Raw genomic sequence first — 115,343 nt, forward strand, 5'->3', positions numbered from 1 at the left:
AGCTGCAGCAGCTTTACTACCACCTCTTCTACTTCTACGTGTTGTTTTCTTAGGTGCTTTATCAGCGTTGTAGATTTCGTTGTAATCAACTAATTCTATCATTGCCATATCAGCGTTATCACCTAATCTGTTTCCTAATTTGATGATACGTGTGTAACCACCTGGACGGTCACCAATCTTTGGCGCTACATCTCTAAACAATTCTGCAACTACTTCTGTTTGTCTTAGCTTAGCCATAACAATACGTCTGTTGTGCGTCGTATCTGTTTTAGATTTTGTAATCATAGGCTCTACAAACTGCTTTAAAGCTTTCGCTTTTGCAACGGTAGTGTTAATACGCTTGTGCTCTATTAAAGAACAAGCCATATTTGCTAACATTGACTTTCTGTGTGCTGTTTGTCTTCCTAAGTGGTTGAATTTTTTTCCGTGTCTCATGACTTTTGTTTTCTCATCTTGCTACTAAACTCTTTATTGAGGAGCAAAATATGATTATTAATAATTATTTAAAATATGAATGCCATTTCCATAAAAACAGAAATGGCAAACTATATTTAGTCTTTATCTAATTTATATTTGCTTAAGTCCATTCCGAAGTTTAAACCTTTTACATTCACTAGTTCTTCTAGCTCAGTTAAAGACTTCTTACCGAAGTTTCTGAATTTCATTAAATCGTTTTTATTGAATGATACTAAGTCTCCTAAAGTATCTACTTCTGCTGCTTTTAAACAATTAAGAGCACGTACAGAAAGATCCATATCAACTAATTTAGTTTTCAATAGTTGTCTCATGTGAAGTGATTCTTCATCATAAGTTTCAGTCTGTGCAATTTCATCAGCTTCTAAAGTGATACGCTCATCAGAGAATAACATGAAGTGGTGAATTAATATTTTAGCAGCTTCTGTTAAAGCATCTTTAGGATTGATAGAGCCATCAGTTCTAATTTCAAAAACTAATTTTTCGTAATCCGTTTTTTGCTCAACACGGAAGTTTTCGATAGCATATTTTACATTCTGAATTGGTGTAAAAATTGAATCCGTAAAGATGGTTCCAATTGCTGCTGAAGCTTTCTTATTCTCTTCTGCAGGAACGTAACCTCTTCCTTTTTCAATAGTTAATTCCATATTGATGTTTACTTTAGGATCTAAGTTACAGATAACTAAATCTGTATTTAATACTTGGAACCCAGAAATAAACTTCTGAAAATCACCAGCTGTAATTTGATTTTGTCCTGAGATAGAAATTGTAACAGTTTCGTTATCAACTTCATCAATTTGACGCTTAAAGTTAACTTGCTTTAAGTTCAAAATCATTTCAGTAACATCTTCTACTACACCTGCAATTGTAGAAAACTCATGATCTACACCTTCTATTCTCACAGAAGTAATTGCAAAACCTTCTAAAGAAGATAATAATACTCTTCTTAAAGCATTACCAACAGTTAATCCGTATCCTGGTTCTAAAGGTCTAAATTCAAATTTACCTTCGAAATCAGTAGAATCAATCATGATTACTTTATCTGGTTTCTGAAAATTTAATATTGCCATACTATTCTTCGTTTTAATTGTTATTTAGTTGCGCGATTTATAAGTATGAAGAAGACAAATAAATCCTTTGGATAAATACCAATATGATTAGTTATTATTTAGAGTAAAGTTCAACGATCAATTGTTCGTTGATTTGTTCTGGAATCTGGATTCTTGCAGGAACAGCAACATAAGTACCTTCCATTGTGCTTGTATTCCAAGTAATCCATTCAAAAACATTGCTAGAATTAGACAATGAATTTTGTATTGCTTCTAATGATTTAGACTTTTCTCTAACACCTACAACATCACCAGCTTTTAATTGGTAAGAAGGAATGTTTACCTTTTCACCGTTTACTGTGATATGTCTGTGAGATACTAATTGTCTTGCACCACTTCTAGAAGGAGAGATTCCCATTCTGTAAACAACGTTGTCTAAACGAGACTCACATAATTGAAGTAAAACTTCACCTGTAATTCCTTTTGCAGACGTTGCTCTTTTGAACATGTTTCTGAATTGCTTTTCTAAAATACCATAAGTATATTTAGCTTTTTGCTTTTCCATTAACTGAACTGAGTATTCAGATTTTTTCCCACGACGTCTAGCGTTTCCGTGTTGTCCTGGAGGATAATTTCTTTTTTCGAAGGCTTTGTCGTCTCCGAAGATAGCTTGTCCAAATTTACGAGCTATTTTAGTTTTAGGACCAGTATATCTTGCCATTTTAAATTGTTTTTTTAAGAGTGATAATTGAATTAAGGTCTTAATCTTATCCTTCAAAAATCGTTGATCTCTTGTTGATACTTGTTAATATTTTTCAGTTTGCAAATTTATACAAAATAAACTAATATCAGCACATAAATGTGAGATATTAGTTTATTAATAAATTTGAGTAAGTATTTCTAACTGTTATAATTAGAAAACTGAATAGAATTCAGATTAAACTCTACGTCTTTTTGGTGGACGACAACCGTTATGTGGTAATGGAGTTACATCAATGATTTCTGAAACTTCAATACCAGCATTGTGTATAGATCTTATTGCAGATTCTCTACCGTTACCAGGTCCTTTAACGTATACTTTTACTTTCTTTAAACCAGCTTCTTTAGCTACTGCCGACGCATCTTCTGCAGCTAACTGCGCAGCGTAAGGTGTATTCTTTTTAGAGCCTCTAAAGCCCATTTTACCAGCTGATGACCAAGAAATAACGTCACCTTTTTTGTTTGTTAAAGAAATAATGATGTTGTTGAAAGATGCTGTAATATGAGCTTCTCCTATTGCATCAACTATAACTTTACGTTTTTTAGTACTTGCTTTTGCCATTATATGTTTAGCTTTTAGTATTAGTTTATAGTCGCTAGAATCCTAAACCGTTAAATTTCAAACAGATTCTTTCCAACGTCTAATAGACTAAAGACTATTTATTATTTAGTTACTTTCTTCTTGTTAGCAACTGTTTTACGTCTTCCTTTTCTTGTACGTGAGTTATTCTTAGTACGTTGTCCTCTTAATGGAAGTCCAACTCTATGACGTATACCTCTGTAACATCCAATATCCATTAATCGCTTAATGTTCATTTGTGTTTCAGAACGTAATTCACCTTCAATCTTAAAAGTACCAACAGTTTCACGGATTGCTCCAATTTCATCGTCAGTCCAATCTTGAACTTTAGTGTTTTCGTCTACTTTAGCTGCTGCTAAAATTTCTTTAGATCTACTTCTACCTACTCCGTAGATATAAGTTAAAGAGATAACTCCTCTTTTCTGTTTTGGTATGTCTACACCTGCAATTCTTGCCATAATTACCCTTGTCTTTGTTTGAATCTAGGATTCTTTTTGTTAATGACGTAAAGTCTACCTTTTCTGCGCACCAACTTACAGTCTGCGCTTCTTTTCTTTACTGATGCTCTAACTTTCATCGTATTAGTATCTATATGTTATGCGAGCCTTCGTTAAATCGTAAGGACTCATTTCTAATTTCACTTTATCTCCTGGTAGTAATTTAATATAATGCATACGCATTTTACCAGAGATATGTGCAGTCACTATATGACCATTTTCTAATTCAACACGAAACATAGCATTAGATAATGCCTCTATAATTGTACCGTCTTGTTCTATTGCCGCTTGTTTTGCCATAATTAAATCTTATTGCGCAACCGCTTTTCTGTTCTTACCTGTTTTCATCAAACCATCATAATGCTTATTTAATAAATAAGAATTAATTTGTTGCATAGTATCAATAGCTACACCTACCATAATTAATAGTGATGTTCCTCCAAAGAATAATGCCCAGCCCGGTTGCACGCTCATTAATTTCATAACAAATGCTGGAAAAACAGCAACTAAAGCTAAAAATATAGAACCTGGTAAGGTTATCTGTGACATAATTTTATCTAGATACTCAGAGGTTTCTGATCCCGGACGTATGCCTGGAATAAATCCACCACTACGTTTTAAATCATCTGCCATTTTGTTTGTCGGTACTGTAATTGCCGTATAAAAATAGGTAAATACTATAATTAATAAAGCAAATATTAGATTGTACCAAAACCCAAACATATCTTGAAAATTAGTTTGCATCCAAACTCCCGTGCTTGTATCCTTCAACCAAGAAGAACCACCTATTAAACTTGGAACAAACATAATAGCTTGAGCAAATATAATTGGCATTACACCAGAAGCGTTTAATTTTAATGGTAAAAACTGACGCGATCCGAAAACATTCTTTTCATAACCTCCAGAAGCAGTCCTTCTTGCGTATTGAACAGCTATTTTTCTAACTGCCATTACTAAGAATACTGATGCTAATATAATTAAGAACCATATTACCATTTCTATTAAGATCATCATAAATCCACCGTTACCACCTTCTAAACGAGACGCGGCATTTTGAATAAATGATTGTGGTAATGTTGCAATGATTCCAACCATAATTAGTAATGAAATACCATTCCCTATTCCTTTATCTGTAATTTTTTCACCTAACCACATTGCGAATACACAACCTGTTACTAAAATAATTACCGAAGAAAAGTAGAATATATTTTCACTAAAGCCAGGTACTAACATAGCACTCATTGAAGAGGAACCTGATAATCCTGGAATACTAGCTAAATAGCCTGGAGCTTGTACCATACAAATACCGATGGTTAACCAACGTGTAATTTGTGTGATTTTCTTCTGACCACTAGCTCCTTCTTTCTGAAGTTTTTGTAAATAAGGAATCGCAATACCCATTAATTGAACAACAATGGAAGCAGAAATGTAAGGCATAATACCTAAAGCAAATACTGAGGCGTTAGCGAATGCTCCACCTGTAAATGCATTTAACAATCCTAATATACCACCATCCATACCAGCTTGTAAACCACCTAATGAATCAATATTAATACCTGGTAATACTACCTGAGCACCAAAACGATACACTAATAACAGACCTAAGGTTAGAATAATTCTATCCTTAAGTTCTGTGATTTTCCAAACGTTTTTTAATGTTTCTATTATTTTCATCCTATAATCTTATAAAGTTACAGCTTCACCACCAGCAGCTTCAATAGCAGCTTTTGCCGTAGCAGTAAATTTATGAGCAGTTACTGTTAATTTTGATTTTAACTCTCCTCTACCTAAGATTTTAACTAGCTCATTTTTACCAGCTAATCCCAAAGTTACAAAAGATTCAAAACTAACACTATCCTCGATTACTTTTTCATCTATTAACTTTTGTAAAGTATCTAAGTTTATACCTTGATATTCTATTCTGTTAATATTTGTAAATCCAAATTTAGGAACACGTCTTTGTAAAGGCATTTGACCACCTTCAAATCCTAATTTCTTAGAATAACCTGAACGAGACTTTGCACCTTTGTGACCACGAGTTGCAGTACCACCTTTACCAGATCCTTGTCCACGTCCAATACGTTTTCCTTGATTTTTTACTGAACCTTCTGCAGGTTTTAAATTACTTAAATCCATTTTTAAGTTATATTATTAAGCTTCCTCTACAGAAACTAAGTGTTCAACTTTCTTAACCATACCAAGGATGTTTGGTGTGGCGTCGTGCTCTACAACTTGACCAATCTTCTTTAGACCTAAAGCTGCTAATGTAAGCTTTTGTCTTTTAGTACGATTGATTGCGCTTTTTACTTTCTTTACTTTAATCTTTGCCATCTTATCCTATCGATTATCCGTTAAATACTTTTTCAAGTGAAATACCACGCTCTTTAGCTACAGATTTAGCATCTCTCAATTGTAATAAAGCATCAAAAGTTGCTTTTACTACATTGTGAGGGTTAGAAGATCCTTGCGACTTAGATAATACATCATGTATACCTACTGCCTCAAGAACAACTCTTACCGCACCACCTGCAATAACTCCTGTACCAGGTGCAGCTGGAATTATGTTAACTCTTGCTCCACCGTATTTACCTTTTTGCTCATGTGGAATAGTTCCTTTAAGAATAGGAATTCTCACTAAGTTTTTCTTAGCATCTTCAACAGCTTTAGCAATTGCAGTAGCAACATCTTTAGACTTACCTAAACCTTGTCCTACAACATTTGTTTCGTCACCTACAACAACAATTGCAGAAAAACCAAATGCTCTACCACCTTTTGTTACTTTAGTTACACGCTGAACGCCAACTAAGCGATCTTTTAATTCTAATCCGCTTGGTTTAACAAGCTCTGCGTTTTTATATTTTTGATACATAATGTCTTAAAATTTAAGTCCTGCTTCTCTAGCACCTTCTGCTAATGATTTTACTCTTCCGTGATATAAGTAACCACCTCTATCAAAAGAAATAGTATCAACACCAGCCTTCTTAGCTTTTTCACCAACAGTTTTACCAACTAACGCAGCTACCTCTGTTTTGTTTCCTTTAGACTTTACAATGTCCTTATCTCTTGAAGATGCAGCAGCTAAAGTTTTACCAGTAACATCATCTACAACTTGAGCATAAATTTCTTTATTACTTCTAAAAACAGCCAATCTTGGTCTTGTCTCAGTACCAGATACTACCTTACGGATTCTGCTCTTTATTCTTAATCTTCTTTCGTTCTTTGTCAATGCCATAACTTAATTATTAAGCTGATTTACCTGCTTTTCTTCTAATTTCTTCACCAACAAACTTGATACCTTTTCCTTTGTAAGGTTCTGGCCTTCTAAAACCGCGAATCTTTGCAGCAACTTGGCCAACTAATTGTTTGTCAAAAGACGTTAATTTAACTCTTGGATTTTTACCTTTTTCTGAGATTGTCTCTACTGTTACTTCTGAAGCGATGTCCAAAACAATATTATGAGAAAATCCTACGGCTAAATCTAATTTTTGTCCTTGATTCGATGCTCTATAACCTACACCAACTAATTCTAGTTCTTTGGTCCAGCCTTTTGATACACCTTCTATCATATTAGCAATTAATGCTCTATAAAGACCATGTTTTGCTCTTAAATCTTTCTTATCAGAAGAACGCTCTAAAGTAATAGTTCCGTCTTCTAATGTAATTTCAATCTCCGAATACTCTTGAGTTAATTCTCCTAGTTTACCTTTAGCGGTAATCATGTTGTCTTTAATCTCAACTGTTACACCTTCAGGAACTGTTATTGGGTTTTTACCTATTCTTGACATAATTTCCTGTTTTTAGTATACGTAACAAATAACTTCACCACCAACATTTTCTCTCTGCGCTTGTTTTCCTGTCATCACTCCGTGAGATGTAGAAACAATTGCAATACCTAAACCGTTAAGGATTCTTGGCATTTCGTTAGAAGAAGCATATTTACGTAAACCTGGTTTACTGATTCTTTGAATTTTTTTGATAACCGACTCTTTAGTGTCTTTACTGTACTTCAAAGCAATTTTGATAGTACCTTGTACTGAAGAATCGTCAAACTTATAACTTAAGATAAATCCTTGATCGAATAAAATCTTAGTTATTTCTTTTTTTAAGTTAGATGCAGGAATCTCAACCACTCTGTGATTTGCCTTTACTGCGTTTCTAACTCGCGTTAAATAATCCGCTATTGGATCTGTGTTCATATGTATTAATTTGCGGTAGCGGTTTTCGGTACTATTACCAAACCTGAAACCAATTTATAATCTTTTTACCAACTTGCTTTTCTAACACCAGGAATTAATCCTTGGTTAGCCATTTCTCTAAACATTACACGAGAAATTCCAAATTGTCTCATGTAACCTTTAGGTCTTCCTGTAAGTTTGCAACGGTTGTGCTGACGTATAGGTGATGCATTTTTAGGTAACTTTTGTAATGCTTCGTAATCGCCAGCTTCTTTTAAAGCTTTGCGTTTCTCTGCATATTTAGCTACCGTTTTAGAACGCTTAACCTCACGGGCTTTCATTGATTCTTTAGCCATAATTAATTCTTTTTAAATGGTAATCCTAGTTCTGTTAATAAAGACTTTGCTTCCTTATCGGTTTCAGCAGAAGTCACAAATGTGATATCCATTCCTGAAATTTTATTGACTTTATCAATATCTATTTCTGGAAAAATAATTTGCTCTACAATACCTAAGTTATAGTTTCCACGTCCATCAAAACCTGTAGCTTTGATTCCGTTAAAATCTCTTACTCGTGGTAAAGCTGAAGTTACTAAACGATCTAAGAACTCATACATTTGCTCTCCTCTTAAAGTTACTTTGGCACCAATTGGCATCCCTTTACGTAACTTAAAAGAAGCAACATCTTTCTTAGACATTGTATGTATAGCTTTCTGTCCTGATATTTTTGTAAGTTCTTCTACTGCGTGATCGATTAATTTCTTATCCGCAACAGCAGCACCAACACCTTTAGATATTACTATCTTAGTAAGCTTAGGTACTTGCATTACATTTTTATATCCAAATTCTTCCGTAAGAGCAGGAACAATTTTGTCCTTGTACTCTTGTTTTAATCTTGCAACGTAAGCCATAGTTAAATTACTTCATTAGATTTTTTAGAAAATCTCACTTTATTATCGCCATCCATTTTATAACCAACTCTAGTTGTTTCTCCTTTTGAAGTTAACAACGATAAGTTAGAGATATGCATAGATGCTTCTTTCTCTACAATACCACCTTGAGGACTTTGTGCACTTGGTTTAGTATGTTTCTTAACCATATTTACACCTTCCACGATGGCTTTGTTCTTATCTATTAATACTTTAAGTACTTTACCTTCTGACCCTTTATGATCGCCAGCTATTACTTTTACTGTATCTCCTGATTTTATTTTAAGCTTTGTCATTTTATTTATCAATTAAAGCACTTCTGGTGCTAATGATACTATTTTCATGAATTGTTTATCACGAAGTTCTCTTGCTACAGGACCAAAAACACGAGTTCCTCTCATTTCCCCTTGAGGATTTAAAAGCACACATGCATTGTCATCAAATCTAATGTAAGATCCATCAGGACGTCTTACTTCCTTAGCCGTACGTACAACAACCGCTGTAGAAACAGCACCTTTCTTAATGCTACCGTTTGGTGTAGCATCTTTTACAGATACTACGATTTTATCCCCTACAGAAGCATACCTTCTTTTGGTTCCACCTAGTACACGGATAGTTAAAACTTCCTTTGCACCAGTGTTATCAGCTACTTTTAATCTTGATTCTTGTTGTAACATAATTACTTCGCTCTTTCAATTATTTCTACTAATCTCCAACATTTAGATTTACTTAAAGGTCGTGTTTCCATGATCTTTACTGTATCTCCTTCGTTGCAGTCGTTTGTCTCATCGTGTGCGACATATTTCTTAGTCTTTAACACGAATTTTCCATACATAGGGTGTTTTACCTTCTTAACTTCTGAAACAACAATAGATTTCTCCATTTTGTTACTAGTTACGATCCCTATACGTTCTTTTCTTAAGTTTCTTTTTTCCATCTTTCAGCAGAATACAATTATTGTACGTCTCTATTAGTTAATTCTGTTGCTACTCTAGCTACTGTGCGACGAGCAACTCGTAACTGAATTGGGTTATCTAAAGGAGAAATTGTATGAGCCATTTTCAGGTCCGTATAACTCTTCTTAGATTCACTAAGTTTCTCTTGTAACTCAGCTATTGAAAGCTGTTTAATTTCTGATTGCTTCATAATATCTTTCTATTAAGCTTCGTAATCTCTAGCTATGATAAACTTAGTTTTTACAGGAAGTTTCTGTGCTGCCAATCGAAGTGCTTCTTGAGCTGTTTCTAATGGCACACCGCTTATTTCAAATAACATACGTCCTGGTCTTACAACTGCTGCCCAATATTCAACGGCACCTTTACCTTTACCCATACGTACTTCAAGAGGTTTCTTTGTGATAGGCTTGTCTGGAAAAATTTTAATCCATAATGACCCTTCTCTTTTCATGTAACGAGTAGCTGCAATACGCGCTGCTTCTATTTGACGTGCAGTAATAAAAGTTGATTCTAATGATTTAATACCGAAAGTTCCATTTGATAACAAATGACCTCTTCCCGCATTTCCTTTCATACGTCCTTTTTGCTGCTTACGAAATTTTGTTCTTTTAGGCTGTAACATTTTGTCTTTTCTTTAAAAAATTACTTTCTACGACGAGATTGGTTCTTGTTTCCACCACGTCCACCTTTACCTTTTTGTTGTTTAGATAAACCGACTAATGGAGAAAGTTCTCTTTTCCCATATACTTCGCCTTTCATTATCCAAACTTTGATGCCCAATCTACCATAAGTAGTATGTGCTTCTACTAAAGCATAATCAATATCAGCTCTAAAAGTAGACAAAGGAATACGTCCTTCTTTATAGTGTTCAGAACGCGCCATTTCAGCACCATTCAAACGACCACTAATCTGAATTTTAATTCCTTCAGCATTCATACGTATGGCAGCGGCGATAGCCATCTTTATTGCACGTCTGTATGAAATTCGACTTTCAATTTGACGAGCAACACTTGCTGCTACTAAAAATGCATCTAGTTCAGGTCTTTTAATTTCAAAGATGTTCAATTGAACTTCTTTGCCAGTAATTTTCTTAAGCTCTTCTTTTAACTTATCTACCTCTTGGCCACCTTTTCCGATAATAATACCAGGTCTAGCAGTAGTGATAGTAACGGTTACAAGTTTAAGCGTACGCTCAATAATTACTCTACTTACACTAGCTTTAGATAAACGCGCGTGAACGTATTTTCTAATCTTATCGTCTTCGGCAAGTTTATCACCATAATCGTTTCCTCCGTACCAGTTAGACTCCCATCCTCTGATAATTCCTAAGCGATTTCCGATTGGATTTGTCTTTTGTCCCATATCTCTATCTTAGCTTTGTGTTTTATTTATTGCATCTACAACCACTGTTACGTGATTAGATCTCTTTCTAATTCTGTGTGCTCTACCTTGAGGTGCTGGACGCAATCTCTTTAACATAGAACCACCATCTACTCTAATTTCTTTGATAAACAATTTAGCTTCTTCAACATCAGCATCTTCGTTTTTAGCTTGCCAGTTTGCAATAGCAGACATTACAAGTTTCTCTAAACGACGTGATGCTTCTTTTTGACTAAATCTAAGAATCTGAAGAGCTTTCTCTGCCTTTTCTCCTCTTACTAAATCCGCTACTAAACGCATTTTTCTTGGAGATGTAGGACAGTTATTTAGCTTTGCAAAAGCAACCTGCTTTTTCTCGGCTTTAATAGCTTCCGCCATTTGTTTTTTACGACTTCCCATGATTCTTATTTTTTACCTTTATTCTTAGCACCTGCATGACCTCTAAAAGATCTTGTTGGTGAAAATTCTCCTAATTTATGACCTACCATATTTTCAGTAACAAATACTGGAACAAATTGACGACCATTGTGAACTGCTATAGTTTGTCCAACGAAATCCGGAGAAATCATTGAAGCCCTAGACCAAGTTTTGATTACCGTCTTTTTGTTTGAAGCTACATTTTCTGCAACTTTCTTATCTAATTTATAGTGGATATAAGGTCCTTTTTTTAATGAACGTGCCATACTATCTTAATTATTTCTTTCTACGTTCTACAATATACTTATTACTCGCCTTTGTCTTAGAACGTGTTCTAAATCCTTTAGCAGGAATACCGTTTCTAGACCTTGGATGACCACCTGAAGATTTACCTTCACCACCACCCATTGGGTGATCGACTGGGTTCATCACTACTGGTCTTACTCTTGGACGTCTTCCTAACCATCTACTTCTACCTGCTTTACCAGATACTAGTAATTGATGATCTGAATTTGAAATCGCACCAATAGTAGCCATACATGTTACTAGAATCATTCTAGTTTCACCAGACGGTAACTTTACTGTAGCAAATTTATCACCTCTTGCCATTAACTGAGCAAATGCACCAGCACTACGAGCCATTACAGCACCTTGTCCAGGACGTAACTCAATACAAGAAATAATTGTTCCTAATGGTATTTCACTTAAAGGCATTGCATTTCCAATTTCTGGAGCTACACCTGTTTCACCAGACACTATATTTTGCCCTACTTGTAAACCATTTTGAGCGATAACGTAACGTTTCTCACCATCTTGGTAGTTTAATAGCGCAATAAATGCTGTTCTGTTTGGATCGTATTCAATAGACTTAACTTCACCAGGAACCCCAGCTTTGTTACGTTTGAAATCGATAATACGATACCTTTTCTTATGACCTCCACCTACTTGGCGAATTGTCATTTTTCCTTGACTGTTTCTACCACCAGATCTCTTTTTCGGAGCAAGCAAGCTTTTCTCCGGCTTATCAGTAGTAATGGCGTCAAATCCATTTACTACTCTAAATCGCTGACCTGATGTGATCGGTTTTAATTTTCTTACTGACATTAATGTCTAAAATTACATGTTAGTGTATAAATCTATTGTTTCACCTTCCGCCAGTTGTACAATTGCCTTTTTAATAGCATTTGTTTTACCATGCTGAACACCAGTTTTTGTAAACTTGGTCTTACGATCTGGACGGACATTTATTGTACGAACTTTTTCAACAGAAACTCCATAAGCAGCTTCCACTGCTTTTTTGATTTCTACCTTGTTCGCCTTAGTGTTCACTTCAAATGCATATGCATTAAACAACTCACTTTGTTTCGTTGCCTTTTCTGTGATTATAGGTTTTCTTAAGATACTCATCTGTTCTATTTACTTAAATTCGATTCAATTCCTTCTAAAGCACTTTCAATTAGAATTACTTTATTAGCATTCATAATTTTATAAGTGCTTAATTCTGAAGCTGTTATAACTTCAGAGCCTTTAAAATTGCGTGAGGACAAATATACATTATTATTTGTACCACCCAACACAATAAGAGATTTTTTGTTTTCAACCTCTAAAGCCTTTAAAACATTGAGGAAATTTTTAGTCTTTGGTGCTTCAAAACTGAAATCTTCCAAGACTAAAATTGACTTATCATTTGCTTTAATACTTAATGCAGATCTACGTGCTAATCGCTTAAGGTTTTTGTTTAACTTAAAACCATAATTTCTTGGTCTAGGACCAAACATACGACCACCACCTCTAAATACACCAGACTTAATACTACCTGCTCTCGCAGTACCAGTACCTTTCTGTTTCTTTATCTTACGTGTACTTCCAGAGATCTCTGCTCTTTCTTTTGCCTTATGCGTCCCTTGTCTTTGATTTGCTAAGAATTGCTTAACATCTAAATAGACAGCGTGATTATTAGGCTCTATAGCGAATACGTCTTTAGAAAGCTCAGCTTGTCTACCCGTATCTTTTCCGTTTATATCTAAAACTGCTATCTTCATTATTTCTCAATGATTACATAAGAATTCTTGTGACCAGGAACACATCCTTTTACCACTAGTAAGTTCTTTTCAGGAACTACTTTGTAAACTCTTAAATTTTGAACTTTAACTGTGTCACCACCCATTCTACCTGCCATCTTCATTCCTTTGAATACTCTCGCAGGATAAGAAGCTGCACCAATAGAACCTGGAGCTCTTAAACGGTTATGTTGACCATGCGTTGCTTGACCTACACCACCAAAACCGTGACGTTTTACAACACCCTGAAAACCTTTACCTTTAGAAGTTCCTGCGACATCCACAAATTCTCCTTCAATAAATTGCTCAACAGTGATTGCATCACCTAATTTGTACTCCGAATCAAAACCTTTGAATTCAACAACTTTGCGTTTTACAGAAGTACCCGCTTTTTTAGCATGACCTAAGTCAGCTTTAGTAGCGCTTTTTTCTGTCGCGTCATCGAAACCTAATTGAAGGGCTGAATAACCATCCACTTCTTCAGTTCTGACTTGGGTAACGATACATGGTCCAGCTTCGATTACTGTACAAGGAATGTTCTTCCCATTTTCATCGAAAATGCTGGTCATACCGATTTTTTTTCCAATTAACCCAGACATAATTTTTAGTTTTTATTATGACAATTTGCGACTTGCCATTTTTTGTTTGTTTTTTGGGACAACTCGCAAATTGTCCATGCGTATATAAAATACAAGGCCGAAAATACGTTTCAGCCTTGAATTGTATTTTTACCGTTTTTCCTTCGCTCGCAGCTTAGGACATGTTAATGTATAATTACACTTTGATCTCAACTTCTACTCCACTTGGCAATTCAAGTTTCATTAAAGCATCAATTGTTTTAGAAGATGAAGAGTAAATATCTAATAAACGCTTGTAAGAGCTTAATTGAAATTGTTCTCTAGATTTCTTATTTACGTGTGGTGAACGTAATACAGTGAAAATTTTCTTGTGTGTTGGTAATGGAATTGGTCCTGTTACTACTGCACCTGTACTTTTTACTGTTTTTACAATCTTATCAGCAGACTTGTCTACTAAATTGTGATCGTAAGATTTTAATTTTATTCTGATTTTTTGACTCATTTTATTAAGATTTACGATTCAAGTCCTTTAGCTGCTTTAATTACTTCTTCTGATACATTAGAAGGAGTTTCAGCATAATGTGAAAATTCCATTGTTGATGTTGCTCTACCTGAAGACAATGTTCTCAATGTAGTTACATAACCAAACATTTCTGATAATGGTACAGTAGCTTTTACAGTTTTTGCACCAGCTCTATCGCCCATACTACTCATCTGTCCTCTTCTTCTGTTTAAATCACCTACAATATCACCCATGTTTTCTTCTGGTGTAATCACCTCAAGTTTCATGATTGGCTCCATTATAACCGCTTTAGCCGCTCTTGCAGAATTTTTAAATCCTAATTTCGCTGCTAATTCGAATGATAACTGATCAGAATCGACATCGTGATAAGATCCATCTCTCAATGTCACTTTCATAGCGTCTACTTCAAAACCAGCTAATGGTCCATTTTGCATTGCCATTTTAAATCCTTTTTCAATTGAAGGTATAAATTCCTTAGGAACGTTACCACCTTTAATTACAGATTCAAATTGAAGACCTACAACACCTTCGTCTGCTGGTTCAATCGTAAATACGATATCAGCAAATTTACCACGACCACCAGATTGTTTCTTATAAACTTCTCTATGATCAGCAGATTGTGTAATAGCCTCTTTATATTCAACTTGTGGTTGACCTTGGTTAACCTCGACTTTAAATTCTCTTCTTAAACGATCTACAATAATATCCAAGTGAAGTTCTCCCATTCCAGAAATAATAGTCTGACCTGAAGCTTCATCTGAACGCACTGTAAATGTAGGATCTTCTTCAGCTAACTTAGCTAATCCCATACCTAACTTATCAACATCTGCCTTCGTCTTAGGCTCAACCGCGATACCAATTACTGGATCAGGGAAGTCCATAGATTCTAAAACAATTGGATGTTTCTCATCTGTAAGTGTATCTCCTGTTTTGATAGATTTAAATCCAACAGCAGCTCCAATATCTCCAGCTTCAATAAAGTCAATTGCATTTTGCTTGTTAGCGTGCATTTGGTAAATACGTGAAATACGTTCTTTCTTACCAGAACGGTTATTTAACACATAAGAACCTGCATCTAAACGACCAGAATAAGCACGGAAAAATGCTAAACGACCAACGAAAGGATCTGTTGCTATTTTAAATGCTAAAGCAGCAAAAGGTTCGTTTACACTTGGCTTACGAATTTCTTCTTTTTCTGTATCAGGATTCATTCCAACCACACCTTCTTTATCCATTGGAGAAGGTAAGTAACGACAAACAGCATCTAATAAAAACTGAACACCTTTATTTTTGAATGAAGAACCACATACCATTGGTATAATAGCCATATCCATTACAGCAGCTCTAAGTGCAGCATGCACTTCTTCTTCTGTAATAGAATCTTCATCCTCCATGAATTTTTCTAGAAGATTTTCATCATAACTAGCTACTTCTTCAATTAACATAGCACGGTATTTACGCACTTCATCTTTCATTGAATCAGGAATAGCAACAACATCGAATGTAGCTCCGAAATTATCATCATGCCATACAATAGCTCTATTCTTAACTAAATCTACGATACCTTTGAAATCATCCTCATCACCAATGTTTAAAACGATTGGCACTGCGTTAGACTTCAACATGTCTTTTACTTGTTGACAAACTCCTAAAAAGTCAGAGCCTTGACGGTCCATTTTATTAACGAAACCAATTCTTGGCACTTTATAGTTATCGGCTAGTCTCCAGTTTGTTTCAGATTGTGGTTCAACACCATCAACTGCACTAAACAAAAACACTAAACCATCTAGCACACGTAATGAACGGTTAACTTCTACCGTAAAATCTACGTGACCTGGAGTATCAATAATATTAAAATGGTAATCTTGAGCTTCTGCTGTTGGCTCACCATTTTCTTTTGGAAATGTCCAGTCACAAGTTGTTGCTGCAGACGTAATTGTAATACCTCTTTCTGCTTCTTGCTCCATCCAGTCCATTGTAGAAGCACCATCATGTACTTCTCCAATTTTGTGTGAAACTCCCGTATAAAAAAGAATACGCTCTGTTGTTGTTGTTTTACCAGCATCAATGTGAGCAGCAATCCCTATATTTCTTGTAAGTTTTAAATCTCTTGCCATTTCTTAAAATCTAAAGTGTGAGAATGCTTTATTTGCTTCTGCCATCTTATGAGTATCTGTTCTTTTCTTAACAGCTGCTCCTTCTTCTTTAGCTGCAGCTAATACTTCTGCTGCTAAACGTTGCGCCATAGATTTTTCGTTTCTTTTACGTGAAAAGCTAATTAACCATTTCATCGCAGTTGAAACCTTACGGTCTGGACGAATCTGCATTGGAATCTGAAATGTAGCACCACCAACACGACGACTACGTACTTCTACGTGAGGCATTACGTTAGATAAAGCTTCTTTCCAAATCTCTAAAGCTGTTTTTTCGTCATCATTCTTTTTCTCTTCAACAATATCAATTGCATCATAGAATACTTTAAAAGCGATAGACTTCTTACCATCCCACATCATCATGTTAACAAAACGTGTTACTAACTGATCGTTAAATCTTGGATCTGGTAAAAGCGGTCTCTTTTTTGCTGCTCTTTTTCTCATGTCTTCTTCTTAAAGTTTTAAATTACTTCTTAGGGCGTTTTGCACCATACTTAGATCTACGTTGTGTTCTTCCTGATACACCTGCTGTATCTAAAGCACCACGAACGATGTGATATCTAACTCCTGGCAAATCTTTTACCCTTCCACCTCTAACCAATACTATCGAGTGCTCTTGTAAATTGTGACCTTCTCCACCAATGTATGCATTTACTTCGTTTCCGTTTGTTAAACGAACCCTTGCTACCTTACGCATTGCTGAGTTAGGTTTTTTAGGTGTCGTTGTATAAACACGAGTACATACACCACGTCTTTGAGGACACGAATCTAAAGCAGCCGATTTACTCTTCTTGGTTATTTTGGCTCTTCCTTTTCGTACTAATTGTGAAATTGTTGGCATATATTTCTATATAAAATTTTATTAACCCTCACTTTTGAGGGCTGCAAAGGTATAAATTAATATCTATAATTCAAACAGTTGTGAACTAATTTTTAAATTAAATATAAACTTTTTTTAAAGTCCTATATATTATACCCTATTTTTACGTTACTATAATGAGTTATTCCATTTAATGCCAATGCAGTTTTTTAGCCGAATTATTTTTTTTGCTTCACTTCTGATTTTCTCAAATCAATGCATAGCTCAATCGCTTAATTTAAATATTAGTGGCGAAAATGAAGCTTCAACTAAAATTATTGACTCTATAGGTTATTTAAAAAAATTCAATAACTACAATGGCTTGCAATCAGAAATGAATCTATTAAAAGAAAAGCTAACGAAGCAAGGTTATATAGATACCACTATTGAAACCGTAAGCAAACCGAATGATACACTATTTAATGCTCTATTCAGACTAGGGAAACGAGTACAGAAAATCCGAGTGTATTACGATTCGAGTTTCAACGTTGCTCTTTTAAAATCAAACAGCAATTCAAATGACAAACATTTCTTCGAACTTAAAATAACAGAGCTCGAAACCTATCTAAAAAGCTTAAATTCTAGAATAGCCGAACAAGGTGACCCGTTTTCGACGTTACAACTTATAAATATTACCAAGTTGACTCCCGAATTATTAACTGCAGATTTAAAAATTGTTTCCAACGAAAAACGACGTATTGACAAGATCATTATTAAAGGCTACGAAAAGTTCCCGAAATCTTATCTCAAACATTTTATGAAATTGAAGACTGGAAAATCCTTCAACCTAAATGCGATAAAAGAAAAGGTAGAGTTATTAAATGAATTACGCTTTGCTTCCAAAATAAAAGATCCCGAAGTACTTTTCACTCAAGATTCTACTACACTATATATATATGTAGAGAAAACAAAAACGAATAGCTTTGATGGCTTCTTAGGTTTTGGCACCAACGAAAACACCAATAAAATTGAATTTGATGGGTATTTAGATTTAAGACTCATTAATAATCTAAATTTTGGTGAAACACTAAATCTACAATATAAAAGTGACGAAATAGACCAACAAACCTTTATGGTTGATGCCGATTTACCTTATTTATTTAGCTCCCCTATTGGACTTCAAGTTGGTCTTAATATTTTTAGAAAAGATTCAACGTTTCTAAATGCTAAACAATATGCTAAAATTAACTACCTCATTAATGCTCAGCACAAAGTAGGAGTTGGAATCAACACCACTACATCCACTAATTTATTAGAAAATGATACTGATATATTAAACGATTACAAATCCAATTACTACACACTTCATTATAATTACACAAAATCGCAGTCCTACGACCCTTTATTTCCGATAAATTTTTGGTTCGATTTTTCATCTGGTCTCGGAAGCAGAACCAATAATTTAGGAAAAGAAAACCAAACAGTATTCACATTAGACACCTATAAAATTTTCAATCTTAATAATAAAAATAGCTTTTACACCAGAATAAACAGTGCCACATTAGCTTCTGACAATTATTTAGATAATGAATTGTTTCGTTTTGGTGGTATCAATTCTATACGTGGCTTTGAAGAAAACAGCTTAGTAGCTAATCTGTACGGCGTTCTAAGTACAGAGTACCGCTATCGCCTCAGCACTAGTTTATATGTACATTCCGTTTTAGATGCTGCATATTTTGAAAACAAACTTACAGACACTAAAGAAAAACTCTTTGGTTTTGGATTTGGTTTAGGCCTACTGACCAATGCCGGACTTTTTCGTTTAAATTACTCTAGCGGAAAGACAGAAAATAGACAGTTTAAATTATCGGATTCAAAAGTACACCTTAGTTTAACGGCTACTTTCTAGTGGTTTTAAATATAAACGAACGGTAAAAATTTATGATTATTAACGCTTACCAAATCATAAGCTAATCCTACAAACAGATGATTAGGATTGAGTTTCTAAAATTTAAACGAATATTCCCATAACACAGTTAGTCAAGAAAACAAAGGCAACTATATTATATTCATTAAAACAAACTAGTATAGCCTATTTAAAATTTATTTAACCAATACTGGTAAAAGTAAAAAACTGATCTAAAACAAAGGTAGATTCGATAGTCTTAATAAATAACCCCAGCCTTAATCTAAGCTTGTTCTGACAAATTCAGAAATCCTTCCTCTTCCAATTAAAAATAGTCTTTAAACAATCCTTAGTTATAGTGATACAATTAGTAATAACCTACAATAAAGTCACTTACACCTAACAAAACAAATTCACCCTATCCGCAGTACTTTAAAGAGATGGCAAGCCCACATTGATAGCAAAAAAACCTCAAAACAATTCCTTGCAATAATATTTATTATGTAATTATAGGTTTTTTAACAAAATTTTACCATATTTGATAACAATCACATCTAATCTATAATAAATATGAAAACAAAATTCAGAGGACTTTTAACACTTCTATTAGTGTTTCTTGTACAACTCACGTTTGCGCAAGAGAAAACAATTTCGGGCGTGGTGTCTGATGACTCAGGCCTTCCCTTACCTGGAGTTAATGTCATTATTAAAGGGACTACAACTGGTACACAGACAGACTTCGATGGTAAATTCATTATAAACGCTAATGTAGGCGATATTATAATAATTAGTTACATCGGACTTAAAACTGAAGAAGTGGAAGTAGGTAGCTCAAATACGATTAATATTTCATTAGAAGAAGACGCATCTTCTTTAGATGAAGTAGTAGTAACAGCTTTGGGTATTAAAAGAAATGCAAAATCACTAGGTTATTCTGTTAAAGCAGTAAAATCTGAAGAAATTGTAGAAAACTCAGAACCAGATTTAATACGATCGCTTAATGGTAAAGTACCGGGTGTAAATGTTAATGTATCAACTGGTGTTGCTGGTGCTGCAAACAAAATTTCAATTAGAGGTGTAACTTCATTTCAAGGAGGTAATCAACCTTTATTTATTGTTGATGGCACACCTTATAGTAATGATCAAATTACGACATCAAGCCAAATTACAGGTGGTGGTGGTTATGAGTCTGGTATATCTACATTAGATCCAAACAACATTGCTGATGTACAAGTCTTGAAAGGTTCTGTTGCCGCTGCTCTTTACGGATCTAGGGCTGTGAACGGGGTAATTGTAATCACAACTAAATCTGGACAATCCGGAGGTAATTCTAGAAAAGGGTTTGAGGTTAGTTTAACTAGTGGTGCATATTTTGAAAAAATAGCAAACCTACCAGATTACCAAAACACTTATGGCCCTGGAACCAACTTCAGTTACGGTAATTTCAATGGGTCTTGGGGTGCACGTTTCGATTCGCGTGAAACAATTCCAACATGGAACACTTTACTCACTGCTTTCCCTGATCAATTTGGGCCGACTGTAGCTTATGAAGCTAGACCAAATAATGTAAAAGATCTATTTAGAACAGGTTTAGTAAAGGATAATTCAATAACTTTTAGTTCTAATAGTGAAAATTCTAATTTCAGTGTTACTATCTCAAACTTAGATCAAGAAGGCTATATTCCTTTTAACACATACAAGAGAACTAATTTTTCTGTAGGTGGAAATACCAAATTAGAAAATGGCTTAACTATTGGGGGTAATTTAAGTTATTCTGATGGATATCAAGTAGGTGCTTTCTTTGGAGAAAATCAATTTGCTGGAGCTGCTTCTTCTTTCGCAAGAACTTTGGTGTTAGGTCGTAATTGGGATTTAAACCTACCATATGAAGATGCTAATGGTGCACCTGTAATACCTAATGGTGGTTGGGACCATCCATTATGGTCTTGGGAACATAATCAAATCAGAACAGGAACAAATAGAACCGTTGCTAACGTAAATTTTTCATACGACTTCAATAGTAACATTAGTGCACGATATCAATTAGGAGTTAACAGATATAGTCTGGGAAGAATTGAGATTACTGATAAAGGCTCTAGAGCAGCTGCAACTCTTGGACGTATCGTCACTGAAGATTATGACAGTGAAGAAATCGAATCTACCTTTGCGATAAACTTTAATTATGATTTATCTGATGACATAAATCTGAATTTCATCGTAGGAAACAACGTCAATCAGCAATCTACTCATGACGTAGGTTACACAGGTACAGAACTTATTGCTGATGATATTTTTACTATTAACAACACCGCTAATATCACATCCGACTATGATGTTACTACCCGTAGACGATTAGTCGGTGCGTTTGGAGATCTAGGGCTAAGTTTTAAAGATTATTTATTTTTAAATGCTACAGCTAGAAATGATTGGTCTTCAACATTACCTAAAAGTGATAACAGCTCATTCTACCCTTCTGTATCTGCATCTTTCATTTTCACAGATGCACTAGGTATTGATAATAAAATTCTAAACTACGGTAAAATTCGTGGTGGATGGGCTAACGTGAGTCGTGATGCACAACCTTACCAAATAAATAAAGTGTTTGGAATAGGTCCTGTATGGGACGGTCAACCAAATGTATTTATCCCTGCCACATTAGGAAACCCTAGTCTAACATCAGAGAATACTGAAGAATTTGAAATTGGAGCTGATTTGGAATTTTTTAATAAGCGAATCATTCTAGATTTTACGTATTACAAGAAAACGACAACAGATTTAATCTCTGGTGTAAATGTGCCTAACTCAACAGGATATTCTTCGTTTCTAACCAACATTGGAGAAATGGAAAATAAAGGTTACGAGATCGGATTAACTTTAACTCCAATCCGTACAGATGACTTTTCATGGACCATGTTTACCTCTTTTACTAAGAACAAAAATGTTGTAAACGAATTAATCGAAGGTTTAGATCAGTTTGCTATTGATGTTAATCAAATTGCATATGCTAAAAAAGGACAACCCTTCGGAGTGTTTTACGGGACGGCCTTTGCGAGAGACGCAAACGGTAACTTCTTAATAGAAGAAGGCGGTGGAGGTGTTCTACAAGCTTTAGATAATAAAGTTATTGGTGATCCAACTCCCGATTTTAAGATTGGTTTTATCAACACGCTTAAGTACAAAGGATTTACTTTTGGTGCACAGATTGATTGGAAAGAAGGTGGAGACATCTCTTCTTCTACAATTAGCTCACTATTAGGTAGGGGTGTAACCAAGGACACCGAAGACAGAGAGGGAACATATATTATCCCTGGCTTCTACGGTGACCCAACTTCAGGCTTGCCAATTTTAGATGTAAATGGTAATCAAATACCAAACACAACACAATTGACGGCGAATAATTTATATTTCTCCCCTACCACTAATTCTAATACTTTTGCTATTAATAGTGTGGATGAAGCAAATATATATGATGGAACTGTGTATCGTTTAAGAGAAATATCCTTAGGTTATGATGTTCCAAGAAAATTTTTAGAAAAAACATTTATTGGATCTTTAAATATATCCATCATAGGAAACAACCTTTGGTACTTTGCACCAAACGTTCCGAAGCATACAAATTTTGATCCAGATATCACTGCGTACGGTAGTAGTAACCTTCAAGGTATTGAGACACAGTCTGCACCGAACTCAAAACGCTATGGAATAAGACTTAATGTTACATTTTAAAAAAAAATAATTATGAAAAATATATTTAAAACAAACCCAAAAAAAATTTTGGTGTTGGGTATAACATTAATTTCTGTTATTTGTTACAATTGCAGCGATTATCTAGATGTTAATGAAGATCCCAATAACCCCACTGCTGTGCCAATTGTGCAGTTATTAACAGACGCTGAAATAAACTTCAATAATATTACTGAATTTAGATTGTACTCGGCAGAAGTCCTTTCCGCATATGTTCATCAGTTTGTGTTCCGTGAAGAACAAGATCAATATGGTGCTAAACAAGATAATATTACCATTAACAACACTTGGAATGTAGCATACTCTGTCTTTACATCGACAAATCAAATCATTGCACAAGGTACTACTGAAAATGAAATGATTACTGTTGGTATGGCGCAAGTGTTAAAAGGTTATGCTACTACTATAATTGTTGATATTTGGGGTGATGCCCCATATACGGAAGCTGCTCAATTAGAGCTTGGTATATTAAGCCCTGTGTTTGAGGAACAAATGGCTGTTTATCAAAGCGCCTTAGATTTAATTGATCAAGGTTTAGTTAACATTAATAGTGGTCAAGGATCAAATCCTGGAACTCAAGATTTATATTACGGCGGAGACATTACCAAATGGAACAAATTTGTGAATACACTTAAATTGAAACTATATAATGAAATTAGACTTTCGCCATTGTTTGATGCAAGTAAATTAAGCACATTAATTTCTCAAGATAATTTTATGGCTAGCAGTGCTGATGATTTTCAATTTAGTTATTCTACAACACAGTCCCCAGCAGAAGAAAGAAATCCTCTTTTCAGAGATTCTTATTTAACAGGTCAGACAGCGCACCATGCAAGTCCATGGTTTTATGAAATTTTAAAAGGTTGGAATCCAACAATTCATAATAATGTAGCAGACCCAAGATTACCGTATTACTATTTTAACCAACTGACTCCTGGACAATTACCACCAGATGTTGGAGATCCAACTACTGGAGATCCTAAAGCTGATTACTTTGACTCTTCTACTGGTTTCCACTCCATTAGGTTTGGTAGTGTTGGACCGGATCGAGATGGCTCTTCAAGAAATTCGTCAACTTATCCAGGAATATTTGTTGCTGGAGGAAGATATGATGACGGCCTAGGAGGAAATGCAGATGTAAGCGCTGGAACGGGGGCAGCACCTCACAGGATCTTAACTTATGATGAATATTTATTTATTAGAGCAGAACTTATCAATGTAGGTTTAGTTGCTGGAGATGCTAGAGCCACTTTACAAAGTGGAATTATGGCATCATTTACTAAAGTAGATGATGTTGTCGCTAATTCTCAAACGTCGCAAACTGTCCCTGTATTAGCCGGTACAACTCGTGCAAATGACTTCATTGATGGTATTTTAGCTGAATATGATGCAGCATCAACAGAAAAGAGGCTAGAAATTATAATGACGCAAAAATGGGTCGCTACTTTTGGGGATCCTTTTGATCAGTATAACGATTACAGACGAACAGGTTACCCTATCTTAGCTGATCCTAACGGTCCATCACCAGAATACCAATTAGATATACAGGTACCTGGTAATTTTGCTCCTTTGGTAGATAGCGAAACTGAAAGTAATCGACCTTATCAAGTGTCACTATTTTGGCCACAGTCTGAATTGGAGGTTAACCGTAACTCACCTGACCAGAAAGATGCGACGACATACACTATATTTTGGGATAACTAAATAAAAAAAAAGACATGAAAAATTTAAAAATTATAACCTTTGTTTTAGCATTTTGCGCCATCAATATCGCCTGTGAAAATGACGGTGGAGATTCTGTAATAGGGTACAAAAATGGCGCATTGGGCAATTTAACAATAGTCGATGGTAGTGCTACCTCTATTATAAACACAACATTTGCAACCTTAAATCTTGAATTTAATGTTGATTTAGCCATAGGTAACCCAAATTCATATGATTTGAGAGCGCTATATCAAACAGTAGATGGAGATTTTTACGGGCCTGTTACTTTAGACGCAGGTGTAACAACCTTTCCTAAAGACTATGTTATTACTGGTGCAGAAATTATTAATGCTTTCTCTGAGTTGACTAGTCCTTCTGACTTAATGGCTGGAGATATCCTTTATTTTTATCCTGCATTTACTTTAAGCGACGGTACTGTTGTAGAAACCTTAACTAGCGATGGGAGCACAAATTATTATGCAGCGGATTTCAATCAGATTGATAACAACACTTACTTCCTGCAATACGCTGTAAGTTGTGCACCCCAGCCAGGTACTTACAGAGTTGAAATGCATGATAGCTATGGAGACGGATGGCAAACTAATGACGCGAATGGAGGTAATGGCTTACAATTATTTTTGGATGGTGTTTTAGATCAAGAAGTGGGATTATGTAATCCTTATGTGGACGTTCCTTACGATTGTGTTGACGACTATAGTAATGGAACTGCAACCCTAACCATTCCTAATGGTGCAGAAACGGCGGTATGGGTTTACCCTGGTGATGAATATGGTGAGATTTCATTTGAAATTTATGGCCCTGATGACCAGCTTCTTTTAGCTGTTGAAGCAGGAACTGATGGAGGGCCACTTTCGGTAATTTTATGTGCCGAATAAACGAATCCGACATAAAATAAAATAGATTTATTATATCTTAAAATAAAAACCGTTGAATTAACCTTCAACGGTTTTTTATTTGGTTATACTTCTAAAAAACTATACAAAAAGATAGTACTCATAGGCTGAATATTTTTCTAAAATGAAAATCAAATTTCATTTTATTTGGTTTTATTAAAATATCCCTGATTGTAATTTCTTTACAGTCCTAAATTTAAAATAGCACTATCTGTAGGCAAATAATTATAAGCTCTCCAAAAACTACCGACTTTATTGTACTTCCACACAATTTCTTTTTCTCTGGTAACTTCCCAAAATCCATAATCACCTTCACAAATAAGCGTGTTTCCATTTTTGAGGCGCACCGCTCCAGAAATTCTTTGATTAAACAAATCTTCATGAGTAAAACTCCAGGCTACTTCTGGCTCATTATCTGAATTTGGCAGTAAATTATAATTAGTCGGCATTACAAGTTCATAAATAACAGACTGTCCTTGACTTGCACCATTATTAAAAATAAGAATATTTCCAGCACCTGGTTCATTAGACTCTAGGAAATTTGGAAAATGATTATTATCAAATAATCGTGTACCACTCAAATTATTATAAGCACCAGGATTACCAAACCTATAAATTAAATCTCCTCCTTTGCCATAATTACCACCAATATTAGTAGAAGCTTCATTTGTAGTAGTAGAATGGTCGATAACCCAGACTTCACTAAATAAATTGATACTTAAAAAAATCACATCTTTTTCAGGATCATAATCGATCCCATTACCATGCATAATATCACCATTATCATTTAAGGAGTAATTAGGATTAATCAGCTGTGGGTTATCTGCTATAATGCCATAGTTAGGTAAAGTTTCATCAATATCTTGCACAAGATGGTCTTTAGAGTGCCACTCCCAAACTATGGCATTACTACTTGGGTTAACTTCGATTAACATTTCAGGATAAACATCATCAACAGCATTAATCCCATACGATTGAACCTCACTTTTAACAACTTTCTCCCATACTAAAATTAGAACATTTCCATTTGGTAAAATCTCTATATCATGATGTGCTAAATATGTACTAGAATGATAATCAAACTCCCAATCAATAGAACCATCAGTATTTATGATTTTAATGACACCTCCATATCCACCAAATGAAAACTCAAGATCACCATCTGGCTTAAAAACACCTAATAGTTTGCCACTTGGCAATATTACTAAATCATTACCCAAGTTATTTTCAAAATTCCATTCCTTTAGTTTCCGTCCTGTTTTATCAATTAAAAAAGAATACGTACCTCCATTTATAACACCAAGAACTAAGCTATTTTCAAGTTTATCTGAATCGTATAACTCTACCTCCTCTGAAAGCACTACTTCTTCTATTATTTCAGTTGTAGTATCACTATCGTCTTTATTACATGACCATACAATTACAACTAAGAAACATATAGAAATTACTTTAATTTTCATAATCAAGAACTTTTAGTGAAAGATATTAAATTATTAAGCTATTAAAAACTAATTTTGCAATATAACTTTTAAATAAATCCCAGCTTTTATAGCATGAAAAACGAAACCACCATTTTTGGAATTAGAGCAATTATAGAAGCCATTAAATCTAACGAAACCATCGATAAGGTTTTTATGCAAAAAGGATTGCAAGGTGAATTGTTTAAAGAACTAGAGCAAGCAATTCGTTCTGCAGGTATCAATTCATCTTACGTACCTATCGAAAAACTAAATCGTTTAACTCGTGGAAATCATCAAGGTGCTGTGGCTCAAATTTCACCAATTGAGTTTCATGATATCGACGACTTAGTAATGAGCGTTATCGAATCTGGAAAAACCCCATTATTTCTTTTATTAGATCAGTTAAGTGATGTTAGAAATTTTGGTGCTATTGTGCGTACTGCAGAATGTACAGGTGTTAATGGTATCATTATTCAGAAAAAAGGTGGAGCTCCTATTAATGGAGATACTATTAAAACAAGTGCTGGCGCTATCTTTAAAATGCCTATTTGCAAAGTAGATCACATAAAAGATGCTGTTTTTCACATGCAATCTTCAGGAATCAGAGTTATTGCAGCAACAGAAAAAGCAGAGCACTTTTTATACGACGTATCGTTTAAAGAACCGTGTGCCATTATTATGGGTTCTGAAGGCAGAGGAATTAATCCTTCAGTTTTAAAAGTAGTTGATGACCAAGCCAAACTTCCAATATTAGGAGAGATTGAATCTTTAAATGTTTCTGTCGCTTGTGGTGCATTTTTATATGAAGCTGTTAGGCAACGTAGTTAGCCTATAGCCTTTAGCGAAAATTGTAAAATTGAACTTAAATCATTTTTTACCTTGAATCACATTAGCTGTTCTTTCGCTGATAAAATTTAGTCTTCCTTTTTCTTAAAGATGTAATTGATTCTTTGAGCTTGATTTATTTTAGGTTCAATTTCGAGTTCATCTTCATTTTCAATTTCAACTTCGGGCTCAAACTCAATAAAATTCCCGTTTTCATCAAAGTGTTTCATAAATGGATCATCATCTTCGTTATAATCTGGTTGTTCCCATTTATAACGGTCTGGTTTGGCAACTTGTTTTCTAAAAATTAAAGCGAACACCAAACCTGTAACTAAACCGCTTAAGTGACCTTCCCAAGACATTCCGCTTTTTATAGGAAAGACATACCAAATCATACTTCCATAAAGAAAGATAACAACTAACGATAGCGCTATAAGTCGGTAATGTTTGGCGAATATGCCTTTAAAGAATATAAAGCTGACTAAGACATAAACCAATCCACTTGCACCTATATGATTACCTGAACTAGCGATAAGCCAAGTCATAAAGCCCGAAAGCAAAATACCAAAGCCCATAACCTTCCATGCTATCTTATTATAGAAATAAAATAAGGCGACTGTCAGCACAAAAAGCGGAATCGAATTATTGTAAATATGATTAATATCTCCGTGTAAAAACGGACTTGTAATTATTCCTGAAAGTCCTTCTAACTTTTGCGGTCTAATACCGAAGGCTTTGATACCACTATCGATCCTAACCTGATACCAAAACACCAACCAAATAGCAAATAAAATTATCAAAGGATAGATAATAATAGTGTTAGAGTATTTAAAATGTTGCGTTTTGCTCATATTCAAATTTAACCAAACCCTTTCAAATTTATAGCCAAAATTGAATTGTCTGAAATAATGGCAGAAACATAAAACTCATCCCCTTCAGTTTTAACATCAATTTCATAGATTTCATTAATCCATCACAAAAGCATTTCGTAATTTTGAATTATGAATATTCCATTAGCAGAACGTTTAAGACCAAATACATTAGATGATTATTTAAGTCAGCAACATTTAGTTGGTAAAAATGGTATGCTCTATCAGCAAATTAAAAATGGTGTGATTCCTTCTCTTATACTTTGGGGACCTCCTGGCATTGGAAAAACAACACTTGCCAATGTAATTGCTAATGAATCTGACCGTCCATTCTTTAAGTTAAGTGCTATAAATTCTGGTGTTAAAGACATTAGAGACGTTATAGATAAAGCTAAGAAAAGTGGTGGTATGTTCACTACAAAAAACCCGATATTGTTTATTGATGAAATCCATCGTTTCAGCAAATCGCAACAAGATTCACTTTTAGAAGCTGTTGAGAAAGGGTGGGTAACGCTAATTGGTGCAACCACAGAAAACCCAAGTTTTGAAGTTATTTCTGCATTATTATCGCGTTGCCAAGTTTATACTTTAAATGCTTTTAGTAAAGCTGATTTAGAAGCCTTATTACAACGTGCCATAAAAAAAGACACCACACTTTCTAAATTAAAAATTGAATTAAAAGAAACTGAAGCTTTACTCCGCTTATCTGGAGGTGACGCTAGAAAATTACTTAATATTTTTGAATTATTAGTCGCGTCGTTTGAAGGTGATCAAATTATTATCACGAATGATTTAGTGACAAAACAAGTACAGAGCAAAGCCGCTCGTTACGACAAAGCTGGAGAACAACATTACGATATTATTTCGGCATTTATAAAATCTATTCGTGGTAGCGATCCAAATGCTGCTGTATATTACTTAGCGCGAATGATTGAAGGAGGAGAAGACGTTAAGTTCATAGCTAGACGATTATTAATTTTATCTAGTGAAGATATTGGGAATGCGAATCCTACAGCTTTAGTGATTGCAAATAATACGTTTCAAGCCGTATCCGTTATTGGCAATCCTGAGTCTCGAATTATATTAAGTCAGTGCGCCACCTATTTAGCCAGTTCTCCAAAAAGTAATGCAGCATATGAAGCTATTGGTAAAGCACAACAATTGGTGAGGGATACTGGTGATTTATCAGTTCCGATTGCTATGAGAAATGCACCAACGAAGCTGATGAAAGAGCTCGGTTATGGTGACACCTACAAATATTCGCACAGCTACGAGAACAACTTTGCAGCTCAAGAATTCCTTCCAGAAGAAATAGCCAACACTAAATTATACAACCCAGGAAATAACGCTCGAGAGCAAGCGCAGCGTAATCACCTAAAGATGCTCTGGAAAGAGAAATATGGGTATTAGTTGTTGGTTGTTGGTTGTTGGTTGTTGAAAAATTAGAATTTAATATTCAATATTTTCTCTATTGTTGAAGCTCCATTATTTTCAGAATACATCCACTGTCCTTCTTTATTAAAAACAATGGCATTTTTATCTTTAACGATAAAGACATCTTTCGCTGAAGAATTCAACAAAATCATAACAACCTTTGGTTCTGAGTTTACTAACTGAAATCCATTTGTTATGGCTTGTGCATAATACAGCTCTTGCTTTACTTCGTTAGATGATATGGCTGCAGTTTTCGTAGTTACGTCCTTAGGTTTAACTTTAGTTTCCTCTATTTTACTAGTTTCTTTAACTTCAACATATGTCAAAGATTGCTTTTCTTCTTTAGGTTTAGCTTCAACACTTTCTTTAGAAGCATACTCATAATTAAAGTTTTGGAAGGTTTCAAATGCTTCTCTTAAAGCTTCGTTATATGCCTTTTTATAGTCCTTTACTCTTGATTCACCTATTTGAGATTTCATAATGACCACATCATAACAATCTTTCAGTATAATTTCTAATTTAGTTTTAAACAAACTACCTTCATCATTAGACACCTCAGCAATTAATCCTAAACAACGATCAGACTTTAAATCTTCGGGTAACTCTTCAACAAAATAAGCATCATATCCATACTTATTGAATAAAAATTTAGTTAAAGAATTTAGTTGGTACTGATCATCACTTTTAGAGAATTCATACGCTTTCGGAATAATTATATATTTATAATCATTCATATTTTTTTGTGCATATCCTAAACAACTTATGATAACAAATGAAATGGTAAATATTATTTTCTTAAACATGGATTTAAATTTTAAAGGTGATTAATAAGCATTTTTAAATTCGTGATGCGATTATAACTATGATTATTATACGAATCATTATAATCAAAATGGATGGTTTGCATGCCTATTTTATGCGCACCTTCAATATCGGCTTCAATATTGTCTCCAATCATAACACTTTCATTGGCATTTGCCTTAGCTAAATTTAAAGCAAAATTAAAAATTTTAGGATTTGGTTTTTTAACCCCAACCATTTCCGAATTGGTAACAGTTTGAAAATACGATCTGATATTAGAGGTTGTCATCTTTTTCTCTTGTGCCTCTTCAAAACCATTGGTAATAATATGCAATTCATATTTACTTTTTAAATAATCCAGAATTTCAAAAGTACCATCAAACAGGTGGTTAAATGAGGATAATTGTTCTATATAAGCGTCAGACAAAAGGTGAATCATATCATCTTCAACCACAACTCCTACTCCATCAAAAGCCTCTTTTAATCTTCCATAACGCAATGCCCCTTTTGTGACTTTCTCTTCTCTATAAAGCTTCCAATACTTAAAATTGATAGGTTCGTAAACCGATAAAAAATCAATAAGGTTTACATTAATCTTATTCAGATTAAAAATCTTTTCAAAGGTTAAACCTGAGTTTTTATCAAAATCCCAAAGCGTATGATCTAAGTCGAAAAAAACATGTTTAATTTGGGTTTTCATTCTGCTGATTCTAATATTAAATTAAATAATGATCTAAATCCTTTCCAGCGTTCTAAATCACTAAACGTATAATTATGAAATACAGGTGTAAAAGTACCATTTACCGCTTTTACTTCATTAATTATCTTTTGTAAATGCTCTGTTTTATCCAATTGCGAATTGTACTTCAATAATGCAAAATCTAAACAATGGTATGGATTAATTTGCAATGGTGTTTGCACTTCGTAGTCTAAATCGTAAAATTGAAAAGGCGTACAAGTACCGGCTCTAAAACCTAATGTATTAATGTAACCCATTGTAAAATCTTGATGAATTTCTAATTCGACTAAATTACGATACGATGTTGGTAAATTCAACTTTGAAAACGAATGACGCACAGCTTTTAAATCCGTATGTATTGTGGATTCCATTTTATTTTTTTCCTTCTTTAGAATCGAAATATCATTTAAAGAAAAATAGGACGCTTTTAAGCCTACATCACAATAGTCGGCAACGGACTTAATCAGGGAAACAAACTCTTTTTTGTTGGTGTTTATGTTTTTATCATAGGTTGAATAGTCACCTATTAGAAACAATACCATAAATTTAAAAGGATGTTGTTTTTGTTTCCTAATAATCCATTTGAACGTATCGTAAGGATCGCGTTTTAAACCAAAAAGCACTGAGTATCTATAATACAACTGTTTTATTCGTAAACGCCGAAGATCATTTAACGTGCCTCCGATGGTTCTTAAAAAGCCTTTGTATTTAAAGTAATATGCCATTGGCACATCAATTACAGGTTGTACTTTATAGTTCCGCGTAGGAAACTCATAATCTGGAAAGCGTAATTTTAAAACATCCTTAAGTTTATATGCCCAAATATCTACAACAGGTTGGTGTAGAAATCTATTTTCAAACGCTAGACTTTCAGAGGCTAAAAATCGTCCGTAATCATCCTTTACATGAGGTAAATATTCTTCATACCGACTTAATAAATAAAAAGATGCTGCAAAAATATCGAAAGGCAAATCACTTCGTTCCCCGGTAGCAAAAAATCCTTTTGTGTTTTCCCATTGCAGTACATTAATATCGATATCCGATAGACCTGTTTCAAATAATAACTCGTTACTTCTAATAAATAACTCGTTACTTAAGGGCTGTTTTGTATAAGACATCTTAAGACTATCGTGAGCAATAAAATCTTCAACCTTAGACGTAAAAAGCACCTCAACACCTAAAATACGCTTGCATATATGCTTAAACGTATAGGTAACGCGTGGTGTGATTTTATGTGTATAAACGAGTAGCATAAAGTATTGTGAATTCCAAAGGTTAAAAATAACAAATTCCAACCGTAAACGCTCTAATTATAACGGTTGTCTGTGGATCTATTTTTAAAGTTTACCCCATTTGATTCTCATCAGCAAAACTATAATAGGCATTCTCCGTAATAATGAGATGATCTAAAACCGAAATATCTAAGCTTTGAGCAGCTGTTTTTAATTTTTTTGTAATGTCTTTATCCGCCTGACTTGGTTTTAAAGTGCCCGATGGGTGATTGTGACACAATATTAAAGCTACTGCCCCAACTTCTAGCGCATTTTTAAGCACCAATCGCACATCTACCAAAGTCCCTGTTATTCCTCCTTTACTTAATTGGTTTTTGCGAATCACTTTATTAGAATTGTTAAGGTATAAAATCCAAAATTCTTCATGTGGTAAATCTCCAAGTATAGGTTGCATCACATCAAAAACCGAACGGCTCGATGAAATCTTATCCAATTGCATAGCGTCTTCCAAACGACGGCGACGTCCTAATTCTAATGCAGCAACAATTGATATGGCTTTAGCTTCTCCAATACCTTTAAACTCCATAAGTTGCGCAATGGTGAGTTTACCCAAGGCATTTAAGTTATTATCAACACTTGCAAAAATACGCTTGCACAAGGCCACAGCACTTTCCTCTCTGTTTCCTGAACCTATTAAAATAGCGATTAACTCAGCATCACTAAGGGTTGTTTTACCTTTGTCTCTAAGTTTTTCTCTAGGCTGATCGTCTTGAGACCAATTTTTAATTGAAAATGAAGCTGGTTTTTCTGACATGCATTAAAGATAAAAAATTGTAAATTTCGAATGTCATTAAATTAGTATAAATTTTAAAACAAGGATTTAACCCCCATTTAGGCAGATAAAACATGAATTATCCTCCGCAACATCATCAAGATAACGACATCAATCATATGATTGAAGTGATAAAAACGTATCCTTTAGCAACTGTTATTTCAGTTGATAATAATGAGCCGCTAATTACGCATTTACCATTAATTTATAGTAATGGAAAATTGATTGGTCATATTGACATTAACAATCCACACGCACAATTGTTGCAAAACAACACAGAGGTGACCCTTATTTTTAGTGGACCAGAGTGTTATATTTCTCCAAGTATTTTTTCGAGTACGCAACTCCCAACATGGAATTATATTAAGGTGCATCTTAAAGGAAATGTCCAAGAAAACCCAGATAAAGCAGCGTTAAAACAGTCTTTAATTAGCATGACTGAATTTTTGGAAGCACCCGACCATAAGTACATTTTAAGTACCGATAATCTGCGATTAGATAAATATCTCGATTATATTTTAATGTTTGAAATTGAAATTACCCATTGGGAAGGAAAATTTAAACTATCACAAGACAAAAAGCCAAACGATATCATAGCTGCTCGTGAAGAATTAGTTAGAGCTAATCAAGCAAGTGTTATTCAATTTTTAAATAAAGTATTTTAAACCCAAAGACCATGAAGTATCTATTTACATTTTTTATTATTCCACTGTTACTACTCAATACCACAACTAAAAAAGAAGATTTCATAGGCAAATGGGCTGGTGAAGACCAAAACCAAATTGGGTATATAACATTTGACAACGACGGTTATGCAGCTTTTGAAATCAATGGCGAAGTTATGGGTGGCAAGGAGTTTTACATCAAAGGTCAAAAAGGAAAAATGACTTATACCATTAATTACGACACCAACCCTATTGAAGTTGATTTCACAATTACAAAAATACAATCTGGAGAATCTAATAAAATTCTTGGTATCGCAGAATTCACAGATGTAGATACTTTCATTTTTGACCTAAGTTTTAATAATGAAAGACCTACTGCGTTTGGAGATAATTCTATTACCCTTAATCGTGTTAAATAATTACAAAATAAGAGTTTATAGTTTTCAAAATTTGTAATTTAATACATTGGTTTACCCTTAATTAAAACAGCGACTTATGAAAGACTTAAAAAAAGAAGATATTAAACAAGAAGTTTTCGATTTATACGATGACTATGCCCACAACAAACTCAACAGAAGACAATTTGTTGAAAAGCTATCATTATACGCTGTAGGTGGCTTAACCGTTTCTTCATTATTGAGTTTTGTATCTCCTAATTACATCGATAATTTATTAGTAGCACCTAATGATCCTACTTTAGATTCGGATTTTATAACTTATGAATCTCCAAAAGGAGGTGGCACCATAAAAGGTTTACTATCCCAACCAAAGGATAATAAAACCAAATTACCAGGTGTTATTGTGGTGCATGAAAACAGAGGTTTAAATCCATATATTGAAGATGTAGGCAGACGCACCGCAAAAGAAGGTTTTATTTCTTTAGCTCCAGATGCACTAAGTCCACTTGGTGGTTATCCAGGAAATGATGATGACGGCAGAACAATGCAAAAAGAGCGTAACCAACAGGAAATGCTCGAAGATTTTATTGCAGCCTATCATTACCTTAAAAATCATGATAATTGTGATGGCAACGTCGGAGTTGTTGGGTTCTGTTTTGGAGGCTGGATTTCTAATATGATGGCCGTACGCTTACCAGATTTAGGAGCAGCAGTGCCGTATTATGGCCGACAACCAGAAGCTGAAGATGCTGCCAAAATAAAAGCTCCACTTCTACTCCAATATGGGGAATTAGACACTAGAGTCAATGCTGGTTGGCCAGCTTTTGAAGAAATTTTAAAAGCCAATAATATTGAATATACAGCTTATATTTATCCTGATGTGAATCATGGTTTTCACAATAACACCACACCAAGATATGATAAACCAGCGGCAACTTTATCTTGGGAACGTACCATCGCTTTTTTCAAGACCCATTTAAAATAATAAACCACGTACGTTCATCAGAATAATACATTAGTTTTTTGTTATTTAGCGGTCGTAAAAAAATCAACTTAAAAACATAAAACGAAATGTCCATTACGCTTTTATCATCACCATTACAAGGGTTTACAGACTTCCGATTTCGGAATGCCTTTAACCACTATTTTGGTGGCATCGATACGTTTTATGCTCCTTACATTCGGTTTAACAATAAGTTGATTATTAAAAACTCATATAAACTCGATTTACAGCTCGAAAACAATACAGAACTCGAAGTCATTCCACAAATTATGACCAATAGCGCTGACGAGTTTTTATTCGTGGTGGATTATATTCAGGAATTAGGGTATAAAGAGTTGAACTGGAATTTAGGTTGCCCCTATCCAATGGTAACAAATCGTGGTATGGGTTCTGGACTCATTTGCGATCCTGAAAAAATTAATCACATTTTAGAACGTGTACACAAAGAAACGGACATAGTGGTTTCTATGAAAATGCGCATGGGTTACGAGAATCCTGAAGAAATTTTAAATACCTTCCCTATTCTTGATGCTTATCCGCTTAAAAATATTGCCATTCATGCACGTATAGGCAAACAACTTTATAAGGGAGGTGTGAATCTTGAGGCTTTTGAAAAGTGTATAGAAAGCACCAGACACAAATTATATTATAATGGTGACATTACCTCTGTTACCAAACTGAAAGAAATGCAAGCACGTTTTCCGAGTATCGATCATTTTATGATTGGCAGAGGATTAATTGCTGATCCGTTTTTACCAAGCATGATTAAAAACGACACGACTGAATACCCAGAAAACCGATGGGATATTTTTAGAGAATTCCATGATACCATATATCAGCAATATGATGCGGCACTTTCTGGTCCTACTCCAATTAAAATGAAAATGCAAGGGTTTTGGGAATACTTTTCTCAGTCGTTTTCAAATCCGCAGAAAGCATTTAAGAAAATTAAAAAAGCGAATAATCCGAGAGCGTATCAGCAAGCTGTTAGTGAGATTTTGAAGAATGGGTAACTATCTTTTGTCATTCTGAGCAACGCGAAGAATCTCATAAAGAGAACTATTTTCAAACTATCTTTGTAATCATTTGATTTCAATTTCAATTTTTAAAACACCCCAAAAGTCCCCTCAAGGGGACAATCTTAGCATTCAACTTTTTAGTTTTCGATTTTAATTTCATTATTAACTCTACCTTTGTAATCAATTAATTCAAATTTAATTTCTAGTTCAGCTTCAAATTCAAATTCGTTTTCATTTTCAATTTCAACCAATGAAAGACCTCCTACTTATAACACCTCCATTTACCCAATTAAACACTCCGTATCCAGGAACCGCCTACCTCAAAGGGTTTCTAAACACCAAAGGAATTGGCGCGTTTCAAATGGATTTGGGTATTGAGGTGATTTTAGAGTTATTCAAAAAAGAAACTTTTGAAGAAATCTTTCAATTGGCTTTCGATAATGATCGTATTCAATCCGAAAATTGCGAACGTATTTATGCTTTAAAAGCGCATTATTTAAAGTCCTTGGATGATATCATCTTATTTCTACAAGGCAAAAATCAAACCTTTGCGAGACAGATTTGCACCACCAATTTTCTTCCTCAAGCCTCGCGTTTTGCACAGTTAGATGATATGGATTATGCGTTTGGTGCGATGGGAATGCAAGACAAAGCCAAACATTTAGCAACGCTTTATATTGAAGATTTATCCGATTTTATTGTAGAGTGTATTGATCCCGATTTTGGATTTAGCCGTTACGCAGAACGTTTAGGCCAAAGTGCCAATGCCTTTGATGCGCTATATGCACAACTGCAAGATGATGAAACTTACATCGATCAAATCACATTAGAATTATTAGAGACTCGGATTAAAGACATACAACCCAAACTCATTTGTTTTTCGGTACCATTTCCTGGGAATTTATATAGTGCATTTCGCTGTGCACAATTTATAAAAGCGAATTATCCTGAGATAAAAATCGCCATGGGAGGCGGATTTCCTAATACCGAATTACGCTCCGTTACTGACATTAGAGTATTTGAATTTTTCGACTTTATCACCTTAGATGATGGTGAATTGCCTATTGAGTTACTTTACAATGCGGTTCTTAAAAACGAAACCACATTCAAACGCACCTTTATTCTCGAAAACGGAACCATCGCTTATAAAAACAACAGCACATCCTCAGATTACAAACAAGCAGATGTTGGTACACCTGATTATTCCGATTTACCATTAGATCGTTATATCTCTGTTATAGAAATTGCCAACCCCATGCACAGTTTATGGAGCGATGGCAGATGGAACAAACTCACCATGGCACACGGTTGTTATTGGGGAAAATGTACCTTTTGCGATATATCCTTAGACTATATTAAAATTTACGAACCTGTTGCTGCGTCGCTTTTGGTAGACCGCATGGAAACGCTCATTGCACAAACTGGTGAAACCGGATTTCACTATGTAGATGAAGCGGCTCCTCCATCTTTGATGAAAGCCTTGGCGCTCGAAATCATAAAACGCAACCTCAGCGTCACCTGGTGGACCAACATTAGATTCGAAAAAAACTTCACACAAGATCTTTGTATTTTATTGAAAGCCTCTGGTTGTATTGCTGTTTCTGGCGGATTGGAAGTCGCCTCAGATCGGTTGTTAAAACTCATTGACAAAGGTGTCACCGTTGAGCAAGTGGCGCAGGTGACACGCAATTTTACAGAAGCCAACATTATGGTGCATTCGTACTTAATGTATGGCTACCCAACGCAAACGGTTCAAGAAACGGTAGATAGTTTAGAAATGGTACGTCAGTTGTTTGAAGTTGGCGTGTTACAATCTGGTTTTTGGCATCAATTTGCATTAACAGCGCATAGTCCTGTGGGTTTACATCCCGAAGAGTATGGCATTACTCCAAATTACAAAAACATCAGTTTTGCGAATAATGATGTGGATTTTACCGATACGACTGGTATCGATCATACGCAGTTTAGTTTCGGGTTAAAGAAATCACTCTTTAATTTTATGCATGGTATTGGATTTGATATTCCTTTACAAGATTGGTTCGATTTTGACATTCCAGAAACCGATATCGATCCCGATTTTATTTATAATTCATTAGCACAAGAACCTGTTTTCAACATTAAACCAACCGCAAAAATTGTGTGGTTAGGTAGCATGCCTTTAGTGTCTGAATTTTCAAAAACGAAAAAAGGAACCACTAAAGACTTCTTAGAATTCACGTTTCATGATACGGCAGATAGTTTTCAGATTACGCTAGAAAAAGAGAAAGGCCTTTGGCTTTTAGATATCTTAGAAGATATCACACCTCAACACAAACCACAATCGTATAAGCAATTAAAAACGAGTTTTGAAACCCAATTTGAAGATTTTGAATTGTTTTGGTATGCTAAACCTGTAAACGTTTTGCGTGATTCTGGACTTTTAGTTTTGTAGGGTTTGGTTTAAAACCATCTAAAAAGAAAACTTACAACTTGACTTTTTCTGTTTTTTTGTAAAACAATATGTTGACTTTACAGTCAAAAGTATACATATTCGTATACTTTTATTTTGTTTTGTATACATATTTGTATACTTTTATAAAATAAAACATACTTATATGTATACAAAATTAGACTTATGAGAAATAAACATAAACTACTCATAGAGCAATTAGATTCTAAATTAGCTGAATTTAGAGGTGCTGCAACGGTAACGATTCCAGAAAAAGGATGGATTCATACCATAAGAACTGCTTTGAATATGACAATGGATCAATTGGGTACAAAACTGAATAAAACAAAAGGTGCAGTTCAAAAAATTGAAGAACGTGAAGCTACAGGTCAAATAACGATTCATAAATTACAGAAAGTAGGAAAAGCATTAAATATGAAATTAGTCTACGGTTTTGTTCCCGAAGATGAAACCATTGAAAACCTAATAAATATACAAGCCGAAAAATTAGCTCGTAAAATTGTCTTGAGAACTCATCAAACCATGACATTAGAAGACCAAGGTATTAGTGATAAAAAAATCAATGCATCCATAACAGATTTAGCAAACGAAATTAAACGCGAAATGCGAAAGTCATTATGGGATTAAATTTACACTATAAAGATGGACAGACTCCATTAGATGAAGACGAAAAAGAAGGTCTCAAAATAAAATCCATAACTACCCAAAAAGAATTAGACGAATTTGAGCAACTAAATATTGAAAAGGCTGTAGAATGGAGCATTAGCACCAAATTAAAGCCAGACCGTATCTTATCAGAAAAATTCATAAAAGCCTTACACAAAAAAATGTACGGTGACATCTGGAAATGGGCTGGAAACTTTAGAACCGCTGACAAAAATATTGGTATAAAGTGGACAGCAATTAGTACCCAATTAAAAACCTTATTAGATGATGCCAATTATTGGGTAGACCACAATACTTATCCACCAAAAGAAATCGCCATTAGATTTAAACATAGACTTGTAGCCATTCATTGTTTTCCAAACGGAAACGGCAGACACTCTAGACTAATGGCAGATATTATTATGGAATCTATTTTCAAAAAAGATATATTCTCTTGGCATACCTCAAATATGGTAAAAGCAGATGACGTCAGGAAAGGTTACATTTTGGCTTTAAAGCAGGCTGATGGCGGCAATATTCATCCTCTAATTGAATTTGCTCAAAGTTAAAAAGCAAATACACCCCTCAATATTCTTAAGTATTCCTCACATTGGCAGTATCATTTTTTGATTTTAAACTCTAAATTTCCACCCTACAATTTGCCTCTTAAAAATTTTCTTAGACCTTTGCATCTTCTAAGACTAAGTTATCAAACTAAGCCCCAAAGCAAAAAACCAAAAATTCTTAATGAGAAAACATAAAGCCATTCGATTTTTAATGGTCGCTACTGTTTTATTTACGCAGATTACATTTTTATCCATGATTGTAAATGCGCATTACGAAACCAATGCAGCCTTAATAATTGTTGCGCTTGTCATTATAGCCACTATCATTTTTGGTTACAAATATTTAGATCTTCACCACGAAGATTACGCTTACGAAAAAATATCTGTCGTTATTTGGGTGCCTATTGGAGCCGTATTATGTTATCTCTTAAATGTCAACGGAGGTTTAGGCCCTATTTTATCCATGGGCATCGTAGGCACACTAGCATCATTCGCACCTTCCCTAAATAAAAAATCGAACTACTTAAAAGAAATACCAACAAGTATCTATTGTGGAGCTTTTGTAGGTATGTCTAGTGTAGCAACCACTCCATCTATTGGTTTTGTTCTTGCAGCTGGTACTCTGGCAGGACTATTTTTTATGATTTCTAAGAATTTATTTCTTGGTGTTGGCGGAAAATTAGGCACTATGGCCTTTGCTGGTGTTATCACAGCGACTCTAATGTATTCGTTATTGGTATGAATACATTTATACTCATCATCACCGGAATTTTAGGAGCTACACTCACTTACTTTGTTAGCGAACACTTACGACTTGGCGCTGTAAAAGCTTCTGCTTTACTCTCACTCATTGTAGGCTTATTTTTTTATGCCTTCCCTAACCTACTAAATGGCTATTTATCAGAACATTTACCTATTGTATTTGTTGGCACCTCGTTTATAGGTATGGTATCTTCTAAAACCTTAAAAAGTTACACCTTGCTTGCCATAGCAGGAAGTCTATTCACTGCGATATACATAACTAAAAACCATGTCTTTGATGGTTATGGAGGAGCACTTGGTGCACTTGCTTTTATTGCCTTGCTGACTACTATGGGTTTTGCTTTTGTAGTATCTAACTCGACTAAGATTAAGCATAAGGTTGTTTTGGTGTGGCAGAGGGTTTTTGGTTCTGGGGAATAGGTTTTAGATCGTTTTCCTGTACTAAGTATGTAAATGTTATGAGAAATTCTGGGCTTTAAGTTTGAGCAACAACTAAAACCTCAAATCTACTCTCACATTTAGATTCGTCGAAATGCTTTTACAAAAAAGTATACATATTTGTAAATTATACTGATATGTATACTTTTAATATTTGGCAATTTATATGATGTCATTCTTATTCTACGATTCTTCCTCTTGAAAAATTTATTCCTGTGCTTGCTAAATCGAAAAACAGATAGATGTATTAAGTTTGAGTTCCATTAAATGTTATATTTTTATAAATAGAAAAGAAACGTTGATTAATTTAAAAATACTTTTATGGCTATTGATAAAAACCTCAATTTAAATGCAAGTAAAACGTGGCCTAAAATAAGCCGAATATTAAGTGTCTTAGGTCTAATATTAGGTTTGTTTTATTTTATTTTCTCCAACTTCATAAATATCCCAAAATCTGAATTAAGGTTCAACGTTCTTACAAATACACCTCTCATAGAAGTGAAAGAAGATATTAAAAATTTAGAGATTACTTATGACTCAATAAATATTCTAGATTTAGAAAAAAACATATCAATTGCAGTGATCGAAATAATAAATACAGGAAATACAAGTATTACTACGAATGATTATGATTTAAATATTCCATTTGGAATTAAATTGATTAATAGTAAATTAATAAAAAAACCTGAGTTAATAACAACTAGCGATGACAGTTATTTTAAGGATATAATTGTAAATTCAGATGAGACTGATATCATTCTCAATAAAAAGATTATAGATCCGGGTGAATTCTTTCATCTAAAAATTTATACAATACATAATTCATCAGATACCCCAAATTTTGATATCCTAGGTAAAATTTCAGGGCAAAAAGAAGTAAATATTAATAATTTAAATATTTCTAAAATAGACCAACTAGAAAAAGAAGCAAACCTCACTAGGATTACAACTATTTTTAGCATTGCATTAATTACAATAATGTCTCTTTTAATATTATCACTTTACAAGACCAATAACATTAGGTTGAATACAAACACTATACTAAACAAAAAATTTGATGAAATTATTGATGAAAATGATAATCTAAAAAACACAGTAAATGAACTCAGAAAGAAATACAAAAAATCAAAGAATTAGATTTTACATTTTTTGAAACATAGTAAAAGCTAACTTATATCCAATAAGGTTTTTCTCTTTCCTAATATATAATCGATTGTTTTTGTTAATCGATTAATTAATCTATACATTTCATCGTTATCCTCCAGAATAACAAAACTAAGAAAATATTAAAAAGTCTTTAAATAATTTAAGTAATCGTAATATTCATTTTATGATTTAACTTCCAATTAAATCAAATCAACAGACCATATCAAAACGTCTTGTTAAACCTTCTACATCCATTTAATTAATCCATATTTTTGCATATTGAAAATTGAGAATTATGCAAGACAATAAAACCCTAAATTACATAAAAGACGTTCTAAAAAACATGCCAACTGACTGGTTAGGTCTAACTACGCATCGTTTAGATATTTACAACGAGAAATTAGCTAAAACACAGTTTTTAGATGAGTTTGAGTTGTTATTCAATGCCAATAGCACTGAGCCATCGGCATTACGCGAATTACCAACCGCTTACGATTATATTCGTTTAGGGCATCCCTTATCTTGTATTTTAGAATGGGCCATCGCCAACTTACATGGACTACAACCAGAACACGTAATTAGTTTTTCGTCACAAACGGTTCCTGTGTTGTCTATTTTGAGAACTAACTTATTAGAAAACAAAAAGACCCAAATAGTATATACAGGCGAACTTCCAGAATTTTTCGATGTTGATATTATCAAGCAGGTTTATGGTTATAATTTTGATGTCATAAAAGTTGATAGTACAAATGCTATTCTAGAGTTTAAAGGCAGTACGGTTTTCATTTCAGAACAACATGAATTCTCTATAACTGAACTCAACCCAAATATTGACTTTTATATTAATAATCATGCCCATTTAGGAAGTTTATTATTAGTTAATGGTGAGCAAAACCATGGTTATATTTCAGACATTCAGCATGTGAGACGTCGCGAAACGATTGCTATGACTCCTGCGAATTGTTTGGTGGCTTTAAAAGCGTTAACCGAACACACTTCGATTACCAATGAAGACAGTCATCTTAAAGCGAATAAAGCAAGTGTTCTAAACTCTATTAAGGAGATTAATGGCACAACGTCTCAGCCTTTAGTCGGTTCTAGCGGATTGTCGGTTCAGTATGCCATTATGATGGGCTTGGTGGACTATTCCTTAGAACTCCATAAAGGCAAAGCGATTAAATTTGTAGTACCACCAAATTGTTACGGAGGCACCAATGACCAAGCCAGACGAGTGGCGGCTTGTTTAGATAATGTGGAAGTGGTTGATTTACCCGTAGATGGTGATAATGATATGGTGCAAAGCATTCATACCGTTTTAGATAAAATTGCCCACGACGATGCCATTCCTTATATCATTGCTGAAATCCCAACCAACCCGCGTGTTGAAGTTCCGGATTTACAAAAATTAAAAGAAGCTTTAAGCAAAGAACGTAAAACGGCTTCTGGCGACATCGCGATAGATCCTGTGTTTATATTAGATCAAACCTTTTGTCCTAATGTGCACTTTTTAGGTGAAGGTGAAATATTATCTACAGTCCGTACGATTTCTTATGCGAGTGGTTCTAAATTCCCGAGTGGTGGAAAATGTACAGCGGGTTATATTGTAGGAAATACTAAAGTAGATGCTTTAATGGATAAAATTGCATTACATCTCACGCTTTGCGATAATGAGGCGACTGCGCTTCAATATGAGATTTTGGCTAAGCAATTGCCATCCATGAATCAGCGTATTGCAGATGCTTATAAAAATACGCGTGAGTTCGTGAATTTTATTCATGACACTTTACCTGATGCAAAAATCAATTTTGTTTCAGAAGAATTGGCAGCACAAGGCTTTACTCCATCTGTGTTTTCATTAGATCTTCCTACAAAAGGAAATACTGCAGAAGAAAAAGAAACGTATAAACGTGCTTTAAATCACAGGTTAATCAATTTAATGATTACCGAAATCCCGAACGAAAGCAAATATTGCGTGAGTTACGGACAGTTAAAAGGCTGTTATTGGACGATTCCTGCAACCTCAACTCAAGGTACCACAAAAGAAGGTGACAAAGATTATATTGCACGTGTGTCCTTATCTCCAGATTTAGATTTGGAAAAGCATAAAGCGGTGTTTTTGGAATTTGTTTCTAAGATTTAAAATTTTAATAATTTACCAGTTGTCATTCTGAGGGAAGCATGACCGAAGAATCTATATGTATTCTAAATACTTTAGATAACTCAGATTCTTCTCATTGAGATTCTTCGCTGCTCTCAGAATGACATCATTTAATACGATAACATAAATGGAAATTTTAGACTGGATACAAAATTGGCTTAAAGAGAATGCTGATGGTGAATGGGAAAAAGGCGATGCCGTTCAAATTACTACTATAGACAGTCCGTTAGGTTGGGATGTTGAAATTGATATTTCAAAAACATCTATAGCAAATCTTGAAATTAAATGGATTCTTAACGAAAACGGAAAACAAGATTGGTATGGAGTTAAAATTCAGAACCAACGATTTAGAGCAGCTGGTGATGCTAGTAAACTGACTTTTCTATTGAATCTTTTTAGAGAGATGATTGAAAAAATTGAAAACGAAGATTAGCATTTTCTTGACTAAACCTAACGTTTTTAAGAAAATAGATGACTCTCAAAACCGGAAAAATAGCTTCAAAACTATAAATAAACGTTAAATACTATTTTATATCTAACCGATTGTTTAGTTTTGTACCGTAGTTAGAAATAATGGCAAGAAAAAAACAATATAACGAAGACGACGTCGTAGAAAAAGCCATGAACCTTTTTTGGAAAAATGGTTATGAAGCGACATCAATGCAAATGCTCGAAAAAGAAATGGGCATTAATAAGTTTTCGATATATTCTAGTTTTGGTAATAAACACGGTTTGTTTCTTGAAAGTTTAAAACACTATAAAACGAAAGTCAGTGCGACGTTATTAAGATTTAAAAATGGCACAAATGGAGTTGAAGACATTAAACAGTTTTTTCACGACTCTATAAATTCCAATTTTAAAGTTGGCAATCAAAAAGGTTGTTTGGTGACTAATACGTACAACGAGTTTTCAGAGAACGAAGACCAACTTATAAAAGACGAAATGACATCTTTTATGGGGAATTTAAAAGCTCTTATTATAGAAAAACTACAGATGGATGCTTCAAAAGATGAAGACACCGTTTTAAAACAAGCAAATTACTTACTCTTAGCAAAACACGGCTTAGCAGCTGCAGCACGAGTGAACACAGCTCAAGAAATTGAAGATTATATTGAAATGACCTTCAAAAATTTATAATCCTTTTTTTTTGCAAATAACTAAACGAGCGTTTAGATAAATTTAACATTTACAAATAATAAAAAAGAAAAATTATGACAACTTTAAAAATTCACAATATCGAAAGTGCACCAGAAGAAAGTAAAGCATTATTAGAGAACTCTCAAAAAGCTTACGGAATGATTCCTGGTTTACATGGCGTTTTAGCTGGAGCACCAAAAATATTAGAGGCTTACCAAGCTTTACACCAATTATTTGTTGACTCTTCATTTAACGAAGAAGAATTAACAGTGGTGTGGCAAACTATCAACGTAGAACACGCTTGTCATTATTGTGTTCCTGCACATACAGGTATCGCAAAAATGATGAAAGTAGATGATGCTATCACAGAAGCATTACGTAACGAAACACCACTTGAGAGTTCAAAATTAGAAGCTTTACGTACCTTAACATTAACTATTGTTAGAAATCGTGGTTACGTAACGCAAGATGATTTAGATGCATTTTATGCTGCTGGTTATGGTGAAGCACAAGTCTTAGAGATCATCTTAGGTTTATCTCAAAAAACAATAAGTAACTATGTAAATCATATTGCAAATACACCTGTAGATGCAGGATTTAAAGCATTTACATGGTCTAAAGAGAATGTGGCTAAATAATCCCTATAAACCAGGCCACAGGTTGATTAATAGCTTTAAACCTTCCGTTAATTCGGAAGGTTTATTAATCTTTAAAAATTACAATTATGATAAAAGTTTCTGTAATGTACCCTAATAGTAAAGACGTACAATTTGATACGGACTATTACCAAAATAAGCATTTACCAATGGTTGCAGAACGTGTTGGTAACGCCTTAAAAGGATTAGAGTTAGATTTGGGTATCGCAAGTAGAGTTCCTGAAGAACCGGCTCCTTATGTTGCTATTGCACATTTATTATTTGATGATGTAGCGTCTTTTCAAAAGGCTTTTGGCCCTCATGCAGCGACCTTTGCTGCTGATGTAAAAAATTATAGTAATGTACAGGCAGAGCTTCAAATTAGTAAATTGATTATCTTTAAAACTAAAGACTAGAGATTATAAAGGTGTTTAAATGAAAATTGAAGGAGAGACGATAAAACAAATAGCCAATAAGAGCTTCCAAGCAGTTTTTAGAACTACTACGGAACCGCCTGGCTTTATTCACCTCGTTTTCAGCAAAAAAGAAATAACACCTTATCAATTCAGGTCTATTATGATAGACCTAAAAAAAGAATTATCAAAACTTAGTGTTTCAAAATTTAATAAAAAACTAAGTTATCATTGGCTAGTTCGATTTGATCAGCAGGTGACTACACCTTTTCATGTAGATAATGCTACAGATCAATCTATATTAATGTTGGGTTATGAGCCTAGTGCTATTAAAAGTGAATTGCACATAGCGGATTATTATACTTACGCTAATGAAGCCTTTGAAGCACCTGAAGATTATTTTAATAATTTTTCACCTGTTTTTAAAGATAATGAGAACGTATTATTACCTTTTATTTCAAAATTAAAGTTAGTTAACATGGATAATTATTCTATTCTTATAATTAATAATAGCAGTCCGAAATCTGATGTCGATACGTTAGGTGTTTTTCATAAAGCTTTAATTATAAATAAAGATTTAAATAAAAACAGAATAGTTAACTCTATGGTTTTAAATGTAGTGTCAAGAGATCAAGTTACAGAAGATGAACAAAGGGAAAATAGCTTTCTAAATACTAATCTAATTAGCAAATAATAAAATTAGTATAACGGATATACATATAAAATTTAATTAAAAATAAAAACATGGCAAATAAATTAAAAATAGATATCGTTTCAGATGTAGTTTGTCCTTGGTGTACCATTGGTTACAAACGTTTAGAAAAAGCGATTTCAGAATTAGGAATTGAAGACCAAATAGATATAGAATGGCAACCTTTTGAGTTGAATCCGAATATGCCAGCCGAAGGTCAGAATGTGATAGAACACATTACTGAAAAATACGGTTCGACCTTAGATCAACAAAGAGCATCGCAACAACATATGGCAGATGCTGGTGAAGAATTAGGTTTTAAATTCGATTATTTTGATGAGATGCGTATGGTGAACACCTTTGATGCTCATATTTTATTAGAATATGCTAAAGACTTCGGGAAACAAACCGAATTAAAAATGGCATTCACTAAAGCGTTTTTTAGCGACAGAAAAGATGTGTCTAAAAAAGACGTCTTAAAAGAGACACTTTTAAGTGTTGGTTTAAACGCAGAGGACGCCTTAGCTAAATTGGATAGTGAAGACGCACGACTAGAAGTAAGAGAAAAACAAGGTTATTGGAAAGAATTAGGGGTCAACTCTGTACCAACAATTGTGTTTAACAGAAAAAGTGCCGTTACCGGAGCGCAACCTGTAGATACATTTAAACAAGTGTTATCTGAATTAATTGCTGAACAGAAATCCATCTAACGCAGCAGTTGGCTATATTCAAATTATTTATATAAAAACCGAAAGCATAATAATGAAAAACAACAGGAGGAATTTTATTAAAAACTTAGGAATTATGGGTACAACAGGAATGTTAATGCCAAACATAGTTTTAGGAAACACACAAAAAAATAAAAACATTATGACAAACACAACACGACCTAAAGTATTATTTTTTGATGTTAATGAAACGCTTTTAGATCTCACCCAGATGAAAAAGCAAGTTGGTGAAGCGCTTAATGGTAGAGAAGATTTACTATCGCTTTGGTTTACTACCATGCTACAATATTCATTAGTAACAACCGCAAGTGGCCAATACGAACACTTTGGTAATATTGGCGCGGCAGCTTTACAAATGGTTGCAGCAAATAATGATATTACAATTTCTGAAAAAGAAGCCAGAAACGTCATTGTAAATTCTTTGAGAGGCTTACCTGCGCATCCTGATGTAAAAGCCGCATTGGCTCAACTAAAAAAAGACGGTTATAAATTGGTATCGTTTACCAACTCATCTAATGAAGGTGTAAAAAAACAATTTGAAAGCGCTGGATTAACCGACTATTTTGATGAACGACTAAGTGTAGAAGATATAGGAAAATTTAAACCATTTACAGATGCCTACACTTGGGCAGCACGTAAAATGGGTGTAAAACCTGAAGAATGTATGTTAATCGCAGCGCATGGTTGGGATGTTGCCGGAGCCGTTTGGGCTGGTTGGCGAGCTGCATTTATCAGCAGACCTGGTCAACAATTATTCCCATTAGCACCAACAACAGAAATTGTAGAATCAGATTTACAAAAGGTAGCCGATGTTTTGGTGACTTATAAATAAAGTGACAATAAAAAATATTGAATAAAAAAAGGAGCTTCTAAAAAGAGCTCCTTTTTTATTATTGGTATTATATTAAGAACAAACATTCTTAACTATAAAAAGCGGATTTTTTAAATCTAAGACTCCTAATTTCGTAGGAGTTCTTTTACCTCATCAAAATCCAAACCACCATAATTACCAGAACTCATTAACAACAAACTCTTGTTATCAAAGTTCTGAGAGAACAAGAAATTTTTAAAATCTTCTGGATTGGTGTAAATGATTAAATCATCGCGCTCAAAAGCATTTGCAATTTGTGCTTCTGTAACTTCTTCTAATTTCTTTATTTCAACAGCATGTGGAGAATAGAAAACGACCGCTACATCTGCGGCATCTAAAGCTCCTTTATATTCTTTTAAGAATTCGGCATTAAGACTGCTATACGTATGTAATTCTAAACAAGCTACTAATGTTCTATCGCTATATTGTTCTTTTACTGCTTTGGTTGTCGCTTCTACTTTACTTGGTGAGTGTGCAAAATCTTTATACGCTACGCTTGTCTTAGATTCTGCAATTTTCTCTAAACGTTTGCTCGCACCTTTAAACGTAGAAATGGCTTCGTAGAAATCGTCTTCATCGATGCCCATATGTTGGCAAATCCATTTGGCACCAGCTAAGTTATTTAAGTTGTGTGCACCAAAAACTTCAATTGGCATTGGACCTTCTGGAGTTTCTAATAAAGTTTCACCATCTTCAACGGTGTATTCTGGTGTTTTGTAGGCTATTTTTCGAATCTGATTTTCGGAAGCTTCCACGACACGCTTTACTTCAGGATCTTCTTCGTTATAATTAATACTTCCACCTGTGACAATAGAATCTACAAAAATGCTGAATTGCTCTACGTAATTCTCATACGTTGGAAACACATTAATATGATCCCAAGCAATACCACTTAACAAGGCAATATTAGGCTTATACAAATGAAATTTTGGTCGTAAGTCAATTGGTGAACTCAAATATTCATCACCTTCCAAAACGATAAAATCATTGTCTTCTGTAAGTTTTACCATCACATCAAAACCGTCCAGTTGTGCACCAACCATATAATCCACATCACGATCGTGGTAATGCATCACATGTAAAATCATGGAAGTAATCGTTGTTTTTCCATGACTTCCACCAATAACAACTCGTGTTTTATTTTTAGCTTGTTCGAATAGAAATTCAGGATAACTGTAGATTTTTAAACCGAGTTCTTGGGCTTTTAACAATTCCGGATTATCAGCTTTAGCATGCATTCCTAAAACAATAGCATCTAAGTTTGAAGTAATCTTTTCAGGATACCAACCAAAAGCCTCAGGCAATAAACCTTTAGCATCTAATCTCGATTTTGAAGGCTCGAAAATAGTATCGTCGCTTCCTGTAACTTTATAACCTTTATTGTGAAGTGCTAAGGCCAAATTGTGCATTGCTGCACCACCAATAGCGATAAAATGTACGTTCATAGTATCCTTAAATGTATACCGTAAAAATACTATAAGTTTTTTGAAATGAGAATTTATCAAACAAGGTTCTCGATACGATTTTCTCGTACCTCAAAAATCACTCGAACTGACAAAAGGACTAAATAAAAAAAACAAACCACTAAACTCACACGATACGTCAGTTCAAGTGTTTAGTCATTCGAAGTGCAACAAAGAAGGAATACATTTATCGAGATCAGAAAATAAAATTAAATCGCCTCCTTAAACTCTTGAAATACATCAATATCAGGCAAACCAGAAATTGCTTTATTGATCCAAATCAAAGCTTCTGCCCTATTGTTTTTATGCTTGTAAATTTGCGCCAAACGATAGTAGGCCCATTCTTTGGGCACTCCGTCTTTTGCAGAATGGTTTGAAAGATAAACTTTCAGCATGCCTTCACCTTTATCTAACTGAATATTATAATCGGCACAAACTTTCCCGATCTGATAATGCATCGCATTACGTTGGTGTTTATCTTTAGCTTCTTCTAGATTTCCGATGGCTTTTTCTGGTTGCTTTTGACCTTCGTAGAAATTGGTCAATTTTTCATAACAGGTTACAGAGCCACCAACTTTTATAGCTAGTCTATAATATTTTTCGGCCAATTCTGGTTCGTCATCATATTCGTAAACATAACCTTTAGCCAAGTAACCATCAACTTTAGATAATTGTTCTAACTGTTCGGCATAACTTAAAGCTTTAGAAAAACTACCGCCTACAATGCCCGGTAACGACACATACAACTCTACCAAGGCCCAACGGGTTTCAATATGATTCGGATCGAGTTCCGCAGCCTTTAAAAATGCCTCTTTAACATCACCAATAATACCTAATGCTTTTAGCTTACTTATGCTTAGCGCTTTCATGCCTAACGCACCACCAAATTTATAGTGGTAATTTGCATTACTCGGTTGCCTTTGAGTTAAGGTTTTATATTGCTCAATAGCGTCATCCCATTTTTTTTGATACCCATAAGCATCACCCAAAAGCTCAATAGCATCGTTATCACCAGAATTGGTTTTTAAAAACAAAAGCATCTCGCTTTGCGCCTTTTCATACGCTTTATTTGCAATAAAAGCCTCAGCCTTTTCCTTTGAAGTCTGAGAGAAACACATTGAAGTCAATAATAAAATCCAGAAGAAACGATACATAGAACTATAGTTATAAAACAAAAATACAATTTAAGACTTAGTCGTAAAATCTTAATTTAATAACGTTTCCTTTCACTTACAAATTGTTTAACTTCACTCATTCAAATAAGACGTTCACTACTTATTACTTTTTTTGGAATACATTTTGAATGTATTTTGTAGAAATTAATAGAATGTGTTTATATCTAAATTAACATAAACAGATTCGCCAAAAAATCACCGCTTTTGCGACAACTACTATGAAAAACTATATATCAATACTCATGATACTTTGCTTTGCTTCCTTTTCTAATGCTCAAAATGATTTTGAAAATCAATGGAAAGACGTGGACAAATTCGAATATGACGGCCTTACTAAAAGTGCTGCCGATTTGGTTGAAACTATTTATAAAAACGCCGTTAAAGCTGACAATACCCAACAACGCATCAAAGCATTATTACATATCAGTAAGTATATGCTCATATTAGAAGAAGATGCACAACTCAACATTGTGAATCGGTTTAAAACCGAAATTGACACAAGCAAAGACCCCGTCACAAAGCATCTTTTAGAGAATATGTTAGCTACCATGTACTGGCAATATTTTCAACAAAGTCGTTACCAATTTTATAACAGAACTAAAACGTCAGAAAAGATAAGTGATGACTTTAGAACTTGGGATTTAGAGACTATTTTTAATGAAATTCATGTGTATTATCAACGTTCACTTGAAAATGCAGACTTATTACAACACCAATCATTAAACGATTATGCTGTACTTTTAAATGAATCCAAAAATTCTAAAGACTATCGCCCAACACTATTTGATTTATTAAGCCATAATGCACTCAAATTCTATAAAACTGACGAAAACAGCATCACACAACCTGCTTACAAATTTAGTATTGATAACAATCACTTTATTGCTGATAGTGAAATTTTCACAAGTATAGATTTAACCTCTAAAGACAGCTTATCGCTTCAACGCAATGCGTTAAAAATTTATCAAGATTTATTGAAGTTTCATCGTAAAGACAAAACTTCAAAAGCCTTTGTAGATGTGGATATTGAACGCTTAAATTTTGTAGCGCAGCATGGTACGTTTTCAAACTTAGAAGACCAGCTTCTTAATACATTACAATCGACATCAAAAAAATTAAAAGCTTCAGAATTATCGACGTTGTACGATTATGAAATTGCTAAGCTGTATGAAAAACAAGGTAATTTATTCAATCCTACACTAGGAGAAAATGACAATAACAGCAAAAACCAATGGAGACTAAAAGAAGCGATAGCAGTATGTAATGCGGCAATTGCTAAATTCCCGAATAGTATTGGCGCTGAAAAATGTGAGTTTTTAATAGCGCATATTGGTAAGCCCAACTTAGAGCTTCAAACCGAAGAATTTATTCAAATAAATTTACCTTCAAAACTATTAGTAACTTATAAGAACTTAGAACATTTAGACTTTAAAGTTTATAAAGTTTCACAAAAGCAATTAGAGGCTTTTAATGAGATTTATAGCGTAGATGATAAAGAGGCTTTCTTTAAAAAACTGAATCCTGTTGAAACGTTTTCGAGTGTATTAAAATCCGAAGGCGATCACCAAAATCATAGCACTGAAATTGTATTACCAAATCTAAATAATGGTTTATACATCGTTAAAGCCGATACTAATACTGACAACTACACGAATGTTTTTGCTACAGCGCATATTCAAGCTACGAATTTAGCCTTAATAGAGAGCTCAGAAAATGACAGCCATATTTATCAAGTTATTGATAGATATAATGGAAAACCTCAAGCTAGTATTAAGGTGAAACTCTCCTATAATACTCACAACAGCAAACAATTTACGAAAGTATTTACAACAGACCGTTTTGGAAAATTTCAATTCACAAAAGACAATAACTATTACAATAGCATTCAAATAGAAGTCAACTCTAAAGACGATACGGCTTATTTTGGCAACTATTACATCAACCGAACTTACAACCAAGATGAAAACAACGATACACAGTACCGTAACTTCTTATTCACGGATCGAAGTATTTACAGACCAGGACAAATAGTTTATTTTAAAGGTATTGCTACCAAATCTAAAAACGAAAAAACAACGGTTTCGGCTGATGCAACTGTAATAGTCAAATTAATGAATGTTAATGGAGAGGTTGTCAAGGAAATAAATTTATTAACTAATGAATTCGGTTCGGTTCATGGAGAATTCTTACTACCAAACGATGGTTTAACGGGTAATTACACTATTAATATGTTTAGTGGAACTAATAGTTATACCAATATTTCTGTGGAAGAATACAAGCGACCAAAGTTTAAACCAGAATTTCAACCTATCACAGAAACTTACAAAGTAAACGATAGCATTACGGTAAACGGAACGGCAATCGCTTTTGCCGGGAGTACTATTACAGATGCTAAAGTGGTGTATCGTGTAAAACGAAATGTGAAATTTCCGAGTTGGTATTATTGGAGACGTCCATATTTTAATGTGGAAGCCCAAGAAATCACTTTTGGTGAGACTAAAACAAATGCTAAAGGAGAGTTTGAAATTATGTTTAAAGCGCTTCCGGATGAAAGTGTCTCTAAAGAAAATCTCCCTGTTTTTAATTATGAAATCACAGCAGATGTGACGGATATTAATGGCGAAACACGTTCAACGTCTACCATTGTTAATGTTGGTTATCATGCCATGACACTCAATATTATTGCTCCTCAGAAAATTGATAAAGATCAAAAAGAAATTGAATTCACTTTAGCGTCGCAAAATCTTAATGGTGAATTCGCACCAGCAAAAGGACAATTAAAAATATATAAATTAAATGCACCAGATCGTGTTTTAAGAACACGGCCTTGGCAAGCACCAGATTACCAAACGCTTTCTGAAATTGAATTTAAAACACTATTTCCTCATGAAGCCTATTATGATAATGAAGGTCAATTAACCAATTGGACAAAAGGCAAAGCGGTTTTTAATACTGAATTTGATACCGAAAAAGATAAAACGATCATTCTAAAACGTCTTCACAAATGGGATTCTGGTCAATATATGATTATTGTAGAAAGCAAAGATAAATTTGGACAAACGGTAAAAGACCAAGTGTTTACATCTCTTTTTAGTGATAAAGACAAAACGGTTGCAGACCACCAATTGTACGAAGCGCAATTGGATAAAGACACTTACGAGATCAATTCTATGGCAAAACTAACTTTAGGTTCTGCCGCAGAACATATAACCGTTACTGTTGAAATTGAAAAAGAAGGTAAAATTATAATGACGCAATTAGTGGAGCTTCATAATTCAAAAGAAACAATTCTTATACCTGTTTTAGCAAGTGATGTAGGAGGTTTTGCCATTCATACGTCTTTTGCAGCGTTCAACGAATTTAAATCTCAGAGTTTTAATGTTAGTGTCCCTTACCCTAAAACGGATTTAGATATTGAAACCACAACGTTTAGAGACAAACTACAACCAGGACAAGATGAAACCTGGAGTTTCAAAATTAAAGGCCCTAAAGGAGATAAAGTATCTGCTGAATTATTAGCAAGTATGTATGATGCCTCTTTAGATGAATTCAGATCTCATAACTGGAATTTTAGTCCTATTAACAACCCTGTTTATCATGGAAGACTGGGTAAAAATTCTAGACAAAGTTTTGGAAACACTAATTTTAGAGTATTCAATAATTTTTATACAGATGTGAAATATCCATATCAAGGTTATGATGAACTGAATTGGTTTGGATTTTATTTTGGGGATAATTATTATTATTATTCAACCAAAAGTAAAAGACGCTCTTCAACGGGAGATGTAGCTATGGTTTCAGATTCTGCAGAAAACAAAAAGGCTTTAAATAATTTAAATGAAGCAGTTTCAGGACTTAATATAGCATCTGGCTCAGGTCAACCTGGATCTGACAACTCTATTATTTTGAGAGGCACAGGATCTATAACTGGTAACAGTGAACCTCTTTTTATAATCAATGGAAACATAGCAACAGAAACACAATTTAGATCTATCGAAGCTTCAGATATTTTAGAGTATACGATCTTAAAAGCTGAAGAAGGAACTGCTCTATATGGCGAAAAAGGTAAAAACGGAGTTATAATAATTACAACTAGCCAAGGTCTTAGTGACTTGCAAAAAGTGGAAGTCCGAAAAAACCTAAACGAAACCGCATTCTTCTTTCCACAATTGCAAACCGATAAGGAAGGCAACGTAAGCTTCAATTTCACGGCACCAGAAGCTTTAACTAAATGGAAATTACAACTCTTAGCACATACTAAAACTTTAGAAAGTGCCGTGACGAAATTAGAAACAGTGACGCAAAAAGAATTGATGGTAATACCGAATGCCCCTCGTTTTTTAAGAGAAGGAGATCAAATTACGATTAGTACAAAAATTGCAAATCTTACGGACAATGAATTATCTGGAATGGCTCAATTGATTTTAACTGATGCTGTGACAGGTAAATCGATTGATACAGAACTTTCAAATTCTAGTAACACATCTCCTTTTGTAGTTGATGCGAAAGGCAACACACAAGTGTCTTGGAGTTTAAATATTCCAAAAAACATCCAAGCGGTACAATATAAAGTGATTGCAAAAGCTGGTGATTTTAGTGATGGCGAGCAAAATGCCTTACCTGTTTTATCTAATAGAATGCTAGTTACAGAAACGCTACCAATGTGGATCCGTTCTAACCAAACAAAAACATTCACTTTAGATAAACTGAAGAATACTACCTCAACAACGCTGAGTCACCATAAGTTAACCTTAGAAATGACATCGAATCCGGCGTGGTATGCTGTACAAGCCCTACCTTATTTAATGGAATATCCTTATGAGTGTAATGAGCAGACATTTTCACGTTACTATGCGAATGCCTTAGCCCAACATATAGTAAAATCGAATCCAAGAATTGAAGCCGTTTTTAACCAATGGAAATCTACTGACGCATTGCTTTCTAATTTAGAAAAGAACCAAGAATTGAAATCATTATTGATTGAAGAAACACCTTGGTTACGTGATGCAGAATCGGAAACGGAACAGAAAAAACGTATTGCCTTATTATTCGACCTTAATAAAATGAACAACGAATTGCAATCTGCTGTTCGTAAATTAAAGAACAATCAACACGGTTCTGGAGCTTGGCCTTGGTTTAATGGTGGTCGTGATAATCGATTTATTACCCAACATATTATTGCTGGTTTTGGGCATTTGAAACAACTAAATGTCAGCCTGAGCGCAGTCGAAGGTTCTATGATCGAAAACGCCATAGACTATTTAGATACCGAATTTGTTAAAGAATATAAAGACATTAGAAAACACAACAAAGATGCTGATTTAAGCAAAGATCATTTGTCACATACCCAATTGCATTATTTATATACACGAAGTTTTTACCCTGAAATGACACCTTCGAAAGAAGTTCAGAATATTATGGAGTATTACCAAGGACAGATTCAGAAATATTGGTTATCGCGTTCATTATACGCGAAAGGCTTAATGGCCTTAACCATGCATAGATCAGATGATGCAAAAACGGCTGGTAAAATTGTAAAATCATTAAAAGAAAACAGTATTACTTCAGAGGAATTAGGCATGTACTGGAAAACCAATACCAACTCATGGCACTGGTACCAAGCACCAGTTGAAACACAAGCCTTAATGGTGGAGGTGTTTTCTGAAATTGGTACAAGTATACAAAGTGAAGCAAAGAATCTCGAAGTTGTAGACAATCTAAAAATATGGTTACTAAAAAACAAGCAGACCAACAGTTGGAAAACGACTAAAGCCACCTCAGAAGCTGTATATGCGTTATTGCTACAAGGCAGCGATTGGCTTAGCGTTACAGAACAAGTAGACGTTAAAGTAGGTGGTGAAACAATTTCACCTTCAACATTAGAAAACGTAAACGTAGAAGCTGGCACAGGATATTATAAAACATCTTGGAATGGTTCTGAAATTAAACCAGAACAAGCCAATGTTACCATTACTAAAAAAGGTGAAGGTATTGCTTGGGGAGCTTTATACTGGCAGTATTTTGAAGATTTAGACAAAATAACTTCAGCTGAGACGCCATTAAAATTGAGTAAAAAATTGTTCTTAAAATCGAATACTGATAAAGGTGAAGAAATCACCGAAATCACCTCAACAAGTAAATTAAAAGTAGGAGATTTAATTAGAGTTAGAATTGAATTGAGAACCGATCGCACCATGGAATTTGTGCATCTTAAAGATATGCGTGCTGCTGGTTTAGAACCTGTAAACGTACTATCGCAATACAAATGGCAAGATGGTTTAGGTTATTATGAAAGCACAAAAGATGCGGCCACCAATTTCTTTATGGACTATTTACCAAAAGGTGTTTATGTATTTGAATATGATTTAAGAGTGAATAACGCCGGTGACATGAGTAACGGCATTAGTACTATTCAGAGTATGTATGCGCCAGAATTTAGTAGCCATAGCGAAGGTGTTAGAATTACGGTGGACTAAAAACTTAATTGATCTTTAAATATATAGGATTGTCTTCTGGAGATTTCAATTTCTTCTCCAGAATTCATTTCTATTTTTAGTTTCCCGTTAAACCAAGATACGACTTTCTTAACGTGGTTGATATTAATGATCTGCTGACGGTTGGCTCTAAAAAACACATCTGAAGGTAACTTTTCTTCAATTTGCGCAAGTGATTTATAAATTAGAGGAGTATTGGAATCAAAAAAGACACGTGTATAATTACCTACAATTTCAAAGAGTGAAATATCCTGAATTTTAACCAACCAACACTCTTCACCGTCTTTAATAAATATCTGCTTATCTAAACGCAGACCTTCTTCTTTTTCAGTTGTGGTAGTTGATGTCGCATTAATTTTTTCAAGAACTTTAGTGATAGAACTCGAAAAACGTTTTTGACTAATAGGCTTCAATAAATAATCGAATGCATTGTACTCAAAAGATTTAATAGCATAATCATCAAAAGCGGTTGTAAAAATAGTTATTGGCACGTCATCAAGCATTTCAAGAAGTTCAAAACCATCTTTCTCTGGCATATTAATATCCAAGAAAAGTAAATCAGGATTTGTCTTAGTAATCAGCTCAAAACCTTCATCTACATTTTCAGCTTCACCAATAAGTTCTATGTCTTGGTGAGCTTTTAATAGTTCTTTTAACTCATTACGAGCTAAACGCGAATCTTCTACAATAACAGCTTTTAAAGTTTTCATACGATTGGCATTTTAATAGTGGCAACCACTTTATTTTCGATTTCTTTTAACGTAAAGGTCGCATTTTGACCATAAAGTAATTCTAGACGTTTCTTTATATTCTTTAAGCCTAACTGCGTAGAATTTTCGCTTTTCTGTAATTTCCCAGAATTAGTCACTTCAATTTGTAATTGATGATCCGACACAAGCGTTGATAAAACTACTTCACCTCCACTTTTTATATTTGAAATACCGTGTTTAAGCGAATTTTCAACCAACATTTGAATAATCATTGGTGGAATTTGTTTGTTTAAAGACGCTTCATCAATATGGGTTTCAAATTGTAAACGGTCTTCAAACTGAATTTTAGAAATTTCAATATAGTTTTCTACCATCTCTAATTCATCTTCTAAAGAAATCGAATTCAATTCACTTTTGGTGAGCGAATACCTTAAGGTCTCAGATAAATTGGTTAACATGTTTCTAGCCACATCGGCATCTTCAAGCATAAGCCCACGAATGTTATTCAAACTATTAAACATAAAATGTGGATTGATTTGCCCTTTTAAAGTGTTGAGTTGTGCTTCTTTTAAATTCGCTTCTAACGCTAGTTGTTTTACTTTAATGGTGTTAATATAATACACCAACTTCAATGTTAAAACAACAAACAACCAAACCACAAAATAGGCTAAAAAATGAGGCACGTTTGTTAACTTTTGAAGTAAGGTTAATTCGACACCGACATTTAAAAAATAGTTAGCAGGAATCGTTAACATAGGCCAAAGTACACTATGATAAATAATTTGAGTTGCTACAACTACGGCTATAAGTTTGTAAACATCGCTTTTAGAATAATCACCGATATTAAAGTAATTTTCGATAAAGTATAGAATAATAAACGATAATATAAAACCTAATAAGCCACATAAGACACCTTCGGTTAATAAGTAATAAACCCGGTTAATTGATTCTTCACCTCCACCTCCATAGGATATCTTGTCTATAGTGAGCATAAAAAGCGCGAATAAAATCCACCCAAAAAAATTAATAATCCAGTATTTATAGTTTGTTAAAAGCTTCATTTATTCTTCTTTAGCCGAGATATAATTAAATGCAAGATATGAGATAATACGTGTTTATTGCAACTGTAGTTCATATGCCATTGTGCTTTCTAACGACGCTATTTCTTTTTCTGTTTTTTTATACGATAAATATCCAAAAACACCTACGAAAGTTATATAAGCCAACATACTTAAAATACCTGAAACATTAGACTCAAAATATAATGATGCTGAGGGAATTAAGGTTAACATCCAAAAGCCCATAAAATACATTTCGTATTGCTTGCGATTAACCATATAGGTTTTGAACTTAGAGATACTTGAAACTAAAGAGGTTTGTGTATATGATTTTTGCTTAATATCTTTTAGGGATAAAAATTTATCTATAAAAAATACTAGGGCTAAAACACCCATAAGTAATAGCATAACATAAAGGTTATTATCTCTAAAGCGAATGGCAAGTCCTATGGATACTCCAATTAAGATAAACGACGATAGTTTGGCCATTTTTGCTCCTATTAATAATTTTTCAAATGTTTTCAATTGCTTTTGAAAAGTGTCTTGTTTTTCTTGGTTTGAATTTTTCATAATTTGATTTGATTTGATTGATTAACTAAATACAACTTCAATAATAAATTCGATAATTACTTTTACTAAATTGATCATAATACTGTTGTTTTTTGATTGATGATTACTATCCGATTTCTAATTGATAGTATAAATATATAACAGTATCAGAGCTTTAAAACTGAAAATATGATGAGTGGTCATTAGAATATGCTAAACGGAAATTTGAATAACCAATCGCTATTATAGAAGTATAAAAACCTGAAGAAAATTCTTTTAGACAAAAATAAATCACGCACGAATACATCTAAATACCGTCTTCCCTATCGAGTCGGGAAAATCATAAACAAAAAAAAGGTTTCAAAAATGAAACCTCTCTTTATGCTAAGTACTTGTTTTATTTACTCGGAGGAGTTGTAGGCCTCACTTCTATTTTACTTGGTAAGGTTCTTGGGTTCATCTTTAATAAATCGATCACCAATTCTCCTATATCTTCACTCTGAATTTTCCAAGCTTGCGCGTCACTTGGTTCATTCCCATTAAAATGTGTAGACACAGAACCCGGCATAATTGTACTCACTTTTACTCCATGTTGTCTTAAATCTAACATCACCGCTTGGGTAAAACCTGTGACTCCAAATTTACTAGCATTATATGCCGAGCCACCTGCAAAAAAATTAGCCCCAGCCAAACTCGAAATAGTGATATAATAGCCTTTCGATTTTTTTAATTCTGCTACACTCGCCTTTATAGAATTAAAGGCACCTGTAAGATTTGTATCTATGGTATCTTTCCATTGTTCTTCTGTTAAATCTTCGATACTTGCAAAATGCCCTAATCCAGCATTTGCAATTACAATATCTAACGCACCAAATGTAGCTATCGCTTTTTGTACGGCTTCATCCTGACTCTTTAAATCTCTTACATCTGCTTCGACGCCGATTATAGCATCTAAGGCATTTGTTTTTGATGCTAATTCTTTAGCTGCACTTTCTGCTGCACTTTTAGCTCTACTCGTTATCACAACTTTCACTCCTGTATTAAGTAATGCTTCTGCAATACCATAACCTATTCCTTTTGTTCCACCTGTAATTAAGGCGACTTTTCCTTTTAAATTTTCCATATGTGTTGTTTTTACCAAATTTACAAAACAAGACTAAAAACTCAACTTTTAGAATGTTAGGATTATGATAAAACCACGAATAAATATTAACAGATCGAATTTTACTCACCTATATTATTTATTTTACCACGACCTTTTTTATAACTAACTTTAACATTCTAAAAAAACATTTAATTTCCCGAATGAAAATTTCAAAAACCATAAGAATCACTTACCTATTAACACTTTTAATAGCTTTACTTTCTTGCGCTAGTAAACAACACATCGTAACTGAAGAAGAACCTATAATAACACAACCTAAACTACTTTTCTTAAATTTTGAAATCACAAAATTAAACGATATAAAAAGTGTTTCGTTAATCAATCAAATTAAAACCGATGGTAAATTAAAAGGACATACGAGCGAAGACACGAAAGGAGACATTGGAGACTTAGAATATTTAATTTTGGATAAAGACCTCAACCAATTAGAAAAACATTATATAAAAAATCCTTTAAAAAAAGTTATAGAATTTGTAAACGACTCAGGAAATTTTGAAAAAAAAATGTTAGATTTAGACCGTTCGGAATTTTCATTAAAATTACAACTAAAGCCTAAAGCTGAATACATTGCAATCAACGAAATCACTTCAGAAGGTATTACAAAACTGAACACTACAAAAATAGAATAAACATGAAAAAACTATTACTCTTAGCTCTTATTTCCCTTACTGTTCAATTTGTTTTTTCTCAAACTTTTGATGTTCAAGCTATCAAAAATTCTGGAGACGACAACAAGCGTATCAACCTTGTTATTTTGGGTGATGGTTATTTAGCTAGCGAATTACCGCAGTTTGAAATCGATGCGACTAATTTTATGAATGATATGTTTTCTCAAGAGCCTTTTGCGAGTTATGAAAACTACTTCAATGTTTATATTATAAAAGTACCATCTAATGAAAGCGGTGCAACCCATCCTGGAACAGCTTCAGATGAGCCTACTACTGTTGTACCTGTAGCTACAGTTGATAACTATTTTGGTACAGCATTTGATAGTTATGATGTTCATAGATTGTTATTCACAGAAAACAGTGCTTTAATTAGCACAGTATTGGCGAATAACTTCCCACTTTACGACCAAGCGCTTATTTTAGTAAACTCTCCCTATTACGGTGGCAGCGGAGGCCAGTTTCCAATTTCTTCAACAGGTGAAGATGCCAGCGAAATTGCCATTCATGAGTTAGGACATTCCTTTGTAAATTTAAAAGATGAATACTATCCTGGAGATTTACTTGCTGCCGAAGCCATAAATATGACCCAAGAAACAGATCCTACATTAGTAAAATGGAAAAACTGGATAGGCACAGGCAATATTGGTGTATTTCCATATGCTACTTCTGGGACTGCGGCCACTTGGAACAGACCACATCAAAGTTGTAAAATGCGCTATTTGGGTTATGATTTTTGTGCCGTTTGCAAAGAAGGTATTATTGAACAGATCCACGATTTAATTTCACCAATAGATTCTTATACACCAACGGAAACCGCAGTTAGCGCCGCTAGTTTTCCTTTGAATTTTGAAATTAATACTATTGAAACTCTCCCTGTAAATACTTTAGAGTCAAACTGGTCTCTTAATAGTAATGCTATTGCCTCAAATATAAATACTGTTACTCTTGAAGAAAACGATCTAAACGCTGGAACAAATAACCTCAGCGTTGCGGTCAACGACGCCACGACTTTAATTAATGTCGATAGCCATGAAACCATTCATATTGCTACCGTGACTTGGACCATAGATAACACTTTAGGAGTACAAGACGTAACCGTTAATGATTATAGCTTAACAATGTACCCTAATCCCTCACAAAATAGTTTAAATATAAAACTAGATAATGTGCAAAATGAAACTGTTCGTGTTGAAATCTTAAGCCTTGACGGAAAAAGAATAAAATCAGCATTAGTTAAAAATGATGAAACTACAGCAATAGATATTAGTGCATTAAGCAATGGCGTTTACATCACTAATTTTTATACCAATTCAGTTTTAATTGCGAGTAAAAAGTTAATCAAAAACTAAAACTATTTGGATTTCGGAGGATAGTTTGAAAACACCTTATCCACTACGATTTTAAACTGTTCTTCTCGCTTTTCGGGAGTAGCATTTGGGCTATAACTACTTTCACTTATGGCTTGCCAAAACATTCCTGTTTTAGTATCGTCTACAAACTCTATAACCAATTCTCTAGTGTTTTTGTTTCCACCTATGGGTAATCCTACAGAAACTCCACCACCAACATTACCTCCGCCTCCACCGAGACCAATACCGACATTACTATTGTTTCTACTTTGTATCTCTTGACTCTGAATATCAATATAAAAATCGGGATTATCGGATCGTACTAATCCCATAGTTTCAAGCTTCGTATCCATTGTTCTAATTAAACGTTTAAGGTCTAATTCGGACAAGCCCGTTTTCATATCATCAAAATAATTGTAGGTTTTGTAGTTATTGAAATCGGTTGCCTTTTCGTAATCGTAGTTGACTTTGGTTCCGCACGATGTTAGGATAAGTGCTATTAATAAGAATTTTAAATTTTTCATCTTTTTTATTTAAAGATATTAAAAATTTAAGATGCCGTCCCTATTTTAACTTGTCTTCTTTTTCGTCGTCATGTGGCTCAACAGCCTTAGTTAAAGAAGATGAGATAATACCTGTAGGAATCGCAACAATTCCCAAACCAATCATAAGAATAAAAAAAGTAAAAATGCGACCACCAACTGTAATTGGGTATACATCACCATAACCAACCGTTGTTAAGGTAACAATAGACCACCAAAGACTAGAGAATATGGAAGAAAAATGCTCTGGCTGTGCTTCATTTTCAAAATAATAAATACCTACTGCAGCGAAATAAATAAGCATCAATGTAATTATCATAAATAAGATAATCTGCTCTTTTGCCAACTTCATAGCTTTAGCAAAATGATGCATCGCTTTATTATAGCGAACTAACTTAAACAGCCTAAACAATCGGAACATACGTAGTAAACGCAAAGAGCGTAAATCGATACCGAAAGAAAGATAGAATGGCAAAATGGCCAAAAAGTCTACAATACCGAAAAAACTAAAAACGAATTTGGGTTTACTATCAGCAACATAAATGCGTGCTAAATATTCAAAAGTAAAAATGATAACACTAAAAGCCTCAATAGCTTTTAAAACAACTCGTGTTTGAGGCTTTAAGTCTGGTAAGGTTTCAATTGAAAATGTAATTACCGAAAAAATGATTAAAAACTGAATGAAGTATGCAAACCGCCTACTTTTCTTGGTACTATTAATTTCTACCAAATCTTTTAGGTACGTTTTCATACTAAAGTCAACTTACTAATTCAACATCTTCCAGAGCGTATCTTTCAATTCTGTTAAACCTTGCTGAGCAACAGAAGAGATAAACATATAATTAGCATCTAAATCTTTATCTAGAATGGCTCCTATTTCCGACTTTAACTCGTCATCTAACATATCAGATTTAGAAACCACTACAAAGCGTTCCTTATCTAACATTTCAGGATTATAACGTCTTAATTCATCTTCTAAGATTTCATATTGCTTTACGATATCCTTAGCATCCGCAGGAATTAAAAACAATAGAATAGAGTTACGTTCAATATGTCTTAAAAAGTAATAGCCTAAGCCTTTTCCTTCAGCAGCTCCTTCGATAATACCAGGAATATCTGCCATTACAAACGACTGAAAATCGCGATATTCTACAATACCTAAATTCGGTTTTAAAGTCGTAAACTCATAATCTGCAATTTTAGGTTTTGCTGATGTTAATACAGAAAGTAACGTTGATTTTCCTGCATTTGGGAATCCAACTAATCCAACATCTGCTAATACTTTAAGTTCTAAAGTAATATCTAGTTCTTCAAGTGGAATACCAGGTTGTGCATAACGTGGAGTTTGATTTACTGAATTTTTAAAATGCCAGTTTCCTCGACCACCCATGCCTCCTTTTACTACAATAATTTCTTCACCTTCTTCGGTAATTTCAAATAAAATAGTATCGGTTTCAGAATCGCGAACAACAGTTCCTAATGGCACATCCACATAAATATCTTCACCATCGGCTCCTGTACTTCTCCCTGAGCTACCATGCGAACCATGACCAGCTTTAAAATGTCTTTTAAATTTTAAGTGAATAAGCGTCCAAAGATTAGAGTTTCCACGCAAAATAACATGACCTCCACGACCACCATCTCCTCCATCTGGCCCACCTTTCATTATATATTTTTCGCGATGTAAATGCGCAGAACCTTTTCCTCCGTTCCCAGAAGATACGTGCATTTTTACGTAGTCAACAAAATTTCCTTCAGTCATTAGATAGATTTAAAAGTTTAATTGTTTATGTGTTTAATTGATATTTCTTAAGAGCATTAATCTGATTAGAAATTTTTAAAACTTTCTCTCTCAATATTGAATACTCGTTATTATTTATAAAACCTAGTCTTTGGCATAAAATTATTTGACAAAGCAATTCCATTGTTGAACTAAATGCTATTGTCGAAAAACGAGATTTATCCTTATTACTTGTCCTAGAAGTCCCTTCTGCTAAATTTGAAGAAATTGAAACTGAACACCTTTTCATCTGACTCGACATACCAAATTTCTCGTCATCCGGAAATGTTTTCACTGTATTATAAATTAACTCAACTAAATCAATTGAATCTTGCCAAACGTTTAATTTCTCAAAAGAATGTTGATACATAATAATTTAGTTTCAATTAAACGAATAAACAATTAAACAGTTTACTCTATCTACAGCTTATCAATCACAGAACTTAAACGTACTGTAATATCTTCAACACTACCAACACCATCAACACCAAAATATTTATTTTGATCGGTATAGTAATCTTTTAAAATAGCCGTTTTTGTATAGTATTGTTTTATTCTATTTCTTATGATACTTTCGTCCGCATCATCAGTTCTTCCACTAGTTTCTCCTCGTTTAAGTAAACGCTGTACCAAAACCTCATCATCAACCTCTAAAGCGACCATAGCATCGATTTGCGAATCTTTATCTTCCATTAACGCATCTAATGCTTGTGCTTGCGCATTCGTTCTTGGAAAACCATCAAAGATAAAACCATTTGCTCCAGCATTTTTCTCTACCTCTTTATTCAACATATCAATAGTAACCTGATCTGGCACTAATTCTCCTTTGTCCATAAAAGACTTTGCTAACATTCCTAAAGCGGTTTCGTTTTTAATGTTAAATCTAAAAACATCACCTGTAGAGATGTGTATTAAATCGTATTTTTCCTTTAGAAAATTAGCTTGTGTCCCCTTACCTGCTCCTGGAGGGCCAAATAGTACTATGTTTGTCATGTGTTGTGTGGTTTTTAGTTGATATACATCTGGTAAATCTCTTCCTAATCCGTTATAATCAAGTCCATAACCAACGATGAACTTATTAGGAATTTCCATACCTACGTAATGAAGTTTAAAATCTTTGTTATAAGCTTCAGGTTTATAAAACAAGGTTGCAATAATTAATTGTTTTACATTTTCATTTTCAAAAATACGGTGCACTTCTTCCAAAGTATTCCCTGAATCTATAATGTCTTCTAAAATAACAACCGTTCGACCTGTTAAGTCTTGGGTTAAACCAATTAAGCGCTGAATATCTTCTGTAGACTTTACCCCTTCGTATGATGCCAACTTTATAAAAGTAACTTCACAAGGTTTCGGATATTTTTTTACAAAATCGCTCACTAACATAAACGAACCATTCAAAATCCCAATAAACACGGGTACTTCATCACCCAAATCGTCAGCAATACCATCTACCATTTTTTGGACAGCGGTATCTATTTCTTGTTCAGATATAAAAGGTTTGAAGTATAAATCGTGAAGCTTAATCACTTTCTTTTTATTTTAGAGTTGCAAAGATACATATTTGATTGCTTTTTAAGGGATTTTTGATTTAGGAATTTAGAGGGATGTATGATATTTACCGTATTTTTGCTATAAATTAAGTTGAATCTTTTAACCGGTTTCCACTTTCGTGGAAAATAAATATGAACTATTTTTCTTCAAATTTTAAACTCGGAATTCTTGGTGGTGGCCAACTTGGCAAAATGATGTTATACGACACGCGTAAGTTTGATATTTATACTTGTGTGTTAGACCCTAGTGCCGATGCACCATCACGACTGGCTTGCGATGAATTTACCATAGGTGATTTATTAGATTACGACACCGTAATTAACTTCGGAAAAAACGTTGACGTGTTAACTTTTGAAATAGAAAACGTTAATGTTGATGCTTTAGAAACACTTGAAAAGCAAGGCGTAAAAGTTTTTCCATCGTCTAAAACGTTACGAACCATTCAAAATAAAGCGACTCAAAAATTATTTTATCGCGATCACGATATTCCGACAGCAGATTTCTCAAGATTTGCGTACACCTCTGAAATTGATGAAGCTGTAGATAATGGAGGCCTAAGCTATCCTTTTGTATGGAAAAGCGCTCGATTTGGTTACGATGGTACAGGTGTAAAAGTGGTTAGAACTATTTCTGACTTAGCGGATTTACCAAATGTGGAATGTATTACTGAAAAATTGATTCCCTTTAAAAATGAATTAGCGGTTATTGTTGCAAGAAACACACAAGGAGACGTTAAGACCTATCCTGTTGTTGAAATGGAATTTCATCCAGAAGCTAACCAAGTTGAATATGTAATTTGTCCGGCTAGAATACCTGATGCTATTGCAAAGAAAGCAGAATCTGTTGCGTTAAAAGTAGCCGCAGAATTTAAACATGTTGGTTTATTAGCTGTTGAAATGTTTCAGACTGAAACTGACGACATTATAGTAAACGAAGTTGCACCGAGGCCACACAATTCTGGTCATTATAGTATTGAAGCCAGTTATACCTCACAATTTGAACAACAGATTAGATGTATTTTAGGTTTACCACTAGGAAATACTGAAAGTAAAGTTGCAGGAGTGATGGTGAATCTTGTTGGTGCAGAAAATCACACTGGTAATGTGGTTTATAAAAATATTGAAAACATCCTTGCGATGGATGGAGTGACACCGCACATTTATGGTAAAAAGCAAACAAGACCTTTTAGAAAAATGGGACATGTTACTATCGTAAATAAAGATATCTCTGTGGCTCGTAAAATAGCGGAACAAGTAAAACAAACAATCGAAGTAATTAGCGAATAAAAAATGAGTAAAGTAGCCATAATAATGGGAAGCAAAAGCGACATGCCAGTAATGCAAGACGCTATAGATATATTAAACGGTTTTGATATTGAAATTGAAGTTGATATCGTTTCGGCACATAGAACACCTGAAAAGTTATATGAATTTAGTAAAAACGCTCACAACAGAGGCATCAAAGTAATTATTGCTGGTGCTGGTGGAGCTGCACATTTACCAGGAATGGTAGCGTCAATGTCTCCATTACCGGTTATTGGAGTGCCTGTAAAAAGCAGTAATTCTATAGATGGTTGGGATTCTGTTCTATCAATTTTACAAATGCCTGGTGGTGTTCCTGTAGCTACAGTTGCTCTTAATGGAGCAAAAAATGCTGGAATTTTAGCAGCTCAGATTTTAGGTTGCTCAGACCAATGTGTTTTAGATAAGATAATGATCTATAAGGAAGGCTTGAAAGCAAAGGTTATTGACTCTGCAAAAAACCTATAAAAAAGCCTCAACTCTCGTTAAGGCTTCTAGCTATTAATCAACTTAACTTTTACATTTTAAATCTGTAAAAGCACTATAGTTAAGATACAAAACATCTCGTATTTACGTATCACAAAATACGTTAAAACTCAAACAGTCAATTATTTAATACTAAAATTAAAAACAAATGACAGTTCTTAATAAAACATTCAACACACCATATAACACAGCACCTTTTTCAAAAATAAAAACAGAAGATTATTTACCTGCTTTTAAAGAAGGCATTAAAAAATCTAAAGCTGAAATTGACGCCATAACAGCAAACACTGAAGCCCCAACTTTTGAAAACACGATTGAAGCCTTAGATTATTCAGGAGAAGAATTAGATCGCTTGTCTAGTATTTTCTTCAATTTGAATTCTGCTGAAACTAATGACGAAATTCAGAAAATAGCACAAGACGTTTCACCTTTACTTTCAGATTTCAGTAATGACATTACGTTGAATGAAGACTTGTTTAAACGTGTAAAAGCAGTTTACGATTCAAAATCTAGTTTAGATTTAACTACAGAACAAAACACGCTTCTCGATAAAAAATATAAAGGGTTTTCTCGAAATGGTGCTAATTTACCAGAAGACAAAAAAGAAAAACTTCGTGCAATTGACAAAGAATTGAGTCAATTAAAATTAAAATTCGGAGAGCATATTTTAGCAGAAACAAATAAATTTGAAATGCATCTTACGGATGAGTCTGATCTTTCAGGCTTACCAGAAGGAGCCAAAGAAGCCGCTAAACAATTAGCAGAAAGCAAAGACAAAGACGGTTGGTTAATCACTTTAGATTACCCAAGTTATATTCCGTTTATGACTTATGCCGACAACAGAGCATTAAGAGAAGAATTGTCAAAAGCTTTTGGAAGAAAAGGATTTCAAAATGATGAGCTAGACAATCAAAATATTGTTCTCAAAATAGCACAATTGCGTTTTGAGCGTGCTCAACTTTTAGGTTACAAAACACATGCACACTTTGTGTTGGAGGAGCGCATGGCAGAAACACCAGAAAAAGTAACCTCGTTTTTAAATGAATTATTAGAAAAAGCGAAACCAGCTGCTAAGGATGAATTTGAAGAATTAGAAAGTTTTGCAAAAGAATTAGATGGTATTGACCAACTTCAAAAATGGGATTCTGGTTATTATGCTGAAAAGTTGAAACAAAAATTATTCGACTTGGACGACGAGCAATTAAAACCGTATTTTAAATTAGAAAATGTGATCAATGGTGCTTTTACGGTTGCTGAAAAATTATTCGGACTACAATTTGAAGAAATTAATACTATCGATAAATATCACGACGACGTTTTAACTTACAAAGTTACTGATGCAGACGGTGAATTAGTATCCATCTTCTATGCTGACTTTTTCCCAAGAGCAGGAAAACGTAACGGTGCATGGATGACGTCTTACAAACCTCAAATGATTAAAGATGGTAAAAACGAAAGACCACACATTTCTAACGTTTGTAATTTCACTAAACCAACAAAAAGCAAACCATCATTATTAACGTTTAATGAAGTCACAACGTTGTTTCATGAATTTGGTCACGCCTTACACGGTATGTTAGCCAACACCACGTATCCTAGCATATCTGGAACCAGCGTGTATTGGGATTTTGTTGAATTACCAAGTCAGGTGTTAGAAAACTGGTGTTACGAAAAAGAAGCTTTAGAGTTATTTGCAACACATTACGAAACAGGCGAAGTCATCCCAATGGAACTAGTTGAAAAAATAAAAGCTTCGGCAACGTTTCACGAAGGCATGCAAACCTTACGTCAATTGAGTTTTGGATTATTAGATATGTCATGGCATGGTATTGATCCATCAAACATTACAAATGTGAAGTCTCATGAAGTTGAAGCCTTTGGAGATACAAGTTTATATCCTGATGTCGCAGAGAATTGTATGAGCACGTCGTTTTCGCATATTTTTCAAGGAGGCTATTCTTCCGGGTATTACAGTTATAAATGGGCCGAAGTTTTAGATGCAGATGCGTTTGAATATTTTAAAGAAGAAGGCATCTTCAATAAAATAGTAGCAGATAAATTTAAAACCTTTGTATTATCACAAGGTGGAACAGACAATCCTATGACCTTGTATAAAAAGTTTAGAGGACAAGAACCAAAACCTGAAGCCTTATTAAGACGTGCCGGATTATTAAAATAAAACGCAAAGGTTATGCGTTCACTGTTTATGAGGTTATTAAAACTTATAGGACATATCGCAATCATTTTAGTTTTAACAGCAATCACTCAAGTTGGAGGTATCATCTGGCTTCTTGCTGTTATTATTTCTTATAAAATCAAAAAGGGAAAACGTATTGTTTTCCCTTTACTTTACCTGCTATTCAACCTTATTATAATTCCACCAATTGCTGCGCATTTTGGAAGAGAAAAATTACCTTGGTTTGATACTGAGCTAAAGCCGAGAAATTGGTTTTATCCATTAGCGTTTAGGAATTATGTGAATTCAGAATTAAAAGATGTGTTGGAAAGTTCTGCTCATGATTTATCTTCTTCAGGAATTACAATCACCTATTTAGATGGTAATTTCCCTTTTATTGATGGCTTTCCGTTATTCCCGCATTTAAGTCATAATGATGGAAAAAAGATAGATTTATCATTAATGTATTTAAACCACAATGGCATTTCAACATCTAAAAAACCTTCAATCTCTGGTTATGGTGTTTATGTTAATACCGATAAAAATTACACCTCTAAATCTTGTTTAGATAAAGGCTATTGGCAATATGATTTCACGAAATATCTCACACTTGGAACGATTCATGACTTAAAACTAGACAAGGCTAAGACTACACTTATAATTAAACAATTGCTTTCTATACCTTCAACCCATAAGATATTTATTGAGCCGCACTTGAAACAATCACTAGATCTAAGTCATCAGTCAAAAATTCGATTTACCGGATGCCAAGCCGTTAGACACGATGACCATATTCATTATCAAATCAAATAAACTTTCAAAGATTATTGAAAGTTTAAAAATTATTATATATTTGTATTATGGAATATCAAGAGGCAAAAGAAAAATTCATAAGTACCTGGGGAAGTTTAGGTTCGCTTTGGGGCATCAATAAAGCGATGGCTCAAATACAAGCATTGCTTTTTATTTCAACTCACCCCTTGTCTATGGAAGACATTATGGAGGATCTTAAAATTTCGCGCGGTAATACTAGCATGAATTTAAGACAACTAATGGATTGGGGCATTGTAACCAAAGTATTAGTTTCTGGTGAACGCAAAGAGTTTTTTACGACGGAAAAAGACGTGCAAGAATTAGCACGCATCGTAGCTAAAGAGCGTAGCCGAAGAGAAATTAGACCTGTTATTAAAGTTCTTGAAGACGTATCTACAATAAAAGATGATGGCACTGAAAAAACAAAAGAGCTCATTAAACAAACGAAGGCATTAAATCAATTGACGCAAGACTTAGATATCTTAATGAATAAGATGGTGAATCAAAAACAAAATTGGTTAACAAAGTCGGTTTTAAAACTGATGAAGTAGCACGTATATTTTTTCAATATAAACTTTCAATTTTTTCTGAAAGTTTAAAAACAAAGAAAACATGAAACATTTTTATGATATTAACAAGTTGTTAATCTTGATTACCTCATTCCTCTACTTGACTTTTTGGGGAGGCATTATGGCACAAATTGTTTTAGGTCTTGTTCAAATCTTAATGAGCATCACGCTTATCGTTCATTTTAAAGCGCTCTCTAAACTCGTTAAAAAACTATTTAAAAGTTATGTAATTACAACGGCATCCTTTATTGTACTCTTTCGAATTATAGGTCATTTCGGAATTGGAGGATTCCAATTCATATTTCTATGGTTATTCGTTTCAATGGGTCTTGCCCTATTCCATTTCTATATCACTTATAAAATTAAATTATCATGAAAACACAAATTCCAAATTGGTTAATTATTCTAGGTGGCTGTGGACAAATATTCACGGCACTAATTTATCCTTATATAAGGCATAAAGTTTTTGATTGGTATAATGATGTTAAACAACTAAAACCTTTAAATCAAGAAATCGCAAAAACGTACGGCAGATATATTCAAGGTTTAAATTTTTCTTTTGGATTAATTGCTATCGTAATTCCCAACGATTTACAAAACGGATCAAACTTAGCTATTGCATTAACCGGACTTATTGCGGCATATTGGGTTGGAAAAGTCGCTACACAAATTGCATATTATCCCATGTATCAAATACCTCAGAAATTAATTTTCAAGATCGGTAGTTATTTCATGAATACCTTGTTCACACTATTTGCTGTGGTTTACACGTGGTTATTAATTACAAATCTTAGTTCAATCTTTTAAATGTACTATCATGAAAACACAAGCACTACTTATTGACAGCTATTCTGAAAAAAACAAAATAGAAATGATAGATTTCTATAACGAAGCCTCAGAAGATTACGAATTTTGGAGTCAAGATTTTAACATGCATTTCGGATATTACGCCCCCTTTAAAACTAATCCTTTTAAACGCGACAGCATGCTTAATCAAATGAATGCTCAGGTTATAAAACGACTTCAAATTAACACTAAAAAACATAGACTCATCGATTTAGGTTGTGGTATGGGCGGCACAATGCGCTATGCCTTAAAACAACATCAAAATTTAATCACTTATGGAGTCACGCTTTCTGATTTTCAGGTGAAACATGGCAATGATTTATTACAAGGAAAAAATGGTATTATTCTAAAAGAAAATTACAACAACACCTCATTTCAATCTAATTCCTTTGATTCGGCTGTAGCGATAGAAAGCTTTTGCCATTCCGGACATGGAGAAAACTCATTAAAAGAAGCTTATCGAATTTTAAAACCTGGTGGGAAATTAGTCATCGCTGATGCCTTCTTAAAAAAAGAACAATCAGAACTTTGCAAAGGAGCCGATTACGCATACAATCGTTTGTGTAACCATTGGAGCCTCGAAAAACTAGAAACTCATACTTTTATAAAACAAAAGTTACAAGACTTAGGTTTCAACAACATTAAAATTGAAGACACCTCACATAGAGTCGCCCCTTCTGTATTACATGTCCCATTTGCGATTACAGGATTTATCCTAAAAAAACTACTGAGTTTTAAAACTATAAAAAGAGAAAGTCTGCATAATTTGAAGGGTTCATTCTTCGCATTATTAACAGGACTACACATCAAAAGTTTTGGGTATTATATAATTAGTGCAACAAAACATGATGGTTAAGATAAATCTTACGCTAATAAGGTTTAACGTTTATAACTAAATTATTTCTCGAATTTTTAACCTATTTTTGAACCAGCAATGAAATTGAACGATGCCTAAGCATACAATAGACCCAAATAATTGGGTGAAATCATATTCAGATTACCTCTTCAATTATACGATTACTCGTGTAAATGATAGAGAAATCGCTCAAGATTTAATATCTGAAACTTTTTTAGCCGGTCTTAAATCCATGAAAAACTTTAAGGGCGAAGCTAGCGAACGAACGTGGCTCATTTCAATCTTAAAGCGAAAAATCATAGATCATTATCGTAAAATAAACTCTAACAAAGGTAAAGCCGAAGTTAGAATGACTTATAACAGTGATACTGATACTGAAGGTGATTGGCTAGAAGAACGCGTGGCAGATTCTACTGTTAAAACTGCTGAAGACACTTTGGTAAATTCAGAATTAGGCGATGCTATCTACAATTGTTTAGGAAAATTGCCAGAAAAACAAGCTGACGTTTTTAAGATGAAAACCATTTTAGGTTATGATACAGAAACCATTTGTAATGATTTAGATATTACTGCGTCTAACCTATGGGTAATTATACACAGAGCCCGAACTGCATTAGCAGAATGCATGCAAGATAATTGGTATAAATAATATTCCGTTTACAAGGACATTAAAGATGAAAAAAAGTTTTTTATTTATAAGCTGTGATGAAGCAAAACATATTTGTGATAAAGCACAATATGATGAGGCTTCTACTTGGGAACAATTCAAACTAAGACTACGTCTTATGTATTGTAACATTTCAAAGAAGTATTCTAGCAATAACACTAAACTATCCCAAACCATAGAAAAATCAAAAGTTCAGTGTCTCAAAACTGACGAACTCAATAAGCTTCAATCACAATTTGATAAAGAATTAGCGAAGCAACAACAAGATTAATAGCCAAATAATAGGTAAACCTTCTACCCAAAACGCACTAAAATAGTTTGATTGATTTTTGTTTGAAAAAAGCAGAAGCAATAGTGTAATCACCGTAATAACTACGATTGCAATTATTGATTTCTCTAATAATTGATCTTTAAAAAATTCTAATATTAAAAAAGCACCTAAAAGTACAACACCTATAATTTTAGTTTTTTTGACACCTATTTTTTGAGGGATTGTTGCCAATTTCAAATTGTCATAATTTAGATCTCTAATCTCAAATGGCAACATTAATACAAGAACATAACTAAATCGTTGAACACTTGTAATAATCACATCTGAATAAATTGAAACATCATGATTCACTATTGGTAAAATCACTGTTGTAAACATCCAAATCAGTGCAATGAGGTATACTTTTAAGCCACTGACTTGTCGTAAATTCTTATGATCATCAAATAAATAGCGCTTTGGAACCATAATAGGAATGGCATAAAAAAATGTAATCACCCCAAGAATTATAATGACCATTAAGGTTTCTGTTTCAAGCTTCAAAACATAATAGCACATAGCCAAAAAAGCTATAAAAGAAAATACTTGTATGGCCTTTAACCAACTTGCCAAACTGCGATGGTGAAACTTAACGACTCCAAAGTATTTTACAAAATTATAACCCGTTATTGTTGCAAAAAACACAAAAGATAGCAGGTATTTATCAAAACCTAAGTCCAGCTCAATTAATGTCACCCAAGCTAAAGAACAAGCGGCTAATGCAACATGAATACTACTATTCAAATAAAAGTTAAAGATGCGTTTTAAAACTTCCATAACGCAAAAGTAAGGATTGTGTTAATAACCTCTAACATCGGTTAAAAACTTTAGTATTCCTTAACTATAAAATTAGGCTAAATCCGTACTTTTGCAGAACTAAATAAATTATTTTTATTAATGGATACAACTTCTTTTGCACTCAGACATATTGGCCCAAATTCAGATGACCAACAAGCCATGTTAGACACTATAGGTGTTAAAAATATTGAACAATTAATAACGGAAACTATTCCAGATAACATTCGCTTAGAAAACGATTTAAATCTTGATGCTGCGTTGAGTGAGCAAGAGTACCTTAGCCATATCAATGAACTATCACAACGTAATAAAATTTACAAAACATACATTGGTTTAGGGTATTACCCAACTAATTTACCTGCAGTAATACAGCGTAATGTATTAGAAAACCCAGGTTGGTATACCGCTTATACACCATATCAAGCTGAAATTGCTCAAGGTCGATTAGAAGCCTTATTGAATTTCCAAACCATGATTATTGATTTAACAGGAATGGAAATTGCGAACGCCTCTCTTTTGGATGAAAGTACGGCTGCAGCGGAAGCTATGGCATTATTATTTGCGATTAGAGATCGTGGTCAAAAGAAAGCCAATGTCAATAAATTCTTTGTTTCAGATTTAGTTTTACCACAAACTATCGATTTACTTGAAACTAGAGCCAATCCTATAGGCATTGAATTAGTCATTGGTAACGAAACTGAATATAATCTTTCAGACGAGTATTTTGGAGCCTTAGTTCAGTATCCAGCCAAAAACGGTCAGATCACAGATATTAAATCATTTATAGAACAGGCAAACGCTAAAAATATTAAAGTTGCTGTGGCAGCTGATCTTTTAAGCTTAGTGAAGCTTGAAGCGCCAGGGAAATTTGGTGCAGATGTTGTTATTGGTACCACGCAACGTTTCGGAATACCAATGGGTTACGGAGGTCCACATGCCGCTTATTTTGCGACAAAAGACGCTTACAAACGTGATGTTCCAGGTCGTATTATTGGAGTCACAAAAGACATTACTGGTAATAGAGCTTTGCGAATGGCACTACAAACTAGAGAACAACATATTAAACGCGACAAGGCAACATCAAATATCTGTACGGCTCAAGTACTTTTAGCGGTGATGGCAGGTATGTATGCTGTTTACCATGGCCCAAAAGGCTTAACTTTTATTGCTGATAAAGTTAAAGATTCAGCTTCAACTTTAGCAAACGCTTTAGAACGTTTAGGATTAGAACAGGTCAACTCACATTACTTTGATACGATTCAGATAAAAGCAGATGCTGTTAAAGTAAAATACGAAGCTGAGAAAAATGAAGTGAATTTTCATTATCCAGATACCAATACCATTAATATCGCTTTAAACGAAACCACTAATGTTTCAGACTTAAATGATATTATTACAATTTTTCAAAATGTAACAGGAAATACTACAGACAAAATAGAATCTATTTCAACTAACGAAACGATTCCTGCACATCTAAAACGTCAATCCGATTTTTTAACTTTTGATGTTTTTAACACGTATCATTCTGAAACGGAATTAATGCGCTACATCAAACGTTTAGAACGTAAAGATTTAGCATTAAATCATTCTATGATTTCATTAGGGTCTTGTACCATGAAATTAAATGCGGCTTCAGAAATGTTACCATTAAGCTGGCCAAGTTGGGGCAGCATGCATCCATTTGTACCAACGGAACAAGCTACGGGTTACAAATTAATGCTTAAAGAATTAGAAAATCAGTTATCAGAAATTACTGGTTTTGCAGCGACATCGCTTCAACCAAATTCTGGTGCACAAGGTGAATTTGCCGGATTGATGGTTATTAAGGCCTATCACGAATCTCGTGGAGATCATCATAGAAACATTTGTTTAATACCTTCGTCTGCACACGGTACAAATCCTGCGAGTGCTGTTATGGCTGGCATGAAAGTGGTTGTCACTAAAGCATCAGAAAACGGAAACATCGATGTTGAAGACTTAAGAGAAAAAGCAGAATTACATAAAGATAATCTTTCTGCAATTATGGTCACATATCCATCTACACATGGTGTATATGAAGCTTCCATAAAAGAAATTACACAGATTATTCACGATAACGGAGGCCAAGTTTATATGGATGGTGCCAACATGAATGCGCAAGTTGGATTAACCAATCCAGGAAATATCGGAGCCGATGTTTGTCACTTAAATTTACATAAAACCTTTGCGATTCCTCATGGAGGTGGTGGACCAGGAGTTGGACCAATTTGTGTAGCCAAACAATTAGTACCCTTTTTACCAGGAAACCCAATCATAAAAACGGGAGGCCATCAAGCTATTACAGCAATTTCAGGAGCACCTTTTGGATCTGCTTTAGTATGTCTTATTTCTTATGGTTATATAAAAATGTTAGGCTATAGAGGTTTGAAAAAAGCAACCGAAGTTGCCATTTTAAATGCCAACTATATTAAAGAACGTTTAAACGGATCTTACCCAACTTTATACTCTGGAGAAAAGGGAAGAGCTGCTCACGAAATGATTATTGATTGTCGTGATTTTAAAGCCAACGGTATTGAAGTTACAGACATTGCAAAACGTCTGATGGATTACGGATTCCACGCTCCTACTGTGTCATTCCCCGTTGCAGGAACCATGATGATTGAACCTACTGAAAGCGAAAGTAAAGCTGAAATGGATCGTTTTTGTGATGCTATGATTTCAATTCGAAAAGAAATTGATGCATCATCTAAGGACGAATCTAATAATATGCTAAAAAATGCACCACACACCTTAGGTATGCTTACCGCTGATGAATGGTCATTACCATATAGCAGAGAAGCTGCAGCATTTCCATTAGATTTTGTTAGAGATAATAAATTTTGGCCAAGTGTGAGGCGTGTCGATGATGCCTATGGAGATCGTAACTTAATATGTAGTTGTGCTCCAATTGAAGCTTATATGGATGCTTAGTTTTAATCGATAAATATTAAAAAAAAAGTATTCAATTTGAATACTTTTTTTTGCTTTTTATAAATTATAGACGACTATAATTATGAATTCTTTAAAAATTCTTGCTTTAGAACTGTAAATAACAAAATGTATATATTATTAGTTAGTTTCGTAACTATGAAAACAATTAACAATGGCAATTAAAATAACAGGTACAGGGAGTTATATTCCTAATACTATTGAAAAAAACGAGGATTTTTATAATCATCAGTTTTTAAATGCTGATGGTTCTTCTATCAATAGCCCAAATGAAATTATTGTAGAAAAATTTAAGGCTATTACAGGTATACAAGAACGCCGTTATATTGAGGATGATCTCTTAAATTCTGATATTGCTTTTTTTGCTGCTCAAAAGGCTATAGATGATGCAAAAATAGATAAAGAAAGTATCGATTATATCATTGTAGCACATAATTACGGTGATGTTAAACATAATGCAGAACAAAGTGATACCGTACCTAGTATGGCATCTAGAGTGAAGCATTTATTACAAATTAAAAACCCTAAATGTGTTGGGTACGATTTACTTTTTGGTTGTCCTGGTTGGATAGAAGGCGTTATACAAGCTAAAGCGTTTATCGCTGCTGGTATTGCCAAACGTTGTTTAGTAATTGGCTCAGAAACCTTGTCTAGAGTTATAGATCAACATGACAGAGACTCTATGATTTATAGCGATGGTGCAGGCGCTGTCATCGTAGAAGAAACAGATGAAGAAGGAGGTATTTTGGCGCACGAATCTGCTACTTACGCTTTAGACGAAGCCCATTTTATTTACTTCGGAGAAACCAATAACCCTGAAGTTACAGCCAAGCGACGTTACATTAAAATGTATGGTCGTAAGATTTATGAATTTGCATTGTCTAACGTTCCTAAAGCGTTAAAAACATGTCTTGACAATAGTGGAGTTTCAATTACTGATGTCAAAAAAATATTGATTCATCAGGCGAATGAAAAAATGGATGAAGCTATCGTTAAGCGTTTTTACAAATTACACCAAATGGAAATGCCTGAAGGTATTATGCCGATGACGATTAACAGATTAGGAAATTCTAGTGTGGCAACTGTACCGACTTTATTCGATATGATTCTAAAAGGCCAAGTAAAAAATCAAGAGATTAACAAAGGGGATATTATTATGTTTGCAAGTGTTGGAGCTGGTATGAACATAAATGCTATTGTATATAAATATTGATCTAAAAGATTGCTTTAAAACCCATTTATGTACGAAAAAACATATCCAAATAAACGCTTTAAACTTACCCTTCAGTTTTTACAAAAACACATTAACACATCAGAATCTATTTTAGATTTAGGAGTTAAAAATCCCTTTTCTGAAATAATGATTTCTGAAGGGTTTTCTGTTGAAAATACAACTGGAGAAGATTTGGATGAAAATCAATCGGCAATTGAAACGTCTTCTGCAGAAGTTGTAACGGCTTTTGAAATTTTCGAACATTTATTATCACCTTATGAAATTTTAAAATCTATTAAAGCCAATAAACTAGTAATAAGTGTGCCTTTAAAATTATGGTTTGCTCCTGCATATCGGAGTAAAACTGATATGCGCGATAGACATTATCATGAGTTTGAAGATTGGCAACTCGATTGGCTATTAGAAAAAACAGGTTGGACCATTAAAGACAGACAACAATGGACTAATCCTGTGAATAAATTAGGCATTAGACCTATTTTAAGACGGTTTACGCCGCGTTACTACATTGTATATGCAGAAAGAGCTTAACTTTGAAAAAACAGATTTCAATTTTGAACTTTTATATTATCATTCCGGCGCATAACGAAGAAGATTACATTGGTAAAACTTTAGACTCTTTAGTTAAGCAAACTTTGTTGCCGAAAAAAGTTGTTGTTGTGAATGATCATTCTTCAGATAACACTCAAAGTATTGTAGAAGATTATTCTTCAAAACACTCTTGGATCTCTTTATTAAATTCAAAATCGTCGGACAAACATTTACCTGGTTCTAAAATTATTAGTGCTTTTAATAAGGGCTTAGCCTCACTTGACGATGATTACGACATTATCTGTAAGTTTGATGCGGATTTAATTTTTCCTAAAAATTATTTAGAACAGTTAACCAAGCATTTCAATTCGAACAAAAATTTAGGAATGGCTTCGGGGTTCTGCTATATTGAAAAACATAACGAATGGATTCTCGAAAACCTAACGAATAAAGATCATATTAGAGGTGCTTTAAAAACGTATAAGAAAGATTGCTTTAAACAAATAGGACAACTTAAACCATCCATGGGTTGGGACACGGTTGATGAGTTGTTAGCAAAACACAATGGCTGGGAAATTCTTACTGACGAAACACTCCATGTAAAGCATCTCAAACCCACAGGACAATCCTATAATAAAGCCTCTAAGTACTTACAAGGTGAAGCCATGTACAAAATGCGTTATGGCTTTTGGATCACCTTAATTTCTGCATTAAAATTGGCTTCAAAAAAAGGAAGCTTCAAACTTTTTAAAGATTATATGTCCGGTTATTTTAGAGCTAAATCTAATAAATTAGAATTTTTAGTTTCTAATGAAGAAGGTCAATTCATTAGAGACTTACGCTGGAATGGAATAAAGGGGAAATTTCTAAAATAAAGATCCCAATTTTACCAATAAGTTATTGCTTTTTGAATTAGAGATTCCTGCCTTCGCAGGAATTGGTTAAAAACTCCAGCTTTTATAACTGCTTGATGCTTCTAATTTATTTTCAATCGCATCATCTAATTGTGGGAAGAAATCAATTCCTGTTAAGGCTTCAACTTTATCAACTGAAACCACAAATTTATACAATGGTAAATCTGAATCTTCATGATTCATTAAAAACGCAAGTACTTTTATTTTTCCATTTGTATTGTCTAAAATGACTTTATAAAATTGATTTGGTACTGCTACATCTTCATCACCAATCACTTTTAGTCCATTTTCAAGAATACCTCCAGTGACTACAAAAACACCATCATTCTTTTTTGCCCAATAACGTACTTTTTGTTCTAAGCGATTCCACACTCCAGCATTAAATTTATGTTCTTGTGGACTAATATTACTCGTTAAAAAAGTTTCATCATGTGCCTCTTGGGTAAATCGTCTATCTCCAGCAGGACATAAATGCCCTTTGTCGTAACCCGATTGTTTATAATTACTCCAATGTGCTGCACCTGTTTTTACGGCATTATCAATTTCAAAATAAGGTCTTTTATGGTTTGTTGAACTTATATGCGATGCTTTCAACTCATAAGCCACCCACTCTGCTTGTTCGTGAGGCTCACTATATGATAAGGAATAGTTTTTATGATGTATAATTTGATTGGTGGTACTTGTTGGTAAATAATACGCGTTAGTGCTTTCTTTTAAAGTCGCACCTTCACTTACAATCTCGGTTTTCGCGTTAGACTCTAAAAAATAATCATAGCTGTATATGCCAATCACTATAATTACTGCAATGATTGTAAAAATGGGTTTTCTTTTCAAAATATCGTATTAATCTATCACAAATCCTAAAGGCTGCCCTGTTGCTCCATTAGGAAAACTAATCCCTAATAAAGCTGAAATTGTAGGTGCAATATCCGGAATTACGGTTTTATTAAACGTTTCACCATGCTTAATGCCTTTTCCGAAAAATAACAATGGCACATGTGTGTCATAATTTAAACCACTACCGTGCGTAGATCCTGTTTTACCATAAGAAATAAAAGAGGTATCATTTACCAATATTACATCACCTGAACGTTTTTGATTAAAGCCGTTTTGCAACAAATCTTCTATTCCACCGTAAAAACCTGTTGAGCCCATTGTTGTTGCCGTATAAACTTTAGAAACATTAAGGTAACTTAATTGCTCCATAGCAATAGCATCTTGTACATCGCTAAGTTTTAATCCTAACTCCTTAACCTTATTTCTATCTAAAAATATTTGGTCGTTACTGATATTCTCTACAATAGAATCAGTTCCATAAGTCGCTTCTAAAAAGGCATTAAATATTGCCTTTCTATCCTTATTATTTACATAACCTGCAGGCACTTTTAATGAACTTAAATAAGAAGGCACGTCTATTGCGCCATGATCTGCTGTTAAAAAAACAGTGTATTCTCCTTTTCCAACTGTGGTATCTAAATACTCAAATAAACGCGCCAAATCTTTATCTAAACGCAAATAGGTGTCTTGAACTTCCTTTGAGTTCACTCCGAAGTTATGCCCCACGTAATCGGTCGCTGAAAAGCTTACCGCTAAAACATCCGTAATTTGGTCTTGACCTAAACCTTCCGCTTCAATTGCAGCCATTGCAAAATCTGCTGTTAAGCTATTACCATAAGGTGTGGCTTTTAAAATATCGTAACCTCTATTGTCTTTACTTAATGTTTTTAAATCATAAGGAAATGTTGCTTTTTCTTTACCTTTAAAACCACCTTCAAACGTATTCTCATCAACTCCACTTTCTGTATATGTTGAAATATCATATAATGTATTCCATTCTTTCAAATAAGATTCTGCATGTGTTGAAGCATTAAAGTTCAATACCCATTCTGGTAACTCAGTCATGTAATGAGAACTTGAAATCCAACGCCCTTCATCCCTTCCATGAAACCAATACGCTGCATTTGCCGTATGACCTGCAGGCAAAATTGCTCCTCTATCTTTTAAAGAAATCCCAATTGTTTTACCTTGGCCTTGTGTAAATAACCTATTCTCATCTGCAAAAGTTGTAGTTTGCATTCTGTGTGGTGACATTTTGCCTGCCTTATCTTCGGTTCCTACAGATTGTGCATCGTCATCACCTGCGCAATACACCATTCCCTTTGTTTCTTTATCGTACCAATTGTTACCAATTATACCATGAATTTTCGGTGTGGTCCCTGTATAAACAGAAGCATGACCAGGACCAGTATACGTTGGCACATAGTTGAAATGGTTGTTTTTACAGTTAAACCCTTCATTTATCATACGATTAAAACCACCATCTCCAAATTTAGATTCAAAACGTGTTAAGTAATCATAACGCATTTGATCTACAACAATACCAACGACTAACTTTGGCCTATCGTTAGATTCTAAAACTGAAGTTTCTATTTTTGTATCAGTAGTTGTATTTTGCGCACCACAAGAGGAAAACATAAATAAAACAACAATTAAAGAGACGATATTTTTCATTTGAATATGACATTATTGTGAGTTTCAAAAATACAATTTTTAAATTATCTTAGTTTAAATTAACATTAATAACTAATCCTTTTTTATACTTTAGCATTAATAAAATATAACATGACTTACCTACATAACATAGGCACCTATTTTATAATGATTAAAGATATTTTTCGCAGACCCACTAAGTGGTCAGTGATGAAACCTTTAATTCTAAAAGATATTGATGATCTTATAATTGGTTCTTTAGGCATTGTTGCCTTTATTTCATTTTTTGTTGGAGGCGTTGTGGCTATCCAAACTTCGTTGAATATGACGAGTCCATTAATGCCAAAATCTCTAGTAGGTTTTGCTACACGACAATCCATCATTCTCGAATTTGCACCAACTTTTATCTCCATTATTATGGCTGGTAAAGTGGGTTCTTTTATTACCTCGAGTATAGGAACAATGCGTGTTACAGAGCAAATTGATGCTTTAGAAGTTATGGGAATAAATGCCATTAACTATCTCGTCTTTCCAAAATTTATAGCTTTAACACTTTATCCATTTGTAATTTCTATTGCGATGTTTTTAGGAATTTTAGGTGGACTTATGGCCTGTGTATATGGAGGTTACGGCACTATGGAAGACTATGTAGAAGGTGTTCAGATGGATTTTATTCCATTCCATTTCTTTTATGCCTTTATTAAAACTTTTGTGTTTGCTTTTTTACTAGCAACTATACCATCGTATTATGGGTATTTTATGAAAGGTGGAGCTTTAGAAGTTGGTAAGGCTAGTACAACCTCTTTTGTTTGGACTAGTGTTATGATTATACTTGTCAACTTTTTACTAACCAGTTTATTACTCGGCTAATTATGATAGAAGTTAAAGACTTAAAAAAATCGTTTGGTGATACCCAAATTTTAAAAGGAATAACAACTTCTTTTGAAAAAGGAAAGACCAACTTAGTTATTGGCCAAAGTGGTTCTGGTAAAACCGTATTTTTAAAATGCTTGCTTGGATTATTTGAATATGAAAGTGGATCCATTTCTTATGAAGGAAAAAACTTCAGTAAATTATCAAGAGATGAAAAAACCAATTTACGTTCAGAAATGGGCATGGTTTTTCAAGGGAGTGCGCTTTTTGATTCCATGACTATTGCTGAAAATGTAATGTTTCCTTTGCGTATGTTTACAAAACAGAGCAAAAGTGAAATGGAAGATAGAGTCAATGAGGTTTTAAAACGCGTGAATCTAGATGACGCTCACAAAAAAATGCCAAGTGAAGCTTCTGGTGGTATGCAAAAACGTGTTGCCATTGCCCGAGCGATAGTTAACCGACCAAAATATCTGTTTTGTGATGAACCTAACTCTGGTTTAGATCCTAAAACAGCCATAGTTATTGATAACTTAATTCAGGAAATCACAGATGAGTTTAATATCACAACCGTGGTTAACACACATGATATGAACTCCGTTATGGAAATAGGAGAAAAAATCGTTTTTCTAAAAAATGGTTTATTAGAATGGGAAGGCTCTAGTGAAACGATATTTAGAACCGACAACGAAGCTGTAACCAACTTCGTTTATTCGTCTGAACTATTTAGAAAAGTACGTAAAATGTACCTTGAAGAAAGCGAATAACTTTTAGTTACGCTTAATAAATACGGTATCTACTTTTAATTCATTTTTTAACCACTTTTGCAAATCGCGTTCCTTTGTGTAAACCAAGCTATCTGAAAGTTGAACCTTCCATCTTACATTAACTACTGTAATAGTATCTATATTAATAAAGTCTTTTGACTCCAACATCTTAGCGTAACCAAAATACTCTAAATCACTAAACTTAATTTTAGCATCGCGAGAGAGCGAACTAAACGATACTCCGTTTTGAGTAGTGCTTTTAGACTCTATAACCTTATTCAATTTAGAGATATTAGCTTGTAATTCTTCAATTTGATTTTGCAGCCCATCAATGACATTATCTTTTCGATCTGATTCTGCATAGGCTCTATCTAATGATTCCATTAAACGGTCTGCACTTCTGGTTTTATTGGCATTTATGATTAATTCAAAATCTTTAATGCTTTCGTATTTATGTATATCGTTTTGTAAAGCTGAAACCATTTCATCACTTACATCACCATTAAAATGCAAGCGGATTATTTTATTATCAGAATCTAAATCATCATCCTTTCGCTGTAGCCAAAGGTTGTCATTGTTTTCAATATCGCTTTTAACAAAATTATCAAAATCTCTTTTGTATTTACTTTCTTGTAATACAGTTAAAAACGTCCAAATTGCAGGAAGCATAACGACCACAGCAACTAGCATTGCAAATCGAGAAGTTCGTTTTCGCTTTGCGGAATTGGCATACTTTAACATTGGAAAACGCAACAACTTTAATACTAAAAATGTTGCTAAGGCGATAAAAATGGTATTTATCGTAAATAAATACATGGCTCCTCCAAAATACTCCCAGTTCCCTATCGCTAAGCCATAACCAGCCGTACATAAAGGTGGCATTAAGGCTGTTGCAATAGCAACACCAAAAATAACTGAGGCAATAGTTCCTTTTTTAGTTCGCGCAATTATTAACGCTAAACCTCCAAAAAAGGCAATAAGTACATCTCGTATATCAGGACGTGTTCTACCTAAGAGTTCTGATGTATCTGCACTTAATGGAAACAACCAAAAGAATAAAAATGCGGTTAATAAACTTAGCACAATCATAATGGCTAAATTGATAAGCGATTTTCTTAAAGTATCAATATCGTTGATAGCGATTGAAAGACCAACTCCCAATATCGGCCCCATTAATGGCGAAATTAACATGGCACCAATCACCACAGCTGTAGAGTTTGCATTAAGACCAATAGATGCCACAAAAATTGAACAGACCAAAATCCAAGCCGTTGCTCCTTTAAATGGAATATCTGCTTTTATTGCTGTAATCGTAGCATCTCTATCCGTATCATCTCTAAAATCGAGCAGTTCGCTTAAAAATGTTTTTATACTAGCAAATAAACCTTGAGCGTCTTTTTTTACAGCAGCTTTTTTTTCTTCAACTGCAGCTTCCTTGTTCATCTCATTGGTTACCTGAGAATTCTCATCCTCAGAAAAATTGAATTTATTTTCGTCACTCATAGTTTACCCGTATTCTTCTCCAAAATTGACTTTCACATTCTGAAGTACTTTTTTAATATCTTGTTCTTTTGCCTTAGGAAAGATAAGTAAAACTTCGTCTTTATCTACAATTATGTAATCTTTTAGTCCATCGACAACAACAATTTTATTCGCCTTAGAACGAATCATATTCCCACTAGCATCTTCTAATAACGTTTTGGCATTAACCACAGCATTATCATTGTCATCTTTATCTAATTTATCATATAAACTACCCCAAGTTCCCAGATCATTCCAATCGAAAGTTGCAGGAATCACATAGACATTGCTACTCTTTTCCATTAATGCGTAATCGACAGAAATATTTTCTGCTTTTTGATAATTTTCTTTAATAAAGTCATCTTCGTGCTCAGTGTTATATACTCCATAACCACTTTCAAACAATTGAAACAACTCTGGTTGATTGTTTTTAAAAGCCGAAATAACCGATTTCGCACTCCACATAAAAATCCCAGCATTCCATAAGAAGTTTCCTTGACTTATAAAAGACTTTGCCGTTTTATAATCTGGCTTTTCTCTAAATTGGCTCACTTGTTTAATTTCAGTTGTTGCCGATTTATCATATTCAATATAACCATAACCGGTATTAGGAAATGTAGGAGTAATCCCTAAAGTCATTAGTGCATCGTTAGATTCGCAATACTCAAAAGCTGTTTTTACGTTATTAGAAAACGCTTGCTCATCTTCAATCCAATGATCACTTGGAGCCACAATCATTACAGCATCCTCATTTTCTTTCTGAATTTTTAAGGCTGCATATAATATACAAGGAGCCGTATTACGCATGGCTGGCTCTAAAACCACTTGTCGTTTTGTAACGTTTGGTAATTGTTCAAAAACGAGATCGTTATAGCGTTCGTTAGTTAATATGAAAATGTTTTCTTCTGGAATTAACTGTGCTAAGCGGTGAAATGTTTTTTGTATTAAGGTATCACCTGTACCAAGCATATCGTGAAACTGCTTAGGAAAATCTTGTGTACTTACAGGCCAAAATCTTGATCCAACTCCACCTGCCATTAAAATGGCGTAATAATTTTTATTCTTCATTCTTCTAATAATTCAACTTCTGCATTAGGGTTAAACAAATATAACTTACCTGTTTTAACTTCTAGACATTCAAACCGTTTTCTTCGTTGTTTTCCTTGTTTAAAAACTCTTCCATTATACAACTTAAACTCCTTTCCTAATGGCACTTCAAACACATAGGTCTTATCGCTATTTTCGTCATATTGTTTTAGGGCATAGGCGAGCTGCGTATCTGTATCGCTAGACGCTTTTGGGTTTTTAAAGTGCTTAGCCAATAACGGCAATATCTCTAAAGGAAAAATTTCCGGCCTTAAAAACGGTAACATTAAATGCTGAAAAGTTTGCTTCCACTCTTTTCCATGCGGCTTAATAAATCTTCCGTGTTTTTTATAAGCTTCAAAATGGGCTACCTCATGAATTAATGTAATTAAAAAGCGATATACATTCAAATTAGAATTTATCGTAATCTGATGTTTCCCATTTGGCAATTCTCTATAATCCCCATGCCGCGTTTTACGCTCATTTTTCACTTTAACAACTAAATGGTCAATTGCTAAAAGCTCTGTAATCATTGGTTGTGCCGGAGCGGGAATAAAATCTAAAAGATGTGTTTGCATTAGTGCAAAAATAAGCGTTAAATTATTACTTTTTAAGTCTTTTTCTAATCAAAATGAACCCTACTGTAATGATAATAATGAAAAAGTTAATTGAACTTCACGAAGCATTTAATATATATTCTTAATAGCACTTATCTTGATATTAGTCTAAAAAACCATTAACTTAGCTAGACGCTATTTAATACTCACTAATATTCACAGAATTTAAAATCATGGCATTTATTGACTATTATAAAATACTTGGGGTAGATAAAAGTGCAACCAAGAGTGACATCAAAAAAGCCTACCGAAAATTGGCGAGAAAACATCATCCCGATTTAAACCCTAATGACAAAGAGGCTGAATTACAATTTAAGAAAGTTAATGAAGCTAACGAAGTATTAAGCAACGACGAAAATCGAAAAAAATACGATAAATACGGTGAAAATTGGCAACATGGAGAAGCTTACGACCAGGCCCAAAAACAACAAGAACAGCAACACCAGTCCCAACAACATTACCAACGTTCATCTGGCTCACAGGATTTCGGAGATGGAGAGTACTCTGATTTTTTCGAATCCATGTTTGGAGGAGGATTTGGAAACCGGCCTGGTAACACTAAATTTAGAGGACAAGATTTTAATGCCCAATTGCAATTAGACCTTAAAGACGTTTATACTTCAGAGAAACGTGTGTTGACCGTTAACGGAAAAAATATACGTTTAACTATACCTGCCGGAATTGCTAATGGTCAAATTATAAAAATTAAAGGTAAAGGTGGTGAAGGCAGAAATGGTGGTCCTAATGGTGATTTACTTATTGAATTTATTATTACTAACAACACTGATTTTAAACGCGATGGTTCAAACCTTTATAAAACCGTAAATCTTGATGTATATAAATCCGTTTTGGGAGGAGATGTTATCATCGAAACATTTGATAGTAAGGTAAAGTTGACTATAAAACCGCTAACCCAAAATGGGACTCAAGTAAAATTGAAGGGTAAAGGCTTTCCCATTTATAAAAAAGAAGGACAATTTGGTGACTTGGTCATTACGTATAATATCGAATTACCAAAAAAACTATCTGACAAGGAAAAAGAACTTTTTGAAGAATTGGCAAAATTACAATAGTTATGCAAAACACACATTTAATACCCATACCAAGTCTATGTACGCATTACCAAATTGAAATGTCCTTTTTTACGGGATTGAATGCGTATGGCCTGATTGAATTTATTTCGGTAGAAAAGACCTATTGCATCCATCAAGATAAGATTGCAGATGTAGAAAAAATGATTCGATTACACCAAGACCTTCAACTTAACTATGAAGGTATTGATGCTGTATTTAATCTTTTAGAAAAAATTGATTATTTAAAATCTGAATTAATTACGGCTCAGAATAAACTTAAACGATTTGAAGACGGTTAAATTTTATTAAGGTGTAGAATTAGAAACCTGCAACACCTTTCCGTTATAATATTTATTTCCGGTTAAAGCAAAATCTTGAATATATCTTGCCATTTCTATAGCTGTCGTTGGTGCTTTGTACCCTGGAAATGCTTCTTCCAACATTTCGGTTTGTACGGCGCCCAATGCCAACACGTTAAATTGTGGGCCTGTTTCTTTATATTCTTCCGCTAATAATTCCGTCATGGTAATAACAGCCGCTTTACTAGAACTATAGGCTGATAAGCCTGGAAATTTCATACTCCCTTGAATCCCCCCCATAGAACTAATCGTAACTACATGTCCGCCACTTTTCATAAAAGGAAGAACTGTTCTCGTTAATTCTGAAACACCAAATACGTTAGTTTGGTATACTTTTTCAAAGTCCTTAAATGTTGTTTCTGCAAAAGGTTTATTCAATATCGCACCAGCATTATTGATTAGAATATCCACGTGTTTCCATTCACTTTTAACGAAATCTACGACTTTTTGGTAATCATCTTCATTACATAAATCAAATGCAAATGATGAAATATTATCAAAATGAAGATTAGAGATTGGTTTTGCATTTCGAGATAAGGCTAAAACATTATGACCTTGCTCCGCTAATAAATGAACCAATTCAAAACCTATTCCTCTGCTTGTTCCTGTAATTATTATATTTTTACTCATCGTTTAAAACCACTTCTTTTGTTGGTGCATTCATCATGCCTTCTAAAGCAGGAATCATTTTATTCATAAAATTCGCCATGTGTACATAATCCATTTTATCAGCTTCGTCATACACATGATGATAATAGTCAAAATTTGTAAAGTCGAACGTTGAAATGGCATGCGCAGGCATATTTAATTCTTTAAAGAACGGAAAGTTATCTGATCTCATAAATAAACTCATCTTTTTTGCTCCTTCAAAAAATCCAACAACTTCCTCCCCTGCATATCCATTTAAAGTTTCAGCAAAATTAGAGCGCTCGTAACCACTCATATAAGCCAATGCTTCTGTTGAAGCTCTCGGCACCCCAATCATTTCAAAATTAATCATTGTGTAAGCATTTATGCCTTCATTTTTTAAACGTGCTGCTAAATGCGCAGATCCTTTTAATCCCTTTTCTTCAGCATCATATAAGGTAATTAAAATACTACGCTTATTGGATTTGGTTTTAGCAAAATAAGCACCAAACTCCATAGCCGCAATAGTACCAGAAGCATCGTCATTAGCACCATTAGCAATTGAATCTCCTTCTACAACTTTCCCTATTCCTATATGATCGTAATGGCCACCTAGAATAACATATTCATTTTTAAGTTTAGGATCATTGCCTTCCACTACACCCACAATATTATAACCATCTAGATCTTTTACTTTAAATGAATCACGATAGGTTTTAAAATAAGGTTTAATACCATTAGATTTTAGATACTCTTCAATAAACACAGCGGCTTTTTCAAGGCCTTCACTTCCTGTTTCCCTTCCTCCTAATTCGTCCGAAGTTAAATATTCCATACTGGCTTTAATCGCTTCTTGTGAGATAATAGGTTTAACATTTTCACCATCTTTTCCAGGTGTGCCATCTGGTGCCTTTACATTAAAAGCACATGAGCAAAGTAAAGCGATTGAAATTACTGAAAGTATTTTTTTCATCATTAGATTTTTATTTGTGTTTAAAGATAAAAAAATCCTGATTCGAAATTTATCAAATCAGGATTATATTATATAGATACTCTAAATTGAATTCAGAGTGCTGTAATAAAATTATACAACCATTGTTAATGGGTTTTCAATATAGCCTTTCAAAGTTTGAAGGAATTGCGCACCTGTAGCTCCATCAACCGTTCTATGGTCACAAGCTAAACAAAGTTGCATGGTATTACCAACTACAATTTGTCCGTTTTTAACTACTGGTTTTTCAACAATATTTCCAACAGATAAGATTGCTGAATTAGGCTGATTGATAATTGATGTAAAACTATCGATACCAAACATTCCTAAGTTAGAAATTGTAAACGTACTACCTTCCATTTCGTCTAGTCCTAACTTTTTATTTCTAGCTTTACCTGCTAATTCTTTAACAGCCCCACCAATTTGAGTTAAACTTTGCTCATTCGCAAATTTAACAACTGGTACTAATAAACCGTCTGGCACTGCAACTGCGACACCAATGTGAACATGGTTATTTAATTGCATTCTATCATCAAACCACTGTGAATTTACTTGAGGATGCTGCTTTAATGCTAAAGCACATGCCTTTACAATCATATCGTTGTAAGAAATCTTAGTATCTGGGATAGAATTATATTGCTTTCTAAATGCAATGGCGTTTTCCATATCATACTCCACATTTAAATAATAATGTGGTGCCGTAAATTTAGATTTTGCTAAATTTTTAGCAATCGCTTTACGCATGTTTGAATTTGGTATTTCATCGAAATCTTCTTGACCAGTGGCAACAAATTTACCAACAGAAGCTCCTTGTGCAGCAGGTGTAAAGTTTTCAATATCTTTCTTTACAATTCTACCGTTTTCACCAGAACCTTTAACTTGGTTTAAATCAACACCTTTTTCCTCAGCCATTTTTTTGGCTAATGGAGATACAAAAATACGTCCTGAAGTTGACGTCGAAGTTGAAGCTTTTGGAGCTTCTTTCTTTTCTTCAACCTTTTTAGTTTCAGCTTTTGGTGCTTCTTTTTTAACTTCAGCCTTAGGTGCTTCTTTCTTAGGTTCTGCACCTTCAGATTTAAAGTTTTTAGCAATCCCAGAAACATCAGTTCCTTTAGGGCCTATTATAGCTAATAATGAATCTACTTTAGCAGACTCACCTTCTTCTAAACCAATATGTAATAAATTCCCAGATTGGAACGATTCAAATTCCATTGTGGCCTTATCTGTTTCAATTTCAGCAAGAATGTCACCTTCTTCTACCTCATCGCCAACTTTCTTTAACCAAGTCGCTACAGTTCCTTCTTCCATGGTATCACTTAAACGCGGCATGGTAACAACAATAACTCCTTCTGGTAATTCTTGTTCTTCACTAGAATCAGAACTTTCAGTTTCAGTTTCTTTTTCCTCCGATTCAGAACTTTCCTTTTCTTCAGAATCGTTTGATGTTGCATCTCCGTTTAAATAACCAGAAATATCTTCACCTTCTTCACCGATAATAGCTAAAAGGGTATCAACTTTAGCAGTTTCACCTTCTTGAATACCAATATGCAATAACGTTCCTTCGTTAAAAGACTCGAACTCCATAGTTGCTTTATCAGTTTCGATTTCAGCTAAAATATCGCCTTCCTCAACTTTGTCACCTACCTTTTTTAACCAAGAGGCAACAGTTCCTTCTTCCATGGTGTCGCTCAAACGCGGCATATTTATTACTTCAGCCATAGTTTACTTAATTTTGTGGTCTATAAATGGGTAATCTTCTTGTTCATATACAGCATCGTACATCACATTCTTTTCAGGATATGGAGATTCATCTGCGAATTCCTCACACTCTGCAACGCGCTTCTTAACATCTTTGTCAATCGCTTTTAAATCCGCTTCTGACGCATATTCATTTTCAAGAATGATATCTTTTACTTGTGTAATTGGGTCAATTTTTTTGTACTCAGCAACCTCATCTTTAGTTCTGTAGTGTTGTGCATCAGACATTGAATGTCCTCTATAACGGTATGTTTTCACTTCTAAAAATGAAGGTCCACCACCTTTTCTTGCACGTTGAATAGCTTCATCAAAAGCTTCTGCAACTTTAATAGGATTCATCCCATCTACTGGTCCAGAAGGCATATCGTACCCAAGACCTAGTTTCCAGATATCGGTATGATTTGCTGTACGTGCTACTGAAGTTCCCATGGCATAACCGTTGTTTTCACAAACGAATACAACTGGTAAATTCCAAAGCATAGCTAAGTTAAACGTTTCGTGTAACGAACCTTGTCTTGCAGCACCATCACCAAAACAACAAATAGTTACAGCGTCTTTATCGTGATATTTATCACCAAATGCAATACCAGCTCCTAAAGGAATCTGACCACCAACAATACCGTGACCTCCGTAAAAACGAAATTCTTTAGAGAAAATATGCATAGATCCACCAAGACCCATCGATGTACCTGTTGCTTTCCCAAACAACTCTGCCATAACACGTTTTGGATCTACACCCATACCTATTGGCTGAACGTGATTACGGTATGCTGTAATCATTTTGTCTTTAGTTAAATCCATAGCATGTAAAGCTCCTGCTAATACAGCCTCTTGACCATTATACAGGTGAAGGAATCCTCTAACTTTTTGCTGAATGTAAACTGCGGCTAGTTTGTCTTCAAACTTTCTCCAGAACAACATGTCCTCGTACCACTTTAGGTAAACTTCTTTAGTTATTTTTTGCATTTCTTGATGAGTTCTTTTTAAATAAAATAGAATAACAAAAATAACACATTAGTCAATAATGAAGAAACAGTATATCATAAAAAAAATAAGTTATTACTGAATTTATTGCAATGAAAACCTTATAAAACTGAACTTTCAAAAAGAAGCGGCAATAAATTAGCTAAAGAATGTGATTTTACAACCTTACCTTCTGCTCCCATAAAATAAATTTCGATGGGTTGATCTTGTTTTATTTCGTATTCTGCGATGGATTGTCTGCATGCTCCACATGGAGGAATAGGCTTATCCGTAATTTGATTTTGTGAGGAAGCTGTTATTGCCATCTTCAGAATTTTAGCTTTAGGATATTTTGCTCCTGCATAAAATATTGCTGTACGTTCTGCGCACAGTCCCGAAGGGAAACATGCGTTTTCTTGGTTACTACCAATAACAACAATACTATTATCTAACAAAATAGCAGCACCTACATTAAATTTTGAATATGGTGCATAGGCATTCTCTCTAGCTTCTATGGCCGTAGTCATTAAATTCTGAATGGCTTTAGGAAGCTCATTTATATCATCATAGACTTGTAATGTGGTTTCTATTTTGACTTCCTTCATAGTTTGCAATTTATTTTAGACAAAAAAACTATTGCTTTAATAAACAATAGTTTTTAATATCTAAATTTAGTTATAAATTTTAATATTCAGTGTATTCACCATCACCAAAATTAAAGGTCAGTGAAAAACGTAATGTATTTTCTAATGGACTCTGAATTTTAGATGCTGAAAATAAATATGATAAATCAACATTTATGGTAGTGTATTTGAAACCTGCTCCAAGTGCAAAAAACTTACGTGCACCTTTATCATCAGACTCATTAAAATAACCAGTTCTCAATGAAAAATTATCTTGATACGTGTACTCTGCACTTAAGGCCCAAGTAAACTCCCTAAGCTCTTCACTAAAACCACCTGGTGCATCACCAAACGATTGAAACACTCCATTTAAAAAACTAACATCAGGATCTTGACCTTCAATAATTATATTATTTCTAATTGGGTTACCAAACTCTTCACCTTCATCATATTCTCCATTGCCATTCTCATCCTCATAATTGAATTCATCACCATAAATGGGAGGTGTTGGTACTAAATATTTAGAAATCTCACCAGTTATCGCTAGTTTATTATATTGATCAAATATAAAATCGAATCCTGCCCCTAATCTTAAGTTCGTTGGCTGAAACACATCATTACCACCGTCATCATACTTAAATTTTGGTCCTAAATTCTGAATTGCAAAACCTGCTCTCCAACGGCCATTATAATCGTTATAAGCTTCTTCTTCACTTTGATAATACCCTGTAATATCAGCACCAAAGGTACTACCTGGATTAGCTCCTGTATCAACTTCACGAAGTTTCAAAGCAGATCTCATATAACGCAATGCTACTGCCATTGAGAACTGATCGCTTAATCTAAGCGTATAAGCTCCATCTATAGCATACTCATTTGGTTTTACTGCAATACCTTCAGATGTTGCGTCTTGAGTTAATACAATTTCACCTAAAGAAAAATACTTTAGACCTACAGAAAATGCACTAACATCATTAATTCTATTAAAATAAGTTACGTAACTTAAAGATATATCATTTACCAATCGTGTTAAATAAGGAGTATAACTTAAACTAACTCCTTGTTTTGTTTCAGAAAACACATATTTAGCCGGATTGTATTGTTGTGAAAACCCATCGACTGATGTTGCAACTCCCATATCTCCTAATGACGCAGATCTAGCATCTGGTGCAATTAACATAAATGGTAAGCCTGTAGTGATGACTCTACTATCAAAATTATTTGGTAGAATTACTGTCTGACCATAGGTAGAACCAATTGTTACGAGTGCGATAAGGGTTATAAAATGTTTCTTCATGTTCAATTTTTGAAATATTAACACGTGTTAGATCGTATTAATTCGTTAGCAAATATAAATTATTATTATAGTATGACAAGTTTTTGAATTTTTTCAACTTGTTTATTTAAACGGTTAGATTTCACTTTTAGTTTATATACATAGACTCCTTTTCCGATTTTATCACCAAAATCGTCTCTTCCGTCCCATATAATATCTTTAGATAAAGAACTTACCGCTTTGCTTCCACCTGAGGTTTGTCCGTTTAAAGTTCTTACTAATTTACCCGAAACCGTAAATATTTGTACAGATATGTCTAAAGGCTCTACACTATTATGATTGAACCAAAACTCCGTATAACTCACAAATGGGTTTGGGTAGTTTAAAACATTATTAATGACTAATTCTTCATCTTTATCGAAAACAATAAATTGAATTTCGACGGTTGAAGAATTATTGTAAACATCCCAAGCTTTTAAAGTTAAGGTATGTAAACCGGGTTCTAAATCTCTAAACGGATAGGATACTGCACCATTAGTATAATCATCTACATTTGCTTGGTAATAATTATTTAAAACGATTGGGTTGGTTTCATCTCCGTCAATTATAGCCGTAATATCATGACCAATACCACTTGCTGTATTAATACCATTGTCATCTTGAAGCTTTGCCAATAACACTGGCGATTCATTTGTAATACCACCTGACACAAAGTTTTCATCATTCATATACAAATTAATGACTGGTCCGATATTATCCTCGGGAGCATTTTCATTAATACCACCAATTTGAATATCAAAATTTGCACCTGCTTGATCCGAAATGGGGTTAGCGGTTTGCGCATAAAAACTCACTTTACCATTACCAACCGGAATTCCGATATCTTTTGGCACAATAAAATCAAATTCAAACAGTCCATTTACAACACTTGCTTGACCTTTGAATATGACTTCGCCTAACGTATTAAAATCCATTATAATAAGATCCCCGCTAGTATCTGTAACTCCATCATTACCTAAGGTTTGACGCTCAATATTTTTATCAAAAACCGTTGCTGTTAGTGTTCCGTTATAATTAGATAATACATTGCCGTTTGTATCTACCACTTCACCAGCTAGTTTTGTATAGCTTAACGCTTTTAGAACATCGATAGGCTGTGTAATTTCTACATCATTTACTTTGGTTAATTTAATATCTGGTTGCGCAAAAGCTAATTTCATAGCAGGATCTCCAATAAAGAACACTAATCGTTTTTGACTAGAACCAGCGATATTATTATCAATTTTTGTTAAACGTAACGCTTCTGCCACTGAGACGTAATCTCTAGAACCAAACGCAAATAAATAGTCATCTAATACATTATTTAAAGATTCACCAACCGTCACAATAATTTGTCGTGTTGTAGTCACCAAAGCCACAGCACCTCCATTTGTATTCCAAAAGGTATATTCACCTGCGGTTTCTCTGTTTGGATCATCGAATTTGGTGTATTCGCAAGTTACGGTGATAAACAAATTATATTTACAAATGTTATTTATCTCTTGCGAATCTATTTTATCAAAAATTCGTTCTTTAGCAATACCATCTTCACCTCCATGACCAAAATAATTAACTACTAAAGCGCCAACTTCAATAGCATCTTTTATAGCATCATTTACTTTAGGATATCTATTTCCTGCCGCAGAAGATTCTTGTTCAAAGGCATCCGAATGAATTTTTACAACATTTAAAAATGGTTTTTCTTCATCTAGCGTCGTCCCTAAATCATCGGTCGTTTTTTGCAATCTTTGCTCCCAAGCCTCATCAACATCATCAGAAATAAGAAGGACATTATTTCTCCAGCTGCCATAAGCTTCTGGTTGGTAATAGGTATTAATTTTATCTACCATCTCTTTAGCACGTTGCACATCTTCTGCTAAAATTCTACCCACCGCAATATCCATTCGGTCAATGGAATTAATCATGCCGCCTTCATTGTCATCTAACATGGCATAAAAATCATCTGAAACGAATGAACTTGTTAAACTAAAACTACTTGTAGTATACCATGATGGCACCAAGTTTGTATTATTGTTTATTCTATTTTTATAATCATACGACCCGTCACCAAACAAACACAGATATTTTAAACGTTTACTTGGTGTACTCGCATTGTCATAAACATATTTAATAAAATTACGCAATGCCGCAATATCTTGGCTTCCGGTGCTAAACTCATTATATATCGTTTGTAAATCAACCACCTTTACCTTCAGACTGTATTGGTTTCTATTAATCTCAGCTAAGCGTTCTGCTTGAGTTAAAAATTGAGATGGCGCCAAAATGATATAATCGATATCTTCAAACTCACCCTGATTATTGGTAAAAATTGTGCCTTTTAAGTTTTGATTTGAAACTACGGTCCTAGAATCTACTTTAGGCGAAAACACATCTGAGTTAGAAAAAGCTAAATATGTTCTTTCTTCTCCAGACTGTGCTTTAAAAGACATCGCACTGGCATTATCTGAATTCACTGTAGTACTCACATTAAAACGATCTGTTATATCCCAGATTTCTCTAATATTGTTTGTGTTTGCAATATTATATTGTGCAATTCCTGGTGTAGTGATAACATCTTTATTTTTAAAAACGAACTGATCACCTTCATATCTCAAACTACGCGTAGCTTCAATATTAATATAATCTAGAAATGCATTTGCAGATGGGTTACCACTATTATTATAGTCAAAAGTTACTGTAATAACATCCGAAGCAATATTTTGGGATTGATTGTAGGCCGCAGCAGTTCCTAAAACTGAGCCTGGCGTTATAGCTGAAAGTCCTAAAGTTGTAACCTCATTACCATTGATTGCAACTTTCATGGTTGTAGGCACTTCGGAAACAGATCCGACAGCAATACGAAAGTCTACAGGAACAGTTGTTAGTAAATTTGGGAATTCAAATTCGTAAGAACGTTGGCTTTCAATATCAAAATCATCACCAAACCAACGTCTACCCAACTTTGCAAGGTTATACTCATCAACTTCATAAAACTGGTAATCTTGAAACGTATCAATTTCAATATTAGCGGCAGCATTAATCGTAGGCATACTTTGAATACGCTTACCATTACCAGAACTAACATTAACATAGTAATAGGTCTTATCTGTGTATAAGTTTAAATTTGTTTCACTTTCTTCGCTATAGGTTTTAGGACCTTCTCCATAAAAAAGTATATAATCGGCATTATCAAAACGACCGTCTTCCTCACCTACAAACTTCACGGCATTCTCTACAACATCAAAAGGATAATTTTCAGAATTTTCTAATGGCAGCATTCGTCCTCCATTACCATAAATCTTTATGGTTCTTGGGTCAACAGAATTTGTATTCACCCCTAAACCGCCCAAAAAACTCTTAGATAATTTAAAGACACCTGAGTCTTCTATATAAAATCGAAACCATTGGCCGGAACTTAAAACTGAATTTGTAATGGCATTTACCCCCATTGTACCCGTCGCAGAACGACTAGAAAGCACATTATAATTTACCGTAAAAGCTGTTATTTTCTTATAGATCCCTTTATCGTTAATAATAGGAGTTAGTTCAAAATAATCACTATACTTTCCTCTAGCATTAGTCGTATGCATCTTATACCTCGGAGACACGGGAATAAGCTTTGGATTTAAATCTTTTAATTCGTTAAACGACATTGTTTCATATACAATATTGGTAACAGCAACTGAATTTTGGTCAATTTGACTCCCGTTACTTTCCCATTGGTCAAAAAAGATTAAACCAGTATCGTCATTATAATTAAAATGATTCTCATCAAAAGCAGGGACTTCAATTTTACTATAACTAGTTTCTAAAACTTTATAGCCATCCCAATTTATATTAAATTGCTTTTGCTGCCCAAAACAAAGCACAGTAAATAAGAGAAGAGAGATTAAATAGCAGTTTTTCATTTATTCATTTTCGTTTTTCGTCTCAAATAGAATTATTAAGATAAGTCTGATATAACACATCCTATATTTCACAATAAAATAACGACTTATACGAGACGTTATTATGACTACAGCATTTTTATTTCAAAAATACAACAATAAATCATTTCTAGGCTCGTTATTAAAGGGCAAAATACATCGATAAATTGAAAAAAATCCGTTGTTATGTTCAAAAAAAAGGATGAAATGCATCATTTTTTAAATTTAGACACAAAAAAAAGTTGTCGGTTTACCTTTAATTGTTATATTGCGACTCTAAAATTAAACGAGCTTACTTAAACGTATGGATATGAAACATGTCTCAAACCTAAAATTTTTAATAGCAGCAACGCTTTGCGCCACAATTGTGAGTTGTAATCGTTCTTCTAATTCTGGCAACGTAGATAGTGCCACAGGCTGGAAAATCAACGATAAACAAGGTGGTTTTCAGTACAACACACAATTCAAAGAGCAGGAAACTCCTCCTGGAACTGCTTTTGTTGAAGGTGGAACCTTTACAATGGGTAAAGTAGCAGATGACCCAATGCACGATTGGAATAACACTCCAACACAACAGCATATACAGTCATTTTATATGGATGAAACAGAAGTTACGAATGTAAACTACTTGTTTTATTTAGATTATTTAAAAAATGTATACCCACCAGACGACCCTAACTATGCTTTAATATATAAAGGAGCACTTCCTGATACATTAGTATGGAGAAATCGTTTAGGATATAACGAAATGATGACCGAAAACTATTTGCGTCACCCAGGTTATGCAAACTACCCTGTAGTTGGTGTGAGTTGGATCCAAGCTGTAGAATATGCTAATTGGAGAACTGACCGTGTTGCAGAATTGTCTTTACAAGAAGCAGGATACATCAAAAGAGATGCACAATACACAGACGTAAGCGCAGAAAGCACATTTAGTACAGATACATATATCAATGCACCATCACAAACATATGGTGGTAATGCTGAAGTATTAGAAGGCGGACAACGTAGACAGCAAACAGATGCCGATGGTAACCCTATCAATATTTATGCTAATAGAGAATCTGGATTAATTCCTGTAAAATACAGACTTCCTACCGAAGCTGAATGGGAATATGCTGCTTTAGGTATGAGTGAATTACGTCAATATAACGTATATAGAGGTCGTAAAAAATACCCATGGGATGGTCAATATACTAGATCTGGAAAACGTGTAAATCGTGGAGATCAATTGGCTAACTTTAAGCAAGGTAAAGGTGATTATGGTGGAATCGCAGGTTGGTCTGACGATGGTGCTGATATTACTGCAGAAGTTAAAACATACGAACCAAATGATTACGGTTTATATGATATGGCTGGTAATGTTGCTGAGTGGGTAGCTGATGTTTACAGACCTATTGTAGATGATGAATTTAATGATTTTAACTACTATAGAGGAAACGTTTATTCTAAAAATGCAATTAACGAAGATGGTACAGTAAAAATTGTAACTGTTGATGATATTGTATATGATACATTAAGCAACGGTAAAATTATCGCTAGAGATTTACCTGGTGAAATTGCTAGAGTTCCAATTGATGAGGACGAAACGTATTTAAGAACTAACTTTAGTCAAAGTGATAACAGAAACTTTAGAGATGGTGATAAGCGTTCTTCACGTTATTACAGAGAAAGTTTTGACGAAACTGAAGGTGACAAGAGTGCAACTAGTAAGATGTACAATTCTCCTAAACATTCAGTTCAAATTGATACTTTAGAAGGGACTATGGTTAGAGAATATGACCAGTCTAATAGCAGAACATCATTAATTAACGATGAAGTGAGAGTTTATAAAGGTGGTTCTTGGAGAGATAGAGCGTACTGGATTGACCCAGCTCAACGTCGCTATTTCCCACAAGATATGGCAACAGACTATATTGGTTTTAGATGTGCTGTTTCTAGAGTTGGATCTAAAAGTGAAGACGGAGGAAAAAGACGAAATTAAGAAGCTTTAAATATTTTTTTAAAAAGTCCTGATAAATATATCAGGACTTTTTATTTTTAAACCTATCAAAGAAACGTATTTAAAGAACAAGCATTCTTATACGTAATCGCTATAAACACACGTAAAAGCTTAAGAATAATAAACTTATGGAAATCGATATTATATATCAAAAGTTTAAGACCTGCTCTACCATCTCAACAGATACCAGAAAACTTCAACAAGACTGCCTATATTTTGCTTTGAAAGGTGATAATTTTGATGGTAATAAATTTGTAGACCAAGCATTTGCTGGTGGTGCCAAGTACTGCATTGTAGATGATGTTGATGCCTTAAAAAGTGACAACTGTATATTGGTAGACGACGTATTGACTACCCTACAAGAGCTTGCTAGACATCATAGAGAAGTCATTAACATTCCTATCATAGCATTAACAGGTAGTAATGGTAAAACAACCACTAAAGAGCTTATTTATACCGTACTCAACACAACATACAATGTAAAAGCTACCATTGGAAACTTAAATAACCATATCGGTGTACCACTAACCTTATTACGTTTTTCTGAAGATATGGATTTCGGAATTGTTGAAATGGGCGCCAATCACCAAAAAGAAATCGCATTTTTATGTGGGATAGCCCTACCCGATTACGGTTTAATTACTAATTTCGGTAAAGCGCATCTTGAAGGATTTGGCAGTATTGAAGGAGTTATTAAAGCAAAATCAGAATTGTATGATTACATAAAACTGAATCAGAAAACAGCATTTATTAATGAGGACGATGAGAAACAGGTAAAACAAATCGGAGATTACTCTAAGATTATCACTTTTGGTAATAGCTTAGAAAATGATTGTACACTTACTTTTGAAAGTGCCAACCCCAACGTAACCTTATTATATGATGGCTCTAAAATTGAAAGTCAACTTATAGGCGATTACAATTACGGAAATATAGCAGTAGCTGTTACCATTGGTAAACATTTTAATGTTACTACAGAAAACATAAAAAAAGCTATTGAAGGTTATCAACCCGACAATAATCGCTCTGAAATTATTAAAAAAGGAACTACCAAAATCATTTTAGATGCGTACAACGCTAACCCAACAAGTATGTTAGCCGCTCTTAAAAACCTAAAACAATTAGATGCAGACAAGAAGTATCTCTTTCTTGGAGATATGTTTGAATTAGGTGCAGACGCCGATAAAGAACATCAGTCTATAGTCAATTTTATAGAGGATAATTTTAAAACTAATACCGTCCTAATAGGCAAAAACTTTTACAAAACTAAAACTAAAGGCGCAACAATTAAGTTTCCTAGCTTTGAAGACTTAAAACCCACTTTAAAAGACCTTAACCTTAATAACACTACGGTATTAATTAAAGGCTCTCGTGGGATGGCTTTAGAACGGATTTTAGAATACTTATAACGTTAGGTGTTTAATATAAAACCACACCTCACTAAATAACCCTTTTGAAAACGATTTCAAAAGGGTTATTTGTTAATTCTGCTTCATCAAAAATTCTTATTGATTATGATTTACCATCCAACCAATTCCGAATTTATCTGTACAGCGGCCAAAATAACCCCATTCCCTTTCGCGGTAATTATGATGTACTTGTCCTCCTTTGGATAAGGCGTCAAAAAGCCGTTTTCCTTCAGCATTATCAGATGCTTCAATACTCATTTGGCATTGATTTCCGCTATTGAGCGGTGTGTCGGGAGAGGCATCATAAGCCATAAAATAAACATTCTTCCCTTTTAACTCAGCATGCTGTAGTTTATCTCTGTAAGAAGATGGAACATCTATTTTTTTGTCTTCATAAGTTTGACGGTTAATAATATCAGCATCAAATAATTCACTATAAAATTTTAATGCTTCTTGGCAATTTCCTTTAAACGATAAATATGCTTGTACTTTCATGTTTTTAGATTTTTAAATTTAACAAAAGTGTGAATTTCAATTTATCTAAATTCATCATAACCCCTTAGCTGATTTCATAGTTTTTATTGCTCAATCCCTTTTAAAAAAAAAGAATTAAAGGCTTCGTTACTAACACATATTATTTAAGACTTATACCATCAATACATTTAATTTAAATACGCCTACAACTCCAAAGACAAATAATTAATGTGGTACTGACTTCACAACTATTAAAATTAGCATCTAACGTAAAAATCATACCGTCCTACAAAACAACACTATAGAAACAGCAGCTATTAAAATTCCTACAGCACACAAGGCATATCTACCTCTCTATTACACGATAGCAACAAGAAATGAGTATAAATTTGGGTGAATTAAGCAAAGCTAAGTCGGGATATTCACTTATTTTTGACAAATAATTATAAAGCCCCTAAACCTATGAACAAACAACTACAATTTATTATGCTTTTAGCTGTAATCAGCTTAAGCAACTTTCAACTAAACGCACAAGTTGATGGAACTTTTACAAATAATGCTGGAGCTGGAGATAGCTTATGGTCTACAGCAGCTAACTGGACAGGTGGTATAATAGCTGATGCAACTGGTACTGCAACCCTAGAAGCTAGTGTAGATGTTGATGCCGATACAACTGTTGGAAATTTGATAATAAATACAGCTATAACAATTAGTAGTCTTTCAAATTCTACTTTAACCCTTACTACACCAGTTTCAAGTGATCTTATAGTAAATAATTTTGCAGGAATTACTACAGTTGATTGTAACTTAACTTTAGGTGTTAGTGGAAGATTCGTAAATATAGCAGGTGCTACAACTACTTTTGCAAATGGCAATACTATTGATACAGGTACTTTTGGTCTTACTATAAAAAATGAATCAGCTATTCCTGTTGAGTTTCATGGCGCAATAACAGGAGGTGGTCTTTTTAACGTCATCAATGGTGCTGGTAGTGACGGGGGAGTCACTTTTGAAGCTACTTCGGATTTGTCAAGCTTTATTGGTGGTTTTAAAAATAGAAATAATCCTTTTATTTTTAATAGTACTAATAAAATTAGTACAGGAACTACAATAGAATTAGAAGGTACTGCTTCTATTGCTTTTAATGTAGCAGATCAATTTGAAGGCGATATTTACAAAGATATTCAAGCAAATAATACGTCTATAGTTACATTTAATCAAAACCAAAGTAATTTGGGTTACTTAAGAGTATTTACAAGACCTTTAAGTTTAGTCTTTGCAGATGGTGTCAATCTTGTACAATTTTCTTCATACACTACATCTACTACTGAAGGTGTAGTAGATTTACAAAACTACGCGCCTGGAGTGCTTAAAATAGGAACAACAGTGTCTCAGACTATATTAGACACTTGGCTTCTAAATGGAGTAGAACCTGTAGATGGTACACTTACTCAAGATGTAGATGGTTATATTATATATAATACGTATACTACAACAGCAGGTCAAGATATTAATTGGGAAGATAGCTCTACTTGGGTAGGTGGAAAAATCCCTTCTTTACCAACTGATAATGTAGTAATACATGGTAAAGTAAATTTGAATTCTAACGTAGAAATAAATAATATAACAATAGAACATACTTCTGGACTTCAAGAGATTTTAGATATTCAGCCTGGGTTTTCGCTTATTGTAAATGGAGATGCAATAACAAAAGATGCACTTAGAGCAAGCTCTTCTAGTACAAGTTCTGGAAGTTTAATTTTAAAAGGAAATATTACTGGTAATATTAGATATAATAAATGGGTAAATCCTGTAACATCAGGTAATGATTTGGTAGCGTCTCCTGTTTCTCAAACCTTTAGTACTTTTGAAGCGTCCAGCGTTAATCTTGTCGAAAACCCTTCTACAACAACGCAAAAATTATTTGGTCCTTTTGATAACACGAGTGGTGAATATCTAAATTGGGATACTGTAACTAATGCAACTGATGATATAGTTCTTGGTAAAGGCTATAGAGCAGCAACTAATACTGGAGGTACAGTTGTATTTCAAGCACAACCAGATTCGCCAACAACGGATGTAACTATAGCTATTACAGATGAGACAACTAGTGGCGCAGGCAATTACAGAAAATGGAACTTAATCGGAAACCCTTATCCTTCTTATTTAGATTTTGATACTTTTTTTGATGCTAACAAAGATCAATTTGACACCGAAGCGTTTCAAGCCATCTATGGTTATGACGGTGATGCTTCAGATGGTTGGACAGTTTGGAATAGTTTAAATGGAGAAAAATTGGCTCCTGGTCAAGGTTTCTTTGTGAGAACTAAAACAGGTGGTGGTACTGTAACGTTCACACCGGCTATGAGAACTATTGGTTCTTCTGATGATTTTATAGTAGGACGCTCAGCTAATAATCTAAACATCGCTTTAGCAAAATTGCATTTAAGTAATTCTTCTGACACCTATTCTACCGACATCTATTTTGTAGACAACCAAACTCGTGGTTTAGACCCAGGTTACGATGCAGGTGCTTATCTTGGTGCATCTAATGGCATCTTCACGAATCTTGTAGAAAACAATACAGGAATTGATATGGCTATTCAAGCTTTACCATACAACGATTTTAACGATGTAGTTGTTCCACTTGGTATTAAAGGAGAAGCAGGTATACAATTAACTATTGGCTTAGATACGGAAACGGTTTCTATACCTTCTAATATTAATATATATCTTGAAGATAATGTTACCAATACATGGACTATACTAAATACTGGTGATTATGTATTTACACCAGCTAGTACGTTAAATGGAACAGGTCGTTTCTATGTGCATTTTTCTTCTTCAACATTATCTACAGAAGATAACTTGTTAAATGGTTTAAATATCTATTCAGAACAAGCCACAAAAACAGTCGTAGTTAAAGGGCAATTAAACTCAGATACGACAGCTGCTATTTACGATGTACAAGGACGATTGATAGTACAAAACGCATTAAATACGTCTAACACAACAAATACTATAAATGTGAATGCTTTAAAAGCTGGAATTTATATTGTTGAATTAAAAAGTAACACACAAAATAGAACTCAAAAGATTATCATAAAATAAAATGTATAATTGATGTCTTAATTTTTTAAATATAGACATGAGCCTAAATTGATTAATAGCAGAAAAACCGTGATATTTTTTTAAAAATATTGCGGTTTTTTTAATCGTAAAAATTAACAAAAAACACTTGCAATAGTATGACCCAAAATTAGTTTATTTACAAATGAAATATTAATTGATTTATTGAACAACGACTCAATTATTACGTTAATACCATAAAAACACCATTCTGAATAATTATCTTTAAAACAAAAAACATATGTATCATCAAAACATAGCAAAACAGCTCACTTATTTTTCACTTATTTTATTACTTGGCTCAACAGTTTATAGCTGTAAAAACGTAGAAGACAAAAAATCACCAGAACCAAAAGTTGAAACTAAAGCGGAACCAACTTCAAAAGTCGACACACCTGAAGGTATGGTTTGGGTAGAGAAGAAAACCTTTCTACAAGGGGCTAAAGACACCGACAATTATGCCATGCCAAGAGAAAAGCCTGCACATTGGGTTACTGTTGATGGTTTTTTTATGGATATCACAGAAGTTACTAATAAGCAGTTTAAGGCCTTTGTGGCAGCTACTAACTATATAACTATAGCAGAACGCGAGATTGATTGGGAAGAAATGAAAAAAGAATTACCTCCAAACACACCAAAACCTCATGATTCTATTTTACAGCCCGGAAGTTTAATTTTTAACAAAGATGTGAATGCTGTTGTAAACATGGAGAACTACGGACAATGGTGGACATGGAAAACAGGAGCTGATTGGAAACATCCTGACGGTCCGGAAACTACTATTGAAGGTAAAGATGATTACCCGGTAGTACATGTGGCTTACCAAGATGCTATAGCCTATTGCGAATGGGCAAATAGACGTCTACCAACCGAAGCAGAATGGGAATCTGCTGCGCAAGGAAAAAACACAAACACCATATTTACTTGGGGCAACGATGCTGCAAAATTAGATGCGAATGCTAATACTTGGCAAGGTGTATTTCCTACGAGTAATGATTCTGAAGACGGGTTTGAATTTATTTCACCTGTAAAATCATATCCTTCAAATAGTATTGGGTTATTCGACATGGCTGGAAATGTATGGGAAATAACTAGTGATTTCTTTAGTGTAAAATATTACAGTGAATTAGACACGTCTAAGCCGATTGTAAATCCTAAAGGAGCGGCTACACATTTTAATCCTAATAATCCGTACCAGGTAGAACACGTGATGAAAGGTGGGTCTTTTTTGTGCCATGCCTCTTACTGTGCTAGTTTTAGAATATCGGCTAAAATGGGTGTTTCTGTAGATTCTGGGTCCGATCATATGGGCTTTAGAACAGTAGCAACACCAGATATGCTAACTTCTAAAGAATAATACATACCGTTTACATATAGCACTAAAAAAAGGGAAAGTTAGCTTTCCCTTTTTTTAGTGCTATAAAATGAATTATAACGCTTATTCTATGAAACGCAATCTATGGAAAGATTAATCTATCATAGAGAATTCTTTTGATACTCTAGTTACTTTAATATAAAACGCACCCCAGTCTTCACCTTTGTCTGTTGTAAACCAAGCACTCATATCGGTTTCTCCTTCCGTAAAATTACCTGTAAAGCTTATCACTTTAGCCTCTTTTTCTACAGCCTTAGTTTGTTCCCAAGCTCCAATTTTTACACCACCAGATTTAAAGTTCATCGTTCTACCTTCTGCAATAGCTTCTGTAGAAATAGTGCCTTCTTTTCCTGCTACAGCCGCATTTATAGCCAAATTAGATTCAAAAGGCCATCTGCTTAATTCAATAGTATAGGTCCCAGACTGTTCAAATGCTACGGTAAATTCACCTCCAACAGGATTCTTTTGCGCTTCTCTAATATAATTCTGATTCCATGGAATTTTAGAATCGTGCACATGGGTATCATGACAGGTTAATTCAATTGGGTTTTGCTGATCTGATCCTAAAACAATAATTGGAAACTGGTTAAATTCTGTAGAAACAGAACTCCACCATTCGTTATAATAGCCTTGCATTTGTTCTACTTTTTCAGGAAACTGAGCTGCTAAGTCATTGTCTTGACCTGGATCTTTAGAAATATCATATAATTCTTTACCGTTAACCAATCGCATTTTATCTGACATCACGGCACTTTTTCTCCATTTTATTGGGCTTTGTACACGTTGCGAATCTGTAATTAAATAATCCCTACCTATCGTAGTTTCGGTACCTAAAATTAATGAAGAAATATCCGAACCATCCATTTCCTTTTGTCCTTCAGGTAATTCTAAATTACACAAAGTTGCTAAAGTTGGTAATATATCTAAATGCGCTGTTAAATCCGTAACATCCTTACCTCCACTAATATTCTTTCCTGGATACGAAATGAAAAATGGGACACGGTGTCCACCTTCATATTCACTGTTTTTTGTGCCTTTCATTCCTGCATTAAAACCGTATAGTTGACCTCCAACTGTTTTATATCCTGAAGCCGTTCCGTTATCTGTCATAAAAATAACGATGGTATTATCGGCTATATTTAAGTCTTCCAATTTCTTTTGAAGCTTCGCAAAGTTATCATCAACATTGGTAATCATTCCGTAAAATATCTTTTGAAATTCTGGAATATCTAAGTCTTTGTATTGATTATAATAAGCTTCTGGCACATTAAATGGAAGGTGTGGCGCATTCGCAGAAATATAAGCGAAGAACGGTTCATCTTTCTTGTCTTCAATATATTTTATCGCCTCATCAAACCAAACATCGGTACAATAACCTTCAAATTTTGTTGGTACTCCATTTTTAAAATAGGTATCATCAAAATAATCATTATCCCAATAATCTGGTGTCTGACCAACTCCACCTCCACCATGTGTAATGGTGTATTTGAAACCTTTATCTTGTGGTCTAGAAGGATAGGTATCTCCCAAATGCCATTTACCAAACATCGCTGTTTCGTAACCATTCTCTTGAAACACATCCGCCATAGTAACTTCATCTGCTCTTAAAATAGAAACACCACCAATCGTATGCCAAACTCCTACTCTATTAGCATATCTTCCGGTCATTAAACCCGATCTTGAAGGTGCACAGGTTGGTCCCACATGAAAATCTGTTAAACGCACCGATTCATCATGAAATTTATCTAAGGCAGGCGTTTTAACTAAGGTGTTCCCATGAGCACCAAGATCTCCATAACCTTGATCGTCTGTAATAATTACAATGACATTAGGCTGTTTTGATTTTTTAGTGGTTACTGTTTTTGTGGATTGAGACGTACATGAAAACGTAAGTCCCATAAGGGCTATTAATGCTATTACTTTTTTATTCATTTCAATACTGTTTTTTGAAAGTATAGGGTGTTATTAAATTATTTTTAAGCGATATTTAGTTATTCCGGAAGTTCTTTTTTCCAATCGTACCAAAGCCTTTTAAGCTCACTTACAACTTCCTCATTATGCGCTGCTAGGTTGATTTTTTCAAAAGGATCTTTAGAAATATGATAGAGTTCTTCTCTCTTCATTTTTTTATTAAATAATAGTTTCCAATCCCCTTTTCTAACGGCGCCTTGCGCCCAGTGATTCGTGTTTTCTCTAGGAAAACGCCATTCCCAAAATAAGGGTTTTGTTCTTTTAAAGCTGTTATTTTCTAAAATTGAACTGATATTTTCTCCATCAATAGCATAATCGTTTGGCAATTCTATTTCTGCTAAACTGGCAAAGGTTGGTAATAAATCTACTGTAGATAATACACTTGTTGAATCTACCTTATTTTCTTCAACATGATTTTTCCATTTTACAATAAATGGCACCACTACTCCTCCTTGAAGGATATCCACTTTTCGTCCTTTTAAGCCTGCGGTTGAACCCGCTTCTTTAGAAGGTCCCCATCCTGCAGGACCATTATCACTAGAAAAAATAATTAATGTATTGTCATCTAATCCCATTTCTGATATAGACTCTAATAAACGTCCAACATGAAAATCGGCATCCTTTAAAACCGCATAATAGGTTTCTTTGCTTGGTGACAAACCTTTAAATGGTTCGCGTTGCGCTTTTGAAGGCCATAATGGTGTATGCGGATCTTTTAACCAAAGGTTGACAAACATCGGTTGTTTGCCTTTATTTTCCTTTATAAAATCAATCGTTTCATCTACAGCAATTCGACTCGAACTTTGTACCCATAAGGTATCCGTATCCATAAATCGTGTGGTTTCCCATTTCTGATCTCCTTTCCAAGTCGGTCCATTGCCGTTCCAAACTCTAGCGTCATCGTAGCCGTAAACTTTAGGCTCTGGTGCTGAAGGATCGCCATGAGGTTTACCACCACCACCTAGATGCCATTTCCCAAAATGCGCGGTTTTATAGCCTGCTTTTTGTAGGGTCTGAGGAAGATAAACCGGCAAGGAATCATTTAAATAATTAGGCATATTACGTTTGGCATTCACTTCATTTCCTGCGAAATGTGCATGAACACGATGTCTTGCAGGAAAATGACCGGTTAAAACTGAAGACCGGCTAGGAGAACAAACTCCACTCGTCACATGGAATTGCGTAAATCGTGTGCCTTCAGATGCCATTTTATCTATATTGGGCGTCACAACTTCTGTATTTCCATACACGCCTAAATCCCCATAACCCCAATCATCTGCAAAAATAAAGATGATGTTTGGTCTTGAATCTTCTGATTTTGCTATAATTTCTTTCTTAGTATCATTACAAGAATACATTACAACGGCAACCCATAAAAGTGTGATATGTTTTAAGTAACGCATTCTCATTTCCGTATTAATTTTCAAACGTTTCTGTTTCCTGTTCGTTACCTAATGCTACCGCTAACTCCTTAACTTTTTCAGGGAATTGACTTGCTAAATTCGTGTTTTGCCCAATATCATCTTTAAGATTGAAGAGTTGTACGGTATCCTTAGCGGTTTTAAAACGCTGTCCTTCTTCAAACCATTTTGGAATTCTGGTGTGGTAACCATCTTTATTATTAATATATAACCAATCTCCTTTTCTAATCGCATATTTTGAAGCCCAGGTATTGTGAACAATAGTTTCTCTCACAGGTTCATTTGTATTGGTCAACCATACGTTAGAAAAATTAAAACTATCATGCTGAAATCCTTTTGGTAAATCGCTATTTGTAATAGACGCTAACGTATTTAATAGGTCTATTTGACTGAACAATTGATTGCTCTTTGTTCCTGGTTTAATATGGTTGGGCCATTTTACGATAAAAGGCACGTGATGTCCGCCTTCATAAACATCTCTTTTTACACCTCTAAACGGATGAGAACTATCGTGATCATAATTTTTAATACGGTTGTAAGCATAGTGTTCTGACCCATTATCTGAAGTAAAAATAACAATGGTATTGTCATCTGCATTAATAGCTTTTAATGCGTCTAAAATTTGTCCGACAGCATCGTCAGTCTGAAACACAAAATCGCCATAAGGTCCTGCATTGCTTTTCCCTCTAAATTCTTCATTTGGGATTATTGGTGCGTGCGGCGAAGGAAATGCCATATATAAGAAAAAAGGTTCTTTAGCTTGTTCTTGATTTTTTATAAAAGTCACAGCTTTGCGCGTCACCGTTGGTAAAATCTTATAAAAATTCCAATCTTTTACTGCTGGTCCTGGTCGTAATTCCCAATTGCCTTCTAATGCAAAATCTTCTTTAGGATGTTGTAACGTTAGTGTTGGTGCTTCTGTAACCTTATCATTTTCAATCCAAGTATATGGAGGAAAATTAATAGTACCATCACCAAAATAAGAATTAAAACCAATAGACAACGGCCCATTAGGAATAGATTTATCCCAATCATAAGCTTGTGCTGGCCAAATTTCGATTTCCTTTTTTCCGTGCTTAGCTTTTACTTTTTGAGTAACCTCTTTTTTTCTAATGGCTTCCCAGTTCCATCCTAAATGCCATTTACCAATAGCTGCTGTATGATAACCGTTAGTGTTAAGAATACGAGGTAATGTCACCTGATTTTCTTTAAACACTGATTCGCCCATGGCATGTACGATATCGTTGAAGTCTCTCCAATGGTACCGGCCCGATAACAACGCGTACCTACTTGGTGTACACACTCCTGAAGAACTATGCGCCTCTGTCATTAAAAGTCCTTCTTTAGCTAATTGATCTAAATTGGGTGTTGGGATTTTAGATTGGGGATTTTGAATTGCTAAATCACCAAAACCCATATCATCAGCATAAAATATGATGATGTTGGGTTTATTAACTTGAGGTGTTGGTTTTGTTTGTTCTTGACAAGCTGTTAAGCACACCAACAGTATCATATAAAAGTAGGCGCTTATTTTCATGGTTTTAACTTTCTTTTTTCCAGTCAATGGTGGCTTTCTTGTTTTCTAAATCGACCCAAATACTGGCATGTTCATAATTTCGGGTTAAAATCCAACCGTTAACTTGCATCTCGTTTAGAGGTTTGCCTAAGGGTTTATCAAATTCAGGATACCATAGAAGTGATCCCATACTTAAGCGATACCCCCAATTATAACTAATATAAGAATGTTTTTGTGCTCCAGCTAAAAAAGAGGCTAAGGCAAATGTTAAATGCTCTTTAGAAATTTTCTCTTTTTCTTTTTCAGATTTAGCCATAAAGGTTTTGTTTACCCAAGCATTCTCTGGCCATGTCTTAAACACGACTATTTTACCGCTTTTACCTGCTTTTTCCATTTCTTGAATATCCTTAAGCATACTTTCTTTCGTTTTGCTATTAAAATAGCCGAAATGTTCAATCATTATGGCATCTGTAAAATCTGGAAAGTCATTTTCGCTATTTCTAACTGGTGTAGAACGAATACCGTTATAAACGATTAATTTGTCACCACCAATTTTAGCTCTCGTTTCTTTAATTA

At 34.1% G+C, this 115,343-nt stretch carries 115 protein-coding genes (2 of these 115 running past the window's edge); 48 read left to right on the plus strand and 67 right to left on the minus strand.

Annotation, left to right across the window (positions count from 1 at the left end; genetic code table 11):
- The 32 genes from rplQ to rpsL form a co-directional block, all read right to left on the minus strand.
- Positions 1 to 435: the 5' portion of a 50S ribosomal protein L17 gene (gene rplQ / locus DFQ09_RS12920; protein WP_020897631.1), read on the minus strand. 42 nt of this gene lie to the left of the window's left edge; 435 of the gene's 477 nt are visible here — the first part of the coding sequence; its start codon is at positions 433 to 435; its stop codon lies beyond the left edge, outside the window.
- A gap of 116 nt (positions 436 to 551) precedes the next feature.
- Positions 552 to 1,544, minus strand: coding sequence for a DNA-directed RNA polymerase subunit alpha (locus DFQ09_RS12925; protein ID WP_020897632.1), 993 nt, complete (start codon positions 1,542 to 1,544; stop codon positions 552 to 554).
- Positions 1,545 to 1,638: 94 nt separating this feature from the next.
- Positions 1,639 to 2,244 carry a 30S ribosomal protein S4 gene (rpsD, locus tag DFQ09_RS12930; protein WP_115811292.1) on the minus strand — a complete coding sequence of 202 codons (606 nt, stop codon included), beginning with the start codon at positions 2,242 to 2,244 and terminating at the stop codon, positions 1,639 to 1,641.
- 216 nt (positions 2,245 to 2,460) lie between these two features.
- The gene (rpsK, locus tag DFQ09_RS12935) at positions 2,461 to 2,844 is read right to left on the minus strand and encodes a 30S ribosomal protein S11 (protein ID WP_020897634.1); all 384 of its coding nucleotides are present in this window, start codon (positions 2,842 to 2,844) and stop codon (positions 2,461 to 2,463) included.
- A 101-nt stretch (positions 2,845 to 2,945) separates the two neighbouring features.
- Complete coding sequence (gene rpsM / locus DFQ09_RS12940) at positions 2,946 to 3,320, minus strand: 30S ribosomal protein S13 (RefSeq protein ID WP_115811029.1); 375 nt, start codon at positions 3,318 to 3,320, stop codon at positions 2,946 to 2,948.
- Between the two features lie 2 nt (positions 3,321 to 3,322).
- A complete protein-coding gene (gene ykgO, locus DFQ09_RS12945) occupies positions 3,323 to 3,439 on the minus strand; it encodes a type B 50S ribosomal protein L36 (RefSeq protein WP_008269159.1) in 117 nt (38 codons plus the stop codon).
- Positions 3,440 to 3,443: 4 nt separating this feature from the next.
- Complete coding sequence (gene infA, locus DFQ09_RS12950; RefSeq protein WP_007094967.1) at positions 3,444 to 3,659, minus strand: translation initiation factor IF-1; 216 nt, start codon at positions 3,657 to 3,659, stop codon at positions 3,444 to 3,446.
- A gap of 9 nt (positions 3,660 to 3,668) precedes the next feature.
- Entirely contained in the window at positions 3,669 to 5,033 is a 1,365-nt protein-coding gene (gene secY / locus DFQ09_RS12955; protein ID WP_115811031.1) for a preprotein translocase subunit SecY, read from the minus strand.
- Positions 5,034 to 5,042: 9 nt separating this feature from the next.
- Complete coding sequence (gene rplO, locus DFQ09_RS12960; RefSeq protein WP_115811033.1) at positions 5,043 to 5,495, minus strand: 50S ribosomal protein L15; 453 nt, start codon at positions 5,493 to 5,495, stop codon at positions 5,043 to 5,045.
- A 15-nt stretch (positions 5,496 to 5,510) separates the two neighbouring features.
- On the minus strand, positions 5,511 to 5,690 hold the full coding sequence (gene rpmD, locus DFQ09_RS12965) for a 50S ribosomal protein L30 (RefSeq protein WP_020897638.1): 180 nt from the start codon (positions 5,688 to 5,690) through the stop codon (positions 5,511 to 5,513).
- Between the two features lie 13 nt (positions 5,691 to 5,703).
- Positions 5,704 to 6,228 carry a 30S ribosomal protein S5 gene (gene rpsE / locus DFQ09_RS12970; protein ID WP_020897639.1) on the minus strand — a complete coding sequence of 175 codons (525 nt, stop codon included), beginning with the start codon at positions 6,226 to 6,228 and terminating at the stop codon, positions 5,704 to 5,706.
- A 6-nt stretch (positions 6,229 to 6,234) separates the two neighbouring features.
- Positions 6,235 to 6,591: a 50S ribosomal protein L18 gene (rplR, locus tag DFQ09_RS12975; RefSeq protein WP_115811035.1), complete on the minus strand. Its 357-nt coding sequence runs from the start codon at positions 6,589 to 6,591 to the stop codon at positions 6,235 to 6,237.
- Between the two features lie 10 nt (positions 6,592 to 6,601).
- The gene (gene rplF, locus DFQ09_RS12980) at positions 6,602 to 7,144 is read right to left on the minus strand and encodes a 50S ribosomal protein L6 (RefSeq protein ID WP_115811036.1); all 543 of its coding nucleotides are present in this window, start codon (positions 7,142 to 7,144) and stop codon (positions 6,602 to 6,604) included.
- A gap of 12 nt (positions 7,145 to 7,156) precedes the next feature.
- A complete protein-coding gene (gene rpsH, locus DFQ09_RS12985; protein WP_115811038.1) occupies positions 7,157 to 7,555 on the minus strand; it encodes a 30S ribosomal protein S8 in 399 nt (132 codons plus the stop codon).
- 65 nt (positions 7,556 to 7,620) lie between these two features.
- Positions 7,621 to 7,890 carry a 30S ribosomal protein S14 gene (gene rpsN / locus DFQ09_RS12990; RefSeq protein WP_020897643.1) on the minus strand — a complete coding sequence of 90 codons (270 nt, stop codon included), beginning with the start codon at positions 7,888 to 7,890 and terminating at the stop codon, positions 7,621 to 7,623.
- Positions 7,891 to 7,892: 2 nt separating this feature from the next.
- Positions 7,893 to 8,444 (minus strand): 50S ribosomal protein L5, encoded by a 552-nt coding sequence (rplE, locus tag DFQ09_RS12995; protein WP_020897644.1) that lies wholly within the window; start codon positions 8,442 to 8,444, stop codon positions 7,893 to 7,895.
- Positions 8,445 to 8,446: 2 nt separating this feature from the next.
- Entirely contained in the window at positions 8,447 to 8,758 is a 312-nt protein-coding gene (gene rplX / locus DFQ09_RS13000; protein WP_020897645.1) for a 50S ribosomal protein L24, read from the minus strand.
- A 12-nt stretch (positions 8,759 to 8,770) separates the two neighbouring features.
- The gene (gene rplN / locus DFQ09_RS13005) at positions 8,771 to 9,139 is read right to left on the minus strand and encodes a 50S ribosomal protein L14 (protein ID WP_092469503.1); all 369 of its coding nucleotides are present in this window, start codon (positions 9,137 to 9,139) and stop codon (positions 8,771 to 8,773) included.
- Positions 9,140 to 9,141: 2 nt separating this feature from the next.
- Positions 9,142 to 9,399 carry a 30S ribosomal protein S17 gene (gene rpsQ, locus DFQ09_RS13010; protein ID WP_040756784.1) on the minus strand — a complete coding sequence of 86 codons (258 nt, stop codon included), beginning with the start codon at positions 9,397 to 9,399 and terminating at the stop codon, positions 9,142 to 9,144.
- A gap of 17 nt (positions 9,400 to 9,416) precedes the next feature.
- Positions 9,417 to 9,608, minus strand: a complete 192-nt coding sequence (gene rpmC, locus DFQ09_RS13015) for a 50S ribosomal protein L29 (protein ID WP_020897648.1) — start codon at positions 9,606 to 9,608, stop codon at positions 9,417 to 9,419.
- A 12-nt stretch (positions 9,609 to 9,620) separates the two neighbouring features.
- Entirely contained in the window at positions 9,621 to 10,040 is a 420-nt protein-coding gene (rplP, locus tag DFQ09_RS13020) for a 50S ribosomal protein L16 (RefSeq protein WP_020897649.1), read from the minus strand.
- A 20-nt stretch (positions 10,041 to 10,060) separates the two neighbouring features.
- A complete protein-coding gene (rpsC, locus tag DFQ09_RS13025) occupies positions 10,061 to 10,780 on the minus strand; it encodes a 30S ribosomal protein S3 (protein ID WP_020897650.1) in 720 nt (239 codons plus the stop codon).
- A 9-nt stretch (positions 10,781 to 10,789) separates the two neighbouring features.
- The gene (gene rplV / locus DFQ09_RS13030; RefSeq protein WP_092446804.1) at positions 10,790 to 11,197 is read right to left on the minus strand and encodes a 50S ribosomal protein L22; all 408 of its coding nucleotides are present in this window, start codon (positions 11,195 to 11,197) and stop codon (positions 10,790 to 10,792) included.
- Positions 11,198 to 11,202: 5 nt separating this feature from the next.
- A complete protein-coding gene (rpsS, locus tag DFQ09_RS13035) occupies positions 11,203 to 11,481 on the minus strand; it encodes a 30S ribosomal protein S19 (protein ID WP_020897652.1) in 279 nt (92 codons plus the stop codon).
- 10 nt (positions 11,482 to 11,491) lie between these two features.
- Positions 11,492 to 12,319: a 50S ribosomal protein L2 gene (rplB, locus tag DFQ09_RS13040; RefSeq protein WP_115811040.1), complete on the minus strand. Its 828-nt coding sequence runs from the start codon at positions 12,317 to 12,319 to the stop codon at positions 11,492 to 11,494.
- Positions 12,320 to 12,331: 12 nt separating this feature from the next.
- Positions 12,332 to 12,622 carry a 50S ribosomal protein L23 gene (gene rplW / locus DFQ09_RS13045; protein WP_020897654.1) on the minus strand — a complete coding sequence of 97 codons (291 nt, stop codon included), beginning with the start codon at positions 12,620 to 12,622 and terminating at the stop codon, positions 12,332 to 12,334.
- Between the two features lie 5 nt (positions 12,623 to 12,627).
- Complete coding sequence (gene rplD, locus DFQ09_RS13050; RefSeq protein WP_020897655.1) at positions 12,628 to 13,257, minus strand: 50S ribosomal protein L4; 630 nt, start codon at positions 13,255 to 13,257, stop codon at positions 12,628 to 12,630.
- Positions 13,257 to 13,874: a 50S ribosomal protein L3 gene (gene rplC / locus DFQ09_RS13055; protein WP_115811042.1), complete on the minus strand. Its 618-nt coding sequence runs from the start codon at positions 13,872 to 13,874 to the stop codon at positions 13,257 to 13,259. The genes rplD and rplC overlap by 1 nt, the downstream gene beginning before the upstream one ends.
- Positions 13,875 to 14,049: 175 nt before the next feature.
- Positions 14,050 to 14,355, minus strand: a complete 306-nt coding sequence (gene rpsJ, locus DFQ09_RS13060) for a 30S ribosomal protein S10 (protein ID WP_007650482.1) — start codon at positions 14,353 to 14,355, stop codon at positions 14,050 to 14,052.
- An 11-nt stretch (positions 14,356 to 14,366) separates the two neighbouring features.
- Positions 14,367 to 16,493, minus strand: coding sequence for an elongation factor G (gene fusA, locus DFQ09_RS13065; RefSeq protein WP_115811044.1), 2,127 nt, complete (start codon positions 16,491 to 16,493; stop codon positions 14,367 to 14,369).
- A 3-nt stretch (positions 16,494 to 16,496) separates the two neighbouring features.
- Positions 16,497 to 16,973 (minus strand): 30S ribosomal protein S7, encoded by a 477-nt coding sequence (gene rpsG / locus DFQ09_RS13070; RefSeq protein WP_020897658.1) that lies wholly within the window; start codon positions 16,971 to 16,973, stop codon positions 16,497 to 16,499.
- A 22-nt stretch (positions 16,974 to 16,995) separates the two neighbouring features.
- On the minus strand, positions 16,996 to 17,370 hold the full coding sequence (rpsL, locus tag DFQ09_RS13075) for a 30S ribosomal protein S12 (RefSeq protein ID WP_019386263.1): 375 nt from the start codon (positions 17,368 to 17,370) through the stop codon (positions 16,996 to 16,998).
- Between the two features lie 352 nt (positions 17,371 to 17,722).
- Here rpsL and DFQ09_RS13080 point away from each other — a divergent pair, with 352 nt between their 5' ends.
- From DFQ09_RS13080 to DFQ09_RS13095, 4 genes are all read left to right on the plus strand, one after another.
- Positions 17,723 to 19,237 carry a POTRA domain-containing protein gene (locus tag DFQ09_RS13080; RefSeq protein ID WP_245940359.1) on the plus strand — a complete coding sequence of 505 codons (1,515 nt, stop codon included), beginning with the start codon at positions 17,723 to 17,725 and terminating at the stop codon, positions 19,235 to 19,237.
- Positions 19,238 to 19,804: 567 nt separating this feature from the next.
- Positions 19,805 to 22,960: a SusC/RagA family TonB-linked outer membrane protein gene (locus tag DFQ09_RS13085; RefSeq protein ID WP_115811046.1), complete on the plus strand. Its 3,156-nt coding sequence runs from the start codon at positions 19,805 to 19,807 to the stop codon at positions 22,958 to 22,960.
- 12 nt (positions 22,961 to 22,972) lie between these two features.
- Positions 22,973 to 24,682 carry a SusD/RagB family nutrient-binding outer membrane lipoprotein gene (locus DFQ09_RS13090; protein WP_115811048.1) on the plus strand — a complete coding sequence of 570 codons (1,710 nt, stop codon included), beginning with the start codon at positions 22,973 to 22,975 and terminating at the stop codon, positions 24,680 to 24,682.
- A gap of 14 nt (positions 24,683 to 24,696) precedes the next feature.
- Positions 24,697 to 25,578, plus strand: a complete 882-nt coding sequence (locus tag DFQ09_RS13095) for a hypothetical protein (RefSeq protein ID WP_115811050.1) — start codon at positions 24,697 to 24,699, stop codon at positions 25,576 to 25,578.
- Positions 25,579 to 25,778: 200 nt separating this feature from the next.
- On the opposite strand, the gene DFQ09_RS13100 is transcribed toward DFQ09_RS13095, so the two are convergent.
- Positions 25,779 to 27,056 carry an aryl-sulfate sulfotransferase gene (locus DFQ09_RS13100; RefSeq protein ID WP_115811052.1) on the minus strand — a complete coding sequence of 426 codons (1,278 nt, stop codon included), beginning with the start codon at positions 27,054 to 27,056 and terminating at the stop codon, positions 25,779 to 25,781.
- A 93-nt stretch (positions 27,057 to 27,149) separates the two neighbouring features.
- Between DFQ09_RS13100 and rlmB the strand changes: the two genes are divergently transcribed.
- On the plus strand, positions 27,150 to 27,884 hold the full coding sequence (gene rlmB / locus DFQ09_RS13105) for a 23S rRNA (guanosine(2251)-2'-O)-methyltransferase RlmB (protein WP_115811054.1): 735 nt from the start codon (positions 27,150 to 27,152) through the stop codon (positions 27,882 to 27,884).
- 86 nt (positions 27,885 to 27,970) lie between these two features.
- Here the strand turns inward: rlmB and DFQ09_RS13110 are convergent, their stop codons facing one another.
- Entirely contained in the window at positions 27,971 to 28,732 is a 762-nt protein-coding gene (locus DFQ09_RS13110) for a rhomboid family intramembrane serine protease (RefSeq protein WP_115811056.1), read from the minus strand.
- A 150-nt stretch (positions 28,733 to 28,882) separates the two neighbouring features.
- Between DFQ09_RS13110 and DFQ09_RS13115 the strand changes: the two genes are divergently transcribed.
- Positions 28,883 to 30,160: a replication-associated recombination protein A gene (locus DFQ09_RS13115; RefSeq protein WP_115811058.1), complete on the plus strand. Its 1,278-nt coding sequence runs from the start codon at positions 28,883 to 28,885 to the stop codon at positions 30,158 to 30,160.
- 32 nt (positions 30,161 to 30,192) lie between these two features.
- On the opposite strand, the gene DFQ09_RS13120 is transcribed toward DFQ09_RS13115, so the two are convergent.
- From DFQ09_RS13120 to radC, 4 genes are all read right to left on the minus strand, one after another.
- Positions 30,193 to 30,987, minus strand: a complete 795-nt coding sequence (locus tag DFQ09_RS13120; RefSeq protein ID WP_115811059.1) for a PD-(D/E)XK nuclease family protein — start codon at positions 30,985 to 30,987, stop codon at positions 30,193 to 30,195.
- A gap of 11 nt (positions 30,988 to 30,998) precedes the next feature.
- Positions 30,999 to 31,685, minus strand: coding sequence for a YjjG family noncanonical pyrimidine nucleotidase (locus DFQ09_RS13125; protein ID WP_115811060.1), 687 nt, complete (start codon positions 31,683 to 31,685; stop codon positions 30,999 to 31,001).
- Positions 31,682 to 32,977: a polysaccharide deacetylase family protein gene (locus DFQ09_RS13130; protein WP_115811062.1), complete on the minus strand. Its 1,296-nt coding sequence runs from the start codon at positions 32,975 to 32,977 to the stop codon at positions 31,682 to 31,684. The genes DFQ09_RS13125 and DFQ09_RS13130 overlap by 4 nt, the downstream gene beginning before the upstream one ends.
- Before the next feature lie 91 nt (positions 32,978 to 33,068).
- On the minus strand, positions 33,069 to 33,770 hold the full coding sequence (radC, locus tag DFQ09_RS13135) for a RadC family protein (RefSeq protein WP_115811064.1): 702 nt from the start codon (positions 33,768 to 33,770) through the stop codon (positions 33,069 to 33,071).
- A gap of 92 nt (positions 33,771 to 33,862) precedes the next feature.
- Here radC and DFQ09_RS13140 point away from each other — a divergent pair, with 92 nt between their 5' ends.
- The 18 genes from DFQ09_RS13140 to DFQ09_RS13225 all read left to right on the plus strand — a co-directional run bounded on the left by DFQ09_RS13140 (position 33,863) and on the right by DFQ09_RS13225 (position 49,473).
- Positions 33,863 to 34,453, plus strand: coding sequence for an FMN-binding negative transcriptional regulator (locus DFQ09_RS13140; RefSeq protein WP_115811066.1), 591 nt, complete (start codon positions 33,863 to 33,865; stop codon positions 34,451 to 34,453).
- An 11-nt stretch (positions 34,454 to 34,464) separates the two neighbouring features.
- The gene (locus DFQ09_RS13145; RefSeq protein WP_115811068.1) at positions 34,465 to 34,872 is read left to right on the plus strand and encodes a hypothetical protein; all 408 of its coding nucleotides are present in this window, start codon (positions 34,465 to 34,467) and stop codon (positions 34,870 to 34,872) included.
- Positions 34,873 to 34,948: 76 nt separating this feature from the next.
- On the plus strand, positions 34,949 to 35,836 hold the full coding sequence (locus DFQ09_RS13150) for a dienelactone hydrolase family protein (RefSeq protein ID WP_115811070.1): 888 nt from the start codon (positions 34,949 to 34,951) through the stop codon (positions 35,834 to 35,836).
- An 86-nt stretch (positions 35,837 to 35,922) separates the two neighbouring features.
- Positions 35,923 to 36,867 carry a tRNA dihydrouridine synthase gene (locus DFQ09_RS13155; RefSeq protein ID WP_115811072.1) on the plus strand — a complete coding sequence of 315 codons (945 nt, stop codon included), beginning with the start codon at positions 35,923 to 35,925 and terminating at the stop codon, positions 36,865 to 36,867.
- 256 nt (positions 36,868 to 37,123) lie between these two features.
- Positions 37,124 to 39,304 (plus strand): B12-binding domain-containing radical SAM protein, encoded by a 2,181-nt coding sequence (locus tag DFQ09_RS13160; protein WP_115811074.1) that lies wholly within the window; start codon positions 37,124 to 37,126, stop codon positions 39,302 to 39,304.
- Positions 39,305 to 39,487: 183 nt separating this feature from the next.
- On the plus strand, positions 39,488 to 39,949 hold the full coding sequence (locus DFQ09_RS13165) for a mobile mystery protein A (protein ID WP_115811076.1): 462 nt from the start codon (positions 39,488 to 39,490) through the stop codon (positions 39,947 to 39,949).
- A complete protein-coding gene (locus tag DFQ09_RS13170) occupies positions 39,940 to 40,536 on the plus strand; it encodes a mobile mystery protein B (RefSeq protein ID WP_115811078.1) in 597 nt (198 codons plus the stop codon). Before DFQ09_RS13165 ends, DFQ09_RS13170 begins: the two co-directional genes overlap by 10 nt.
- Before the next feature lie 178 nt (positions 40,537 to 40,714).
- Positions 40,715 to 41,275 carry a hypothetical protein gene (locus tag DFQ09_RS13175; RefSeq protein WP_115811080.1) on the plus strand — a complete coding sequence of 187 codons (561 nt, stop codon included), beginning with the start codon at positions 40,715 to 40,717 and terminating at the stop codon, positions 41,273 to 41,275.
- Positions 41,272 to 41,715, plus strand: coding sequence for a hypothetical protein (locus DFQ09_RS13180; RefSeq protein ID WP_115811082.1), 444 nt, complete (start codon positions 41,272 to 41,274; stop codon positions 41,713 to 41,715). The genes DFQ09_RS13175 and DFQ09_RS13180 overlap by 4 nt, the downstream gene beginning before the upstream one ends.
- A 339-nt stretch (positions 41,716 to 42,054) precedes the next feature.
- Complete coding sequence (locus DFQ09_RS13185) at positions 42,055 to 42,870, plus strand: hypothetical protein (RefSeq protein WP_115811084.1); 816 nt, start codon at positions 42,055 to 42,057, stop codon at positions 42,868 to 42,870.
- A gap of 304 nt (positions 42,871 to 43,174) precedes the next feature.
- A complete protein-coding gene (locus DFQ09_RS13190; protein WP_115811086.1) occupies positions 43,175 to 45,019 on the plus strand; it encodes a PLP-dependent aminotransferase family protein in 1,845 nt (614 codons plus the stop codon).
- A 145-nt stretch (positions 45,020 to 45,164) separates the two neighbouring features.
- Positions 45,165 to 45,470 carry an immunity 53 family protein gene (locus tag DFQ09_RS13195; protein WP_092469675.1) on the plus strand — a complete coding sequence of 102 codons (306 nt, stop codon included), beginning with the start codon at positions 45,165 to 45,167 and terminating at the stop codon, positions 45,468 to 45,470.
- A 140-nt stretch (positions 45,471 to 45,610) separates the two neighbouring features.
- Positions 45,611 to 46,174 (plus strand): TetR/AcrR family transcriptional regulator, encoded by a 564-nt coding sequence (locus DFQ09_RS13200; protein ID WP_115811088.1) that lies wholly within the window; start codon positions 45,611 to 45,613, stop codon positions 46,172 to 46,174.
- A 74-nt stretch (positions 46,175 to 46,248) separates the two neighbouring features.
- Positions 46,249 to 46,812, plus strand: a complete 564-nt coding sequence (locus tag DFQ09_RS13205) for a carboxymuconolactone decarboxylase family protein (protein WP_092469443.1) — start codon at positions 46,249 to 46,251, stop codon at positions 46,810 to 46,812.
- 86 nt (positions 46,813 to 46,898) lie between these two features.
- Positions 46,899 to 47,225 carry an EthD family reductase gene (locus DFQ09_RS13210; protein WP_115811090.1) on the plus strand — a complete coding sequence of 109 codons (327 nt, stop codon included), beginning with the start codon at positions 46,899 to 46,901 and terminating at the stop codon, positions 47,223 to 47,225.
- A gap of 19 nt (positions 47,226 to 47,244) precedes the next feature.
- On the plus strand, positions 47,245 to 47,916 hold the full coding sequence (locus DFQ09_RS13215) for a hypothetical protein (RefSeq protein ID WP_115811092.1): 672 nt from the start codon (positions 47,245 to 47,247) through the stop codon (positions 47,914 to 47,916).
- A 50-nt stretch (positions 47,917 to 47,966) separates the two neighbouring features.
- Positions 47,967 to 48,623, plus strand: a complete 657-nt coding sequence (locus DFQ09_RS13220; RefSeq protein WP_115811094.1) for a DsbA family oxidoreductase — start codon at positions 47,967 to 47,969, stop codon at positions 48,621 to 48,623.
- Between the two features lie 94 nt (positions 48,624 to 48,717).
- The gene (locus tag DFQ09_RS13225; RefSeq protein WP_115811296.1) at positions 48,718 to 49,473 is read left to right on the plus strand and encodes a haloacid dehalogenase type II; all 756 of its coding nucleotides are present in this window, start codon (positions 48,718 to 48,720) and stop codon (positions 49,471 to 49,473) included.
- Positions 49,474 to 49,598: 125 nt separating this feature from the next.
- Here the strand turns inward: DFQ09_RS13225 and DFQ09_RS13230 are convergent, their stop codons facing one another.
- Positions 49,599 to 50,957 (minus strand): UDP-N-acetylmuramate--L-alanine ligase, encoded by a 1,359-nt coding sequence (locus DFQ09_RS13230; protein WP_115811096.1) that lies wholly within the window; start codon positions 50,955 to 50,957, stop codon positions 49,599 to 49,601.
- 227 nt (positions 50,958 to 51,184) lie between these two features.
- Positions 51,185 to 52,129, minus strand: coding sequence for a tetratricopeptide repeat protein (locus DFQ09_RS13235; RefSeq protein ID WP_115811098.1), 945 nt, complete (start codon positions 52,127 to 52,129; stop codon positions 51,185 to 51,187).
- 239 nt (positions 52,130 to 52,368) lie between these two features.
- Between DFQ09_RS13235 and DFQ09_RS13240 the strand changes: the two genes are divergently transcribed.
- Complete coding sequence (locus DFQ09_RS13240; RefSeq protein ID WP_115811100.1) at positions 52,369 to 58,626, plus strand: alpha-2-macroglobulin family protein; 6,258 nt, start codon at positions 52,369 to 52,371, stop codon at positions 58,624 to 58,626.
- On the opposite strand, the gene DFQ09_RS13245 is transcribed toward DFQ09_RS13240, so the two are convergent.
- From DFQ09_RS13245 to DFQ09_RS13260, 4 genes are all read right to left on the minus strand, one after another.
- Positions 58,623 to 59,354 (minus strand): LytR/AlgR family response regulator transcription factor, encoded by a 732-nt coding sequence (locus DFQ09_RS13245; protein ID WP_115811102.1) that lies wholly within the window; start codon positions 59,352 to 59,354, stop codon positions 58,623 to 58,625. The two genes, DFQ09_RS13240 and DFQ09_RS13245, sit on opposite strands and share 4 nt — an antisense overlap.
- Entirely contained in the window at positions 59,351 to 60,415 is a 1,065-nt protein-coding gene (locus DFQ09_RS13250; protein ID WP_115811104.1) for a sensor histidine kinase, read from the minus strand. The genes DFQ09_RS13245 and DFQ09_RS13250 overlap by 4 nt, the downstream gene beginning before the upstream one ends.
- 54 nt (positions 60,416 to 60,469) lie before the next feature.
- On the minus strand, positions 60,470 to 60,982 hold the full coding sequence (locus tag DFQ09_RS13255) for a hypothetical protein (RefSeq protein WP_115811106.1): 513 nt from the start codon (positions 60,980 to 60,982) through the stop codon (positions 60,470 to 60,472).
- A 376-nt stretch (positions 60,983 to 61,358) separates the two neighbouring features.
- Entirely contained in the window at positions 61,359 to 62,084 is a 726-nt protein-coding gene (locus tag DFQ09_RS13260; RefSeq protein WP_115811108.1) for an SDR family oxidoreductase, read from the minus strand.
- Positions 62,085 to 62,266: 182 nt separating this feature from the next.
- Here DFQ09_RS13260 and DFQ09_RS13265 point away from each other — a divergent pair, with 182 nt between their 5' ends.
- Positions 62,267 to 62,755: a hypothetical protein gene (locus DFQ09_RS13265; RefSeq protein ID WP_115811110.1), complete on the plus strand. Its 489-nt coding sequence runs from the start codon at positions 62,267 to 62,269 to the stop codon at positions 62,753 to 62,755.
- A 2-nt stretch (positions 62,756 to 62,757) separates the two neighbouring features.
- Positions 62,758 to 64,143, plus strand: a complete 1,386-nt coding sequence (locus DFQ09_RS13270; RefSeq protein WP_115811112.1) for a T9SS type A sorting domain-containing protein — start codon at positions 62,758 to 62,760, stop codon at positions 64,141 to 64,143.
- Between the two features lie 2 nt (positions 64,144 to 64,145).
- Here DFQ09_RS13270 and DFQ09_RS13275 read toward each other — a convergent pair whose 3' ends face one another.
- Genes DFQ09_RS13275 through DFQ09_RS13295 form a run of 5 tightly spaced genes read right to left on the minus strand, consistent with a single transcriptional unit; the run spans position 64,146 to position 67,995 of the window.
- Positions 64,146 to 64,667 (minus strand): DUF4136 domain-containing protein, encoded by a 522-nt coding sequence (locus tag DFQ09_RS13275; RefSeq protein ID WP_115811114.1) that lies wholly within the window; start codon positions 64,665 to 64,667, stop codon positions 64,146 to 64,148.
- 40 nt (positions 64,668 to 64,707) lie between these two features.
- Positions 64,708 to 65,436: an ion transporter gene (locus DFQ09_RS13280; RefSeq protein ID WP_115811116.1), complete on the minus strand. Its 729-nt coding sequence runs from the start codon at positions 65,434 to 65,436 to the stop codon at positions 64,708 to 64,710.
- A 15-nt stretch (positions 65,437 to 65,451) separates the two neighbouring features.
- Entirely contained in the window at positions 65,452 to 66,447 is a 996-nt protein-coding gene (obgE, locus tag DFQ09_RS13285) for a GTPase ObgE (RefSeq protein ID WP_115811118.1), read from the minus strand.
- 25 nt (positions 66,448 to 66,472) lie between these two features.
- On the minus strand, positions 66,473 to 66,835 hold the full coding sequence (locus DFQ09_RS13290; RefSeq protein ID WP_115811120.1) for a four helix bundle protein: 363 nt from the start codon (positions 66,833 to 66,835) through the stop codon (positions 66,473 to 66,475).
- A 50-nt stretch (positions 66,836 to 66,885) separates the two neighbouring features.
- Positions 66,886 to 67,995 (minus strand): adenylate kinase, encoded by a 1,110-nt coding sequence (locus DFQ09_RS13295; RefSeq protein ID WP_115811122.1) that lies wholly within the window; start codon positions 67,993 to 67,995, stop codon positions 66,886 to 66,888.
- Positions 67,996 to 68,150: 155 nt separating this feature from the next.
- On the opposite strand from DFQ09_RS13295, the gene DFQ09_RS13300 reads away from it, so the two are divergent.
- The 9 genes from DFQ09_RS13300 to DFQ09_RS13345 all read left to right on the plus strand — a co-directional run bounded on the left by DFQ09_RS13300 (position 68,151) and on the right by DFQ09_RS13345 (position 76,004).
- Positions 68,151 to 69,305, plus strand: a complete 1,155-nt coding sequence (locus DFQ09_RS13300; RefSeq protein ID WP_115811124.1) for a 5-(carboxyamino)imidazole ribonucleotide synthase — start codon at positions 68,151 to 68,153, stop codon at positions 69,303 to 69,305.
- Between the two features lie 3 nt (positions 69,306 to 69,308).
- Positions 69,309 to 69,788 carry a 5-(carboxyamino)imidazole ribonucleotide mutase gene (gene purE, locus DFQ09_RS13305; protein WP_115811126.1) on the plus strand — a complete coding sequence of 160 codons (480 nt, stop codon included), beginning with the start codon at positions 69,309 to 69,311 and terminating at the stop codon, positions 69,786 to 69,788.
- 166 nt (positions 69,789 to 69,954) lie between these two features.
- Complete coding sequence (locus tag DFQ09_RS13310; RefSeq protein ID WP_115811128.1) at positions 69,955 to 71,985, plus strand: M3 family metallopeptidase; 2,031 nt, start codon at positions 69,955 to 69,957, stop codon at positions 71,983 to 71,985.
- 12 nt (positions 71,986 to 71,997) lie between these two features.
- A complete protein-coding gene (locus DFQ09_RS13315; protein ID WP_245940360.1) occupies positions 71,998 to 72,795 on the plus strand; it encodes a hypothetical protein in 798 nt (265 codons plus the stop codon).
- Between the two features lie 47 nt (positions 72,796 to 72,842).
- Entirely contained in the window at positions 72,843 to 73,346 is a 504-nt protein-coding gene (locus DFQ09_RS13320) for a GbsR/MarR family transcriptional regulator (protein ID WP_115811132.1), read from the plus strand.
- Between the two features lie 390 nt (positions 73,347 to 73,736).
- Positions 73,737 to 74,171 carry a hypothetical protein gene (locus DFQ09_RS13330; protein WP_115811136.1) on the plus strand — a complete coding sequence of 145 codons (435 nt, stop codon included), beginning with the start codon at positions 73,737 to 73,739 and terminating at the stop codon, positions 74,169 to 74,171.
- Positions 74,172 to 74,181: 10 nt separating this feature from the next.
- Positions 74,182 to 75,066: a methyltransferase domain-containing protein gene (locus tag DFQ09_RS13335; protein WP_115811138.1), complete on the plus strand. Its 885-nt coding sequence runs from the start codon at positions 74,182 to 74,184 to the stop codon at positions 75,064 to 75,066.
- Positions 75,067 to 75,157: 91 nt separating this feature from the next.
- Complete coding sequence (locus DFQ09_RS13340; protein ID WP_115811140.1) at positions 75,158 to 75,715, plus strand: sigma-70 family RNA polymerase sigma factor; 558 nt, start codon at positions 75,158 to 75,160, stop codon at positions 75,713 to 75,715.
- A gap of 25 nt (positions 75,716 to 75,740) precedes the next feature.
- Complete coding sequence (locus DFQ09_RS13345) at positions 75,741 to 76,004, plus strand: hypothetical protein (protein ID WP_115811142.1); 264 nt, start codon at positions 75,741 to 75,743, stop codon at positions 76,002 to 76,004.
- Here DFQ09_RS13345 and DFQ09_RS13350 read toward each other — a convergent pair.
- Complete coding sequence (locus DFQ09_RS13350) at positions 75,981 to 76,817, minus strand: UbiA prenyltransferase family protein (protein WP_115811144.1); 837 nt, start codon at positions 76,815 to 76,817, stop codon at positions 75,981 to 75,983. The genes DFQ09_RS13345 and DFQ09_RS13350 overlap by 24 nt on opposite strands.
- A 120-nt stretch (positions 76,818 to 76,937) precedes the next feature.
- Between DFQ09_RS13350 and gcvP the strand changes: the two genes are divergently transcribed.
- The 4 genes from gcvP to DFQ09_RS13370 all read left to right on the plus strand — a co-directional run bounded on the left by gcvP (position 76,938) and on the right by DFQ09_RS13370 (position 82,442).
- Positions 76,938 to 79,787 carry an aminomethyl-transferring glycine dehydrogenase gene (gcvP, locus tag DFQ09_RS13355; protein ID WP_115811146.1) on the plus strand — a complete coding sequence of 950 codons (2,850 nt, stop codon included), beginning with the start codon at positions 76,938 to 76,940 and terminating at the stop codon, positions 79,785 to 79,787.
- Between the two features lie 172 nt (positions 79,788 to 79,959).
- The gene (locus DFQ09_RS13360; protein ID WP_115811148.1) at positions 79,960 to 81,018 is read left to right on the plus strand and encodes a 3-oxoacyl-ACP synthase III family protein; all 1,059 of its coding nucleotides are present in this window, start codon (positions 79,960 to 79,962) and stop codon (positions 81,016 to 81,018) included.
- A 27-nt stretch (positions 81,019 to 81,045) separates the two neighbouring features.
- Positions 81,046 to 81,567, plus strand: coding sequence for a class I SAM-dependent methyltransferase (locus tag DFQ09_RS13365; protein WP_115811150.1), 522 nt, complete (start codon positions 81,046 to 81,048; stop codon positions 81,565 to 81,567).
- A 23-nt stretch (positions 81,568 to 81,590) separates the two neighbouring features.
- Positions 81,591 to 82,442 (plus strand): glycosyltransferase, encoded by an 852-nt coding sequence (locus DFQ09_RS13370; RefSeq protein WP_115811152.1) that lies wholly within the window; start codon positions 81,591 to 81,593, stop codon positions 82,440 to 82,442.
- Positions 82,443 to 82,508: 66 nt separating this feature from the next.
- Here DFQ09_RS13370 and DFQ09_RS13375 read toward each other — a convergent pair whose 3' ends face one another.
- On the minus strand, positions 82,509 to 83,315 hold the full coding sequence (locus tag DFQ09_RS13375) for a DNA/RNA non-specific endonuclease (RefSeq protein ID WP_115811155.1): 807 nt from the start codon (positions 83,313 to 83,315) through the stop codon (positions 82,509 to 82,511).
- Positions 83,316 to 83,324: 9 nt separating this feature from the next.
- Positions 83,325 to 84,992, minus strand: a complete 1,668-nt coding sequence (gene pafA, locus DFQ09_RS13380; RefSeq protein ID WP_115811156.1) for an alkaline phosphatase PafA — start codon at positions 84,990 to 84,992, stop codon at positions 83,325 to 83,327.
- A gap of 111 nt (positions 84,993 to 85,103) precedes the next feature.
- Here pafA and DFQ09_RS13385 point away from each other — a divergent pair, with 111 nt between their 5' ends.
- Together DFQ09_RS13385 and DFQ09_RS13390 are read left to right on the plus strand one after the other, a co-directional pair.
- The gene (locus tag DFQ09_RS13385) at positions 85,104 to 85,841 is read left to right on the plus strand and encodes an MlaE family ABC transporter permease (RefSeq protein WP_040756813.1); all 738 of its coding nucleotides are present in this window, start codon (positions 85,104 to 85,106) and stop codon (positions 85,839 to 85,841) included.
- 2 nt (positions 85,842 to 85,843) lie between these two features.
- Complete coding sequence (locus DFQ09_RS13390; RefSeq protein WP_115811158.1) at positions 85,844 to 86,611, plus strand: ABC transporter ATP-binding protein; 768 nt, start codon at positions 85,844 to 85,846, stop codon at positions 86,609 to 86,611.
- Between the two features lie 3 nt (positions 86,612 to 86,614).
- Here DFQ09_RS13390 and DFQ09_RS13395 read toward each other — a convergent pair whose 3' ends face one another.
- From DFQ09_RS13395 to DFQ09_RS13405, 3 genes are read right to left on the minus strand one after another with little or no spacing between them, the layout of a single operon-like run.
- Positions 86,615 to 88,114, minus strand: coding sequence for a DUF389 domain-containing protein (locus tag DFQ09_RS13395; RefSeq protein WP_115811160.1), 1,500 nt, complete (start codon positions 88,112 to 88,114; stop codon positions 86,615 to 86,617).
- A 3-nt stretch (positions 88,115 to 88,117) separates the two neighbouring features.
- A complete protein-coding gene (locus DFQ09_RS13400; RefSeq protein WP_115811161.1) occupies positions 88,118 to 89,200 on the minus strand; it encodes a mannose-1-phosphate guanylyltransferase in 1,083 nt (360 codons plus the stop codon).
- Positions 89,197 to 89,796, minus strand: coding sequence for a SprT-like domain-containing protein (locus tag DFQ09_RS13405; protein WP_115811163.1), 600 nt, complete (start codon positions 89,794 to 89,796; stop codon positions 89,197 to 89,199). The genes DFQ09_RS13400 and DFQ09_RS13405 overlap by 4 nt, the downstream gene beginning before the upstream one ends.
- Positions 89,797 to 90,008: 212 nt before the next feature.
- Here DFQ09_RS13405 and DFQ09_RS13410 point away from each other — a divergent pair, with 212 nt between their 5' ends.
- Together DFQ09_RS13410 and DFQ09_RS13415 are read left to right on the plus strand one after the other, a co-directional pair.
- Positions 90,009 to 90,908, plus strand: a complete 900-nt coding sequence (locus tag DFQ09_RS13410) for a DnaJ C-terminal domain-containing protein (protein WP_115811165.1) — start codon at positions 90,009 to 90,011, stop codon at positions 90,906 to 90,908.
- A 2-nt stretch (positions 90,909 to 90,910) separates the two neighbouring features.
- The gene (locus DFQ09_RS13415) at positions 90,911 to 91,207 is read left to right on the plus strand and encodes a chaperone modulator CbpM (protein ID WP_115811167.1); all 297 of its coding nucleotides are present in this window, start codon (positions 90,911 to 90,913) and stop codon (positions 91,205 to 91,207) included.
- A 6-nt stretch (positions 91,208 to 91,213) separates the two neighbouring features.
- Here the strand turns inward: DFQ09_RS13415 and DFQ09_RS13420 are convergent, their stop codons facing one another.
- From DFQ09_RS13420 to porU, 7 genes are all read right to left on the minus strand, one after another.
- A complete protein-coding gene (locus tag DFQ09_RS13420) occupies positions 91,214 to 91,897 on the minus strand; it encodes an SDR family NAD(P)-dependent oxidoreductase (RefSeq protein WP_115811169.1) in 684 nt (227 codons plus the stop codon).
- Complete coding sequence (locus DFQ09_RS13425; RefSeq protein ID WP_245940361.1) at positions 91,890 to 92,870, minus strand: M28 family metallopeptidase; 981 nt, start codon at positions 92,868 to 92,870, stop codon at positions 91,890 to 91,892. Before DFQ09_RS13425 ends, DFQ09_RS13420 begins: the two co-directional genes overlap by 8 nt.
- A 108-nt stretch (positions 92,871 to 92,978) precedes the next feature.
- Positions 92,979 to 94,604 carry a pyruvate dehydrogenase complex dihydrolipoamide acetyltransferase gene (locus DFQ09_RS13430; protein WP_115811174.1) on the minus strand — a complete coding sequence of 542 codons (1,626 nt, stop codon included), beginning with the start codon at positions 94,602 to 94,604 and terminating at the stop codon, positions 92,979 to 92,981.
- Positions 94,605 to 94,607: 3 nt separating this feature from the next.
- Positions 94,608 to 95,609: a pyruvate dehydrogenase (acetyl-transferring) E1 component subunit alpha gene (pdhA, locus tag DFQ09_RS13435; RefSeq protein WP_115811176.1), complete on the minus strand. Its 1,002-nt coding sequence runs from the start codon at positions 95,607 to 95,609 to the stop codon at positions 94,608 to 94,610.
- Between the two features lie 119 nt (positions 95,610 to 95,728).
- Positions 95,729 to 96,211: a cytidine deaminase gene (cdd, locus tag DFQ09_RS13440; protein ID WP_115811178.1), complete on the minus strand. Its 483-nt coding sequence runs from the start codon at positions 96,209 to 96,211 to the stop codon at positions 95,729 to 95,731.
- Between the two features lie 79 nt (positions 96,212 to 96,290).
- Positions 96,291 to 97,526 (minus strand): type IX secretion system outer membrane channel protein PorV, encoded by a 1,236-nt coding sequence (porV, locus tag DFQ09_RS13445; protein ID WP_115811180.1) that lies wholly within the window; start codon positions 97,524 to 97,526, stop codon positions 96,291 to 96,293.
- A gap of 65 nt (positions 97,527 to 97,591) precedes the next feature.
- Positions 97,592 to 101,452: a type IX secretion system sortase PorU gene (gene porU / locus DFQ09_RS13450; RefSeq protein ID WP_115811182.1), complete on the minus strand. Its 3,861-nt coding sequence runs from the start codon at positions 101,450 to 101,452 to the stop codon at positions 97,592 to 97,594.
- 322 nt (positions 101,453 to 101,774) lie between these two features.
- Here porU and gldJ point away from each other — a divergent pair, with 322 nt between their 5' ends.
- Positions 101,775 to 103,454 (plus strand): gliding motility lipoprotein GldJ, encoded by a 1,680-nt coding sequence (gene gldJ, locus DFQ09_RS13455; protein ID WP_115811184.1) that lies wholly within the window; start codon positions 101,775 to 101,777, stop codon positions 103,452 to 103,454.
- 146 nt (positions 103,455 to 103,600) lie between these two features.
- Positions 103,601 to 104,881, plus strand: a complete 1,281-nt coding sequence (locus DFQ09_RS13460) for a UDP-N-acetylmuramoyl-tripeptide--D-alanyl-D-alanine ligase (protein ID WP_115811186.1) — start codon at positions 103,601 to 103,603, stop codon at positions 104,879 to 104,881.
- Positions 104,882 to 104,977: 96 nt separating this feature from the next.
- Here DFQ09_RS13460 and DFQ09_RS13465 read toward each other — a convergent pair whose 3' ends face one another.
- The gene (locus DFQ09_RS13465) at positions 104,978 to 105,376 is read right to left on the minus strand and encodes a VOC family protein (protein WP_115811188.1); all 399 of its coding nucleotides are present in this window, start codon (positions 105,374 to 105,376) and stop codon (positions 104,978 to 104,980) included.
- A 441-nt stretch (positions 105,377 to 105,817) separates the two neighbouring features.
- Between DFQ09_RS13465 and DFQ09_RS13470 the strand changes: the two genes are divergently transcribed.
- Together DFQ09_RS13470 and DFQ09_RS13475 are read left to right on the plus strand one after the other, a co-directional pair.
- On the plus strand, positions 105,818 to 108,466 hold the full coding sequence (locus DFQ09_RS13470; protein WP_115811190.1) for a T9SS type A sorting domain-containing protein: 2,649 nt from the start codon (positions 105,818 to 105,820) through the stop codon (positions 108,464 to 108,466).
- A gap of 259 nt (positions 108,467 to 108,725) precedes the next feature.
- Positions 108,726 to 109,841 carry a formylglycine-generating enzyme family protein gene (locus DFQ09_RS13475; protein ID WP_115811192.1) on the plus strand — a complete coding sequence of 372 codons (1,116 nt, stop codon included), beginning with the start codon at positions 108,726 to 108,728 and terminating at the stop codon, positions 109,839 to 109,841.
- A gap of 111 nt (positions 109,842 to 109,952) precedes the next feature.
- Here the strand turns inward: DFQ09_RS13475 and DFQ09_RS13480 are convergent, their stop codons facing one another.
- The 4 genes in view from DFQ09_RS13480 to DFQ09_RS13495 are tightly spaced (at most 59 nt apart) and all read right to left on the minus strand, a layout consistent with a single transcriptional unit that may run on beyond the window.
- A complete protein-coding gene (locus DFQ09_RS13480; RefSeq protein WP_115811194.1) occupies positions 109,953 to 111,791 on the minus strand; it encodes an arylsulfatase in 1,839 nt (612 codons plus the stop codon).
- Between the two features lie 59 nt (positions 111,792 to 111,850).
- Positions 111,851 to 113,233 carry a sulfatase family protein gene (locus DFQ09_RS13485; RefSeq protein WP_181897183.1) on the minus strand — a complete coding sequence of 461 codons (1,383 nt, stop codon included), beginning with the start codon at positions 113,231 to 113,233 and terminating at the stop codon, positions 111,851 to 111,853.
- 13 nt (positions 113,234 to 113,246) lie between these two features.
- Positions 113,247 to 114,788: a sulfatase family protein gene (locus DFQ09_RS13490; protein WP_115811298.1), complete on the minus strand. Its 1,542-nt coding sequence runs from the start codon at positions 114,786 to 114,788 to the stop codon at positions 113,247 to 113,249.
- A gap of 4 nt (positions 114,789 to 114,792) precedes the next feature.
- Positions 114,793 to 115,343: the 3' portion of a putative glycoside hydrolase gene (locus DFQ09_RS13495; RefSeq protein ID WP_115811198.1), read on the minus strand. Its footprint extends 604 nt past the window's final position; the window shows 551 of its 1,155 coding nt (coding positions 605-1,155); its start codon lies beyond the right edge, outside the window; the stop codon is at positions 114,793 to 114,795.

Origin of the sequence: Winogradskyella pacifica (genome assembly GCF_003386275.1) — a bacterium.
In the GTDB taxonomy this organism is placed as follows: Bacteria; Bacteroidota; Bacteroidia; order Flavobacteriales; family Flavobacteriaceae; genus Winogradskyella; species Winogradskyella pacifica.

Bases quoted from the DNA above. Each gene is read 5' to 3' on its own strand.
- DFQ09_RS12925 (WP_020897632.1), bottom strand. From the start codon at position 1,544: ATGGCAATATTAAATTTTCAGAAACCAGATAAAGTAATCATGATTGAT.
- rpsD (WP_115811292.1), bottom strand. From the start codon at position 2,244: ATGGCAAGATATACTGGTCCTAAAACTAAAATAGCTCGTAAATTTGGA.
- rpsK (WP_020897634.1), bottom strand. From the start codon at position 2,844: ATGGCAAAAGCAAGTACTAAAAAACGTAAAGTTATAGTTGATGCAATA.
- rpsM (WP_115811029.1), bottom strand. From the start codon at position 3,320: ATGGCAAGAATTGCAGGTGTAGACATACCAAAACAGAAAAGAGGAGTT.
- ykgO (WP_008269159.1), bottom strand. From the start codon at position 3,439: ATGAAAGTTAGAGCATCAGTAAAGAAAAGAAGCGCAGACTGTAAGTTG.
- infA (WP_007094967.1), bottom strand. From the start codon at position 3,659: ATGGCAAAACAAGCGGCAATAGAACAAGACGGTACAATTATAGAGGCA.
- secY (WP_115811031.1), bottom strand. From the start codon at position 5,033: ATGAAAATAATAGAAACATTAAAAAACGTTTGGAAAATCACAGAACTT.
- rplO (WP_115811033.1), bottom strand. From the start codon at position 5,495: ATGGATTTAAGTAATTTAAAACCTGCAGAAGGTTCAGTAAAAAATCAA.
- rpmD (WP_020897638.1), bottom strand. From the start codon at position 5,690: ATGGCAAAGATTAAAGTAAAGAAAGTAAAAAGCGCAATCAATCGTACT.
- rpsE (WP_020897639.1), bottom strand. From the start codon at position 6,228: ATGTATCAAAAATATAAAAACGCAGAGCTTGTTAAACCAAGCGGATTA.
- rplR (WP_115811035.1), bottom strand. From the start codon at position 6,591: ATGGCATTGACAAAGAACGAAAGAAGATTAAGAATAAAGAGCAGAATC.
- rplF (WP_115811036.1), bottom strand. From the start codon at position 7,144: ATGTCAAGAATAGGTAAAAACCCAATAACAGTTCCTGAAGGTGTAACA.
- rpsH (WP_115811038.1), bottom strand. From the start codon at position 7,555: ATGAACACAGATCCAATAGCGGATTATTTAACGCGAGTTAGAAACGCA.
- rpsN (WP_020897643.1), bottom strand. From the start codon at position 7,890: ATGGCTAAAGAATCAATGAAAGCCCGTGAGGTTAAGCGTTCTAAAACG.
- rplE (WP_020897644.1), bottom strand. From the start codon at position 8,444: ATGGCTTACGTTGCAAGATTAAAACAAGAGTACAAGGACAAAATTGTT.
- rplX (WP_020897645.1), bottom strand. From the start codon at position 8,758: ATGACAAAGCTTAAAATAAAATCAGGAGATACAGTAAAAGTAATAGCT.
- rplN (WP_092469503.1), bottom strand. From the start codon at position 9,139: ATGTTACAACAAGAATCAAGATTAAAAGTAGCTGATAACACTGGTGCA.
- rpsQ (WP_040756784.1), bottom strand. From the start codon at position 9,399: ATGGAAAAAAGAAACTTAAGAAAAGAACGTATAGGGATCGTAACTAGT.
- rpmC (WP_020897648.1), bottom strand. From the start codon at position 9,608: ATGAAGCAATCAGAAATTAAACAGCTTTCAATAGCTGAGTTACAAGAG.
- rplP (WP_020897649.1), bottom strand. From the start codon at position 10,040: ATGTTACAGCCTAAAAGAACAAAATTTCGTAAGCAGCAAAAAGGACGT.
- rpsC (WP_020897650.1), bottom strand. From the start codon at position 10,780: ATGGGACAAAAGACAAATCCAATCGGAAATCGCTTAGGAATTATCAGA.
- rplV (WP_092446804.1), bottom strand. From the start codon at position 11,197: ATGGGAAGTCGTAAAAAACAAATGGCGGAAGCTATTAAAGCCGAGAAA.
- rpsS (WP_020897652.1), bottom strand. From the start codon at position 11,481: ATGGCACGTTCATTAAAAAAAGGACCTTATATCCACTATAAATTAGAT.
- rplB (WP_115811040.1), bottom strand. From the start codon at position 12,319: ATGTCAGTAAGAAAATTAAAACCGATCACATCAGGTCAGCGATTTAGA.
- rplW (WP_020897654.1), bottom strand. From the start codon at position 12,622: ATGAGTATCTTAAGAAAACCTATAATCACAGAAAAGGCAACGAAACAA.
- rplD (WP_020897655.1), bottom strand. From the start codon at position 13,257: ATGAAGATAGCAGTTTTAGATATAAACGGAAAAGATACGGGTAGACAA.
- rplC (WP_115811042.1), bottom strand. From the start codon at position 13,874: ATGTCTGGGTTAATTGGAAAAAAAATCGGTATGACCAGCATTTTCGAT.
- rpsJ (WP_007650482.1), bottom strand. From the start codon at position 14,355: ATGAGTCAAAAAATCAGAATAAAATTAAAATCTTACGATCACAATTTA.
- fusA (WP_115811044.1), bottom strand. From the start codon at position 16,493: ATGGCAAGAGATTTAAAACTTACAAGAAATATAGGGATTGCTGCTCAC.
- rpsG (WP_020897658.1), bottom strand. From the start codon at position 16,973: ATGAGAAAAAGAGCAGCAAAAAAGAGACCGCTTTTACCAGATCCAAGA.
- rpsL (WP_019386263.1), bottom strand. From the start codon at position 17,370: ATGCCAACAATTTCACAATTAGTACGAAAAGGAAGAGCCAAAATAACC.
- DFQ09_RS13080 (WP_245940359.1), top strand. From the start codon at position 17,723: ATGAATCTATTAAAAGAAAAGCTAACGAAGCAAGGTTATATAGATACC.
- DFQ09_RS13085 (WP_115811046.1), top strand. From the start codon at position 19,805: ATGAAAACAAAATTCAGAGGACTTTTAACACTTCTATTAGTGTTTCTT.
- DFQ09_RS13090 (WP_115811048.1), top strand. From the start codon at position 22,973: ATGAAAAATATATTTAAAACAAACCCAAAAAAAATTTTGGTGTTGGGT.
- DFQ09_RS13095 (WP_115811050.1), top strand. From the start codon at position 24,697: ATGAAAAATTTAAAAATTATAACCTTTGTTTTAGCATTTTGCGCCATC.
- DFQ09_RS13100 (WP_115811052.1), bottom strand. From the start codon at position 27,056: ATGAAAATTAAAGTAATTTCTATATGTTTCTTAGTTGTAATTGTATGG.
- rlmB (WP_115811054.1), top strand. From the start codon at position 27,150: ATGAAAAACGAAACCACCATTTTTGGAATTAGAGCAATTATAGAAGCC.
- DFQ09_RS13110 (WP_115811056.1), bottom strand. From the start codon at position 28,732: ATGAGCAAAACGCAACATTTTAAATACTCTAACACTATTATTATCTAT.
- DFQ09_RS13115 (WP_115811058.1), top strand. From the start codon at position 28,883: ATGAATATTCCATTAGCAGAACGTTTAAGACCAAATACATTAGATGAT.
- DFQ09_RS13120 (WP_115811059.1), bottom strand. From the start codon at position 30,987: ATGTTTAAGAAAATAATATTTACCATTTCATTTGTTATCATAAGTTGT.
- DFQ09_RS13125 (WP_115811060.1), bottom strand. From the start codon at position 31,685: ATGAAAACCCAAATTAAACATGTTTTTTTCGACTTAGATCATACGCTT.
- DFQ09_RS13130 (WP_115811062.1), bottom strand. From the start codon at position 32,977: ATGCTACTCGTTTATACACATAAAATCACACCACGCGTTACCTATACG.
- radC (WP_115811064.1), bottom strand. From the start codon at position 33,770: ATGTCAGAAAAACCAGCTTCATTTTCAATTAAAAATTGGTCTCAAGAC.
- DFQ09_RS13140 (WP_115811066.1), top strand. From the start codon at position 33,863: ATGAATTATCCTCCGCAACATCATCAAGATAACGACATCAATCATATG.
- DFQ09_RS13145 (WP_115811068.1), top strand. From the start codon at position 34,465: ATGAAGTATCTATTTACATTTTTTATTATTCCACTGTTACTACTCAAT.
- DFQ09_RS13150 (WP_115811070.1), top strand. From the start codon at position 34,949: ATGAAAGACTTAAAAAAAGAAGATATTAAACAAGAAGTTTTCGATTTA.
- DFQ09_RS13155 (WP_115811072.1), top strand. From the start codon at position 35,923: ATGTCCATTACGCTTTTATCATCACCATTACAAGGGTTTACAGACTTC.
- DFQ09_RS13160 (WP_115811074.1), top strand. From the start codon at position 37,124: ATGAAAGACCTCCTACTTATAACACCTCCATTTACCCAATTAAACACT.
- DFQ09_RS13165 (WP_115811076.1), top strand. From the start codon at position 39,488: ATGAGAAATAAACATAAACTACTCATAGAGCAATTAGATTCTAAATTA.
- DFQ09_RS13170 (WP_115811078.1), top strand. From the start codon at position 39,940: ATGGGATTAAATTTACACTATAAAGATGGACAGACTCCATTAGATGAA.
- DFQ09_RS13175 (WP_115811080.1), top strand. From the start codon at position 40,715: ATGAGAAAACATAAAGCCATTCGATTTTTAATGGTCGCTACTGTTTTA.
- DFQ09_RS13180 (WP_115811082.1), top strand. From the start codon at position 41,272: ATGAATACATTTATACTCATCATCACCGGAATTTTAGGAGCTACACTC.
- DFQ09_RS13185 (WP_115811084.1), top strand. From the start codon at position 42,055: ATGGCTATTGATAAAAACCTCAATTTAAATGCAAGTAAAACGTGGCCT.
- DFQ09_RS13190 (WP_115811086.1), top strand. From the start codon at position 43,175: ATGCAAGACAATAAAACCCTAAATTACATAAAAGACGTTCTAAAAAAC.
- DFQ09_RS13195 (WP_092469675.1), top strand. From the start codon at position 45,165: ATGGAAATTTTAGACTGGATACAAAATTGGCTTAAAGAGAATGCTGAT.
- DFQ09_RS13200 (WP_115811088.1), top strand. From the start codon at position 45,611: ATGGCAAGAAAAAAACAATATAACGAAGACGACGTCGTAGAAAAAGCC.
- DFQ09_RS13205 (WP_092469443.1), top strand. From the start codon at position 46,249: ATGACAACTTTAAAAATTCACAATATCGAAAGTGCACCAGAAGAAAGT.
- DFQ09_RS13210 (WP_115811090.1), top strand. From the start codon at position 46,899: ATGATAAAAGTTTCTGTAATGTACCCTAATAGTAAAGACGTACAATTT.
- DFQ09_RS13215 (WP_115811092.1), top strand. From the start codon at position 47,245: ATGAAAATTGAAGGAGAGACGATAAAACAAATAGCCAATAAGAGCTTC.
- DFQ09_RS13220 (WP_115811094.1), top strand. From the start codon at position 47,967: ATGGCAAATAAATTAAAAATAGATATCGTTTCAGATGTAGTTTGTCCT.
- DFQ09_RS13225 (WP_115811296.1), top strand. From the start codon at position 48,718: ATGGGTACAACAGGAATGTTAATGCCAAACATAGTTTTAGGAAACACA.
- DFQ09_RS13230 (WP_115811096.1), bottom strand. From the start codon at position 50,957: ATGAACGTACATTTTATCGCTATTGGTGGTGCAGCAATGCACAATTTG.
- DFQ09_RS13235 (WP_115811098.1), bottom strand. From the start codon at position 52,129: ATGTATCGTTTCTTCTGGATTTTATTATTGACTTCAATGTGTTTCTCT.
- DFQ09_RS13240 (WP_115811100.1), top strand. From the start codon at position 52,369: ATGAAAAACTATATATCAATACTCATGATACTTTGCTTTGCTTCCTTT.
- DFQ09_RS13245 (WP_115811102.1), bottom strand. From the start codon at position 59,354: ATGAAAACTTTAAAAGCTGTTATTGTAGAAGATTCGCGTTTAGCTCGT.
- DFQ09_RS13250 (WP_115811104.1), bottom strand. From the start codon at position 60,415: ATGAAGCTTTTAACAAACTATAAATACTGGATTATTAATTTTTTTGGG.
- DFQ09_RS13255 (WP_115811106.1), bottom strand. From the start codon at position 60,982: ATGAAAAATTCAAACCAAGAAAAACAAGACACTTTTCAAAAGCAATTG.
- DFQ09_RS13260 (WP_115811108.1), bottom strand. From the start codon at position 62,084: ATGGAAAATTTAAAAGGAAAAGTCGCCTTAATTACAGGTGGAACAAAA.
- DFQ09_RS13265 (WP_115811110.1), top strand. From the start codon at position 62,267: ATGAAAATTTCAAAAACCATAAGAATCACTTACCTATTAACACTTTTA.
- DFQ09_RS13270 (WP_115811112.1), top strand. From the start codon at position 62,758: ATGAAAAAACTATTACTCTTAGCTCTTATTTCCCTTACTGTTCAATTT.
- DFQ09_RS13275 (WP_115811114.1), bottom strand. From the start codon at position 64,667: ATGAAAAATTTAAAATTCTTATTAATAGCACTTATCCTAACATCGTGC.
- DFQ09_RS13280 (WP_115811116.1), bottom strand. From the start codon at position 65,436: ATGAAAACGTACCTAAAAGATTTGGTAGAAATTAATAGTACCAAGAAA.
- obgE (WP_115811118.1), bottom strand. From the start codon at position 66,447: ATGACTGAAGGAAATTTTGTTGACTACGTAAAAATGCACGTATCTTCT.
- DFQ09_RS13290 (WP_115811120.1), bottom strand. From the start codon at position 66,835: ATGTATCAACATTCTTTTGAGAAATTAAACGTTTGGCAAGATTCAATT.
- DFQ09_RS13300 (WP_115811124.1), top strand. From the start codon at position 68,151: ATGAACTATTTTTCTTCAAATTTTAAACTCGGAATTCTTGGTGGTGGC.
- purE (WP_115811126.1), top strand. From the start codon at position 69,309: ATGAGTAAAGTAGCCATAATAATGGGAAGCAAAAGCGACATGCCAGTA.
- DFQ09_RS13310 (WP_115811128.1), top strand. From the start codon at position 69,955: ATGACAGTTCTTAATAAAACATTCAACACACCATATAACACAGCACCT.
- DFQ09_RS13315 (WP_245940360.1), top strand. From the start codon at position 71,998: ATGCGTTCACTGTTTATGAGGTTATTAAAACTTATAGGACATATCGCA.
- DFQ09_RS13320 (WP_115811132.1), top strand. From the start codon at position 72,843: ATGGAATATCAAGAGGCAAAAGAAAAATTCATAAGTACCTGGGGAAGT.
- DFQ09_RS13330 (WP_115811136.1), top strand. From the start codon at position 73,737: ATGAAAACACAAATTCCAAATTGGTTAATTATTCTAGGTGGCTGTGGA.
- DFQ09_RS13335 (WP_115811138.1), top strand. From the start codon at position 74,182: ATGAAAACACAAGCACTACTTATTGACAGCTATTCTGAAAAAAACAAA.
- DFQ09_RS13340 (WP_115811140.1), top strand. From the start codon at position 75,158: ATGCCTAAGCATACAATAGACCCAAATAATTGGGTGAAATCATATTCA.
- DFQ09_RS13345 (WP_115811142.1), top strand. From the start codon at position 75,741: ATGAAAAAAAGTTTTTTATTTATAAGCTGTGATGAAGCAAAACATATT.
- DFQ09_RS13350 (WP_115811144.1), bottom strand. From the start codon at position 76,817: ATGGAAGTTTTAAAACGCATCTTTAACTTTTATTTGAATAGTAGTATT.
- gcvP (WP_115811146.1), top strand. From the start codon at position 76,938: ATGGATACAACTTCTTTTGCACTCAGACATATTGGCCCAAATTCAGAT.
- DFQ09_RS13360 (WP_115811148.1), top strand. From the start codon at position 79,960: ATGGCAATTAAAATAACAGGTACAGGGAGTTATATTCCTAATACTATT.
- DFQ09_RS13365 (WP_115811150.1), top strand. From the start codon at position 81,046: ATGTACGAAAAAACATATCCAAATAAACGCTTTAAACTTACCCTTCAG.
- pafA (WP_115811156.1), bottom strand. From the start codon at position 84,992: ATGAAAAATATCGTCTCTTTAATTGTTGTTTTATTTATGTTTTCCTCT.
- DFQ09_RS13385 (WP_040756813.1), top strand. From the start codon at position 85,104: ATGACTTACCTACATAACATAGGCACCTATTTTATAATGATTAAAGAT.
- DFQ09_RS13390 (WP_115811158.1), top strand. From the start codon at position 85,844: ATGATAGAAGTTAAAGACTTAAAAAAATCGTTTGGTGATACCCAAATT.
- DFQ09_RS13395 (WP_115811160.1), bottom strand. From the start codon at position 88,114: ATGAGTGACGAAAATAAATTCAATTTTTCTGAGGATGAGAATTCTCAG.
- DFQ09_RS13400 (WP_115811161.1), bottom strand. From the start codon at position 89,200: ATGAAGAATAAAAATTATTACGCCATTTTAATGGCAGGTGGAGTTGGA.
- DFQ09_RS13405 (WP_115811163.1), bottom strand. From the start codon at position 89,796: ATGCAAACACATCTTTTAGATTTTATTCCCGCTCCGGCACAACCAATG.
- DFQ09_RS13410 (WP_115811165.1), top strand. From the start codon at position 90,009: ATGGCATTTATTGACTATTATAAAATACTTGGGGTAGATAAAAGTGCA.
- DFQ09_RS13415 (WP_115811167.1), top strand. From the start codon at position 90,911: ATGCAAAACACACATTTAATACCCATACCAAGTCTATGTACGCATTAC.
- DFQ09_RS13420 (WP_115811169.1), bottom strand. From the start codon at position 91,897: ATGAGTAAAAATATAATAATTACAGGAACAAGCAGAGGAATAGGTTTT.
- DFQ09_RS13425 (WP_245940361.1), bottom strand. From the start codon at position 92,870: ATGATGAAAAAAATACTTTCAGTAATTTCAATCGCTTTACTTTGCTCA.
- DFQ09_RS13430 (WP_115811174.1), bottom strand. From the start codon at position 94,604: ATGGCTGAAGTAATAAATATGCCGCGTTTGAGCGACACCATGGAAGAA.
- pdhA (WP_115811176.1), bottom strand. From the start codon at position 95,609: ATGCAAAAAATAACTAAAGAAGTTTACCTAAAGTGGTACGAGGACATG.
- cdd (WP_115811178.1), bottom strand. From the start codon at position 96,211: ATGAAGGAAGTCAAAATAGAAACCACATTACAAGTCTATGATGATATA.
- porV (WP_115811180.1), bottom strand. From the start codon at position 97,526: ATGAAGAAACATTTTATAACCCTTATCGCACTCGTAACAATTGGTTCT.
- porU (WP_115811182.1), bottom strand. From the start codon at position 101,452: ATGAAAAACTGCTATTTAATCTCTCTTCTCTTATTTACTGTGCTTTGT.
- gldJ (WP_115811184.1), top strand. From the start codon at position 101,775: ATGGATATGAAACATGTCTCAAACCTAAAATTTTTAATAGCAGCAACG.
- DFQ09_RS13460 (WP_115811186.1), top strand. From the start codon at position 103,601: ATGGAAATCGATATTATATATCAAAAGTTTAAGACCTGCTCTACCATC.
- DFQ09_RS13465 (WP_115811188.1), bottom strand. From the start codon at position 105,376: ATGAAAGTACAAGCATATTTATCGTTTAAAGGAAATTGCCAAGAAGCA.
- DFQ09_RS13470 (WP_115811190.1), top strand. From the start codon at position 105,818: ATGAACAAACAACTACAATTTATTATGCTTTTAGCTGTAATCAGCTTA.
- DFQ09_RS13475 (WP_115811192.1), top strand. From the start codon at position 108,726: ATGTATCATCAAAACATAGCAAAACAGCTCACTTATTTTTCACTTATT.
- DFQ09_RS13480 (WP_115811194.1), bottom strand. From the start codon at position 111,791: ATGAATAAAAAAGTAATAGCATTAATAGCCCTTATGGGACTTACGTTT.
- DFQ09_RS13485 (WP_181897183.1), bottom strand. From the start codon at position 113,233: ATGCGTTACTTAAAACATATCACACTTTTATGGGTTGCCGTTGTAATG.
- DFQ09_RS13490 (WP_115811298.1), bottom strand. From the start codon at position 114,788: ATGAAAATAAGCGCCTACTTTTATATGATACTGTTGGTGTGCTTAACA.